Annotated in this window: 104 protein-coding genes, 2 tRNA genes, 3 rRNA genes, 1 other RNA gene, 3 pseudogenes and 1 other annotated feature (2 of these 114 cut by a window edge); of the genes and pseudogenes, 74 read left to right on the plus strand and 39 right to left on the minus strand. The window is 53.2% G+C overall.

The annotated features are described in order from the left end of the window. Nucleotides 1-326: the end of an L-aspartate oxidase gene (nadB, locus tag AB1748_RS15510; protein ID WP_367396349.1), read on the plus strand. It extends 1,294 nt beyond the left edge of the window; 326 of the gene's 1,620 nt are visible here — the last part of the coding sequence; its start codon lies off the left edge, out of view; it ends in the stop codon at nucleotides 324-326. On the opposite strand, the gene AB1748_RS15515 is transcribed toward nadB, so the two are convergent. Further along, nucleotides 311-1,060 carry a tRNA1(Val) (adenine(37)-N6)-methyltransferase gene (locus AB1748_RS15515; RefSeq protein ID WP_367395703.1) on the minus strand — a complete coding sequence of 250 codons (750 nt, stop codon included), beginning with the start codon at nucleotides 1,058-1,060 and terminating at the stop codon, nucleotides 311-313. The genes nadB and AB1748_RS15515 overlap by 16 nt on opposite strands. Before the next feature lie 164 nt (nucleotides 1,061-1,224). Here AB1748_RS15515 and srmB point away from each other — a divergent pair, with 164 nt between their 5' ends. Then, nucleotides 1,225-2,553: an ATP-dependent RNA helicase SrmB gene (gene srmB, locus AB1748_RS15520; protein WP_367395704.1), complete on the plus strand. Its 1,329-nt coding sequence runs from the start codon at nucleotides 1,225-1,227 to the stop codon at nucleotides 2,551-2,553. Between the two features lie 216 nt (nucleotides 2,554-2,769). Here srmB and grcA read toward each other — a convergent pair whose 3' ends face one another. Continuing rightward, a complete protein-coding gene (gene grcA, locus AB1748_RS15525; protein ID WP_367395705.1) occupies nucleotides 2,770-3,153 on the minus strand; it encodes an autonomous glycyl radical cofactor GrcA in 384 nt (127 codons plus the stop codon). Nucleotides 3,154-3,396: 243 nt separating this feature from the next. On the opposite strand from grcA, the gene ung reads away from it, so the two are divergent. Further along, entirely contained in the window at nucleotides 3,397-4,077 is a 681-nt protein-coding gene (gene ung, locus AB1748_RS15530; protein ID WP_111140609.1) for a uracil-DNA glycosylase, read from the plus strand. A gap of 57 nt (nucleotides 4,078-4,134) precedes the next feature. Here the strand turns inward: ung and grpE are convergent, their stop codons facing one another. Further along, nucleotides 4,135-4,716, minus strand: a complete 582-nt coding sequence (gene grpE / locus AB1748_RS15535) for a nucleotide exchange factor GrpE (RefSeq protein WP_288476905.1) — start codon at nucleotides 4,714-4,716, stop codon at nucleotides 4,135-4,137. 122 nt (nucleotides 4,717-4,838) lie between these two features. Between grpE and nadK the strand changes: the two genes are divergently transcribed. The 3 genes from nadK (at nucleotide 4,839) to bamE (ending at nucleotide 7,996) form a co-directional block, all read left to right on the plus strand. Next, complete coding sequence (nadK, locus tag AB1748_RS15540; protein WP_146240859.1) at nucleotides 4,839-5,717, plus strand: NAD(+) kinase; 879 nt, start codon at nucleotides 4,839-4,841, stop codon at nucleotides 5,715-5,717. Between the two features lie 84 nt (nucleotides 5,718-5,801). Further along, entirely contained in the window at nucleotides 5,802-7,463 is a 1,662-nt protein-coding gene (gene recN, locus AB1748_RS15545; RefSeq protein WP_293772992.1) for a DNA repair protein RecN, read from the plus strand. 185 nt (nucleotides 7,464-7,648) lie between these two features. Next, nucleotides 7,649-7,996: an outer membrane protein assembly factor BamE gene (gene bamE / locus AB1748_RS15550; protein ID WP_111140612.1), complete on the plus strand. Its 348-nt coding sequence runs from the start codon at nucleotides 7,649-7,651 to the stop codon at nucleotides 7,994-7,996. A gap of 118 nt (nucleotides 7,997-8,114) precedes the next feature. On the opposite strand, the gene AB1748_RS15555 is transcribed toward bamE, so the two are convergent. Both AB1748_RS15555 and AB1748_RS15560 read right to left on the minus strand, forming a co-directional pair. Then, nucleotides 8,115-8,408, minus strand: a complete 294-nt coding sequence (locus AB1748_RS15555; protein WP_128084390.1) for an RnfH family protein — start codon at nucleotides 8,406-8,408, stop codon at nucleotides 8,115-8,117. Then, the gene (locus tag AB1748_RS15560) at nucleotides 8,401-8,835 is read right to left on the minus strand and encodes a type II toxin-antitoxin system RatA family toxin (protein ID WP_111140614.1); all 435 of its coding nucleotides are present in this window, start codon (nucleotides 8,833-8,835) and stop codon (nucleotides 8,401-8,403) included. The genes AB1748_RS15555 and AB1748_RS15560 overlap by 8 nt, the downstream gene beginning before the upstream one ends. A gap of 158 nt (nucleotides 8,836-8,993) precedes the next feature. On the opposite strand from AB1748_RS15560, the gene smpB reads away from it, so the two are divergent. The 3 genes from smpB to AB1748_RS15575 all read left to right on the plus strand — a co-directional run bounded on the left by smpB (nucleotide 8,994) and on the right by AB1748_RS15575 (nucleotide 11,325). Continuing rightward, nucleotides 8,994-9,476 (plus strand): SsrA-binding protein SmpB, encoded by a 483-nt coding sequence (gene smpB, locus AB1748_RS15565; RefSeq protein ID WP_111140615.1) that lies wholly within the window; start codon nucleotides 8,994-8,996, stop codon nucleotides 9,474-9,476. 43 nt (nucleotides 9,477-9,519) lie between these two features. Beyond that, nucleotides 9,520-9,881: a transfer-messenger RNA gene (ssrA, locus tag AB1748_RS15570) on the plus strand. Between the two features lie 202 nt (nucleotides 9,882-10,083). After that, entirely contained in the window at nucleotides 10,084-11,325 is a 1,242-nt protein-coding gene (locus AB1748_RS15575) for an integrase (protein WP_367395706.1), read from the plus strand. Between the two features lie 301 nt (nucleotides 11,326-11,626). Here the strand turns inward: AB1748_RS15575 and AB1748_RS15580 are convergent, their stop codons facing one another. The 7 genes from AB1748_RS15580 to AB1748_RS15610 all read right to left on the minus strand — a co-directional run bounded on the left by AB1748_RS15580 (nucleotide 11,627) and on the right by AB1748_RS15610 (nucleotide 22,276). Next, nucleotides 11,627-12,559, minus strand: a complete 933-nt coding sequence (locus tag AB1748_RS15580) for a DUF4365 domain-containing protein (protein ID WP_367395707.1) — start codon at nucleotides 12,557-12,559, stop codon at nucleotides 11,627-11,629. 216 nt (nucleotides 12,560-12,775) lie between these two features. Further along, nucleotides 12,776-14,404 (minus strand): tetratricopeptide repeat protein, encoded by a 1,629-nt coding sequence (locus AB1748_RS15585; protein WP_367395708.1) that lies wholly within the window; start codon nucleotides 14,402-14,404, stop codon nucleotides 12,776-12,778. A 421-nt stretch (nucleotides 14,405-14,825) separates the two neighbouring features. Beyond that, nucleotides 14,826-15,635: a hypothetical protein gene (locus AB1748_RS15590; protein ID WP_367395709.1), complete on the minus strand. Its 810-nt coding sequence runs from the start codon at nucleotides 15,633-15,635 to the stop codon at nucleotides 14,826-14,828. Nucleotides 15,636-16,131: 496 nt separating this feature from the next. Next, nucleotides 16,132-18,291: a DEAD/DEAH box helicase gene (locus AB1748_RS15595; RefSeq protein WP_367395710.1), complete on the minus strand. Its 2,160-nt coding sequence runs from the start codon at nucleotides 18,289-18,291 to the stop codon at nucleotides 16,132-16,134. Further along, nucleotides 18,288-19,736: a Hachiman antiphage defense system protein HamA gene (locus AB1748_RS15600; protein WP_367395711.1), complete on the minus strand. Its 1,449-nt coding sequence runs from the start codon at nucleotides 19,734-19,736 to the stop codon at nucleotides 18,288-18,290. The genes AB1748_RS15595 and AB1748_RS15600 overlap by 4 nt, the downstream gene beginning before the upstream one ends. Next, the gene (locus AB1748_RS15605) at nucleotides 19,733-20,866 is read right to left on the minus strand and encodes a ComEC/Rec2 family competence protein (protein ID WP_367395712.1); all 1,134 of its coding nucleotides are present in this window, start codon (nucleotides 20,864-20,866) and stop codon (nucleotides 19,733-19,735) included. The genes AB1748_RS15600 and AB1748_RS15605 overlap by 4 nt, the downstream gene beginning before the upstream one ends. 540 nt (nucleotides 20,867-21,406) lie before the next feature. Further along, nucleotides 21,407-22,276 carry a hypothetical protein gene (locus tag AB1748_RS15610; protein WP_367395713.1) on the minus strand — a complete coding sequence of 290 codons (870 nt, stop codon included), beginning with the start codon at nucleotides 22,274-22,276 and terminating at the stop codon, nucleotides 21,407-21,409. A gap of 120 nt (nucleotides 22,277-22,396) precedes the next feature. On the opposite strand from AB1748_RS15610, the gene AB1748_RS15615 reads away from it, so the two are divergent. Further along, complete coding sequence (locus AB1748_RS15615) at nucleotides 22,397-22,636, plus strand: helix-turn-helix transcriptional regulator (RefSeq protein WP_367395714.1); 240 nt, start codon at nucleotides 22,397-22,399, stop codon at nucleotides 22,634-22,636. A 165-nt stretch (nucleotides 22,637-22,801) separates the two neighbouring features. Beyond that, nucleotides 22,802-23,533 carry a GTPase family protein gene (locus tag AB1748_RS15620; RefSeq protein WP_367395715.1) on the plus strand — a complete coding sequence of 244 codons (732 nt, stop codon included), beginning with the start codon at nucleotides 22,802-22,804 and terminating at the stop codon, nucleotides 23,531-23,533. 18 nt (nucleotides 23,534-23,551) lie between these two features. Here the strand turns inward: AB1748_RS15620 and AB1748_RS15625 are convergent, their stop codons facing one another. Continuing rightward, complete coding sequence (locus tag AB1748_RS15625; RefSeq protein WP_367395716.1) at nucleotides 23,552-23,824, minus strand: PepSY domain-containing protein; 273 nt, start codon at nucleotides 23,822-23,824, stop codon at nucleotides 23,552-23,554. Nucleotides 23,825-24,062: 238 nt separating this feature from the next. Beyond that, nucleotides 24,063-24,589: pseudogene (locus AB1748_RS15630) on the minus strand (transposase). A 146-nt stretch (nucleotides 24,590-24,735) separates the two neighbouring features. Here AB1748_RS15630 and AB1748_RS15635 point away from each other — a divergent pair. After that, nucleotides 24,736-25,032: a contact-dependent growth inhibition system immunity protein gene (locus tag AB1748_RS15635; RefSeq protein ID WP_367395717.1), complete on the plus strand. Its 297-nt coding sequence runs from the start codon at nucleotides 24,736-24,738 to the stop codon at nucleotides 25,030-25,032. A gap of 515 nt (nucleotides 25,033-25,547) precedes the next feature. Next, on the plus strand, nucleotides 25,548-26,810 hold the full coding sequence (gene oxlT, locus AB1748_RS15640; RefSeq protein ID WP_367395718.1) for an oxalate/formate MFS antiporter: 1,263 nt from the start codon (nucleotides 25,548-25,550) through the stop codon (nucleotides 26,808-26,810). A gap of 233 nt (nucleotides 26,811-27,043) precedes the next feature. On the opposite strand, the gene cirA is transcribed toward oxlT, so the two are convergent. Both cirA and AB1748_RS15650 read right to left on the minus strand, forming a co-directional pair. Continuing rightward, complete coding sequence (gene cirA, locus AB1748_RS15645; RefSeq protein ID WP_367396350.1) at nucleotides 27,044-29,002, minus strand: catecholate siderophore receptor CirA; 1,959 nt, start codon at nucleotides 29,000-29,002, stop codon at nucleotides 27,044-27,046. Nucleotides 29,003-29,068: 66 nt separating this feature from the next. After that, nucleotides 29,069-30,220, minus strand: a complete 1,152-nt coding sequence (locus tag AB1748_RS15650; RefSeq protein ID WP_111140628.1) for an ABC transporter substrate-binding protein — start codon at nucleotides 30,218-30,220, stop codon at nucleotides 29,069-29,071. Nucleotides 30,221-30,652: 432 nt separating this feature from the next. Here AB1748_RS15650 and AB1748_RS15655 point away from each other — a divergent pair, with 432 nt between their 5' ends. From AB1748_RS15655 to AB1748_RS15690, 8 genes are read left to right on the plus strand one after another with little or no spacing between them, the layout of a single operon-like run. Beyond that, nucleotides 30,653-31,483, plus strand: a complete 831-nt coding sequence (locus AB1748_RS15655) for a DeoR/GlpR family DNA-binding transcription regulator (protein WP_111140629.1) — start codon at nucleotides 30,653-30,655, stop codon at nucleotides 31,481-31,483. Between the two features lie 12 nt (nucleotides 31,484-31,495). Next, complete coding sequence (locus tag AB1748_RS15660) at nucleotides 31,496-32,479, plus strand: substrate-binding domain-containing protein (RefSeq protein ID WP_111140630.1); 984 nt, start codon at nucleotides 31,496-31,498, stop codon at nucleotides 32,477-32,479. 1 nt (nucleotide 32,480) lies between these two features. Then, complete coding sequence (locus tag AB1748_RS15665; protein ID WP_293773014.1) at nucleotides 32,481-33,986, plus strand: sugar ABC transporter ATP-binding protein; 1,506 nt, start codon at nucleotides 32,481-32,483, stop codon at nucleotides 33,984-33,986. Continuing rightward, nucleotides 33,979-34,968: an ABC transporter permease gene (locus tag AB1748_RS15670; protein ID WP_111139945.1), complete on the plus strand. Its 990-nt coding sequence runs from the start codon at nucleotides 33,979-33,981 to the stop codon at nucleotides 34,966-34,968. Before AB1748_RS15665 ends, AB1748_RS15670 begins: the two co-directional genes overlap by 8 nt. A 15-nt stretch (nucleotides 34,969-34,983) precedes the next feature. Further along, nucleotides 34,984-36,033 carry an ABC transporter permease gene (locus tag AB1748_RS15675; RefSeq protein WP_367396351.1) on the plus strand — a complete coding sequence of 350 codons (1,050 nt, stop codon included), beginning with the start codon at nucleotides 34,984-34,986 and terminating at the stop codon, nucleotides 36,031-36,033. Then, on the plus strand, nucleotides 36,033-36,725 hold the full coding sequence (gene alsE, locus AB1748_RS15680) for a D-allulose 6-phosphate 3-epimerase (RefSeq protein ID WP_111139944.1): 693 nt from the start codon (nucleotides 36,033-36,035) through the stop codon (nucleotides 36,723-36,725). The genes AB1748_RS15675 and alsE overlap by 1 nt, the downstream gene beginning before the upstream one ends. Beyond that, complete coding sequence (gene alsK / locus AB1748_RS15685; RefSeq protein ID WP_111139943.1) at nucleotides 36,722-37,618, plus strand: allose kinase; 897 nt, start codon at nucleotides 36,722-36,724, stop codon at nucleotides 37,616-37,618. The genes alsE and alsK overlap by 4 nt, the downstream gene beginning before the upstream one ends. Then, nucleotides 37,615-38,577 (plus strand): ribokinase, encoded by a 963-nt coding sequence (locus AB1748_RS15690; RefSeq protein ID WP_367395719.1) that lies wholly within the window; start codon nucleotides 37,615-37,617, stop codon nucleotides 38,575-38,577. The genes alsK and AB1748_RS15690 overlap by 4 nt, the downstream gene beginning before the upstream one ends. A 224-nt stretch (nucleotides 38,578-38,801) precedes the next feature. On the opposite strand, the gene AB1748_RS15695 is transcribed toward AB1748_RS15690, so the two are convergent. Further along, nucleotides 38,802-39,104, minus strand: a complete 303-nt coding sequence (locus tag AB1748_RS15695; RefSeq protein ID WP_111139941.1) for a hypothetical protein — start codon at nucleotides 39,102-39,104, stop codon at nucleotides 38,802-38,804. Between the two features lie 50 nt (nucleotides 39,105-39,154). Beyond that, nucleotides 39,155-39,469 (minus strand): LuxR C-terminal-related transcriptional regulator, encoded by a 315-nt coding sequence (locus AB1748_RS15700; protein ID WP_111139940.1) that lies wholly within the window; start codon nucleotides 39,467-39,469, stop codon nucleotides 39,155-39,157. A gap of 326 nt (nucleotides 39,470-39,795) precedes the next feature. On the opposite strand from AB1748_RS15700, the gene AB1748_RS15705 reads away from it, so the two are divergent. From AB1748_RS15705 to AB1748_RS15800, 20 genes and pseudogenes are all read left to right on the plus strand, one after another. Beyond that, a complete protein-coding gene (locus AB1748_RS15705; RefSeq protein ID WP_367395720.1) occupies nucleotides 39,796-40,833 on the plus strand; it encodes a transcriptional regulator in 1,038 nt (345 codons plus the stop codon). Beyond that, complete coding sequence (locus AB1748_RS15710) at nucleotides 40,826-41,296, plus strand: hypothetical protein (RefSeq protein ID WP_367395721.1); 471 nt, start codon at nucleotides 40,826-40,828, stop codon at nucleotides 41,294-41,296. Before AB1748_RS15705 ends, AB1748_RS15710 begins: the two co-directional genes overlap by 8 nt. Before the next feature lie 545 nt (nucleotides 41,297-41,841). Continuing rightward, a complete protein-coding gene (locus tag AB1748_RS15715; protein ID WP_367395722.1) occupies nucleotides 41,842-42,588 on the plus strand; it encodes a fimbrial protein in 747 nt (248 codons plus the stop codon). Between the two features lie 43 nt (nucleotides 42,589-42,631). Continuing rightward, nucleotides 42,632-43,138 (plus strand): CS1 type fimbrial major subunit, encoded by a 507-nt coding sequence (locus AB1748_RS15720; protein WP_367395723.1) that lies wholly within the window; start codon nucleotides 42,632-42,634, stop codon nucleotides 43,136-43,138. A gap of 187 nt (nucleotides 43,139-43,325) precedes the next feature. Further along, on the plus strand, nucleotides 43,326-45,920 hold the full coding sequence (locus tag AB1748_RS15725; protein WP_367395724.1) for a TcfC E-set like domain-containing protein: 2,595 nt from the start codon (nucleotides 43,326-43,328) through the stop codon (nucleotides 45,918-45,920). A 9-nt stretch (nucleotides 45,921-45,929) separates the two neighbouring features. Then, a complete protein-coding gene (locus AB1748_RS15730) occupies nucleotides 45,930-47,054 on the plus strand; it encodes a CfaE/CblD family pilus tip adhesin (RefSeq protein WP_367395725.1) in 1,125 nt (374 codons plus the stop codon). Nucleotides 47,055-47,663: 609 nt separating this feature from the next. Beyond that, entirely contained in the window at nucleotides 47,664-48,428 is a 765-nt protein-coding gene (locus AB1748_RS15735) for a transcriptional regulator (RefSeq protein WP_367395726.1), read from the plus strand. Between the two features lie 977 nt (nucleotides 48,429-49,405). Then, nucleotides 49,406-49,711: a DDE-type integrase/transposase/recombinase gene (locus AB1748_RS15740; RefSeq protein WP_367396352.1), complete on the plus strand. Its 306-nt coding sequence runs from the start codon at nucleotides 49,406-49,408 to the stop codon at nucleotides 49,709-49,711. Between the two features lie 598 nt (nucleotides 49,712-50,309). After that, nucleotides 50,310-50,682: pseudogene (locus AB1748_RS15745) on the plus strand (IS3 family transposase); the annotation flags it as partial. Between the two features lie 908 nt (nucleotides 50,683-51,590). Then, nucleotides 51,591-52,628 (plus strand): winged helix-turn-helix domain-containing protein, encoded by a 1,038-nt coding sequence (locus AB1748_RS15750; protein ID WP_111139939.1) that lies wholly within the window; start codon nucleotides 51,591-51,593, stop codon nucleotides 52,626-52,628. Next, entirely contained in the window at nucleotides 52,621-53,091 is a 471-nt protein-coding gene (locus AB1748_RS15755) for a hypothetical protein (RefSeq protein ID WP_367395727.1), read from the plus strand. The genes AB1748_RS15750 and AB1748_RS15755 overlap by 8 nt, the downstream gene beginning before the upstream one ends. A gap of 457 nt (nucleotides 53,092-53,548) precedes the next feature. Next, nucleotides 53,549-54,103, plus strand: a complete 555-nt coding sequence (locus AB1748_RS15760; RefSeq protein WP_128085608.1) for a fimbrial protein — start codon at nucleotides 53,549-53,551, stop codon at nucleotides 54,101-54,103. A gap of 41 nt (nucleotides 54,104-54,144) precedes the next feature. Further along, on the plus strand, nucleotides 54,145-54,825 hold the full coding sequence (locus tag AB1748_RS15765; protein ID WP_367395728.1) for a molecular chaperone: 681 nt from the start codon (nucleotides 54,145-54,147) through the stop codon (nucleotides 54,823-54,825). 13 nt (nucleotides 54,826-54,838) lie between these two features. Next, nucleotides 54,839-57,343 (plus strand): fimbria/pilus outer membrane usher protein, encoded by a 2,505-nt coding sequence (locus AB1748_RS15770; RefSeq protein WP_367395729.1) that lies wholly within the window; start codon nucleotides 54,839-54,841, stop codon nucleotides 57,341-57,343. Further along, the gene (locus AB1748_RS15775) at nucleotides 57,334-57,846 is read left to right on the plus strand and encodes a fimbrial protein (protein WP_367395730.1); all 513 of its coding nucleotides are present in this window, start codon (nucleotides 57,334-57,336) and stop codon (nucleotides 57,844-57,846) included. Before AB1748_RS15770 ends, AB1748_RS15775 begins: the two co-directional genes overlap by 10 nt. A gap of 16 nt (nucleotides 57,847-57,862) precedes the next feature. Further along, nucleotides 57,863-58,351, plus strand: a complete 489-nt coding sequence (locus AB1748_RS15780; RefSeq protein ID WP_367395731.1) for a fimbrial protein — start codon at nucleotides 57,863-57,865, stop codon at nucleotides 58,349-58,351. 57 nt (nucleotides 58,352-58,408) lie between these two features. Next, nucleotides 58,409-59,308, plus strand: coding sequence for a fimbrial protein (locus AB1748_RS15785; protein ID WP_293773039.1), 900 nt, complete (start codon nucleotides 58,409-58,411; stop codon nucleotides 59,306-59,308). 147 nt (nucleotides 59,309-59,455) lie between these two features. Next, the gene (locus AB1748_RS15790) at nucleotides 59,456-59,701 is read left to right on the plus strand and encodes a DUF2543 family protein (RefSeq protein ID WP_111139949.1); all 246 of its coding nucleotides are present in this window, start codon (nucleotides 59,456-59,458) and stop codon (nucleotides 59,699-59,701) included. 222 nt (nucleotides 59,702-59,923) lie between these two features. Beyond that, nucleotides 59,924-60,412, plus strand: coding sequence for a cold-shock protein (locus AB1748_RS15795; RefSeq protein WP_111139931.1), 489 nt, complete (start codon nucleotides 59,924-59,926; stop codon nucleotides 60,410-60,412). Nucleotides 60,413-60,712: 300 nt separating this feature from the next. Further along, nucleotides 60,713-61,567 carry a PA4780 family RIO1-like protein kinase gene (locus AB1748_RS15800; RefSeq protein WP_367395732.1) on the plus strand — a complete coding sequence of 285 codons (855 nt, stop codon included), beginning with the start codon at nucleotides 60,713-60,715 and terminating at the stop codon, nucleotides 61,565-61,567. 48 nt (nucleotides 61,568-61,615) lie between these two features. Here AB1748_RS15800 and mgtU read toward each other — a convergent pair whose 3' ends face one another. Together mgtU and mgtA are read right to left on the minus strand one after the other, a co-directional pair. Beyond that, the gene (gene mgtU / locus AB1748_RS15805) at nucleotides 61,616-61,702 is read right to left on the minus strand and encodes a magnesium transporter protection protein MgtU (RefSeq protein WP_353887348.1); all 87 of its coding nucleotides are present in this window, start codon (nucleotides 61,700-61,702) and stop codon (nucleotides 61,616-61,618) included. 18 nt (nucleotides 61,703-61,720) lie between these two features. Then, a complete protein-coding gene (gene mgtA, locus AB1748_RS15810) occupies nucleotides 61,721-64,423 on the minus strand; it encodes a magnesium-translocating P-type ATPase (protein WP_367395733.1) in 2,703 nt (900 codons plus the stop codon). A 648-nt stretch (nucleotides 64,424-65,071) separates the two neighbouring features. Here mgtA and AB1748_RS15815 point away from each other — a divergent pair. The 6 genes from AB1748_RS15815 to speG all read left to right on the plus strand — a co-directional run bounded on the left by AB1748_RS15815 (nucleotide 65,072) and on the right by speG (nucleotide 70,787). Next, a complete protein-coding gene (locus AB1748_RS15815; RefSeq protein WP_111139928.1) occupies nucleotides 65,072-66,640 on the plus strand; it encodes an ABC transporter substrate-binding protein in 1,569 nt (522 codons plus the stop codon). Beyond that, nucleotides 66,640-67,692 (plus strand): ABC transporter permease, encoded by a 1,053-nt coding sequence (locus tag AB1748_RS15820; RefSeq protein WP_111139927.1) that lies wholly within the window; start codon nucleotides 66,640-66,642, stop codon nucleotides 67,690-67,692. The genes AB1748_RS15815 and AB1748_RS15820 overlap by 1 nt, the downstream gene beginning before the upstream one ends. Beyond that, nucleotides 67,689-68,546, plus strand: coding sequence for an ABC transporter permease (locus AB1748_RS15825; RefSeq protein WP_111139926.1), 858 nt, complete (start codon nucleotides 67,689-67,691; stop codon nucleotides 68,544-68,546). The genes AB1748_RS15820 and AB1748_RS15825 overlap by 4 nt, the downstream gene beginning before the upstream one ends. Continuing rightward, on the plus strand, nucleotides 68,536-69,366 hold the full coding sequence (locus AB1748_RS15830; protein ID WP_111139925.1) for an ABC transporter ATP-binding protein: 831 nt from the start codon (nucleotides 68,536-68,538) through the stop codon (nucleotides 69,364-69,366). Before AB1748_RS15825 ends, AB1748_RS15830 begins: the two co-directional genes overlap by 11 nt. Further along, a complete protein-coding gene (locus AB1748_RS15835; protein WP_293773061.1) occupies nucleotides 69,359-70,036 on the plus strand; it encodes an ABC transporter ATP-binding protein in 678 nt (225 codons plus the stop codon). Before AB1748_RS15830 ends, AB1748_RS15835 begins: the two co-directional genes overlap by 8 nt. Nucleotides 70,037-70,241: 205 nt before the next feature. Continuing rightward, nucleotides 70,242-70,787 (plus strand): spermidine N1-acetyltransferase, encoded by a 546-nt coding sequence (speG, locus tag AB1748_RS15840; protein ID WP_111139923.1) that lies wholly within the window; start codon nucleotides 70,242-70,244, stop codon nucleotides 70,785-70,787. Here speG and AB1748_RS15845 read toward each other — a convergent pair whose 3' ends face one another. From AB1748_RS15845 to AB1748_RS15860, 4 genes are all read right to left on the minus strand, one after another. Continuing rightward, nucleotides 70,788-71,207 (minus strand): hypothetical protein, encoded by a 420-nt coding sequence (locus AB1748_RS15845; protein ID WP_128085597.1) that lies wholly within the window; start codon nucleotides 71,205-71,207, stop codon nucleotides 70,788-70,790. It lies immediately after the preceding gene. An 85-nt stretch (nucleotides 71,208-71,292) separates the two neighbouring features. Continuing rightward, nucleotides 71,293-72,228 carry a homocysteine S-methyltransferase gene (gene mmuM / locus AB1748_RS15850; RefSeq protein WP_367395734.1) on the minus strand — a complete coding sequence of 312 codons (936 nt, stop codon included), beginning with the start codon at nucleotides 72,226-72,228 and terminating at the stop codon, nucleotides 71,293-71,295. After that, on the minus strand, nucleotides 72,218-73,627 hold the full coding sequence (gene mmuP / locus AB1748_RS15855; protein ID WP_111139920.1) for an S-methylmethionine permease: 1,410 nt from the start codon (nucleotides 73,625-73,627) through the stop codon (nucleotides 72,218-72,220). The genes mmuM and mmuP overlap by 11 nt, the downstream gene beginning before the upstream one ends. A gap of 135 nt (nucleotides 73,628-73,762) precedes the next feature. Beyond that, complete coding sequence (locus tag AB1748_RS15860; protein ID WP_003850360.1) at nucleotides 73,763-74,098, minus strand: DUF2002 family protein; 336 nt, start codon at nucleotides 74,096-74,098, stop codon at nucleotides 73,763-73,765. Nucleotides 74,099-74,251: 153 nt separating this feature from the next. On the opposite strand from AB1748_RS15860, the gene AB1748_RS15865 reads away from it, so the two are divergent. From AB1748_RS15865 to emrB, 9 genes are all read left to right on the plus strand, one after another. Further along, nucleotides 74,252-74,569 carry a DUF883 family protein gene (locus AB1748_RS15865; RefSeq protein ID WP_111139919.1) on the plus strand — a complete coding sequence of 106 codons (318 nt, stop codon included), beginning with the start codon at nucleotides 74,252-74,254 and terminating at the stop codon, nucleotides 74,567-74,569. A gap of 297 nt (nucleotides 74,570-74,866) precedes the next feature. Next, on the plus strand, nucleotides 74,867-75,109 hold the full coding sequence (nrdH, locus tag AB1748_RS15870; protein WP_111139918.1) for a glutaredoxin-like protein NrdH: 243 nt from the start codon (nucleotides 74,867-74,869) through the stop codon (nucleotides 75,107-75,109). 4 nt (nucleotides 75,110-75,113) lie between these two features. Then, nucleotides 75,114-75,527: a class Ib ribonucleoside-diphosphate reductase assembly flavoprotein NrdI gene (gene nrdI, locus AB1748_RS15875; protein WP_111139917.1), complete on the plus strand. Its 414-nt coding sequence runs from the start codon at nucleotides 75,114-75,116 to the stop codon at nucleotides 75,525-75,527. After that, a complete protein-coding gene (nrdE, locus tag AB1748_RS15880) occupies nucleotides 75,497-77,635 on the plus strand; it encodes a class 1b ribonucleoside-diphosphate reductase subunit alpha (RefSeq protein ID WP_367395735.1) in 2,139 nt (712 codons plus the stop codon). Before nrdI ends, nrdE begins: the two co-directional genes overlap by 31 nt. Nucleotides 77,636-77,643: 8 nt before the next feature. Continuing rightward, on the plus strand, nucleotides 77,644-78,603 hold the full coding sequence (gene nrdF, locus AB1748_RS15885; RefSeq protein WP_111139948.1) for a class 1b ribonucleoside-diphosphate reductase subunit beta: 960 nt from the start codon (nucleotides 77,644-77,646) through the stop codon (nucleotides 78,601-78,603). Nucleotides 78,604-78,741: 138 nt separating this feature from the next. Then, entirely contained in the window at nucleotides 78,742-79,929 is a 1,188-nt protein-coding gene (locus tag AB1748_RS15890) for an MFS transporter (protein ID WP_111139915.1), read from the plus strand. Nucleotides 79,930-80,231: 302 nt separating this feature from the next. After that, a complete protein-coding gene (gene mprA, locus AB1748_RS15895) occupies nucleotides 80,232-80,762 on the plus strand; it encodes a transcriptional repressor MprA (protein ID WP_111139914.1) in 531 nt (176 codons plus the stop codon). 151 nt (nucleotides 80,763-80,913) lie between these two features. Then, nucleotides 80,914-82,086 (plus strand): multidrug efflux MFS transporter periplasmic adaptor subunit EmrA, encoded by a 1,173-nt coding sequence (gene emrA / locus AB1748_RS15900; RefSeq protein ID WP_367395736.1) that lies wholly within the window; start codon nucleotides 80,914-80,916, stop codon nucleotides 82,084-82,086. A 16-nt stretch (nucleotides 82,087-82,102) separates the two neighbouring features. Further along, nucleotides 82,103-83,638 (plus strand): multidrug efflux MFS transporter permease subunit EmrB, encoded by a 1,536-nt coding sequence (emrB, locus tag AB1748_RS15905; protein ID WP_111139913.1) that lies wholly within the window; start codon nucleotides 82,103-82,105, stop codon nucleotides 83,636-83,638. Between the two features lie 38 nt (nucleotides 83,639-83,676). On the opposite strand, the gene AB1748_RS15910 is transcribed toward emrB, so the two are convergent. Then, on the minus strand, nucleotides 83,677-84,843 hold the full coding sequence (locus AB1748_RS15910; protein WP_367395737.1) for a tRNA/rRNA methyltransferase: 1,167 nt from the start codon (nucleotides 84,841-84,843) through the stop codon (nucleotides 83,677-83,679). A 159-nt stretch (nucleotides 84,844-85,002) separates the two neighbouring features. Between AB1748_RS15910 and trxC the strand changes: the two genes are divergently transcribed. The 5 genes and pseudogenes from trxC to AB1748_RS15935 form a co-directional block, all read left to right on the plus strand. Next, nucleotides 85,003-85,422, plus strand: coding sequence for a thioredoxin TrxC (trxC, locus tag AB1748_RS15915; RefSeq protein WP_111139911.1), 420 nt, complete (start codon nucleotides 85,003-85,005; stop codon nucleotides 85,420-85,422). Between the two features lie 80 nt (nucleotides 85,423-85,502). Then, nucleotides 85,503-86,180 (plus strand): tRNA-uridine aminocarboxypropyltransferase, encoded by a 678-nt coding sequence (locus AB1748_RS15920; protein ID WP_293773088.1) that lies wholly within the window; start codon nucleotides 85,503-85,505, stop codon nucleotides 86,178-86,180. Between the two features lie 138 nt (nucleotides 86,181-86,318). After that, complete coding sequence (locus AB1748_RS15925) at nucleotides 86,319-88,976, plus strand: bifunctional acetate--CoA ligase family protein/GNAT family N-acetyltransferase (RefSeq protein ID WP_293773091.1); 2,658 nt, start codon at nucleotides 86,319-86,321, stop codon at nucleotides 88,974-88,976. Nucleotides 88,977-89,093: 117 nt separating this feature from the next. Then, the gene (gene pssA, locus AB1748_RS15930) at nucleotides 89,094-90,449 is read left to right on the plus strand and encodes a CDP-diacylglycerol--serine O-phosphatidyltransferase (protein ID WP_367395738.1); all 1,356 of its coding nucleotides are present in this window, start codon (nucleotides 89,094-89,096) and stop codon (nucleotides 90,447-90,449) included. Between the two features lie 25 nt (nucleotides 90,450-90,474). Then, a pseudogene (locus tag AB1748_RS15935) lies at nucleotides 90,475-90,659 on the plus strand (hypothetical protein); the annotation flags it as partial. An 8-nt stretch (nucleotides 90,660-90,667) separates the two neighbouring features. Here AB1748_RS15935 and AB1748_RS15940 read toward each other — a convergent pair. The 9 genes from AB1748_RS15940 to rluD form a co-directional block, all read right to left on the minus strand. Continuing rightward, nucleotides 90,668-91,957 carry an MFS family transporter gene (locus tag AB1748_RS15940; protein ID WP_111142178.1) on the minus strand — a complete coding sequence of 430 codons (1,290 nt, stop codon included), beginning with the start codon at nucleotides 91,955-91,957 and terminating at the stop codon, nucleotides 90,668-90,670. A 275-nt stretch (nucleotides 91,958-92,232) separates the two neighbouring features. After that, nucleotides 92,233-92,348 (minus strand): 5S ribosomal RNA (gene rrf, locus AB1748_RS15945). Nucleotides 92,349-92,437: 89 nt separating this feature from the next. Further along, a 23S ribosomal RNA gene (locus AB1748_RS15950) occupies nucleotides 92,438-95,343 on the minus strand. A 208-nt stretch (nucleotides 95,344-95,551) separates the two neighbouring features. Beyond that, nucleotides 95,552-95,627 (minus strand) — tRNA-Ala (locus tag AB1748_RS15955). A 138-nt stretch (nucleotides 95,628-95,765) separates the two neighbouring features. Further along, a tRNA-Ile gene (locus tag AB1748_RS15960) sits at nucleotides 95,766-95,842 on the minus strand. Between the two features lie 73 nt (nucleotides 95,843-95,915). Next, nucleotides 95,916-97,457, minus strand: a 16S ribosomal RNA gene (locus tag AB1748_RS15965). Together the 16S, 23S and 5S rRNA genes with 2 tRNA genes alongside form the textbook arrangement of a ribosomal RNA operon. Before the next feature lie 475 nt (nucleotides 97,458-97,932). After that, nucleotides 97,933-100,518: an ATP-dependent chaperone ClpB gene (gene clpB / locus AB1748_RS15970; RefSeq protein WP_367395739.1), complete on the minus strand. Its 2,586-nt coding sequence runs from the start codon at nucleotides 100,516-100,518 to the stop codon at nucleotides 97,933-97,935. A gap of 113 nt (nucleotides 100,519-100,631) precedes the next feature. Next, nucleotides 100,632-101,360, minus strand: a complete 729-nt coding sequence (yfiH, locus tag AB1748_RS15975) for a purine nucleoside phosphorylase YfiH (RefSeq protein WP_367395740.1) — start codon at nucleotides 101,358-101,360, stop codon at nucleotides 100,632-100,634. Next, nucleotides 101,360-102,337: a 23S rRNA pseudouridine(1911/1915/1917) synthase RluD gene (gene rluD / locus AB1748_RS15980; RefSeq protein WP_111141460.1), complete on the minus strand. Its 978-nt coding sequence runs from the start codon at nucleotides 102,335-102,337 to the stop codon at nucleotides 101,360-101,362. The genes yfiH and rluD overlap by 1 nt, the downstream gene beginning before the upstream one ends. A 129-nt stretch (nucleotides 102,338-102,466) precedes the next feature. Between rluD and bamD the strand changes: the two genes are divergently transcribed. The 4 genes from bamD (at nucleotide 102,467) to pheA (ending at nucleotide 105,214) form a co-directional block, all read left to right on the plus strand. Then, entirely contained in the window at nucleotides 102,467-103,198 is a 732-nt protein-coding gene (bamD, locus tag AB1748_RS15985) for an outer membrane protein assembly factor BamD (protein WP_111141459.1), read from the plus strand. A gap of 281 nt (nucleotides 103,199-103,479) precedes the next feature. Further along, complete coding sequence (gene raiA, locus AB1748_RS15990) at nucleotides 103,480-103,815, plus strand: ribosome-associated translation inhibitor RaiA (RefSeq protein ID WP_111141458.1); 336 nt, start codon at nucleotides 103,480-103,482, stop codon at nucleotides 103,813-103,815. A gap of 88 nt (nucleotides 103,816-103,903) precedes the next feature. Beyond that, nucleotides 103,904-104,028 (plus strand) — a sequence feature (Phe leader region). Further along, a complete protein-coding gene (gene pheL / locus AB1748_RS15995) occupies nucleotides 103,905-103,952 on the plus strand; it encodes a pheA operon leader peptide PheL (RefSeq protein WP_193555295.1) in 48 nt (15 codons plus the stop codon). (Overlaps the previous feature by 48 nt.) Nucleotides 104,029-104,050: 22 nt before the next feature. Then, entirely contained in the window at nucleotides 104,051-105,214 is a 1,164-nt protein-coding gene (gene pheA, locus AB1748_RS16000; RefSeq protein WP_367395741.1) for a bifunctional chorismate mutase/prephenate dehydratase, read from the plus strand. Between the two features lie 41 nt (nucleotides 105,215-105,255). Here pheA and tyrA read toward each other — a convergent pair whose 3' ends face one another. Both tyrA and AB1748_RS16010 read right to left on the minus strand, forming a co-directional pair. Continuing rightward, nucleotides 105,256-106,377 (minus strand): bifunctional chorismate mutase/prephenate dehydrogenase, encoded by a 1,122-nt coding sequence (tyrA, locus tag AB1748_RS16005; RefSeq protein ID WP_367395742.1) that lies wholly within the window; start codon nucleotides 106,375-106,377, stop codon nucleotides 105,256-105,258. Between the two features lie 5 nt (nucleotides 106,378-106,382). Further along, on the minus strand, nucleotides 106,383-107,462 hold the full coding sequence (locus AB1748_RS16010) for a 3-deoxy-7-phosphoheptulonate synthase (RefSeq protein ID WP_367395743.1): 1,080 nt from the start codon (nucleotides 107,460-107,462) through the stop codon (nucleotides 106,383-106,385). A 289-nt stretch (nucleotides 107,463-107,751) separates the two neighbouring features. Between AB1748_RS16010 and AB1748_RS16015 the strand changes: the two genes are divergently transcribed. Then, nucleotides 107,752-108,288, plus strand: coding sequence for a GNAT family N-acetyltransferase (locus tag AB1748_RS16015; protein WP_293770313.1), 537 nt, complete (start codon nucleotides 107,752-107,754; stop codon nucleotides 108,286-108,288). Between the two features lie 211 nt (nucleotides 108,289-108,499). On the opposite strand, the gene AB1748_RS16020 is transcribed toward AB1748_RS16015, so the two are convergent. From AB1748_RS16020 to AB1748_RS16030, 3 genes are all read right to left on the minus strand, one after another. Continuing rightward, nucleotides 108,500-109,081 carry a DUF2441 domain-containing protein gene (locus AB1748_RS16020; protein WP_367395744.1) on the minus strand — a complete coding sequence of 194 codons (582 nt, stop codon included), beginning with the start codon at nucleotides 109,079-109,081 and terminating at the stop codon, nucleotides 108,500-108,502. A gap of 8 nt (nucleotides 109,082-109,089) precedes the next feature. Beyond that, nucleotides 109,090-110,112: a tyrosine-type recombinase/integrase gene (locus tag AB1748_RS16025; RefSeq protein WP_367395745.1), complete on the minus strand. Its 1,023-nt coding sequence runs from the start codon at nucleotides 110,110-110,112 to the stop codon at nucleotides 109,090-109,092. A 257-nt stretch (nucleotides 110,113-110,369) separates the two neighbouring features. Continuing rightward, a complete protein-coding gene (locus tag AB1748_RS16030; RefSeq protein ID WP_367395746.1) occupies nucleotides 110,370-111,221 on the minus strand; it encodes a phage repressor protein CI in 852 nt (283 codons plus the stop codon). Nucleotides 111,222-111,343: 122 nt separating this feature from the next. Between AB1748_RS16030 and AB1748_RS16035 the strand changes: the two genes are divergently transcribed. The 8 genes from AB1748_RS16035 to AB1748_RS16070 form a co-directional block, all read left to right on the plus strand. After that, entirely contained in the window at nucleotides 111,344-111,568 is a 225-nt protein-coding gene (locus AB1748_RS16035; RefSeq protein ID WP_045139711.1) for a hypothetical protein, read from the plus strand. A gap of 35 nt (nucleotides 111,569-111,603) precedes the next feature. Continuing rightward, nucleotides 111,604-112,113, plus strand: a complete 510-nt coding sequence (locus AB1748_RS16040; RefSeq protein ID WP_367395747.1) for a phage regulatory CII family protein — start codon at nucleotides 111,604-111,606, stop codon at nucleotides 112,111-112,113. A gap of 3 nt (nucleotides 112,114-112,116) precedes the next feature. Further along, on the plus strand, nucleotides 112,117-112,305 hold the full coding sequence (locus AB1748_RS16045; RefSeq protein ID WP_367395748.1) for a phage filamentation protein Fil family protein: 189 nt from the start codon (nucleotides 112,117-112,119) through the stop codon (nucleotides 112,303-112,305). Continuing rightward, on the plus strand, nucleotides 112,269-112,607 hold the full coding sequence (locus tag AB1748_RS16050; RefSeq protein ID WP_367395749.1) for a DUF5347 family protein: 339 nt from the start codon (nucleotides 112,269-112,271) through the stop codon (nucleotides 112,605-112,607). Before AB1748_RS16045 ends, AB1748_RS16050 begins: the two co-directional genes overlap by 37 nt. Before the next feature lie 69 nt (nucleotides 112,608-112,676). Further along, nucleotides 112,677-112,904: a DUF2732 family protein gene (locus AB1748_RS16055; RefSeq protein ID WP_009086816.1), complete on the plus strand. Its 228-nt coding sequence runs from the start codon at nucleotides 112,677-112,679 to the stop codon at nucleotides 112,902-112,904. Then, the gene (locus tag AB1748_RS16060) at nucleotides 112,904-113,131 is read left to right on the plus strand and encodes a TraR/DksA family transcriptional regulator (protein ID WP_009086818.1); all 228 of its coding nucleotides are present in this window, start codon (nucleotides 112,904-112,906) and stop codon (nucleotides 113,129-113,131) included. The genes AB1748_RS16055 and AB1748_RS16060 overlap by 1 nt, the downstream gene beginning before the upstream one ends. Next, nucleotides 113,128-113,928, plus strand: a complete 801-nt coding sequence (locus AB1748_RS16065) for a DNA adenine methylase (RefSeq protein WP_367395750.1) — start codon at nucleotides 113,128-113,130, stop codon at nucleotides 113,926-113,928. Before AB1748_RS16060 ends, AB1748_RS16065 begins: the two co-directional genes overlap by 4 nt. After that, nucleotides 113,928-115,343, plus strand: partial view of a replication endonuclease gene (locus tag AB1748_RS16070; RefSeq protein WP_367395751.1) — the 5' portion only. The gene runs 954 nt beyond the window's last position; only the first 1,416 of its 2,370 coding nucleotides appear in the window; the start codon lies at nucleotides 113,928-113,930; its stop codon lies off the right edge, out of view. The genes AB1748_RS16065 and AB1748_RS16070 overlap by 1 nt, the downstream gene beginning before the upstream one ends.

A 115,343-nucleotide genomic window follows, 5' to 3' on the forward strand; every position in this document is an offset into this window, starting at 1 on the left:
AGCGCGTGGTGATCCAGCACAACTGGCACGAGCTGCGGCTGTTCATGTGGGATTACGTCGGCATTGTCCGCACGACCCGGCGGCTGGAGCGGGCATTACGCCGCATCACTCTGCTTCAGCAGGAGATAGATGAATATTATCGTCATTTCCGCCTCTCCAATAATCTGCTGGAGCTGCGGAACCTGGTGCAAGTGGCGGAACTGATGGTGCGCTGTGCGCTGGCGCGGAAAGAGAGTCGCGGCCTGCACTTTATCCGCGACTATCCGGCATTACTGCCGGAGGCGCTGCCGACCGTGCTGGCCCCTTCTGGCTACATAAAAAGGTAGAACGCCTGCGTCAGGCCGCACCACTCATCCGAATAGCGGGTGTCGGGCGCGCGGATAGCGAGGCGCTCCAGCAGCGTTTCTCCGGCCTGCGGCGAGAGCCCCAGCACGACGCGGTGTGGCGGACGATGAGCATACTCCGCCACGTCCAGCCGGAAGCGCAGATGCCAGCCATCGGCCTGCGCCAGCGTGATAAATGTCTGACCAATGTCCACGGGCAGCACCACGCAGAACATCCCCTCCTCTTCGATCAGTAACGCCGCACTGCGCAACAGCGTCTGATGGTCCAGCGAGGCCGTGGCGCGGGCGCTGTCGCGGGCCGCGCTGGCGCAGGCTACGCCCGGCGCAAAATAGGGCGGATTGCTGACAATCAGCGAATAGCGTTTATCGCACGCCTCCGCCCAGCTGGCGATATCCTGCTGATGAACTGCGATACGCGCCGGCCAGGGTGACTGCTGCACATTTTCCTGCGCCTGCTGCGCGGCGTCGGCATCCAGCTCCACCGCATCGATGGCAATATCTGACGGCGTACGCTGCGCCAGCATCAGCGCGATCAGTCCGCTGCCGCTGCCGATATCAAGAATGCGCCTGACCCCGGCAACCGGCGCCCAGGCCCCCAGCAGAATGGCATCGGTGCCCACCTTCATCGCACAGCGGTCGTGTGCGACAAAAAATTGTTTAAAGGTAAATCCGTTATTGTTTAACTGTGGCCGTTTACGCGGCTTATCCTGCATCATTCGTCACTACCATCGATTTTTCCTGCCGTCCGGCAGCGCATGAGTGTAACGTGACAACAGCGTGATTTCACGTAACAGACAACGCCGGACACAGCCGGAACGGATTAACAGATGAAGATTCACTCTGATCTGTCTATAATCAGCGCCCCAAACTGAGGTAGACCATGACAGTAACCACATTTTCCGAACTCGAACTTGACGAAAGCCTGCTACAAGCGTTGCAGGAAAAAGGCTTTACGCGCCCAACAGTGATCCAGGCTGCTGCAATTCCGCCCGCACTGGAGGGCCGCGACGTTCTGGGTTCGGCACCTACCGGGACCGGGAAAACGGCCGCGTATCTGTTACCGGCGTTGCAGCACCTGCTTGATTTTCCGCGCAAGAAATCCGGCCCGCCACGTATCCTGATCGTGACCCCGACCCGCGAACTGGCGATGCAGGTCGCCGACCATGCGCGTGAGCTGGCGAAACATACCCATCTGGATATCGCCACCATCACGGGCGGTGTGGCCTATATGAACCACGCCGAAGTGTTCAGCGAAAACCAGGACATCGTGGTCGCCACCACCGGCCGCCTGCTGCAGTACATCAAAGAAGAGAACTTCGACTGCCGCGCCGTCGAGACGCTGGTGCTGGATGAAGCGGACCGGATGCTTGATATGGGCTTTGCCCAGGATATCGAAACCATCGCGGCAGAAACCCGCTGGCGCAAACAGACGCTGCTCTTTTCCGCCACGCTGGAAGGCGACAACATCCGCGACTTCGCGGAGCGTCTGCTGAACGATCCGGTGGAGCTGGAGGCCGATCCGAGCCGCCGCGAGCGCAAAAAGATCCAGCAGTGGTACTACCGCGCGGACGATCTGGACCACAAGACCAAATTACTGATCCACCTGCTGCAGCAGGAGGACGTGACGCGCAGCATCGTCTTCGTGCGCAAGCGTGAACGTCTGCATGAGCTGGTGAGCTGGCTGCACGAAGCGGGGATTCGCACCAGCTATCTCGAAGGCGAAATGGTGCAGGCCAAGCGTAACGAAGCGATTAAACGCCTGAGCGAAGGCCGCGTAAACGTGCTGGTGGCGACCGACGTCGCCGCACGCGGTATCGACGTTGAGGAGGTCAGCCACGTCTTCAACTATGATATGCCACGCACCGCCGATACCTATCTGCACCGCATCGGCCGTACCGGTCGCGCGGGCCGTAAAGGCATCGCCATTTCGCTGGTTGAGGCGCATGACTTCGTTCTGCTGGGCAAAATCACCCGTTACGTGAACGAGCCGATCAAAGCGCGTGTGATTGATGAGCTGCGCCCGGTTACGCGCGCACCGAGTCCTAAAACCACCGGAAAACCGTCGAAAAAGGTGCTGGCGAAGCGTGCCGAGAAGAAAGCAAGCGAAACGGAAAAACCGCGCGTGAAGAAACGTCATCGCGACGCGAAAAATGTCGGCAAACGCCGCAAGGCAAGCGGCAGTGCACCAGCGAACGAGAATGCGGAATAAATCGTCGCCGCAATAAAAAAATCGCCTCGCAGGAGGCGATTTTTTTTATTTAACAGAGAGTAACAGCCCTTTCATCCCGCTTTTACGGTCAGCGTACGCGCTTTAAAAGAGTGCTGGCCGGGCATCCAGAGTCAGATGCCCTATCCCCTTAATTTGTCTGCTAATAGTTGCTGTGTGCGCTTTGCGCTCTTTTTCAGCACCCGTAAACTCAGGCGCTTAAAGGCTTTCAGTAAAAGTACGGGTAATGACATCGCGCTGCTGCTCTGGCGTCAGGGAGTTAAAACGCACCGCGTAGCCTGACACACGGATGGTCAGCTGCGGATAGTTTTCCGGATGCTTAATGGCATCTTCCAGCGTTTCGCGGCGCAGAACGTTGACATTCAGATGCTGTCCGCCTTCCACACGAACCTGAGGCTTGATTTCAACCGGCACTTCACGGTAAGTGAATTCGCCCAGTTCACGGATGGCGACGACCTGATCTTCTTCATAGCCCGCTTTGGCACAGAGGCAGCGTGCTTCGCCTTTCTCTTCGTCCAGCAGCCAGAATGAGTTCAGTAATTCTGCATTGCTGCATTGAGTGATCTGGATTCCAGTGATCATAATTGCGTCTCCCGGGTAATACGTGAATAAATCAATTTTGAGGCCCCGGTATACCACCCTAAATTTATGGCAGCTTTGACCTGTATCAATATTAATCAGCTATAAAATCGCCTTTCACGCTAACCCCTTGATCTCACAACGCCCTCGCTTTCAACTTAATTTGTATTTTTTCAAATTATTTTACCTTCTGCTCTGTGTCCGGAACCGCTAAGCTTACTGACATTAACGCGAAGGGAGTGAAATATGGCTGAGAAGCTGACCTGGCACGACGTGCTGGCCGAAGAGAAAGAGAAACCCTATTTTGTCGAGACGCTGAAGCAGGTCGCCGATCGACGTGCGGCGGGCGTGACCGTCTATCCGCCCCAGAAAGATGTGTTCAACGCCTTTCGCCTGACGGAACTGGGAGACGTTAACGTGGTGATCCTGGGTCAGGATCCGTATCACGGCCCCCATCAGGCGCACGGCCTGGCCTTCTCGGTGCTGCCTGGCGTTCAGGTGCCGCCCTCGCTGCAGAATATCTATAAAGAGCTGGTGCAGGATATTCCCGGCTTTGAGAAGCCTGACCACGGTTTTCTCGAAAGCTGGGCTAAACAGGGTGTGCTGCTGCTGAACACGGTGTTAACGGTTGAGGCGGGGAAAGCGCATTCTCATGCGAAATTCGGCTGGGAGACGTTTACGGACAACGTGATCGCGGCGATCAATCAGCACTGCGAAGGGGTGATTTTCCTGCTGTGGGGATCCCACGCGCAGAAGAAAGGCAGCATCATCGATCGCCAGCGCCATCATGTGTTGCAGGCGCCGCATCCGTCGCCGCTCTCCGCGCATCGCGGCTTTTTCGGCAGCAGACACTTTTCCACCACCAATGAACTGCTGACTGCGGCCGGTAAAAAGCCGGTGGACTGGACGCCGGTGTTACCGGCTTAACGCCAGAACGCACACGGCCGCGTCAGTGCGCGGCCGTGTCAGGGATTCCGGGATGAATCAGCCTTTGGCTTTGGCCACCGCCACCATCGCCGGACGCAGCAGGCGACCATTCAGCGTATAGCCACGCTGCATCACCAGCATGACATGGTTCGGCTCAAACTCTTCAGACTCCATCATCGACATCGCCTGATGCACTTCCGGGTTGAACGGCACGCCTGTCTCTCCGACCACTTCGACACCGAACTTACGCACGGCACCCAGCAGGCCTTTCAGGGTCAGTTCGATCCCTTCAATCATCGACGCCAGCTGTGGGTCTTCTTTGTTCGCGACTTCCAGCGCACGTTCCAGGCTGTCGATAACCGGCAGCAGTTCGTTGGCAAACTTTTCCAGCGCGAACTTGTGCGCCTTCTCAACGTCCATCTCAGTACGACGACGAATGTTCTCGATTTCAGCCTGCGCACGCAGCTGAGCATCGCGTACACCGGTCTGCGACTGCGCTAATTCAGCTTCGAGCTGAGCAATACGCTCATCACGCGGATCCACCTCTGTTGCTGTCTCCGCGTCCTGAGGTTGCTGCTGATCCTGCTGAATTTCGTCTGAGACTTGCTCGTTTGGGGTGTTCTGTTCTTTACTACTCATGAATTTCTCCGCGTTTTGCACATTCATTTCGCTGGTTGGCTTATTATGGGGATTGGTATGACGGATTCAAGGGAACCTATCACATTGCCTTGCCGTTTTGGCTTATAAGGAACACCGACCAGATGAACAAACACTTTAACTGCATTGGTATTGTGGGTCATCCGCGCCATCCCACCGCGTTAACCACGCATGAGATGCTCTGGCGCTGGCTGACGGCCAAAGGTTATCAAGTGATCGTTGAGAAGCAGATTGCGCAGGAGCTGTCGCTTCACGACGTAGAAACGGGCACGCTGGCGGAGATTGGTCAGCAGGCGGATTTAGCGGTCGTGGTCGGCGGTGACGGCAACATGCTGGGCGCGGCGCGCGTGCTGGCGCGTTATGACATCAAAGTGATCGGCATTAACCGCGGGAACCTGGGCTTTCTGACTGACCTGGACCCGGACAATGCGCAGCAGCAGCTGGATGAGGTGCTGCAGGGCAACTATTTCGTCGAGAGCCGCTTTCTGCTGGAGGCGCAGGTCTGCAAGTCGGACTGCTCGCCGCGCATCGGCTCCGCCATCAATGAGGTGGTGCTGCATCCCGGTAAAGTCGCGCACATGATCGAATTCGAAGTCTATATCGATGAAGTGTTCGCCTTCTCTCAGCGCTCCGACGGACTGATTATCTCCACGCCGACCGGCTCCACAGCCTACTCTCTCTCTGCGGGCGGGCCTATCCTGACACCTTCTCTGGAAGCTATCGTGCTGGTGCCGATGTTCCCGCATACGCTCTCGGCAAGACCGCTGGTGATCAACAGCAGCAGCACCATTCGCCTGCGCTTTTCTTCGCGCCGCAGCGACCTGGAAATCAGCTGCGACAGCCAGATCGCACTGCCGATCCAGGAAGGTGAGGATGTGCTTATCCGGCGCAGCGCCAATCATCTCAACCTGATACACCCGAAAAATTACAGTTATTTCAATACGCTGAGCTCTAAACTGGGCTGGTCAAAAAAATTGTTCTGAAATCCGGCCTCCCCTCTTTACTGGATAAAAAACCAGTTTATACTGTATGAAAAACCATATGTGTTTATTCGTACAGGTGAACCTATGCTGGCCCAACTGACCATCAGTAACTTTGCTATCGTTCGTGAGCTCGACATTGATTTCCAACGCGGTATGACAGCAATCACGGGTGAGACCGGTGCCGGTAAGTCCATTGCGATCGATGCGCTGGGGTTATGTCTGGGTGGTCGTGCCGATGCCGACATGGTGCGTCAGGGTGCCAGCCGGGCCGATCTCTGCGCCCGCTTTCAGCTTAAATCCTCCCCTTCTGCCCAGCGCTGGCTGACAGAAAACCATCTGGATGACGGCAACGAGTGTCTGCTGCGCCGCGTCATCAGTGCAGACGGTCGCTCCCGCGGCTTTATCAACGGCACGGCCGTGCCGCTTTCTCAGCTGCGCGATCTCGGCCAGTTACTGATTCAGATCCACGGTCAGCATGCCCATCAGCTTCTGCTTAAGCCCGATCACCAGAAACATCTGCTGGATGCCTATGCCGGTCACGACGATCTGCTGCAGCAGATGCGCGCCAGCTATCAGACCTGGCACCAGAGCTGTCGCACCCTGGCGCTGCATCAGCAGCAGGCGCAGGAGCGCGAAGCACGTCGCGAGCTGCTGCAGTATCAGCTGAAAGAGCTGAATGACTTTGCGCCGCAGCAGGGCGAATATGAGCAGATCGACGAAGAGTACAAGCGCCTGGCCAACAGCGGCCAGCTGCTCTCCACCAGTCAGCAGGCGCTGCAACTGTTAGCTGACAGCGATGACAACAACCTTCACAGTCTGCTCTACAGCGCGCGTGAGATGATCGCTGAACTCACCTCGCTGGATGAGAAGCTGAACGGCGTGCACAACCTGCTGGAAGAGGCGGCGATTCAGCTGAGCGAAGCCAGCGACGAGCTGCGCCACTACTGCGACAGCCTGGATCTGGATCCGAACCGCCTGTATGAACTGGAACAGCGTATTTCGCGTCAGATTGCTCTGGCGCGTAAGCATCACGTCACGCCGGAAGGGCTGCCTGAACTGCATCAGCAGCTGCTGGCAGAAGCCGAGCTGCTGTCACAGCATGAGAGCGACCAGGAGAGCCTGCAGTCACTGGTTGGTGAGCACTATCAGGCCGCGCTGAAAAGCGCGGAGCAGCTGCATCAGCAGCGCGGTCACTACGCCGATGAGCTGCAGCAACTGATTACCCAGAGTATGCACCTGCTCTCTATGCCGCATGGCCAGTTCCGCATCGCGCTGGCCTTTAATCCGGACCAGCTCACCGCAGACGGTGCCACCCGCGTCGATTTCCAGGTGACAACCAACCCGGGTCAGCCTCTGCAGCCGCTGGGCAAAGTCGCCTCCGGTGGTGAGCTGTCCCGTATCGCGCTGGCGATTCAGGTGATCACCGCGAAGAAAATGGAAACCCCGGCGATGATTTTCGATGAAGTCGATGTCGGGATCAGCGGCCCGACCGCTGCGGTGGTCGGTAAACTGCTGCGTCAGCTGGGCGAGTCCACGCAGGTCATGTGTGTGACGCACCTGCCGCAGGTCGCGGGTTGTGGTCATCAGCACTTCTACGTGAGTAAAGAGACCGATGGCGCGATGACCGAAACCCACATGCAGCCGCTGGACAAGCGGGCGCGTCTGCAGGAACTGGCGCGACTGCTGGGCGGCAGCGAGGTCACCCGCAATACCCTGGCGAACGCAAAAGAACTTTTAGCCGCATAGCAGCGCACTTTTTTAACCCACCGTGGTCATATGCTTGCTCTGTAGAGGTTTCCAACAGCGAAAAGGTTTATTATCATCGGCACTTATGTCGCCAGAGTAATAAAGCCTGCCGCAGGCAGAGTTCAGATTTTGATGGCAAGAAACCGCCTGTTAAAGGCGTTTGGCCCCGGAAAAGGAATGTTTAGATGCGCTGTAAAACGCTGACTGCCGCGGCAGTGGTAATGTTAATGATGACCGCCGGATGTTCCACCTTAGAGCGCGTGGTCTATCGTCCTGATATCAACCAGGGCAACTACCTGGTTGCCAACGATGTGGCCAAGATCCATAACGGTATGACACAGCAGCAGGTGGCCTATACGCTGGGCACACCGATGATGAAAGATCCGTTCGGCAGCAACGTCTGGTATTACATTTTCCGTCAGGAGCCGGGTCATGAAGATGTGAAACAGCAGACGCTGACGCTGACCTTCGATGGCAACGGTGTACTGACCAACATCGATAACAAGCAGAATCTCTCCCAGAGCGGCAACTGATCGAACAGCAGACCGTCTGCATCCCGGAGAGTCTGCAAGTCTGCAAGACAGACAGCAAAAAGGCGCACTGAGCGCCTTTTTTATGGCCGTTATCCGCCAGCACTGGCGCGACACGGCCCTACTTTTTGCTTTCCGCCGCGCGCTCTGCGCGCTGACGCCGCAGCTCTTTAGGATCGGCAATCAGCGGACGATAAATCTCGATACGATCGCCCTCATTAATCACGTCATCCAGCTTCACCGGCCGGCTGTAAACGCCCACTTTGTTGCTGCTGAGATCGATCTCCCGACGCAGCTCAAGTAATCCGGAGGCGTTGATGGCCTGTTCGACCGTGCTGCCCTGCTCCACCTTCACATAGAGTTGATACTGCTTATCGGGCAGCGCATAGACCACCTCGACGGTGATATCAGGCACGGTAGACCTCTTTGGCGCGCTGCGTGAACGCCTGCACCATGCTGTTGGCCAGCTCTTTGAAAATGCGTCCAAAGGCCATCTCAACCAGCATATTGGTGAATTCGAACTCCAGGCTGAGCTCAACCTTGCAGGCGTCATCGCCCAGCGAGACGAACTTCCAGCCGCCGGTCAGCTTGCGGAACGGCCCGTCAACCAGCTGCATGTGAATGCTCTGGTTGTCCGTCAGCGTGTTGCGGGTGGTAAAGGTTTTGCTGATGCCCGCTTTCGACACATCCACCGACGCGGTCATCTCATTTTCAGACGCATCCAGTACGCGACTACCGGTGCAGCCCGGCAGGAATTGCGGATAGGCATCCACATCATTTACAAGTTGGTACATCTGCCCGGCACTAAACGGGACCAGCGCCGAACGACTAATCTGAGCCATAATGGTTCCTGTTCATCACGAAACCGCTGAATAATAGCATTTTCAGCGATTAAACAAAAATGTCCCTGAGTAAGGGTGTGCTAGAATATCCCGTTTCCTGCCGCCCTGCTGGACTGGGGATGCGATAACCGACTAAGTGATGTAAAATACGCCGCACTATGACAAAGAAAAAAGCACACAAACCCGGTTCTGCCACTATTGCCATGAACAAACGCGCCCGTCACGAATACTTCATCGAAGAGGAGTATGAGGCGGGATTATCGTTACAAGGATGGGAAGTCAAATCGCTTCGTGCCGGTAAAGCCAACATCAGCGACAGCTACATTCTGCTGCGCGATGGGGAAGCCTTTCTGTTCGGTTCAACCTTTCAACCCTTAGCCGTTGCCTCCAGCCATGTGGTCTGTGACCCGACGCGCAGCCGTAAGCTGCTGCTGAAGCAACGTGAACTTGACTCCCTTTATGGCCGCGTCAATCGCGAAGGTTACACCATCGTGGCGCTGTCGCTGTACTGGAAGAACGCCTGGTGCAAACTGAAGATTGGTGTTGCACGCGGTAAGAAAGAGCACGACAAGCGTGACGATATCAAAGACCGCGAATGGAAGCTGGATAAAGCACGTATTATGAAGAATTCAGCGCGCTAACCACTGGATTTTAAGCTGTTTAGTTGCTAGTATTTGAAGTTCTGGGGCTGATTCTGGACTCGACGGGATTGTGAAGCCTTAGGAGCATGCCGAGGGGCGGTTTGCCTCGTAAAAAGCCGCAAAAAAATAGTCGCAAACGACGAAAACTACGCTTTAGCAGCTTAATAACCTGCTCTGAGCCCTCTCTCCCTAGCTTCCGCTCTTAAGACGGGGATCAAGAGAGGTCAAACCCAAAAGAGATCGCGTGGATGCCTTGCCTGGGGTTGAAGCGTTAAATCCAATCAGGATAGTCTGTTAGTGGCGTGTCTGTTCGCAGCTAACCGGCGAATGTAAAAACTGACTAAGCATGTAGTGCCGACGGTGTAGTAATTTCGGACGCGGGTTCAACTCCCGCCAGCTCCACCAAAATTCTTCAAAGATGGTTCCAGTGCCATCCGCAGAAGTCCTGAAAGCCCGCACGGCACAAGCCCTGCGGGCTTTTTTGTGCCCTCAATTTATCCCGCGAAGTCTGATGCCAACTAATTAAATCCGAACCTTTTAGGCCCATTGATAGGCCCAACGAAAAGCTCTGTTGTTTTCGTTGGGCCTAAACGCATGGAGACTCCCCATGGCAAGAAAAACCAAGCCGTTAACTGATACGGAAATCAAAGCCGCCAAACCTAAAGATGCCGATTACCAGCTGTATGATGGTGACGGGCTTACTCTGTTAATCAAGTCCAGTGGTAATAAGCTCTGGCAGTTCCGTTACTATCGACCTCTGACAAAGCAGCGAACCAAGCAGAGCTTCGTTGCCTACCCTGCCGTCTCACTTTCTGATGCGCGAAAACTTAGAGCCGAATCTCGAGTTTTATTGGCAAAAGATATCGATCCTCAGGATCATCAGAAAGAACAGGTGAGGAATTCTCAAGAGGCCAAAACCAATACCTTCTTGTTAGTTGCCGATCGTTGGTGGAATGTGAAGAAAGCCAGCGTAACAGAGGATTATGCCGACGATATCTGGCGCTCGCTTGAGAGAGATGTTTTCCCAGCAGTTGGTGATATCAGTGTCACTGAGATTAAGGCTCATACTCTGGTTAAAGCAGTGCTGCCAGTTCAGGCCAGAGGTGCATTAGAGACAGTCCGACGCCTTTGTCAGCGTATTAATGAAGTCATGATTTACGCGCAGAACACAGGCTTGATTGATGCAGTTCCTAGTGTCAATATCGGAAAAGCATTCGAGAAACCGCAAAAGAAAAATATGCCGAGCATCCGCCCGGATCAATTTCCACAGTTAATGCAAACAATGCGTAAGGCAAGTATCAGTGTGTCCACGCGGTGTCTGTTCATGTGGCAGCTTCTCACCATTACCCGCCCTGCCGAAGCTGCTGAGGCTCGATGGGATGAGATCGATTTCAATGCTAGCGAATGGAAAATTCCTGCAGCTCGAATGAAGATGAACAGGGACCATACGGTTCCACTATCCGATGAGGGTCTCTCTATTCTGGAAATGATGAAGTCACTCAGTGGTGGCCGAGAGTTTATCTTTCCCAGTCGTATCAAACCAACCCAGCCGATGAACAGCCAGACTGTGAATGCGGCACTCAAGCGCGCTGGTTTAGGAGGCGTACTCGTATCTCACGGTTTGCGTTCTATCGCCAGTACGGCACTCAATGAAGAAGGATTTCCTCCTGATGTTATTGAGGCAGCACTGGCTCATGTAGACAAAAATGAGGTACGTCGCGCTTATAACCGTAGTGATTATCTTGAGCAACGGCGACCGATGATGCAATGGTGGGCTGATTTGGTAAGCAAGGCCGACAGCGGAAGTAGTGTTGAAAACGGGAAGAGGGTGTTCAAACTCGTTGGCTAAGTTTCAAGTTGGCCTGGTTTGAATGACTAGTTTTCCTGTAAAAAATAGCATTAGCCCTGACCGATTTAGTAGGTAGATTACAATCGAATCAGGGTGGTCAGCTTTGACTCAAAAGGTCTCTTCGCTTTGCAAGTATAGCCAGAGCCTTCTCTTGACAAAATCGGTGTATCCTGTAATTTGAGCGCGCGCTCCCCGGCTCTCGCGCGCGATCATACCTACACGCGCTTCTCAGGTATGTGTTTGATCTCAAAGGCATTTATGTCTGCGAATAGGACAGGATTGTGAAGAGGGGGGACGCGCCCTAATTCTTCGTTGTTTTCCTATAAATGCTTTCCAGCCTAAGCTCTTGAAAGACTCTCTGCCTAATCAAAGCTCTTTCCTTCCAGTTGTCTTCATAGATGATTTGCTCATCTAGTCTTACATATACTACGCAGTTGCCTTTATCTGAGAAATGCACGTTTCTATACACCGCCAGCACTTTTCTGTTTACGATGATCTTGTTTCCATTCTGCACTGCTGTTCCAGGCAGAGTTTGGATCTGGTGCGGAGTTTTTCCGAGTATTTGTTTGGCAAATGGCAAGACTGTCAAGCTATCTCGAATATGCGATTGGGCTCGTGTTATTCTTGTTAGATGTCGCCATGCATAATTGCTGATGGATATCGTTCCAAGGCAGCTGGATACAATTCCTCGGATTTTAGAAAATCTAGGACGAGACCATTCTCGTACTTGAGCAGTAGTGGTGAATACTGGAACGGTAAACTTTCCCATTCCACGTATAGGTTCGCGCTGTTTATGTATAAGTCGCTCGATTTCAAATCTGGAGGCTGGTGTCAGAATGTGATTTTCAGAAACTGATAAGGTCTCAATTGGCGTTTTTTTGTCGATGAGCTTCCAGTAAATCTTTGTTTCTGGATCAAGGCGTACCCAAATTAAAATTACGGGTTGATTGGTAGCTTTCCACTTTCTCAAGTGATCTTTATCAATATTCTGTAAGCGCCATCGATTTTTTGTCGGCGTCCACCGCCCGAAGCTTGATCCGGTTTTAACTTGCACAGCTACTTGTGCGTGGGTTGGGCTGGGAAAATTGACTGGATACTTCAACTGAAGATCAAGGGCCCCTATTCCTTCTCCACGCATGGTCTCACGTAGAGCTTCTCCATTGAAAATTAGAGATAACACACTTGCAGCCAAATTCTCACCAGCATTGCCTTGGTCGAAATCAAAAATGTTCATCAAATTTCCGTGTAATTATCATGCTGAACTTATCAGCAATTTTGAATACAGCGACAGTAGAATCTAATCGACTGTCTAACACATATTAGGATCAACTTAGGGATGCTAGGGAGTGACTGCTGTGTGTTACGACAGCAAACACATGGCAGTTTTCTACTTGTCTTGACAGGCTGTAAACGACCAATTGCATCCGTTCAAGAATGGACCAGGAAAATCCTAAGCCTCCGGTAAATGGTTGCTTTCTCGCCGCTTCAGCTCTTCCAATCTCCCCACCAACGCATTTTTATACTTCCCTGCCTGGCACGCCTCCAGCGCTGCCTCCGTTTGCTCGATTGCTGCCTCTGTTGCACCCAATGCTTCATGGCATTTACTAAGCAACTCATGATAACTAGCGATGCGCTCAAGCCCTTTTTTATCGTCTTTGGCAAGCACAAGAGCACGTTCAGCGGTCTTCAATCCATCGCCAAGTTTGCCAACTCCTAATTCTGCCTCTGCCTTGCGATACAATAGCCAATGGTCCATGTTGAGGACTTCAGGCGGAATCTTCAAGATTGTATCCAACGCCTCATCCGACATTCCGGCTAAAAGGTACATTTTGGCGATTGCGCGTGCGTCATAACTCCTGAATCCAGGTTTACTCCCTAGTGCCGTGGCAAATACAACCCCGGCCGCCGTGATTCTATCGCGTAAATCAGTCTTTCCTGCTTCGCCTGCTGCTACTGCAGTATTACCAAGCGACTCGCACGCACTAATCCATTGGCTCTTATCAACCAATTCGGGTGGCATGGAGAGAATCTCTGGGAATCCCTCAGCCAGCGCCACGCAAATCTCCGGATGCTGATAGGCAAAAATGGAGGTGAAAGACAGGTAGGCCTCATAAAATTGGTCTAGTCCTTCTAAAGCCGACAGAGCAATCACATCTGCAAGAGACTGCACCTGCTCAGTATTGCTCACCGCCTCGTTGGCAACCTTCCTGTAGGAGCGAAGTCGCGCGACGGATGCTAATGAGACTCGTAATGGAACATCCCACGGAGCTGCGATAACTCGCTCGACGAGAGTTTGCATTGCATGCGCTCCCGCCATTTTAATTGATTCGTCGGCCTTGTTCTGTGTCCCCATATGCGCAATCTGTAGATAAGTTGCATGCCACTCGGGACGAATCTCTAGAAGCTTTTGAAAGCAGCTCAGAGCCTCTTCAAATCTACCGCAGCGGCGCAATGCCTTGCCCTGATGGTGCAAAAGCTCGAGATTCTCTTCAGATGCTGGATCTCCTTGCTGAGCCTTGCCATATTCTTCTGCACAAGCACCGAAGTACTGAAGTCGATCGTCATGATCCAGTGAATAGGCAAATGCCTCTTGCGCATCGATGACACAAAGCAGCTCTTGCAATGGCGCTCCGCAGTGAATACTTCGGCGATGAAGTTCCTGATCTTTTACAAGATTACGGCCACTATCCAGTTGCAACAAAGCGTAAGTCAGCCAATCTGGCTGCTGGGTCTGACGTCGCTTATAGCTTTCCGTAAGCTGAGATGTGCATAAGTGAATCTGTCGAATTACACTAGGGAGCATCTCCCCCGAGTGCTTTTCAACATACTGCGAAACGGCGGTGGCAATGAGTTCGACATCTGGTTTGTCACGAACGGCTTGGCAGATGAGGTCGTGCACAGACAGAAGCCCTGGCGCGACTGCAGGTTTTAGTATCGACAGACGCTGAAGGTGAAACTTTACGGCGTGCCCTAGGAAATGCCCGAGAAACTTGGCGTCATTCGAGAATGATCCAGAGTTTGCAATCTTTTGCAGACCAAGGAGATATCTTGAGTCCAATCTCTGCAAGATATTGCCCATAATTGCTGCGCCATTACTATCTGAAATGACCTGCGGTTCGGCGAGTATTTCTTCATAGACTTCTTCGCGCGGTACGTTTTCGGCTTCGACCAGCTTACGAACAGTTGCGAGAATAAGGGGGAGAATCTACAAGCCTCGATAAATTTTGCTGCTGTTGCACTTAGCCTATTACTGTCCTCGCCCAAAATGGCGGCAGCCACCTCCGCCGAGGCTGTAGGCATATGAAGCACTGATTTGCTCGCTGGATTGAGCTGTGAAGTTACTATTACATGACCGCCTCGCTCGAACCCCTTCGAGAGATCATCAAGTGAGTTCTCGACTAACTCACGCTCCAGGCTGTCGATAACAAGCAACGTCTTATAGTTATTGAAGATGCCCGCCACATTAACAGCGACGCCACCTCTAGCGCGTTGAACTGAACTTAGCGAGGAGTCCGGCTTCCAGTCCCCCCAGAGATCCATAAGTAGTTTTCGTAACGCGAACCTTCCTGATGCAGGTAGTCGATAGTCGCCTGCGTCTTACCAGAGCCGCTGATGCCGGTTAGTAGACAAACACGGTTTCCCTGAGCGAAGTGGTCGCGTATTGCAACCACCACAGCAGCATCGGAGACGTGATTTTCACATGATGCAGGAGCCTTGCCATAATAGGCATAGTTGTCGAGGTCTTGGGAAAAACCAGGGAAAAAACCGGTATAGAAAGCAGCAGCCGTGTGATTCTGCGTGGAGAATTCGAAGATTAGCCTTGCCAACTCGCGTGCATCAAGAATGTTAAGCCGCTCTCCATGTTCCTGAGCGATCGCCGTGCTATTGAATTTCGCGCGAAAAGATTCTGGCTCCTCTTGGCTGCATATCAGATAGATTTTTTGGGGCAACTTACCTGCTGAATGATCAAGGACATGCTTAATATCGTTCTCGATCTTAGCGTAAGTCGTAACGGGGGCTTCGGGGATAGCGCCCTCTGTATCTTGCCCGGCTGACGCTTTGCTAACCTTGCCATGAAAGTACTCTTTCTCTGCGCTGTATTCACCGGCGATCATGAAATCTTGCGAAAAGGTGTCGATAGTGTATCCAACAGGCCGATATTCTTTATTAATCCCGTGATGGATTAGGCGATTTTCCTCGAGCAATTCAATGAGACTATGTCCAACGATCTCGAGAGAAGAAGCATCTAGCTCGACGACTTCGCCGATTAGGTTACCAATGATTCTTTTTTTAATAAGGTCGGACTGCATATGCTCTCTCTCTCTCTCTCGCTCGCTCAAGTTAGGATCAGCCAACTAAACGCTGATAAGCTGGGTACGACGGGTGGAGGAGTGGCTTCACGATAATCACCACTCACCCGCATGGTAGCTATTGCTTGTAATTATTGGAAGTCCAGACTGTAAAGAATATCTGGCCGATACCCTCATGAGCGTCCGCTTTAGATTCGCCTAGTGTGAGAATGCATGCGCCGATTTATAATCTACGTTACTACGTAAAATGTTGACCTGTTCCTCGTTGATTAATACACCGCGATGTTGGTAATGTCTTCATACAGCTATGAATATTCACTTAATTAAAAAGTGCTTAACGAGGAACTACTAATTTTTTATCCATAACCTTTGTTTAAACATTGGCGGCAAAATGGTAAAGCAAAGATAATCTACTAACTTACATCTAAATAACTTGCTGCAAAGATAAAAACCAAAGCATGACAGCAATTACTGCCATGCTTATTTTACAAACAACCTACATGTAAGACAGAGCTTTTCTTATAAAACCAATCTCAAAATCAGTTAAGTATGTATAAGAGTTTTTATCTTTTAAAATCAGAGTATTAATAACTGAGTCGATATCATCGGCATTATCAAAGTGATTGTTGTTGAATATTTTTTTTGCGATTTGATTTGGCACACCGAACTCCTCAAGAGAGTTAACTGCTGCAGGGTAATAAAAATTTTCTAATGTAGATGCAAAAGGTTTGTAATCCCCATATGTATACCCAAACCTCTTGAATATTACCTCCTGAATATCACTAACAGCGTAAATTATTATAGGCAAATTATAATTAACAAGACTTTTCTTAAAATTGAATACAGATTGAACAGCATCATCTATGGTATAGGTTTTATCCCTTCCTCCCCAGAAATTAAAATCCTCGAGAATCAGTGTTTTATCGTCCACTTTATTTATAACATCACAAAGTTTTTTATGAAGCTGTGAAGCACTTCTAACTGTACCTCCTCCCATCGAAGACACATTAAAGTTATCAAATAATATGTTTGAGAGATGCAGCAATTCATTAGATGTAGGATAAATGCTATCCCAGCGCATCAATGGATTCCACGCATTACATTTTTCGATTAATTTTTCCGCAAAACTTATAAGTTTGTTTGGATCAATACCTTGGTGTTTAAGTAATATTTGCATAGGGAGCACATCTTGCTCATAAAACTTTCTCACTCTATTTTTATTCTCATCATTAACATCTTGACCTAAATGTAGTAGTAATGACTCTGACGCATTTTCACTCTGAGTTACAACAGGAATATCTATATATGGAAGTTCAATTTGTGGTTTTTCACCAAAAATAAAAACATTCCCAACATAATGCTCAAACATCCGTCCAGAACGACCAGATATGTTATTGAACGTAAACATATCCAACTTGGTTCTTCTGGTGATACAGTCATCGTAGATAATAATATTTTTGGCATTAGTGTTTACACCTTCTATTAAAGTCGATGTGCAAATTAGAATGTTTATTTTTGATTCATTAAACAAATCCACAATTAATGAACCTACTGCCCTTGGGAGCTGTGCATGATGGTAGGCAATCCCATGCCGTAAGCCGTCAATCAATGACCACTTATCATGGAAATTTACAGAAAGCCAACTAGCAAGATCATTATTTGCATTATCAGGAGAAAGTATATTAGCCGCAAGCAATCGGCACATTAGCGAACTAACTCTTTTGGGTGATTTACAATAAATGACTGTTTGTTCATTCCTACCGACATTTGATAAAATATCTTTTAGGATTTCATCTCTTTCAACATCAACCTTTGCATCAGCACCAGTGGTTTTTAACTTATGGTAAAACTCATTAGTTGCTACTGTGGTATACGAATCAAACCTTAGAAAAATACATCTTAATTCCTGCTCGATTCCTGAAAAAAGACCATTTATTCGTGGTCCTAGCATGTAAAATCTCTTACACTTTGAATATAGCTCCTTAAATGCAAGATTGAGTCGATCACAACGCTCGTCATTTTTACTTGATGGTGCAAGCTTGTAAAATTCGTCGATAATAAAGAAGTCGACTGAGCTTATGCTATATTCTAAAACTCTTTCTTGTGTAAGAATAAAAACATTTCGCTCACTCGGTTGTTGTGACACTTGAGTGATGATCTTGTAATTATCTTTATACTTATAGAGTTTTTTCTTTAACTCATCTATCAAAGCAATTGTTGGAACAACTATTACTACATTGTTAAATTCGTTGCTAGCAATCAAAGCTTCAATAATGAGGCTTTTACCAAAACTTGTTGGCGCACTCAATATTACATTTTCACCAGTCATAATTCTGTGAAAAACTTCAGCTTGGCGAATGTGGAAAACCTTTGTTTCATCCTGCGGAGTAGTGAAAATAGCCTTCCTAAATTCATCTTTCGATGTACTATTATTATCAATGTAAGGGAAAAGTCCTAATTCACCGAGGATATGGTCCAAAATGAAACCATTGGTCATTTCACTTTTACGTTCCATGGCCCTAATAACAATATCCTGAACTAATGACTCATTAACATGTCCGTTGAATTCGTTTACTAAAGATAATAAAAAATCATCCCATTGTGAAAACATTGGATTATTCAATTTAGTCTTAGCTTCTTGGTACCACTGGCTCATGAGTTTAGTTCCTTCTGCAAAGCACTATTAACTTCATTAATATCCGAAACTGGGAAATAAAAAACCCGAAGATCAATTAAGTTAATGATACTTCCCTCTGTATCTTTTTGTAATAGTTCTCTGCAACTAGCAACCTTTTCATTGAACAGGAGTAAGAAATCATCTTTGTTATAATTTTTAATTAACTCACTATCATGCATTATGAATACTGGAATTATTATTTTATCGAATCTTTCTTCTAATTCCAAATTAGAATCTGCTAGTCGTTTTAATTTTTCTCTATGAGGCCATGAATCATCTATTTCCGACGTGAGCATAATCAATCTGTTTTTTATCGACTTAACATCCAATATATATTTAATACTTTCAATTGCAGACAGAGTTGCTTCCTCAATACTTTGAGTAACCGCGGACGCGCCAATCCAAAGTTCAATCCCATCAAAATTAAGCACGGCATGAGTACATGAGAAAGTTTTATTGTTCACATCGAAGACTTTATTCATTATTGGGATTGTCGAGTAAGACTCTCGGATCGCTATATGTAAACAAAGGTCACCTAAAGCATTTAAATCATCAACAGGATAACGAGATCTAGCATATTTGAATAGACTCCTATCACTTCCATTAAAATTGGTTTTTTCTTTATGTGACAAAGAATAATCTATGATCCAATCATATACAGATTCAGTAAACTCGCTGATATTCCATTGTTTCATTGTAAAACCTATATCAATCCCTTTGATATTTGGATGATCCGCATTGCAATTGATACAATACTTAAATGGTGAGGAAGGGTAATCAGGTGATTTGTATTCAACTCCATCTTGCACTGTTATCTTTACATCGTATTTTTTCACTATATCTTGCATACCAGCATCAATAAGAAAATCTTTTACAGATAATGCATATAGTGTATTTCCCCCTTGTTGAACTAGCAAAATCCCTATGCAATATTGCTCATGCATTATCGGTGAACCGGACATACCACTGTATTTAGTAACTGTATTAGATTGGGAAACTTCAAAACTATATTCACGACTACTCATATGTGAAAATGTGTTTGTTACTTTAACCCTGATAGGTGCATGGTAATGCTCTTTCTCTACAGGATAGCCGCAAGATTTAACATCACTATCCAAATTAACAGCGGTTGAATAAAGCGGTATTGCGGTATTTATCGTCCCTTCAGGTACAGTTAATATAGCCATATCTAAACTTTCATTGCTATAAATGCATTCAGCATCAATCCCTTGTCCAAGAGAAAATAAATCACTTGAGAGAAATATTTTTATTGATGAAGCGCCATTTACAACATGATTCGCCGTTAACAACAGATCGTTTGCTATAGAAAAGCATGTCCCTCGCATTGTTGAATTATTGGGTAACAAGGCATTGAGTATATATATACATTCAAGATTAAACTCTTCTAATATTCTATTTGTCATAGTTCCACCTCACAAGAACTCATTAAAAGCTTTATCATTGGATAGTTTTTTGCAATGTCAGCGACGAACCAGTCTGGTATTACATCAAGAGCATAATTAAAATATATCTCGATTTCCTTATTACTATTAACAAAAGCAATTCTTGCTAAAGTTTCTAGGTCTGGGTGTCCATGCGAATTACCATTGGTGCTAATAAAGTATTTCGGACTATTTATTCGCCTTAGAAGCTCTAGACTCGTATTATTTTTGCTTCCATGGTGAGAGATCTTGACAATATCAACATTTAAAATCCTCTCACTTTGTAGCTCTAACCAATCAGTAACAACAGTCGCATTACAATCCCCTAAATAAAGAATTCTTTTTCCATCAAACTCAATTAAGAATGAAAAACTACTCCTATTCGTTGGTGAAGTATCATCCTCAAATTTCGTATTTGCTAGCGCTTCTATAGAGCATTGGTTGATAGAGGAAACTCTATGATTATCATTCAATTCCCCTCTTAATCCTCCGATGTATTTTTCGAAAGCATCATAATAATCTTTACTAATGACGCGAGGCTTTATCCTTCGCTCTGATAATTTGCATTGCCAAAACTGTTGAAGTTCGCAAAGAGAATCTTGGATTGGACTAATCAGAGTAAATTTAACAGAACCAATTTCGAAAAACTCGCATACACCCCGATAAACAGCACCACCAGAGACAACCGGATTACACTCGATGCCTTTACTGGATAACATATAAGAAAGTGATGATCCTTCAGAATATCCAATTAGCTCTTTATCTTCAATAGCAGAACACTCTTCAGAGAGAGCACGTAGTTTCATCTCAACATTACGCTCTGCTTGAGAAAACTCATTCAGTTTACCAAACAGCTGCTCTGCACCATTGAAATATACCTGGCCGATAGTTGGGCAATATGGATGGTCGAGCAATTTTATTATTCCATTGATATGATCATTATCAATATGTGTAACAATAATTGAATCAATTTTTGCTACATGTCCAATAATGCAGTCTTTCCAGTCATTGAAAGACTGCGCGGTTCCTCCATCGATCAAGATAAACTCACAATCTGTCTGTATAAAAATACAGTCCCCGTTGCCAGCTTTAAGCATTCTGATTTTGAGCATCGCCTACACTCTTCTTGAAGAAAAATCTACCATACACTACGGTTCTATAAATGTATGATACTTCATTAGCTTACTTCAATCTATGTAGCGATAGAGCATTGGTAGATGTTACGATACGCGGTTATTTCACGATGAATTCTGACGTAAAAACATCAGGACGAGTATCAATATCTGCAGCTCTGTGGCTACTTACCTGAGGTACACTCATACAGAAATTGTGCTGTTGCGAACCTGCACCAGGCGAGGAACAATGCCCAAGAAATGAATTTCAGATTAGAATCGTCGTCTGATACTATAAAGCGATCGAGATGGAAAAACATTAGTTCACTGAAACTACAAGACAACTATGTCTCATGTAGTATGAGACTTTGGTCAAAATGCTTTCCTTGAACAACATCACGTAAGCGAGGATTCCTGATAACTTGCGTATTATCTGAGGATGGGGTCTCTAAGGCAGCCTTGCCACAACCTGATTAACTCAATGAAATCCTGTGATACCTCACAGGAAGCTAAAACATCCAAACTTAATTAGTTTGAAACTCATTTTCTCTTGAACATAAATTCTTCAAGCATCTCTTTAAATTCACAACTAAACCATTTAACGAGCCTTCCGCGGATAGTCTCCTCTCTATTACCAGTATCATATTCCCATCTAGCTGGATTAACTTTTTTATCTTCTTCACAAAGGTAAGGTATTAGATTTTTGTAAACTTGACGTTTAGTTCTCCAGCCTTCGCGAGGGGTAATATCTCTAAGAATAGTAACAAGGAGCTCTTTCATATATTCCAGATCTGTCAGTTTATTTTTCCCACCAATGCTTGAATTGTTTTTTTTGCATGCTCGGTCAAAAGAGACCATAAGTCGATGATAATCTGATGATGCTCTATCCTCACTTCGTGTCATATAGTTATCAATATAATAAAAAGCATCGAGCAATAAACTGCAACTCCCTTTTTTATCACCTGATTCAAATTGGAATTGAGCACAGTAAAAATCATCATAAGCCATAGAGAGAGATAAATCTTCACAATTCTCAACATATAGACTCGCAAGCCCAGTCAATTTCCCACCAACTATCCTCTTACGATTTTCCGCCCGAACTTCCGCATAGGTTTTCTTATAAAGAAAAGGCCTCTCAACCATTATCCCACCAACATTTATAAATTCTTTGGAATAACGAATGCTATCACTATTGTCCATATCCAAAATCGGTTGCCCGTTTTTTTGTGCTATTTCAATAATCTTGAAGTCTTCAATTTTATCGCGAGCACTTTGCCTGTAAGTACGCAGAATGTTTTGGTTACTTTCTTTTTTATCTGATTCAAGTTTTCGTTCTAGCTCAGAAGATTTGTCCTCAATAGCAGCACAGACTTGTAGATAGAAATCATCAAAAAAAATCCACACCCACATCCCTCATGAAAAGTAAATCCCTAAAGTGATTTTATTTTAATGTTACTTCCAGTGTATGACAGCCCCAGCGTGGTTGGCAATATGGACCCACCCGAACAAACGTATATTAAGGAAGCCAAGATGTTACAAAACCACCTCTCCTCCCATACATCCAGTTACGCAAACGTTCCTGATTCACCGAGGATCTTGAGGCTAAAAGAAGTCATGAAAAAAATGGGAATTTCACGCTCAACCATATACGACTGGCTCAATCCAAAATCGCCACGCTACGATGAAACATTTCCAAAACAACGACAACTGGGAAGACAATCCGTTGGCTGGCTGGAGTCAGAACTGAACGAATGGGTAATGCGACGTTAGATATCATTTTACCGTATCAGTGAACCGGGGCAATTCCCCCGGTTTGCTCCACAAAATCACATTCCTCGCCCGTAATTCGAATGCAAAAAAAAACAGACCTGTACTACCGCAGTGAATACCTGACAGCGATGTTGCTGTATCGATTTTTTTCATTGCGGAGGCTACATGTCTGATTTCACAGAACAGGGCATTAATGTCCTGAAGCAACATTTATCCATTCTTCCCGGGCATATAACCAGTATGGTGCTGGAACATATACGCCAGAGCATTCATTACGAACCGGTGATTGGCATCATGGGGAAATCAGGGGTCGGAAAATCCTCGCTTTGCAATGCCCTTTTTGAACATCCTCTCAGCCCGGTCAGTCATGCGGAAGGCTGCACACGTAAACCTTTGCACTTTAACCTGAATGCAGGGGGACGCTGCCTGACGCTGGTCGATCTGCCGGGCGCAGGTGAATCGCTGAAGCATGATGAGATATATCGTCAGATGTATCAGGAACAGTTACCGAAGCTGGATCTCATCCTCTGGGTGATGAAAGCCGATGACCGGGCCTGTACCACAGACGAAGAGTTCCACCGTTTTCTACTGGATTGTGGCGTATCGACAGACAGCATTGTTTTCGTTATCAACCAGGCTGATAAAGCTGAGCCATCGCTGGAATGGGATCGTGAAAAAGGCTCTCCTTCTGCAGAGCAACTAATGACGCTCACAGCCAGAAGTGCTGCCGTTTCACGCCAGTTCTTTACCCCTTACCCGGTTAGTGGCATACAAGAAAACCTTGTATCTTACTCGATAACGTTGTTAGCAGGCTTCATGATTCCGTGTAACTTTAATTCTTTGAAACCTGCAGACAACGCATTTAAATTTTTAATAAAACACTTTCATTTTTTATAAATTCATTAATGGAAAATTTCATTTATTTAATCGAAGAATCGCACTACCTCTTCCCCCTATAGCAATACATTCGCCACTATAGACATCTATATAATATTTAATTGGATTAGGCATACTTTCCATCATCCATGGAAGATCCTCAGAGAATTTTAAATCTGAAGTTGAAATAACCCAAACAGACTTACCATCAAAAAAGGTTATCACAGCCTCATGAAAACGCTCATCCCAACCATGACCGGTTTCTCTCGCATATTCTTTGGCAATTTCAACAGCTTTACTTTCCGTTATCATTGCTGAACTCCATACCAAACATTATACATCAACCCTCCAACCATTACTGGCCCCAAAAGAATACCTGCGGTTTCATGCCGCAACAATGTATAGGTGATTTCATATGTATTTCCAAGAGGGAATTTAAAGCCTTCAATGATATATTCCCTACTCATCCCTCTGGCTCTTAACAAGCCGATAGTTTCAGCTAATGACTCTTCGAGGTATCGTGACCTGCCCCCAGTATTAGATACAACCATCAGTTAGTAATGTCGGTTTGTTTACCCTCACATTTTACATTCCGCCACCGTGCTGCAAACTCTGATGGCGTCTGATAATTGAGTGCTGAATGCGGACGACACTCGTTATAATCCTGCCGCCAGTCATTGAAGATTCTTCTGGCGTGAACGATGTCGCTAAACCCGTGCTCATTCAGGACAAACCTGTTAGCCTGCAGGCACGACGTTGCGACAGACCGGTCACATCACACATTAACACCACGGCTTCCCGCTTCTGGCCTGTCGTTAGTGCTTTCGCCCCGGAGCCACCTGAAGTGCCTCCTTATCCAGCATGGCTTCTGCAGGCAGTTTCCTGAGTCTGGCGTTCTCTTCCTGAGGCGACTTCAGGCGCTTAACCCCGGGCGCCTCCATGCCGCCATACTTCTTGCGCCAGGTGTAAAAGGGCGTTGGAAATAGCGTGCTTACGGCAGAGTTCATGGGCAGAAACCCCGGTTTCAGCCTCGCGGAGAATACTGATGATCTGTTCGTCTGAAAAACGCTTCTTCATGGGGGAGTCCTCATGTGACTTATGAAGACATGACTAACATCGCGGTGTGTTAATCAACGGGTAGCTGGTCATCATCATTGAGTTTCAACGTTATAACGATAAACCTTATTACATTCTCACCGCGTTCCCGGATTGATAGGTACAAAATGCAAAACTTCTATTTTCTTGATCAACTGGTTTTTGGTTACTTCAACCAGGACGCTGACATCATCAATGATGGTGAGGATACGATCGAGGGAATCATCCGGTTATACAAAAAATCTGCGCCAGACTGGATGCTTAACGATCTTATCGAAGAGGTGGACGAATTTATCGCTGCTTATGGCTCTGGTGTTGAAGAGGCGTTCAGGCAACGATACGAGTTTGACTTCTCGCCTGAACTCTGGGAAACCACTGCACGCGAATTTCTGATGACAGTGCGAAAGCTTTCGTCTGAGAAATAAACGTCTGGGAGGTGAGTTTGATGAGGAAAAATAAATGCCCGGTGAGGCGCAAAAAAAAGAATCGAATAACCCGAAAGAGGACAGATCGACCTATCTGTTTGCACTCCACCAGCCCTGACTAACAATCCCCCCCACCTCTCCCTAAAAAGCCTGCAACCCCGCAGGCTTTTTCGTCTCTTTAATTTCCCAAAAACCACTCTAACCTGCCCATCTTAAGCTCAGTTACCCTCGCTCCTCTTCCCACGCGCATCCCTTTTCACCGCACCAACCCAGCGCACTGATATTTTGCACTGCATCACACTTATCACTTCGATAATTCACTTACCCATTGATAATAAATGATTTTTACATTGGCACAGTTCCTGCAAACTTTTTAATTACGTAGCTCTGCAGGGCTGAGGATCTCAGACCTGCATCAGCCATTAACCGTCTGGATGCAGACGACATCAGCAAATTCTGCACAGAGCAGGCTGAATCTGGCTGCATAACAGAGCGTAATTCTGGGAGAGAGTGCAATGACCTCAATTAGCGAACCGGTGGTAATAGCGAAACACAGTAAATGGGTGCAGCTTCTGCTTGGCTTACTTTGCATGGCGGCGATTTCCAGCCCGCAGTATGTCTGGACGCTGCTGACTAAACCGATGATAGCTAAACTTGGCGTGGGGCTCGCGGAACTGCAGGTGACCTTCTCGCTGCTGATTATTCTGCAGACCTTTTTCTCACCCTTTCAGGGTCGGCTGGTCGAGCGTTTTGGCCCGCGACTGCTGATCTCTATCGGTACGCTGATGGCTGGCTTCAGCTGGGTGATCGCCGCCCGGGTCGACAGCCTGGCATCACTCTATCTGGTCTATGGCTGCCTGGGCGGGCTGGGTACGGGGATCGTTTATATTGGCGTGGTCGGTCTGGTGATGAAGTGGTTTCCACAGCAGCGCGGTTTTGCTGCTGGAACCGTGGCAGCGGGCTACGGCATGGGCGCGATTTTTACCACCTTCCCCATTTCCATCTCGCTTAACAGTTACGGCCTCGAACAGACCATGACGGTCTTTGGCCTGATCTTCGCCGCCGTAGGTCTTCTCGCCAGCCAGAACTTAAGGCTGCCTGAAACCAGCATGATGACACCGGTCAGCAGAAAATCCGCACCCGTAGTGGGCCAGCGCCAGTTTAAATCCGGGGAAATGCTGCGCCAGCCGCTGTTCTGGCTGATGTTCATGATGATGACGATGATGTCGACCTCGGGACTGATGGTGACGTCGCAGATGGCGATTTTTGCCGAAGACTTCGGCATCAGCAAGGCGGTGGTTTTCGGTATGGCCGCACTGCCCCTCGCGCTCACCATCGATCGTTTTACCAACGGCTTGACGCGACCGCTGTTTGGTTTTATCTCCGACCGTTATGGGCGCGAAAACACCATGTTTATTGCTTTCGCGCTGGAAGGCGTGGCGATGACGCTGTGGCTGGCATGCCGCGAAGACCCCTTGCTGTTCGTCCTGCTCTCAGGCGTCGTCTTCTTCGGCTGGGGTGAAATCTTCTCGCTGTTCCCCTCCACGCTCACCGACACTTTCGGCAGTGAAAATGCCTCAGCCAACTATGGCTGGCTCTACATCTCTCAGGGAATCGGCTCGATCTTCGGCGGCCCGCTGGCGGCGCTGATGTATCAGCACACCCATAACTGGCATTTAGTTTTTGGCTGCGCGATCACCTTCGACTTTATTACCGCCGGGCTGGCGTTATGGGTTCTTAAGCCGTGGCGGGCACGGTTTATGCGTGCGCAGCAGTAATTTTAAAAGCTGCGAACCCCGGTCGCCTGCCTGCTGTGGAATCTCAGATGGCGCTGTCAGCCCAGGCGACTGGTTCACCGGTTGCTAAGGATGTCAGATGATTGTCCGGCGAAGCGGATAGCATCAGCCGTATTCAGTGCTGCCCTGCCCCGCGAAGGCTGGCCGGAATGGACGCTGGCAACTCAAACATGATGGGCTTAGCCGGGACCCGAAGCCCCGGCCAGCACTTCCCCTTAAAAACTGTAATCCACCGCCGCAAAATATCTGCGGCCATCTTCGTTGTAGCTGTAGTCGTCGCGATTGAGATCTTTATCGGTCAGGTTCAGCACCCCGGCCCGGATCTTCACCGCTTTACTCACCTGATATGACCCGCCCGCATTCCAGATCGTGTAGCCGCCTGGCGTGGCGTTGCCGTTGGTGACGGTGCGGCTTTGACCTTTGTAGTTCGCGGAAAGGTAGAAGCTCCAGTCCACCAGCGGTGTCCAGTCGAGCGTGGCGTTGCTGGTGTGGAACGGCAGTTCAGACAGCGGTTTATTGCCGCCATTACTCAGGTCGCGGGCATCGTTGTAGGTGTAATTGAGCTTCAGGTTCAGTGTGTTGCTCAACGGCAGGCCGAGTTCGGTTTCCAGCCCGCGGATACGCGCTTTGTTTACGTTGTAATAACGGAAGATCGGATTGTCGCTGGCGTCGAAGCCGGCAAAGTTCTGGTAGGTCGGCGCCAGACCGCGGTTAGCGGTGCGGATCACCGTGATCATGTCGTCGATGTCGTTCTGGAACACCGTCGCGCTGGCGGTGACGCCCTCAAGCGGCCCTTTCTGACCGGTGTAATAGAGGCCGAACTCCAGACTTTCGCTGGTTTCCGCTTTCAGATCTTTACTGCCGACGACGTTACAGCTGCCGCGACAGGAGGTGCTCTGCCAGTCCGGGCTGAGCTGAAGCAGCGACGGCGCTTTAAATGCAGATGCCCAGCCCCCTTTCATCGTGATGCTCTCCGTCGCGTCATAGACCAGATAGGCACGCGGACTCCAGTTGACGCCATAGTTTTCGTGGTCATCCATACGCACGCCGCCGGTCAGCGCCAGATTTTCCAGGATGTGCCACTCATCTTCCAGGAACATCGCATACTGGTTCGCCTGGGTGCTGCCGCCATTTTTCATGTTTACGGCATCGTCCAGCTTATCGTTACGGTATTCACCGCCAAAGGTCAGGAACTGAGTATATTCGCCCAGCGGGATAACCACTTTGCCGTCGAGTGAGTTGTTTTTTGACGTGATGGTTTCCGCGTTTTTATTTTCGATGTTCTCACCGTAGAAACGCAGTTCGGTATTTGCCCCGCCCCAGCGGCCCGTATGGCCGAGCGAGTAGTTTTCGCGTTCGAGACGGTTTTTATCCAGGGTGTCGGAATCCCGATCCTGACGATCCTTTCCATAGCCGAACGTGATCTCCTGATCCTTGTCCGGTGTCAGTGAGAATTCGACGTTGGCGTTACGTGAGGTCGAGCCTTCGATGCGCGGCTGACCCGTGCTGCCGCTGGCGGAGCGGGCCTGATCTTTGTTGCGTTTACCCAGCGCGCCATAGACTTTCACGCCCAGTAGATCCTCCACCAGCGGCCCGCTGGTAAAGAAGCTTCCGTTGCCGCTGTCGCCGCGATCGCGGTGCGCCTGAACGGTGGTGTCGGCGCTCAGCGTGCCGTGCCATTCCGTGCCCACTTTACGGGTGATGATGTTGACCACACCGCCCAGCGCATCGGAACCATATAAGGAGGACATCGGCCCGCGCACCACTTCGATGCGTTCGATCGCGTCGGCCGGGATCCAGCTCAGATCAAAGTCGTTGTGGCGGAAGACGGCGTTGCGGGAGTTGACGCGTTTGCCATCGATCAGGATCAGCGTATAGCTGCTGCCCAGCCCGCGAAGGCTGACCCCCTGGCGGTTGTCACTTTCGTTGGTGATCTGCACGCCAGGCACATCCTTCAGCACCTCTTTAAGGTTCTGTACCGGTTTTTTCTGCAGATCGTCGCGGGTAATCACGCTGATACTGGCTGGCGCATCCTTCAGGTTCTGTTGGATCGCAGAGGCCGTCACCACCATCTGATCTTCACTGGCGTCAGCTTCGCGGACATCCTCCGCCATCACCGGCATCGCGGCGGCAATCAGTTGTGCGAGCAGCCCGGCTTTCACTGCCGGTGTCATTGAAATCTTCACGCTTTTTCTCTCCGTGAGGTAAAAAGCCCCGGCAGCCCGGAGCCGCGTCCCTTTTTACTCTGTCCAGTAAGTGCCGGTCGGTTCGACGGCGAGGAACTGTTTATAAAGTTGTTTTTGTGTCTGCTGCGGATCGAGATCGGCAAACTTCTGCGGATAAAACGCTTTGGCGAAAACCTGAACGGCCAGCACGTTATAGGGGGAGTTGTAGTAGTTATGCCAGATGCCGAAACTGCGGCCCGCTTCCACCGCCTTCAGCGTGCTGATGCCTTTGCGCGCCAGCAGTGGCTTCAGGCTGGCGCTTGCCTGCGCTGGCGTGGTCTGCGCACCCAGCACTAAACCGGCAGGCTGCGGATCGCCCGCTTTCGGCGGTCTGGCTCCGCCGCTGACCAGATAGACATCCGGCTGCGCGTCGATGACCTTTTCCAGGTTCACCTGACCAAGCGGGCCCGGCAGCAGCGGCCTGGCGATATTCACTCCGCCCGCCAGATCGATAAAATCGCCCATGTTGCCCTTGCCGGCCGAGCGGCAGCACTCATCCGCCGTGGAGGCGCGCAGCTCGATAAAGACGGTGGGTTTATCCTGTTGTGGGATGGTCTGCGTGACGTCAGTAACGCGCCTGATGTTCTCCTGATAGAAGCGGATATAGTCCTGCGCCTGCTTCTCGCGGTTCAGCACCTTGCCCAGCAGTGCCATACTCGGCAGCGTATTTTTCAGCGGCGAGGTGCGGAAGTCGACAAATACCACCGGCACGCCCGCCTTCTGCAGTTGCTTAACCAGCTCACTTTCGCGGCCCGGCCCGTGACCCGACAACCCGAAAATCGCCAGTTGCGGATTCAGCTTCAGCACATTTTCCGGGCTGATGCTGTCGGCGCTGGTGGTGCCGATCAGCGGGATGTTGTCGATCTGTGGGAACTTCGCCCGGTACGTGGCGTAGGTCTGCGGGTCCAGCTTGCGGAAATCGCCCTGCCAGCCGACGATGCGGTCAAAAGGTTTCTGCCCTTCCAGCAGCGAAAGCGCGAAGAAGAGCCGCCCTTCGCCGAGCACCACGCGCTGAACGTCATCCGGCACGGTGACGGTGCGCCCCGCCACATCGGTAACGGTAACCGCCTGAGCCGTGAAGCTGAGCAGGCCCAGCGTCAGTCCGGCTAATCCGGCAGCCAGCTGTCTGCCCAAAAACGCTCTGTCTGTTTTCTGATAAAGAGTCATCTTCTTCCGATTCCTTTACGTTTCCCTGAAGAGGTTCAAACAATAAAAGAAACGATAACTATTATCAATTCGATTTACATTTGAATCGCCACGCGATCTCCCCTGCCCGGCTTCCCTGTATCGTCGTCTGCTGACTGAAGACGTGAAAGCGTGAGCTAAAACGGTCAAACCCACACAAACGGTCATAAACAGTCATGCTGTCACCGCAATAGCGGTGTAGTCTGTCTGTCCGGTATTTTATTTTCACCGGCCCGCAGAGCGAAAATACGTGAGTCAAATCACCTTTACATGCAATTAATCGCATGGCTTTGCATGATTTATTTTGACTTCATCACTTAATACAGGGCGTCGCTATTTGCCCGCGTGGACTCCTGCCCAGTCCACATTTTCCCGTACTCGCTTCCAGTAATTTATCTCCATCGGAGGAAATGTATGTTGCCGATTGAAAGACAGCAGAGAATTATTAATGAGATTAATATTAATGGCCGGGTAATTGTCTCAGAACTGGTCACGCTGTGTCAGGTTTCACAGGAAACCATTCGCCGGGATTTAAGCCAGCTCGAAAAGCGCGGTTTATTACAGCGCAGCCACGGCGGTGCGGTATTGATAAAAAAACAGAGCACCGGCACGGCGGGAAATAACAGGATCGCTAAAGAGAATGAATTATCATTCCGTCAGCGCATTAATGAGCACGCTGATGAAAAAATGATCATCGCCAAGCGTGCGCTCGACTTTATCAGCCCCGGTGACTGTATCCTGCTGGACAGCAGTACCACCTGCTGGTATCTGGCGCGACAGCTGCCGGACATTGAGTTAACGGTATTAACCAATTCGCTGCGCATCGTGCAGACGCTGGCGGCGCGCGGCAGTATCCGTACCATCTGCCTGGGTGGGGAATATTCCGATCGCGATGAAGATTTTCACGGCGTGGTGGCCGAACAGCCGCTGCGCGAATTTCAGATTAATAAAATCTTTTTTTCCTGTAGCAGTCTGGGCAACGACGGATATTTACGCGAAGGCAATGAGAATAATGCGCACCTGAAACAACAGATGCTGCTGGCCGCAGAAAGAAAACATCTTTTAATGGATGGCAGTAAATTTCTGCGCCCCTCTTTTGCCCGTATCTGTCACTACCGCGATGTCGATTTTCTTATTACCGACCAATTAAAAGATAAAGAGCTTGAACAGGAACTGGCATGGAATGGTGTCAACGTCATTGTCTGTTCTCAGCGTTATCAATCCATGCAGCTAATTAAAAATTAACCAGGAGTCTGTATGAAAAAACATCTTATTGCCTGCTCTCTGCTTGCCCTGTTTGCCGCCACCGGTGCGCAGGCCGCTGATAAATTACGTATGGGGATCGTGGTCAAAATAGGCGGTATTCCCTGGTTTAATGCCATGGAAACGGGCATCAAAAGCGAAGCCGCCAAACGCGGTATTGATGCGTGGATGGTCGGGCCGACCGCCGCTGACCCGGCGCTTCAGGTGCGCGCCATTGAAGATCTGATCGCGCAGAAGGTCGATATCATCGGCGTCGTGCCCAACGATCCGAAAGTGCTGGAGCCGGTGCTGAAACGGGCGCGTGACGCCGGTATCGAAGTGATTACGCATGAGTCCCCCGGCCAGCAGGGCGCCAACTGGGACTTCGAACTGGTCGATGCGACCACCCACGGCATCAACCACATGAAAGCCCTGGCGAACTGCATGCACGACGAAGGCAAATATGCCATGTATGTCGGCAGCCTGACGGTGCCGCTGCATCAGCAGTGGACCGACGCCGCGCTCACTTATCAGAAAGCGCACTATCCCAAAATGCAGCTGGTCACCGACAAATTTGGCGTCGGCGAATCGCTGGATGACTCCATCCGTACCACCAATGAGCTGATGTCCAAATACCCGGATCTGAAAGGTATCCTGGCGTTTGGCTCACAGGGACCTATCGGCGCGGGTCGTGCGGTTATGAACCGGAAAAAAATCGACCAGGTCTGCGTCATTGGCTCCTTCAGTCCGGGCCAGGGTGCCTCGCTGGTGCAGCGTAACGCCATTAAGGGCGGCTACATCTGGAATCCGCAGACCGCTGGCGAAGTCTTTGTCCGCATCGCCGACATGATGCAGAAGAAAGAGCCAATCACCGACGGCATGACGATTGAGGGGCTGGGCAAAGTCAAAGTGGATGAAGCCACCCACACCATTCTGGGCAACAGCACCGAAAGTCTGGACAAAGACAACCTGCCAAAACTGGTCAAAATGGGGCTCTGATATGCAAGAGGTCATTCCACAGACGCTGATTGCGCTCGAGAATCTGTCGAAAACATTTGGTGGTAACCGCGCGCTGAGCGATATCTCCCTGACCCTGCTGGCAGGTGAAGTGCACTGTCTCGCTGGTACCAACGGCTGTGGCAAGAGCACTCTGATCAAAGTTATCTCCGGGGTACACGCCCCGGACAGCGGCAGCCGCATCACGCTGGGCGACGGCCCGACGCTGCCGCGCCTCACCACCCGGCAGGCGCGCGACTTCGGTATCCAGGTGATCTATCAGGATCTGTCGCTGTTCCCTAACCTCAGCGTGGCAGAGAACATCGCCTTTGAGCATAACCTCAACGGCCTGCTGCGCTGGCACCACCGCGCCCGTTTGCGGGAGAGCGCGCGCAATATCATTACCGAACTGAAGTTCGATCTCGATCTGGATGAAAAGGTCGCTGCGCTCTCTATCGCGCAGCGTCAGCAGGTGGCGATCTGCCGGGCGCTGGTCGCCGATGCGCGGCTGGTGATCATGGATGAGCCGACCGCCTCGCTGACCCGCACCGAGGTCAATCAGCTGCTGCGTACCGTGCGCTACCTGAAGGACAAAAATATCTGCGTGGTATTTGTCAGCCACCGGCTGGATGAGGTTCTGGAGATCTCCGACCGCGTCACGGTGATCCGCGACGGGCGCAAAATGGGCTGCTGGCCTGCGCGGGAGATGACGCCGCACCATCTGACGGAGCTGATGACCGGCCTGAAGCTCGACTACCAGCTCAAAGCCCCGACGCGCAACGGCGATCGCGCCATTCTGGAGATCGAGTCGTTAACCCGCGCCGGGCAGTATCACGACGTTAATTTTAAACTCTATGAAGGCGAAGTACTGGGGCTGTGCGGCCTGCTCGGCTCCGGTCGCACGGAGCTGGCGCTGTCGCTGTTCGGCATGACCCGTCCCGACAGCGGTAAGATCTGGCTCGACAGCAAGCCGGTGCGCTTTCGCGGCCATGAGGATGCGATCAAGGCGGGCATCGGCTACGTCTCCGAAGATCGGCTGACGCTGGGCCTGGTGCAGCAGCAGTCGGTGGCGGACAACATGGTGCTGCCGATCCTCGACAAGCTGCAGAACCGTTTTCACCTGATTGATGAGTATCGCAAAAACAAGCTGATCCTGCAGTGGATCCAGCAGCTTGGCGTGCGGGTCGCCGATCCCAATCTTGCCATCTCCACTCTCTCCGGCGGCAACCAGCAGAAAATTGTGCTGGCGAAATGGGTGCTGACCCAGCCGCGCATTCTGATCCTGGATTCCCCCACCGTCGGCGTCGACGTGGGTGCCAAGGCCAGCATCTACCAGCTGATCCACGAGCTGGCAAAAGAGGGGCTGTCGATCATCCTGATCTCCGATGAGGTGCCGGAGGTCTGGTACAACTGCGACCGGATCCTGCACTTCCGCGATGGCACGATCCATGCCGAATACCAACCCGATAGCGTCGAACAGCAGCAGCTGGCGGAGGTAATCAATGCCTGACTTTTCCCGTTTCCGTCCGCACTCCAGTCAGGGCTGGCTCGCCTGGGTGCTGCTGGCGTTCATTCTGTTTTTCTCGATCGCCAGCGATCAGTTTCTCACCATGCAGAATCTGCTGGATCTGGCGGAGAGCTACGCCGTCACCGGCATCTTCGCGCTGGGCCTGTTTGTGGTGCTGGTCACCGGCGGGATCGATATCTCGTTTGCGGCCGTCGCCTCGGTGGTGCAGTACCTGCTGGCGTCGCTGTTTGTGCAGTTCCAGTTCGACAGTGCGCTGCTCAGCATTCTGCTGGCCGTGATGTGCGGCACGCTGTTCGGCGTGATCAACGCGCTGCTGATCACCACGCTGCGGGTGGTCTCGATCATCATCACCATCAGCATGCAGTCGCTGCTGTTCGGGCTGCTGATGTGGGTCACCGGCGGCCGCAGCCTCTACTCGCTGCCGGAGTGGTGGATCACGCTGCGCAACGTGCTGCCGTTCAGCTGGCAGGGTGAGAGCTTCCAGGTCGGACTGCCGCTGGTCACCATGCTGCTGATCGCCGCGATCACCGCCCTGCTGCTGAACAAAACCAATCTCGGACGCCAGCTCTACGCCGTCGGAGGCGATGCGGAGTCGGCCCGTCGTATCGGTATCCGCGTCGGTCTGATTCATGTGTTCGCCTACGGCTGGCTGGGCGCGATGGCGGCCATCGGCGGGCTGGTGCAGGTTTATCGCATGGGCGAGGTGGTGCCCAATGCGCTGGTTGGCGGCGAACTGGACGTGCTGGCCGCCACGGTGCTGGGCGGTGCCAGCCTGATGGGTGGCAAAGGCACGGTAAGCGGCACGCTGATGGGGGTCTTCCTGATCGCCATCCTGAAGAACGGCCTCAACCTGGTCGGCGTCTCGAACTACTTCATGAACATTGTGGTCGGCGGCGTCATCATGATTGCGATCGCCGTGACCCACTACAAAAAACGCAAAGAAACTGATGTCAGTTTCGTGTGACCGAGGGCACTGATGATGAAATCACTGACTGCACTGCGACCCGACGGAACCAACATCGGCCTGATGCTGCTGATCGCGCTGGCACTGGCCACCTTCACGGTGATGCTGCCGGGTCGCTTCCTGACCGACTCCACCTTTATGAGTATGGCGTTTCAGCTGCCGGAACTCGGTTTACTGACGCTGGCGATGTTTATCGCCATCCTCAGCGGCGGCCTGAACCTCGCGATTATCGCGACCGCGAACCTCACGGCGCTGTTTATCGCCTGGACGCTGATGAGCGCCCTGCCCACCGGTGCCGGAATGGCGCTGCAGCTGCTGTGGCTGTTTATCGCTATCGTGGGGGCCATGCTGATCGCAGCCGCCATCGGCGTGGTAACGGGGCTGATGGTGACGCGGATCGGCGCACACCCGATTCTGGTGACGCTGGCGACGATGATGACGCTGAACGGCATCGGGATCTGGCTGACCCACGGCGCGGCCGTCAGCGGTATGCCGCCGGTGGTGCAGGCACTGGGCGCCGACACGCTGCTGGGTATGCCGCTGCCGCTCTGGGTGTTCCTGGTCGCCGCCGCGCTGCTGGCGCTGTTCCTGGGTAAAACCCGCGCCGGTAAATGTATCTATATGGGCGGCAGCAACATCAACGCCACCTGGTTCAGCGGGATCAATACCCATCGCATGGTGATGCTGGTCTATGTGATCTCCAGCCTGCTCTGCGTACTGGCCGGGCTGATCATGATGGCGCGCTTCAACTCCGCCCGCATGGGCTACGGCGACGCCTATCTGCTGCTGACGGTGCTGGCGATTATTCTCGGCGGCACCGACCCCAATGGCGGTTTCGGCCGTGTGACCGGCGTGGTGCTGGCGCTGATCGCGCTGCAGGTGCTCTCCACCGGTTTCAATCTGATGAACATCAGCCAGCACGTCAGCCTGGCCATGTGGGGCGCGGTGCTGATTGTGGTTCTCGCCTTTAAACAATTCAAAACCCGATTCAACGAACACCGTGCCGTAAAGCTCAGCAGGCTGGCCGCGGTGCTTAATCCTCTGACTGAAAAGAAGGAAGTATGATGCGTACTCAAATCTCCCCGTCACTGATGTGTATGAACCTGATGGAGATCAAGCACCAGCTGCAGGTTCTCGACTCGCGCGCTGACTTTCTTCATGTGGATATCATGGATGGTCACTACGTTAAGAACATTACGCTCTCCCCCTTCTTTATTGAGCAGATCCGTCCCTTTACCCGCGTGGCGATCGACGTGCATCTGATGGTGGAAGAGCCCACCGATTTTATTGAGGCGGTTGCCAGGGCGGGCGCGGACTATATCTGTCCACACGCGGAGACCATCAACCGCGATGCGTTCCGCGTCATCAACCTGATCCGCAGCTTCGGTAAAAAGGTGGGCGTGGTGCTGAATCCGGCGACGCCGGTGTCCTACATCCAGCACTATATCCATCTGCTGGATAAGATCACCGTGATGACGGTCGATCCCGGCTATGCCGGCCAGCCCTTTATCCCGGAGATGGTGGAGAAGGTGCGGGAGCTGAAAGCCCTGAAAGAGCAGCACGGCTATCACTATCTGATCGAGATCGACGGTTCCTGCAATACCCGCACCTATCACCAGCTGCTCGGCGCGGGCGCGGAAGTGCTGATTGTCGGCACCTCCGGCCTGTTCAATATTCATGAGGATTTGGCCACCGCGTGGGAGATGATGCGCGACAGCATTGATGAGGCCCAGGGGCTGACGAAGGTGTCCGCATGAGATCACGCTGGCTCGGTATCGATATCGGCGGCACCGGTACCCGGCTGCAGCTGATGGAAGAGGGAGGCGTCTGGAGCAGCTTTCGCAAGGTGGCTACCGCCAGCTGGGCGCAGCAGCCCGACGCGCTGCAGGCGCTGGCACAGCTGATTGACGAAACCCTGGAGCAGCAGCCGGTCAGCGGCATCATGCTGGGGCTGCCCGGCATCCTCAGCCGCGACAGAAAACAGGTGATCTCCCTGCCCTTTATTCAGGCACTGGATCATCAGCCGGTGGCGGCGCGTCTGGCGGCGCAGCTCGGCGTGCCGGTCGCGATGGACAAGGATGTGAACCATCTGATGCTGTGGGACCTGCTGCAGCTGGAGCAGTTGCCGGATAACGCCGTGGGTCTCTACCCCGGCACCGGGATGGGCAACAGCCTGTGGCTGAACGGTCACTTTTATCACGGCGAGCATGGCGGCGCAGGCGAACTGGGCCATGTGCCGGTCGCGGGGAACGATCTCCCCTGCCCGTGCGGCAATCGCGGCTGCGCGGAGACCCTGACCTCAGGCCACTGGCTGAGTCACTGGGCCGCGCAGAACGCCGCCGACACCCCGATCGCCGCGCTGTTTACCCGCCACGGGGAACAGCCGGAGCTTCAGGCGTTTGTGCGACGGCTGGCGCAGCTGATCGCCACCGAGATGAATATACTCGACCCGGAATATCTGATCCTTGGCGGCGGCGTGCTGGCGATGGCAGATTTTCCGCTGGCCCTGCTGCGCAGCCAGATCCAGCAGCATCTGCGGCCACCGGTCACACGCGAAAACCTGAAGATTATTTTCAGCCACTCAACCGACTACACGGGCTGTCGCGGTGCCTGTCTCGCCGCCGAACGCCTGTTCAGGAGCGCAGGATGAAAGGAAAAGTGTGTGTTTTCGGCTCTTTTAACCTCGACGTCGTGGCCGTGATGCGTCGCTTTCCGCTACCGGGTGAGTCGCTGACGGCGCACCACAGCATGATGGGCGCAGGCGGTAAAGGCGCGAATCAGGCCACGGCGGCGCTGCGCGCGGGCGCGCGGGTGCACTACATCGGCAAAGTGGGTAATGACGATTTCGGCCTCTTTGCGCGTCGTCATCTGGAAAAAACCGGCTTTGACGCCATTACGCTGTTTACCTGCAAGGAGAAGCCCACCGGTAACGCGCTAATCTATGTCGCAGGCGATGATGCGGAAAATATGATTTCGGTCTATCCGGGAGCCAATACCACCGTGACTGCCGCAGAGGTGACGCGCTGCCAGCCAACGGTAGCCGCCGCAGATATCCTGCTGGTGCAGCTGGAGAATAACCTCAGCGCCATTCAGCGCATGATCGATAATGCCCGTGCCAGCGGCACCTTCGTGATCCTCAATCCGGCACCGTGGCAGAAAGTCAGCGATGCGCTGCTGGCAAAGGTCGATCTGCTGACGCCTAACAGCACCGAAGCGAGCCAGCTCACCGGCATAACCGTCACCGATTTCGACAGTGCCCGCCGTGCCGCGGCGGTGCTGCATCGGAAAGGGGCACGTCAGGTGATCATCACGCTGGGCATTGCGGGCGCCCTGCTCTCAACGCCCGACGAGCAGCAGCGCATTCCGCTCTTTCCGGCGCAGCCGCGCGATACCACCGGCGCGGGTGATGCCTTCAACGGCGCGCTTGCCGCCCGGCTCGCGTCCGGCGACGATCTGCCGCAGGCGGCGCGCTTTGCTGCGGCCTTTGCCTCACTCTGTGTCGAGCGTGCTGGCGCGGCCGACTCCATGCCCTCCTATGCCGAGGCGCTGGCACGCCTGCATGCGCACCCGGAGTGCATTGTCGAACCGATTGAGAGTCTTACCGCCTGAGCAGAGAGGCCGCATCTGCGGCGATGTCATCTGAACACAGGCGGCTTTGAGGTCACGCTCAGCAGGGCCGCCTGCTGAGCGCGTTTGCCGTCAGCACGTCAACGAGTGCAGGGCATCAGGGCGGCCGCGCGATGCTGTGTCTCCGCGCGGCGCATCACACCTGGAGTGCGTGAGTGAACGCGCCGTGGCACAGAATGTCCCACGTCTTTCTCCTCTCAGGGATGTCACGCCTCATCATCTTTATAGACGCCCACCCGCTTACCGTTCATGGTCAGAATGAGCCTGGCTGTTTCAGGGTCACCTTTGTGCAGACGGTCAAACAGATTCTCGTGCAGTACTGCGGTAAGGTAATCGCGGTTTGCCGGCGAATAGAGGTCGAACTGAATGCCGGCTTCACTGAGTCGCTTATCCGCCTCACGCTCGGTCTGATGAATAAGCTCAACAGTGTCGTTGATCAGTTTCTCAACATAGAACGTGATTGTCTCACTGATAATTTTTTTCTCTGCATCACTAAAAGATTCACTCATCTTACGCCCCTTCGAAGCCAGTTAATTTATAACGGTAATTATCAATACTGTCAGAATTCACTGCGCTTTAATATATAAGACTCAGCCTTCTCGCTGTTAAACACACTTCTGTTACACCGGAACCATGAAAAAAGTTCAAAGTTGTTTTTCACCTGCAACTTTTTCATGGTTTTTCTTTTGTAATAACTCACATTCTGCTCGGTTATCTGCAGGAACAGCGAGATATCCCTGGGTTTCATGCCGGTCATAAGAAACCAGATGATACAAACCTCCTGACTCTTCAGGCGAATTTCGGTTCCGGCGGTGTTAATAACGCGCATTGTATTCTGCTCTGCTCTTTCAGGTAAAAACCTTTTGTGTTGCATGGGTTTTAGTCATTCTTATAAAAAAGTAAACCCATCTTAAGAAAATCTGACTGCAGAGCATCTTAAATTTTATTTACTTTAATAACCCATGAAAATCCCTTTGCATTCAGTAATTTAAATTTTTAGTTTAAAAGCGATCGCCTGGTATCCTCAGGAAAACCAACGGATAAAGGCGGGTACATTACTCAAAATATTTACTTTTTTCCGCCGGATGGATTATAAATAATGATTAGGAATTTTCTTAGACGCACAGTAACAGCGATAAAAATAATTAAAACGCCTTTCACAGAGCGTTGTTTCAATCACCTGCCAGGGCTTTAATAAAAATGAAACGCATTTACATTATTGGCGATAACGTCAAATTTATCCTTTCTGAAAAATGTCTGGTCAGGCTGGACAATGATACTAAAGTCAAATTAAGGGCATCAGCGGCCTTTTGCCTGCTATTATTGCTTGAAAATCATGGCAAACTGGTCACCCACAATGACCTGTATAAATTCGGCTGGGAACGCTTTGGCATGACAGCTTCGCTGAATGTGCTGCATAACACCATTTTCTATTTACGAAAAATGCTGAATCAGGCGGGGGATTTCGATAATGGGATTATCGAAACCATTCACCGGCGGGGCTTTATCTTCAATCTGCAGGTTTCTGTTGCGCTAACCTATATCAATATGGACACGCCTGAAGAAGAAGAAACGATGCAGGCGGAGGAGCAGGATCAGGACAGCGATGACGCAGAGGGCTTTCTCTTCCCGGCAGAGAGTGAAAGGGCTGAGGAGCAAAACAGCGACGCGCCACGCGCAATGGCCGGACAGGCGAACCCGCCGGAAACCCGCCCTGCTCCGCGGCAGGCCGGTGAGACAGAATCAGTTAAGGCTAAGCCAGAGATGAAAAGCAGCAGTGAGACATTCAGCAGTCCGGGCCTGATTCAGCCCGAGGGGGTTGCGATTAATTATTCGGCCTCTCTCAGGATTTCAGATACTTTGTCCGGGCCAGCGATAAAAAAGCGTGCTGTCACCATTGCGTGGCCGCGCTATGTTTTGCTGCTCAGCATCCTGCTGATCGTCGCCTGCTCACTCATCCTCTACCCTGCGGTTTCGCCCGGAAATTATGTTAATACGGGAAAACTGGGGGCATGTGAGGTTTATCAGAATAACCGTGCTTACGATTTCAAGAACCTCAAAATGGTGGATTACCTCAGTCGTTTCTGTAAAGAGCCCAGGGTGCTTTACCTGACCAATTATCCCTACAGCAATAAGGTCTCCGCGATAAACTGCCGCAAAAAGATCGCCCTGTTCTCGGACGACATCTGCTATTCAAACTATTTTATTTACAAAGACACGGGTTATTATCATGATTAAAAGGATTTTTTTTCTCTCAACCGTGGGGCTGGCTGTCGCACTGACGGCTTTTACGATCTGGTATAGATATGGCATTACATCCGGCTTCTCCTGCTCCGGCAACATTAATTTTCACAGAGAGTCGGGTATTCTGCGTCTTTCAACGAAACTGAATATTGATGAAAATAGCGGAACACTCTCAATGAACGGATTTGTAACTCGCGAAGATGGCACCCGTGAGAATGTAAACCGGACGATAGTCTTTACCAGTCATCATGTCGGCTCGCGGTATACCTGGGTCTCGGGTCAAATCCTCGCCTCTATTGACGATAAACTCTCACCTGAAATGGCCAGCGTGTGGTTCCCGGAATTTTATCGTCAGCCAAAAAGTAAGGTTGAACTGTTCATTTCCCGGCTGAATATTAATTCAGTGATGCTCTCCGGTGAGTTCGTTCCATATTATGTCTGTACTCAGCGGCACTGACACTGCCGCCATGAATCCACCGTAAGTGGGATGAAATGCGCCGTTCATTCATCTCACTGCGCGACAAGATGATTTATCGATACACCTTTTAAATTTTCTTTATTTTTTATAAATTCAAAAAAATCAATTACTTGAGAACATGAGCACCTCCATCCTCCCTGTAATTTTCAAGTGCAAACACTCCGATTAATAAAAAATAAGGCAAATAAATTTTAATTAAAGCGCCATCTAACTAATACTTTGTTTAAATTCAGTCACACATTAGCTGGCTGAATTTTATCTTGTATAATAATTAACATTTCAGTTTCATTCTGACGGCATCAATTATTTTGGCAATCGTGCATATGACATATCCTGATGGTAACGCTATCTTCCTGAAAAGAAGATCCGTTGTATAAAACAAAGAAAATTCAATTGAAATGGGATTCTAAAGGTTGATTTTTTAACTTTCAAGACATCTTCAGGATAATATCCTGCGTGCCTTTAAGGCAATAGTAAGGAGATGACAATCGCTCACACTCAGACAAATAATTAAGGACATATAGATGAAAATCTGGCCTTTTACCAGCACCACTCAATTTTTAACGGCAATCTGCGCTTCGTTTTTCTTCCAAACCACATATGCAGCTATGTATGTGTACCCGATGGAGACCACGGTTGGAGAAAACGGTACATCTCAGATAAGAGTAATATCCCAGAATGATGAAGTTGAGTTCGTTAAAATAAAGTTAAAAAAAATAATAAACCCCGGAACCAAAAATGAACATGAGGCAGATGCCGATATGACTGACGCCAGCCAGATTATTGTCACACCACAGAAAATAGCACTAGCGGCTGGCGGAGAGAGAGTAGTGAGGATTGTTTCAATGACTCCCCCTGAAAAAGAAACTACCTGGAGGATTTATTTCGAAGGTGTTAGCGAGACCGCTTTCAATAATAAATCAGATGATAAAAAAAATGCTGAAAAAGCGGCACAGGTTGGTGTTAACATTATATGGGGAGCCCTAATTCACGTAAAGCCGCGTAGAACTGAGGTTAGCCTGAAATATATTCCTTCAACAGGAAGTTTGTTTAACGACGGCACCATCCGCATCCCGGTAACTGACATAGGTTTATGCAACCCAAGCGGGAAATGCAGTTGGAAAAAAAAGACTCTGACCGTTTATCCAGAAAGCATCATCCCAGCTCCGGGAATACGTTTCTCAGCTGGCAGCACTTACAAAATAAAATATTTCAACTGGACTAATAACAGGACGGAAGAAATTGAACTACCTGCATCGCAGGTACATTGATCCCTTTTGGTAAAAGGGTATACAAACCTAAAAGGAAACCTTAATGAAAAGTAATTTTAAGTTTAACCTTGCTGCATTCGCGCTGGTCACCGCCTTTAGCGCCGGTGCCGCCCAGCGTGACATCACCGTTACTGCCAGCATCGATCCAACAGTCGACGTGACGAAAGCCGATGGCTCTGCACTGCCCGCTGCTGTGGAGATGCAGTATCTTCCGGGAAAAGGTCTTCAGGCTCATCAGGAACAGATTAAGTTCTGGTCTAACACTGAGGACCGGGCGCTGAACGTGAGCCTGGTTGCAGAACCTTCACTGACTGATACTCAGGGAGCAAACGCTATTCCACTGAGCGTATCCATTAATGGTCAGACGCTGTCCACCGCTGCTACTTCCTTCGCTTATGCGACTACGTTTCCCGGTGGTGTTACTAATGGTTCATCTGCAATGCCTCTGGTTATTTCTCAGAAAACGCCAGGTGTTGTCACAGCAGCAGGTACCTACAGCGGTGTTGTAAGCCTGGTGGTGACTCAGGCAGCTGCTCCTTCAAATAATTAAATTGCCATACTAACGGGGCTCTGCGCCCCGTTTACATCATGGATATTATTAAGACGGGAAGAGTGGGATGTGTAGCAGCCTGAAATTTATAGCCGCAGTAATCGCGGCTGCACTGCCCTCGTTCGAAGGAGTTCAGGCCGCGATTAATGTACCCGTGGGTTTTGAAGAGCTCGCACGTGGTCAGAATATGATGCTGGACGTATCACTCTACGGTGAAACTCTCGGCGTCTTTCAGGCCCGGGTCGACCTTGAACACGTACAGTTTCTACAGCCTGAAGCACTTATCGCCGCCGTGCTGAAGAAATATGCGGCCGCTTCAGGGCTCGGCCCCCTGCTGAATAGCTCAATGAACTCTCCCCTCAGGCGTAACGGTAATCTTGCCTGCGGCACCAACGGCAGGGCCCCCGGTTGCGACTATATTGAAACTGATAGCGTGGCCATTATTTACGATGAAAATAATGCCCGGGTCGGTTTATTTCTTGGACCGCAGTTTCGCCCTAAAAATGACGCGCAGAACGTCTATTATGAGGCCAGTGCGGATAGCAGTAATGCGCTGGTTCATCAGCAAAACGTCAACTTTGTTGCTGACAGAAACTATCAGTCCGCCTCCGTCCAGGGCAACGGTTCGCTGGGCGTGACACAGAATGGCTATCTGAATATTGACTGGAACTGGCAGGGCCAGCACGCGCGTTCATCCAGCGTGCAGGAGGCGGAGGTCAGCAATGCCTATTTCCGACAGGACCTCTGGAAGCGCGTCTATGTTCAGGGCGGGCTGATGGATGCACGCGACATTTTCAGCAACGCCGGCGGCAATATCAACCTCAGTCAGCTGCCACTGGGTAAAATTCGTGGTGCGCGCCTGGGGTCCACCCTGTCATGGATCAACATGGATAAGGTATCCCGGGGCACGCCCGTTAACGTTTTCCTCTCCCAGGACTCACGGGTGGATGCTTACCGCGATGACCAACTGCTCTCCTCTTTCTACCTTAAGGCTGGTGCGCAGGAACTTGACACACGAACCTTCCCGGCGGGCAGCTATGTCGTCTCTTTGCGCATCTATGAAAACAGCCAGCTGGTCAGAACCGAAACCGTGCCCTATACCGGTACCGGCGGCGCGCCGCTCAGCTCCTTTCAGTGGTTTATTCAGGGCGGGAACATCAGCGACGACGGCGGCGTCAGGCCGCGCTCTGATGATGACAGCAGGCGCGTTGTGCAGGGCGGATTGCGCCTGCCCGTGACCGCAAACGCATCACTGACCGCAGGCGCTGCCCTCCTCCGCGATGCACGCTACTGGGAAGGTGCCGCAGACTGGGCGCACGGATTCAGTTCAGGCCCTCTTGATGGCATGCTGACAACGCGCGCCAGCTATCTGTATGGCAGCGACGGCTCTCGGGGGAATATTCAGCAGCTTAACTACAACGACGGCTTTTCTCTCAGCTTCTACCGTTCGTCAATGACCGCACCTGACTGTGACAATCAGGCAGAACACCGCTATAGCTACAGCGGCTGTTATAAAAGTACTAACGTCATGCTGTCCGTCCCCTTTTCTCAGTGGTACGGCACGCTGGGCTACGCGCTCAACAGTAACGAAGGCCGTTACGTATATCGTCGTGACCTGCCCGATGATGATAAAAACGTGCAGGCCGGCGTGCCCTGGGAGCAGGTATACCAGACGCGCTCGCGCAGCCGGACCTGGCAGACCGGCTTGACGCGACAGTTCAGATGGAACAGCGTCAACGTCAGCTCAAGCGTTAATGCGTTTATGCGTAAAGACAGCGGCTATGACGGCACGGACAAAGGTGCCTTCCTCACCTTCAGCCTGTCGCGCGCCTCAGGCGGCACCGCACGGTCAAGAAGCACGGCGTCTGCGGGCGCCAGCTGGCAGACCAGCCAGCGCGGCGGCGACCGGCTGGGCTACAACGCGGCCTACAGCCATTACGCAGATGACACAGGTGAAAACGAGCTCGGTGCCTCGCTGTACGGCGTCAATTCGGATACCGTGACCGCTTCGGCTTACGGCCGGGCCGGCGGGCAGCACGGCAGCGGTGCGCTTACGGTCAGTGACGACTGGCAGAAAACGGCTAATGCCCACACGCTGAGCAGCAGCGGAAATTACAGCTCCTCTCTCGTTATCGACCGGAAGGGCCTCTTCTGGGGGCGGTGGGGAGACGGCACCCCGTCCTCGGCCGTGACGGTGGGGGTAGAGCAGGACGATGAACAAAAGGACTCAAGAGTCAGCGTATCGCTGGACAGCGGGGGGCGGAGTGATATAAGCGGCAACAGTCGCGCCCTGTTTACCGTGCCCGGCTACCGGGAGACGACGTTCACCATTGCGGAATCCGCGTCCTCACCGGCGGGTACCAGCAGTGAAATCAGCAAGGGAGCCGGCTCGCGTACGTTATTCATGACCCCGGGCAGGGTGTTTAACCGGGAGATTGCGGTCAGTACCCGCTACACGTGGCTGGGGCACATGACCGACACGCAGCACCGGCCGCTCGAGGGCGGAATTCCACTTAACGTCATGTCCTGGACGCCACTGGGAGGGGGCGGATTCACGCTGGAAACAAACAGGCAGCTGAAAATGCTGTACGTGATGAAGGACCAGGCCTTCTGGCAGTGCAGCATGAAGGTGAGGGCGGTTCGTGACGTGGTGCGCTACGTAGGGACAACGACATGCGAAAGCACGGACATGGCTAACCTGCCGGGAGCAGAGCAGAAGCAGGTTGAGCTGATGACTGCGGGCAACGTTCGTGATGCCCGCCCAACGGCAATGAACGAGTAAGGAAAGAATGTGAAATTATTCTGTTATCTGGGGCTGATTCTGGCCGCACTTGGCACCGGCGTTACGCCCTGCTATGCCGTTTTCGAGGCTTCCATGGCCAGGAACACCATGCTGACGGTGAAATATGACCGTATGTCAGTCCCCTCATCTCTCACAATATGGGATCATCTCTCGGGCGGGAGTGACGGGAGTACTAACAACTCTGATATATGGGCGCGAAATACTCTTGTATGCAAAAGTACATCAGACCCCATTTATGGTGCCTGTGCCCGTACCAGCCCAGTGTGGATTGGCTCTGACAGTGATTCCAATATAGTACTGAAGTTTACGCGAGATGGTACATCGACTTCGGTAAACCTGACTGTTGTTGGAGTTCGCAAAGCTTCTCCTGTATGTTTTGATAGGCCACCATCTTCTGCCATTATATGTTCGGATTTACCTGGTCCTGCATCATTTACTTATAGTATCGCCCAGAGTGAGCTTGCAAAACTCACCACACCCGGGGTATGGCGGGCTACGCTAAAGCAGGACCTGTATCAGTGGACTTCAACTTACCTGTATACATGGACGGCCAATGTTGTTCTGACGGTGACGGACCTTAACAACCAGCAGATTTATTTTCCGGCCTTCCCCTACAGCGCGCCAAGGGTCGACCTTAACCTTAATAACCGGCCAGGAACCAGTAAAAATGCCACTGCCAGCGGCAGCGCGTCCCTGGATATGTGCCTATACGACGGTAGCAACTCCTCAAGCAACCGCGTGAATATGATTTTCAGCGATGAGGGAGCGAGCGCGACGGGCAGGGCTGCCGGACTTTTCTCCGTCTATCGCACCGGCGCAGACAAAACGCAGGCTGCCAATCGCATTGACTACCAGGTCAGCGTCATTAACCCGACGACGGGAGTGGCTCAGGAGGTAAAAAACGCTACCGAAATCAGCTGGAGCAATACTAACCAGCGTAATATCCAGCGTCAGGTCGTATTGCCGGGCGTGCCGGGCGTGTCACTTTGCATCCCTGCCCCTATACAGCTCATCACGCCAGCCTTTAATCTGGCTGATAAGGCTGCGGGCCGCTACACCGGTAAACTAACCATTATTTATACACCATCGACCCAGAGCAACGTCTCCAATTAGCTGAAGCGATTTGCATACGAACTGGCTCACTGGCTCACTAGCTTTGCAGCGGTCAGTGCATCTCAGGCAGTAAAAAGGGTGGAAAATGCCGCTACGTGCCTCAGTCACAGCGTGCAGTCCGGCGAGTGAGGAGCACTGACGTCATAAAAAAACAGCCTCTTGCTAAGGTGAGCCTGCAGTGCTGTCGCCTGTGCTGCGGCGGCAAGAGGTTCAGATTTACCATTTAAGACCCAGCATCTGATGTGCAGCGGTAACATCCGGCAAAGCGTAGATACCACGTCTCCCGCATTCATGGAGATTACTTACAAGATGTTAATGATATGTCTTTAATCAGAACGCCATAAGGGTGAGACGTCATCATAATGAATGTCAACTTGTCAGACATGGATTGGCAGTAGTGCTTTTTTTATTGAAACCCATAAGATATGAAACGAGTATTAAGAATAATGTTTTATTCAATAACACAACCTCTTTTTAATTACGGCACAGGGTTTATTTGTCCGCCTCAGGAGTAGTCGGACTGGGAATCTGCATCTCTAAATGATAGTTTTAATACGTAATAAATTCAGGGGGCACTAACAGACTGGTTTCTTGCCAGGTGATTTTCGCATGGGAAAATGTTACATAATTGAAAGGCGCGTGCGTTTTATTCTTTCTGAAATGTCACTGCAGCGAATTTCAGATGGAACCAGAGTCAGGTTACGCACTCCTGCCGCAATTTGCCTGAAACTTCTTCTTGAAAAGAAAGGGGATATTGTAACACACAACGATTTGTATCACTCGTGCTGGGAAGATTTTGGCATGCCGGCTTCCCAGAATGTTCTGCACAATACTATCTACTCCTTAAGGAAAGCGCTAAGTGAGACAGGTTACTTTGAATCAAAAATAATTCAGTCAATAAACAGAAGGGGGTTTATATTTAATCGAGACTTTAAAGTTGAAGTGGTGGATTTAATAAATGAAAGTGATGGAGCGGGAAACAAAAAACATAATAGTGACACTTCAACTTTTGACAACCTCCATCCAAAAAAAGAAATATCAGCAAAAGAAAGTTCAAAAACGTTACCAGCATGCAGGACTAACTTAATCAATAATGATTATACTGATAAAATGGCAGTCTCTCACCGTCATTCCTATTGTCAATATGAAGAATACTGGCAAAACACTCTTTATAGCTCTACAAATGCAAAGGTTAAGGACGTTTCAGTGCTAACCTGTAAAGAAGGTGCTGTGGCTGAACTGGTTAAATCCAGAGTAGTTAGCATAGGTAACAAACTGAAAAAAAATGGCACCGTTAAATTTATAGCCATTCTGATTACAGGCATGATTTTAATCAGCCTGTTCATTACGATCACTAAAGAAGTCCTACCGTAATCATACTCAATAATGGGAAACCTAGAGCAGCGTGGGGTTTACCATAACAGTGCGGAATATAACTATAAAAACATCAAAAACAGTTGGAAATCTGAAAAACCAATTGCAAGGAAAGAGGATTTTTGCATATTAAACTTTGGTGACACATAAACAAAGCACTTGCATTGAACCTCAGAAAAAAGTCTTTTTCAGGGGGGGTCTGTTACTCGCACTATTTAAGTACAATAACAGTGAGATAAATGATATTTGTAAATTAAAATTATTTATTTCACCTTTTATTTTTATAGTAATTGCAGGTATTTGCATCTGGCTTTGTTGCGGTACACAAGCCCCCCACATACGGATAATTATACCTTCTATAAAAAGGATTGTATTTTAAAAGTCTATGCAGGCTTCTGCTTTTACAGGGGCTGAGCGTTGTCTTTAAGTGGCAATTTTAGTAGTCCAGTAAGAGAGAAGGAAAGACTGAACAGGTCGGTTTACTTTAAATATATCAGTCATGGTATGCCTTAGACGTGGACCTCAATCGTCATATCGCCATCAGGTGACAAAGACATCCCGACAAGAAAACTCTGTAAGTTTTTCACCAGCGTTTTATCTTATAAAGGAAAAATTATTTTTTATATCTGAAAAGAAATTCATTAAGCGGTGGTTATAACGATTATGTTACATTAAAAAACCTGTCAGATAACATACTGTTTTTCAAGCCGCAACCTAAGGATGCAGCGGATCAGAAGAGACTTCAAACGTCTGTACTATCGTGTTTATGTTATTAGTCAGCGTGCTCACTGGGATCTGACTTATTCACTTAGCCTGCTAAATCTGGGGGAGTAACGGCAGAGCATGGGATTATCGTTGATCATTCTACACATCAACGTCAGGTCATGCACAGGGTACTGCTTCTGGATGAGACCTTTCATCGACATAAGCTTACAGCAGAACGTCGATAGCGAATGAACGAAACCTGAATTAAAATCATAGGCCACAGAAAATGTTTTTACCGCGCAGTCGATACAGCAGGCCATAATAGTGACTTTCTGCTGACGGTTAATCGGGATACCTCAATAGCCATCTATTTCTTTCGCAAGGCCATCCGACACTACAATGAGCCTGAAGTAGTAAACATTGATAAAAGCGGAGCCAACACGGCGGCGCTGGTCACATTTAATGCCGTTAAACCTGATGAAAAAACCATTACTGCCACGTCAATAAAACATCGAAACAACCTGATTACTCAGCACTACCGGAGTATCATAAACCTGATAAATCCGATACGGAATTAAACTTACCTCATGGACCATAGACTATACCAACAGGCACTGACTTAATCCACGCAAACATGCAAAAGAATAGATTGCCGCTGGCAGAATAATCATATTAGCTGGCAGCCTGAAAAATCATCCACTTCAATTTATATTACCTGCTTGCCATTGTTTACCAACCATCAATAGCACCTGACGAGCCAGGACTTTATGATAATCGCACTTAATTTTGCTAATGTGACGTCGATAACCAACGGCGTCTTTTATTAGAAAATGAATCTTGACTCATACCCATCAAATCTTATCAGACGTGAGTTGTGCATTAAACTTATTCTAAAAAAACCGCTACTGAAGCAGGACTTTTACCTTACCCGAACATTTAAATGAACATAAAAAAAACACATTCACACATGAGAAAGATGCTGGGCAGTCGCCCTTACTTAAAATCACGTTAAGCTGACGCTATTTTTTTGCTGCTTGCCAAATTGTGGATAGCAATCTTTTCATCCAGACAATTGCATCTCATGATAAATAATGCAACATGACTGGGAGAGTAATCGCCATGTTCATATTTAAAAAATTATTGTTTCCACCAGCAGCAGCGATTTTCGGTTCAGGATTGCGTCGGGATGGCGTTAACATGAATCACAAGCGGGTATACTGCCTCTGTCATCTCAATGGCCTGAGTGTAAAACACAGGCGACGCTGCAAGGGACTGGTGACTTAGCGGCTTCCGCTTCTTTGCCCGGATGCGCTGAACTTGGAGTGTCTATTAATCCCCCACAGCATTTGAGATTACAGGCGCTCAGGTGACATATATTCTGGAAAGCATTACGCTGTTTCGTGGCTATCATGCAACGATAAGAACCGATCAGAGTCCGGAATTCGCCTGCTGCCTACTCTATCAATAGGCCTTTGAACACGGTGTTGAGTTGCGCTTAATCCAGCAGGGTAGGCCAGCGCAAAATGGATTGATTAAGAATTTTGACAGATAGTTTCGCCATGAATGTCAGAATGAGCCCGGCATCTTCAGATGCGTCTTTGTGAATACGGTCAAACAGGTTTCGTGCAGCATTACGGTGCGTTAATCGCCGTTAGTTGCGGAGTAAAGGGCAAACTGAATGCCGGCTTAACTGAACCGCTCATCAGCCTCGCACTCTGTCTGATGATTAAGTTCAACGGTGTCATTGGTTATTTTATAAACATAGAACACTGTCATCTCATCAACAATTTTTTCTTCTGCCCCACTAAAAGATTCACTTATCTTACGCCCCTCGAAGTCATTTAATTTAGAACCGTAATTATCAATGCTGTCAGAATTCACAGCGAGTTAATTTATAAGAATCGATTTTTTTACTGTTAAACATATGTCTGTTATACCAAAACCATGAATAAATAAAAGTTGTTTTTCATCTGCAACATTTTCATGGTTTTCTTTTTTGATAACTGACATTCTGCTCGCTTATCTGCATGAAAAGTGAGGTATCTCTGGGCTTCCTGCATGTCATGAACAACCTGATGATACAGACCTAATGACCCCTTAGCCAAATTTCGGTTGCGGCGGTATTAATAATCTGCATTGAAATCTGGTCTTACCTCTTAGATAAAAACCTTTTTATTTACATGGAATTTGGCCACTTGGTTAAAAACCAAATCCATATTAAGAAAACCTGACAGCAGAGCATCTAAACTTTTATTTAGCGAAGCTTAAAACACCATTAACTTCATAAGGTTAAATGATTAGCAACGATAAAAATATTTTAAGATATTTACTTTTTGTTATTGGATAGATTATAAATAATTATTAAGAATTTTCTTAGGCATGAAGTTTTGTTAATACAATAAATAAAACGCCTTTCACAGAGCATTGTTTCAATCACCTGCCAGGGCTTTAATAAAAATGAAACGCATTTACATTATTGGCGATAACGTCAAATTTATCCTTTCTGAAAAATGTCTGGTCAGGCTGGATAATGATACTAAAGTCAAATTAAGGGCATCAGCGGCCTTTTGCCTGCTATTATTGCTTGAAAATCATGGCAAACTGGTCACCCACGATGACCTGTATAAATTCGGCTGGGAACGCTTTGGCATGACAGCTTCGCTGAATGTGCTGCATAACACCATTTTCTATTTACGAAAAATGCTGAATCAGGCGGGGGATTTCGATAATGGGATTATCGAAACCATTCACCGGCGGGGCTTTATCTTCAATCTGCAGGTTTCTGTTGCGCTAACCTATATCAATATGGACACGCCTGAAGAAGAAGAAACGATGCAGGCGGAGGAGCAGGATCAGGACAGCGATGACGCGGAGGGCTTTCTCTTCCCGGCAGAGAGTGAAAGGGCTGAGGAGCAAAACAGCGACGCGCCACGCGCAATGGCCGGACAGGCGAATCCGCCGGAAACCCGCCCTGCTCCGCGGCAGGCCGGTGAGACAGAATCAGTAAAGGCTAAGTCAGAGATGAAAAGCAGCAGTGAGACATTCAGCAGTCCGGGCCTGATTCAGCCCGAGGGGGTAACGATTAATTATTCGGCCTCTGTCAGAACATCAGACACTTCGTGCGGGCCAGCGGTAAAAAAGCGTGCTGTCACCATTGCGTGGCCGCGTTATATTTTGCTGTTCAGCATCCTGCTGATTATCGCCTGCTCACTCATCCTCTACCCTGCGGTTTCCCCCGGGAATTATGTTAATACGGGAAAACTGGGGGCCTGTGAGGTTTATCAGAATAACCGTGCTTACGATTTCAAAAATCTTAAAATGGTGGATTACCTCAGTCGTTTCTGTAAAGAGCCCAGGGTGCTTTATCTGACCAATTATCCCTACAGCAATAAGGTCTCCGCGATAAACTGCCGCGAAAAGATCGCCCTGTTCTCGGACGACATCTGCTATTCAAACTATTTTATTTACAAAGACACGGGTTATTATCATGATTAAAAGGATTTTTTTTCTCTCAACCGTGGGGCTGGCTGTCGCACTGACGGCTTTTACGATCTGGTATAGATATGGCATTACGTCCGGCTTCTCCTGCTCCGGCAACGTAAACTTTCACAGAGAGTCGGGTATTCTGCGTCTTTCGACGAAACTGAATATTGATGAAAATAGCGGAACACTCTCAATGAACGGGTTTGTAACTCGCGAAGATGGCACCCGGGAAAATGTAAACCGGACGGTGGTCTTTACCAGTCATCATGTTGGCTCGCGGTATACCTGGGTCTCGGATGAGATCCTCGCTTCGATTGACGATAAACTCACACCCGAAATGGCCAGCGCGTGGTTTCCGGCATTTTATCGTGAGCCAAAAAGTAAGGTCGAACTGTTCATTTCCCGGTTGAATATTAATTCAGTAATGCTCTCCGGTGAGTTCGTTCCCTATTATGTCTGTACTCAGCGGCACTGACGCTGCCGCCATTAATCCAGCGTAAGTGGGATGAAATGCGTCGTTCATTCATCCCACTGCGCGATAAGATGTCATCCCGATGCACTTTTTACTTCTCTTAACCAAACCATAATCGCTTACAAAGCAGGCACTTAGTCCAATTAAGAATTTTCCTGCTCGCCTGGCGGTTTAAAAGAAACGCTGCATTTAATTAAAATTAAAAACAACTAAATTTTAATTAATATGACACCCATCCGCTTTTTGTTTAAATTTCATCGCAACTTAGCAGCCTGAACCCGCCCCTGGCGATTCTTATTATGCTGGCTGCTGAGTCTGCATGAACATCCCTGAACCGCATCACTAATCTGCCTGACAGATACAGGCCGGTAATCGATGCGCTGTCACGCTATGGCATGCAAATCAACCTGCTCACACGCCAGTTCACAGGCGTAATTAATAAAATTGAAAGGAATAAAAAATGAATAAAAAGTTCAGCATGAGTCTGTCAGCATTACTTCTTTCAACGGTCGTCCATACCGCCTGTGCCGACGATAATACTATCGTTTTTAAAGGCAAGGTTAATGATGCCGCCTGTCTGGTAAATGTCGGTACCAATGGCCGCCTTGAAGTGGATATGCCGGAAGTGCGTTCAGCGGATTTCGGCGCAAATGTCGGCGACGTTAACGCTAAAAGCTGGAAACCCTTTACCATTTCACTTACGGACTGTCGTAAAACGACTAAAAACAACGTTAAAATTTCTTTCCAGGCTGCTCAGCCAGATGGAAATTATATTGGTTTAACGGGTGCCTCACGCGCGAGAGGCGTTGCTGTCGTGCTTGCTGATTCAAATAAAGTCCAGCTTACCAGTAATGCATTTACGGATACGCTCCGTAATGGTGAAAACTCCTTTAATTTCCAGGCGGGACTGGTCAGAACTATTGCCGACACCGCTGTTGATGACGGTGACGCTATTCCAGGCATCGTGCCGGGCGATGTCTATGCCGAAGCGGCTGTTAACGTCGAATATAACTAAACCCACAGGGGCTGCCCAGCCCCTGGATTCGGAGATGTGTAATGCGTTTTTTAATTGGCTTATTTTTTGCCACCCTCACCTGGGGCTGTCAGGCCAGCATCAGCCTGGGCGTGACGCGCGTCATTTTTAATGAAGGCAGTAAAGATGTGACCCTGTTCGTCCGCAACAGCGCCAGCGAAACACCGTTTCTGGTGCAGTCCTGGATAAGCGACCCGGCGAAAAGTGATAAAACGACCGACCAGTTTTTATTAACGCCACCGCTATTTAAGATGGGGCCGGGCGAAGAGAATCTGCTGCGGGTTGTGGACACCTCTTCTGCGTTACCGAATGACAGAGAGAGCCTGTTTAAAATTAACGTCAAAGCGATTCCGCCAGCCCCCGATAAAGATAAATCCGCGAACACGCTGCAGATTGCGATTAAAACCAGCATCAAACTGTTTTACCGCCCGGCATTCATGAAAAATATGAAGCTGGAAGATGAGGCGGGAAAAGTCACATGGCGGCAGTCGGCTGACAACCTCACCCTGATTAACCCTACGCCGTTCAATATCGCGATAACGAAAGTGGACGTTAATGGTGTTCAGACTGCGGTGTCACAGAGCAGTTTACCGGCAAAAGGCAAGATGACCCTGAACATTCAGAAGAAAAACATCAGCGACATCGGGATTGAATATATCAATGACTACGGTGGTGTCGTTAAGACAAAAATAAAGAAAGAATAGAAATATTACCGCCATGAATAAAATCTCCTGTCTGGCCTTTTTATTGCTGTTTAATACAACACTCTCGTTTGCTGACGTCAGTTTCAACACCTCATTCCTGGAGCTGAACGGCAGCCCGGCGGATATGGATGCCCTTAAAAAGCAGGTTGACAATATCTCCCGCACGCAGCCTGCCGGTGAATACTGGGTTGAGATCTATATCAACGAGAGTCTGTATGCGAAGCAGTCGGTTAATTTCAGCTACGATAAAAAGCGCGATAAAATTACGCCCTGCCTTGACAGTGATTTTTTTAAAAATGCCGGACTGAAAGAGGATGCGTGGTCTCGCCTGCAGCATTCGGGGAACTGTGTCGCCTTCACAGAGGCGTTAGAGGGGGCTGACTTCGTCTATGACTTCGCCCGGCAGAAACTCCTGATCACTCTTCCGCAGGCGTTTCTGGACGATGCAGACAGAACGCGGATCAAGGCGGGCTGGGATAATGGCGAAACCGTTCTTTTTTCAGGCTACAGCCTCAGTCATTCCCAAATCTGGTCGGCAGACAGCGCCGTTAAGAGTAAGAAGACATCTTTTACCTCACTCAATAATGGCTTTAACTATGGTGCCTGGCGATTCAGGAACGTCACCTATATTCAGGATGATGGCGAGAACAGACGAGAAATCACCTCGCCGCAGAATTATGTGCAGCGTCCGCTGCCGCAGCTTGATGCCAACCTGAGTCTGGGAGATGTCTACTCAAATGGGGAGATCCTGGAGGGCATTAACTATCGCGGCGTGCAGCTGGCGTCTGATATCAGCATGCTGCCCGTCGAATCGCAGGGATTCGCGCCCACCCTGCGCGGAACGGCGAATGGCCGCTCGAAAGTGTCGGTTTCGCAGAACGGATTTAAGATCTTCGAGCGCTGGGTGCCATCCGGCCCGTTTAATATCGGCAATATCCCCTCGGTCAGCGGCGGGGATGACCTGCTGGTCACGATTGAAAATGAAGCCGGAGAGAAGCAGTTTTACCGCCAGTCCGCGTCCGCTCTGCCGGTGATGGTGCGCGGCGGCCAGTTCTTTTATGAAGTTAACGCTGGTGAATATCGCACGCTCTATCCGGGGAATCACACGCCCGAACCTTACTTTGTGGCGGGCACGGCGCGCTACGGCTTAAACGGCAGCACAACCCTGTTTGGCGGCACCTTACTGAACAGCAACTATCAGGCCTATAACCTGGGCTTTTCACGCAATCTTGCGGGATATGGTGCACTGTCCGCAGACTCGACGCTGTCGGTGTTTAAGCCTGCAGGCGCAGCGGATGCGCCGCAGCGCGGCAATGCGCTTCGCCTGCGCTATGCAAAAGATTTCAGCGGCACCGGTACTAACCTGACGCTGGCGGGCTATCGGTATAACACCCGCGGGTTCAGACGATTCAGTGAAGCCTTTGACGATTCTCGCGCCGTTTCGCAAAGCAGTGACGCCATCCTGTCGACATCCGGCCTGAAAAACAGCGTCTCTGCCACGGTTTCACAGCGGTTAACCGACAACAGCAGCGTCTATCTGAACTACAACAAAGATGATTTCTGGCAGTCACAGCCGGCACGCCAGACGCTACAGACCGGGTACAGTTTTAATGTCGGTCGGGCAAGCATTACGCTTTCCGGGACATTCAGTCATCTGCAGGAGAAGCAGACCTCGGCGTTTGCCCTCTCCTTCAGCATGCCCTTGAGTGCAACCAGCCACTCTCCGCGTCTCTTCACCACGTCAGGTTACAGCGCGAATAACCTGAACAATAGCGTGACGATATCGGATACCTCGGACAGCCTGCCGGGTTTAAGTTACAGCGCTAACGCATCCTCAATGCGCGGTGACGTGGGAAAGACCCAGGCTTATGGCGTTTCCGCGCAGTACAGCGGTGCGAAAGGCAATCTGCGAACCAACCTGTCACACAGCGATCTGCGCAATCAGCTGGATATCGGCGGCGAAGGCGGGTTAACGCTGTATAAGGGTTCGCTGATCGCATCACCTCCGCTGGGCGATACGAACATTATTGCCCGGACAAATAACATCGAAAATGTCGGTTTTGATTTTCAGTCAAAAAGCCGGACCAATAAAAGTGGCTATGCGATGTTAACCAATGCGTCGCCCTATACCCGGAACCGGGTGTCGGTCAGGACCAATACGCTGGATGACAATGTTGAAATTGAGAAACTTGTCGGCGAAGTGACGCCAACACGCGGGGCATTCAGCGTCATTGATTTCTCCGGCAGGAAAGGCAACAAAATTATATTACACGCCGTAAATGGCCAGGGGGAGACGGCACCTTTCGCTGCAGAAGTATTTATCGACGCCGAAAAAGCGCAGATAACGCCAGACGCGCTGGTGTCCGATAATGGCAGCGCCTATTTAACCGGCGTGCCGGACAACGCGCGCTTTGAAATTAAAGTTAACAGTGAGCGTTGGTGCGCCGGAGAAATCGCCACCCGCAATAATCAATCCGCTAAATCAGGCGTTATAAAGGTGAATACCGTATGTCATTAATTCTGTCCCGGATAGTCGTTATTTATGTTCTCACCGCTTTTCATGCGCTTTATGCCAAAGACACGGTGAATATCAGCGTGACCGGCTCGCTGAAAAAACCACCCTGTACTTACACTGCCAGTAAATCAATCAATGTCAATATGGGAGAGGTCACTTATGACAAATATGACACCGTCTCAGGAAATATTCCGCTGATATTACAATGCCCGCCGGGTTCAGCCGTCACGGTAACAGTCCGGCCAGGCAGCGGAACCTCACTGGCCAGTGGTTCAACGACAACGGCGGTCACCAGCTACAGGAACCTGGGTATAGAGCTCTGGTGGAGCGGGACTCAGGTGCTGACCGGTGGACAACAACAACGGGTCAGCCTGACCGGCAACAGAATACTCAGCGGGCTCTCTGGTCAGGCCGATCTCTCAATGACGGCCAGGCTGGTTAAACTGGCCGATCTGGGCGTCAGTAGTTTCAGCGCCAGTTTCACCGTTGAACTTGATTACGACTGACGGGCTGGCGGTATTGATGAAACGATGGATGAAGGCGGGAGTGATGTATATTGCGCTCTGTCGCGGCGCCCTGGGGCTGGATGTGAATGTCAGCGGGAATCTGCTGGCTCCGGCCTGTACGGCCGAACTCCCCGCGGACAGCCTCGTTACGCTTCCCGAGGTGAGCCTTGCTCAGCTCTACAAAGGGGAGAGTAAACCCACCTCTGCAACGATAAAAATACGCTGCTACAAGCTGACTGCGGTCAGTTTTACGTTGCGAACCGATCAGACGGATCCGACAGGCGTGGTGAAAACGGATCTGAGTGGCATCGGCCTGGAGATGGGCTACGGCCTGAGTCAGGCAGGCGTACTGACCGGACTCGTTAAACCTGGCGAGACAATTAATCACGCACTGCTGAATGAGGCGCTGTTCATCATAAAGGCCAGGCCGGTCATTATCGATGAGAGCCGCGCAGCCGCCGGGAGTTATTCTGCATCAGCCCTGCTGAGCATTGAGTACCGCTGATATTTGCTGTGTAAGATCAGCAATTTTATATTTTTACTATTTTTCCAGGAGAGCGTTATGTCCATTATTTTAAAGACAGGGTTTATCTTGATTCTCCTGATTTCTGCCTTTACCTGTAAAGCCGCAGATATGGTATGTACACCGTCTCTTATGATGGTGGATTTAGGGGTTGTTCAGCAAGGGGTCACCACTGATTATAATGCTTATATCGATGGACCTCTTAATCAATTTACCTGCAATGTAAACAGGAGTTTTTTATATGGCGCCTCACTTTCATATAAAAGCGAACCCGTCAATGGTTTGAAAGCTGGCTTCCTGATCCCTATGGTTTATAATAACACCCAGGTTCCGACCTACCAGATTAATAAACCGACAAATATATGTATCGGGCCTACTAATTTCGCCTGCAACTTTCCTCTGGGCGCTAATTCAAGGCTCTCTTTTTCCATGCGATACCGTATATTAATCAATCTTGCTGGAATCGGAACTTTTGTAGGAAAAATAGATTTATATCAAACTCCCAGAGTTCTGGTCGGATATTCAGAACAGATCACCAGTTTTTATTACACCTATACCGTTGCAGCCAGGCCCTGTACCGTCGCCGATACAAATTTCGCGGTTAACTTTGGCGATCTGGATAACCGTCTGTCTGACAATCCCTACCGCGAGCTGGCGATCGCGGTAAACTGTCCGGCACGGACCAATGTCGATGTGCAGCTGAACGCCGGTAAGCCAATTGTGAACGCGACACAGGGCCTGTCAAAAACGTCACTCGCCGGTCTGAACATGCAGGTGTCCCGGAATGGTTCTCCGGTCGTTTTAAATCAGACCAGCACGCAGGTTTTTCAACAGGGGATTAACACTTACCAGCTGAAATTCTCTCCGCAGCTGGCATCCTCTCCGGCACCGACAGGCAGTTTCAGCGCCGATTATACGCTGACCTTTGACTATAAATAGGGCAGCATGCGCGTTTTACCTGACGTATTCAGGAAGGCCGCCGCTTCCCCTTTACAGCCCCGGTCTAAACACGAAATAATCCCCCGGTAAGCCGGGCCACAGATGCTGGCGCGGCCTGAACCTAACCTCAACGCTGCGGACCCCATTATGAATAACGAAATTTCTCTCAAATACTACGATGTTGCAGATGAGTATGCGACGGAGTCCGCTAAGCCGGTGAGCGAAGCCGAGCGCACGCCGCTGGCTTACTACTTTCAGCTGCTGATCACCCGTTTAATGAACAACGAAGAGATTAGCGAAGAATCGCAGCAGGAGATGGCGCGTGAAGCCGGCATCGACGAGGAGCGTATCGATGATATCGCTGAGTTCCTGAACCGCTGGGGCAATGAGTAACGCAGAAGCGGCCTGGTGCAGCTGAAGCGGCGCATCCGGTCAGCCTGAGGCGTGCATCTGAGCCTGCGCCTCCTCCTTCTCCGGGTCGGGCAGCCACGCCTTCCACGCGGCACCTGCCCTCTGGCACCGCCCTGAATTATCATCCAGACTGATATAGTCTGCGCAGGCATTGTGCTTTACACTGCGCGCTGTAAAAAACTGAGTAGATTAAGCAGGCAAAAAATGGCGATGAACGGAACAATCACAACCTGGTTTAAAGATAAAGGATTCGGCTTTATCAAAGATGAAAACGGCGACAACCGCTATTTTCATGTGATCAAGGTCGCCAATCCTGATCTGATTAAGAAAGATGCGGCGGTGACGTTTGAGCCGACCACCAACAATAAAGGCCTGTCGGCCTATGCGGTGAAGGTGGCCCCGGAAAGTAAATATATCTTTATCGCCGGTGAACGTATCAAGATCACTTCGATTAAATCTTACCTGGTCTACAGCGAAGAGGTCCCGGCAGATACCGGTATTGATAAAGAGAATGCGGTGCTGTCAGTGGGTCTGCTGCTGAATAATATCCGGCCAAAATCTGACATCAGAGCGGGTGAGATGCGCTCCCTGAAGAAACTGGCGGTCACCACTTTCCAGGGCACGACCCTGATCTTCTCTGAAGATGAGATCGACGTTGAGAGCACCGTTAAGCTGCTCAAAAGCCTGAAGTAATCTTCAGGCTGGCCGGGGGCCTGCCCGCCCATGCCCGGCCAGCCTGCCTGACAGTCAGCCGACGCCTTTTTAAAACCCACACGCCGATTACGCTGGCGCAATCCGCTGGCTGAGCGTCGTCCGCTTTGCCGCTCCGCCTGGCGGGTCAGGCGAAAAGCGCGCTCAGAAGCGTATCTCATCAAGGATCATCCCCATTAAGCCATTTTCCAGGGTAGAATCAGAGACTTCTTTCCGTGATTATCACGGCTTCCATCATCGCAGATTGATACGAAAAGCGGGTGAAATAAGGGTTAACGCTGCATGAAGATCCCAAACAGAATCCAGCCTCTGGTCGATGACGGCCTGATTGACGATGTGCTGCAGCGGCTCAAAAGCGGCAAGGAAGCAGACGTTTACACCGTGCTATGCGGCGACAAGGTGCAGTGCGCCAAAGTCTATAAAGAAGCGTCTCAGCGTAGCTTCAAACAGGCCGTCCAGTATCAGGAAGGCCGCAAAACCCGCAACAGCCGCAATGCCCGCGCGATGCAGAAAGGCTCGAAGTTTGGTCGTAAGCAGCAGGAAGAGTCCTGGCAGACTGCCGAAGTCGATGCGCTGTTCCGCCTGGCAAACGCGGGGGTTCGCGTGCCTCAGCCCTACCTCTGCATTGACGGCGTGCTGCTGATGGAGCTGGTCACCGACGACAATGGCGCGGTCGCGCCGCGCCTCAGCGATGTCACCCTCTCCGAAGCGCAGGCGATTACCGACTTCAACACCATGATCCGTAATATCGTCCGCATGCTCTGTGCGGGCATCGTGCACGGTGACCTTTCTGAATTCAACGTTCTGCTGGATGATCAGGGCCCGGTGATTATCGATCTGCCGCAGGCGGTCGATGCGGCGGCCAACAACCATGCCGGGTCGATGTTCAGACGTGACGTGAATAACATTACCGCGTACTACGGCCAGTTCGCCCCGCAGCTGCTGAAGACGCGCTACGCCAGAGAGATCTGGCAGCTCTATGAAGATGGCAAACTGACGCCTGAGACGCCGCTGACCGGACAGTTTGTGGAAGTGGAGCGCGCGGTCGATATGGATTCGCTGCTGGATGAGATCATTACCGCAGAGGATGACCATTACGAGCGCCAGCGCGCCAGGCGCGAGCGCGACAGCGATTAAACAGAAAAGGCAGCGAATCACTTCGCTGCCTGTTAGTTTAAGCGGGGATTAGCGTACCACTACCGTCAGCGCGATCAGGGTTAAGCCGATGACCATCACGCCGACAAAAACGCTGTCGAGCCGGTTTCTTTTCATCTTTGCCTCCCTGTGATCCTAGAACCACTGACCAAAGCGACGGATATAGAACCGTTTCATGCCCTGCGCCACCAGGCAGTAGCTGAACAGCGTCAGCACCAGCCAGGGGAAATATTGCCATGGCAGCGGCACCAGTCCGACCATCGTGCCCAGCGGTGAGAACGGGATCAGGATGCCCAGCGCCATCACCGCCAGCGTGGTCAGCATGACCGGTAAGGTGGCGCGGCTCTGAATAAACGGAATCTTCCGGGTGCGCAGCATGTGCACCACCAGCGTCTGCGACAGCAGCCCCTCAATAAACCAGCCGGACTGAAACAGCGACTGCACGCCCGCATGGTTCGCGCCGAAGATGAACCACATCAGCGCAAAGGTGGTGACGTCAAAGATTGACGATGTCGGGCCCATCCACAGCATAAAGCGTTTGATGTTACCGGCATCCCATTTGCGCGGCTTGTTCAGGAACTCCCGATCCACCTTGTCCCACGGCAGCGCCAGCTGGGAGACGTCATACATCAGGTTCTGAATCAGCAGATGAATCGACAGCATCGGCAGAAACGGAATAAAGGCGCTGGCCACCAGCAGCGAGAAGACGTTGCCGAAGTTTGAGCTGGCGGTCATGTTGAGATACTTGATGATGTTGCCAAAGGTCTCGCGTCCTTTGAGTACCCCCTCATTCAGCACCTGTAAATCCTTCTCCAGCAGGATGATATCTGAAGAGGCTTTCGCCACATCCGCCGCGCTGTCTACGGAAATGCCGGTGTCGGCGGCCCGCAGCGCAGGCGCGTCGTTGATGCCATCGCCCAGGAAACCCACGGTGTGACCGTTCTGCTGCAGCAGGCGCACCAGCCGGGATTTCTGCTGCGGCGTCAGTTTTGCAAACAGCGTGCAGCGTTCGGCCTCCTGCGCCAGCTCCTCATCGTTCATCGCCTCGATCTGATCGCCGGTCAGCATCGCCGGATCGGTCAGCCCCACATCGGCACAGACCCGCTGAGTGACCAGCGGATTGTCACCGGTCAGCACCTTCACCGCCACGCCGCTGTCGCGCAGCGCTGTGATCGCCCTGCCTGCGCTGGCTTTGGGCGGATCGCGGAAGGTCAGCATCCCCTGGATAACCAGGTCGCGCTCATCACTGTCGCTGAGCGGCGTATGCAGCGCCCCCTCCCGGGTAGCGACCAGCAGTACACGATAGCCCTGCTGATGATAGCGTTCGGTCTGCGCCATCAGCGCGGCACGCTGGTCCGCATCCAGTGCCACCACCGCATCGCCCTGCCGCACGGCGACGCTGACCGCCAGCATCTCTTCCACGGCCCCTTTGCAGATCAGCTGCGAACGGTGCTGCGTCAGATCCTCCACCAGCACCGATACCCGGCGGCGGGTAAAATCGAACGGCAGCTCATCGACCAGCTGGAACTGGCTGCGCTGAGCCGGTGAAATCACGCTGTCACCCGCGCAGAGCACCGCGCGGTCCATGAGATTTTTTACGCCGCTCTGACTGCCGCTGTTGAGCCAGGCCAGCAGCAGCACCTGCTGATCTTCCCGGCCGTGCACATCCAGATGATGCGCCAGCAGGATGGTGTCCTGGGTCAGCGTGCCGGTTTTATCGGTGCAGAGGACATCCATCGCGCCCAGGTTCTGGATGGCGTTGAGCTTTTTCACGATCACTTTGCGGCGCGACATCGCAATCGCCCCTTTGGCGAGGTTGGCGCTGACGATCATCGGCAGCATCTCCGGCGTCAGGCCGACCGCGACGGCCAGCGCAAACAGCGTGGCATCCATCCAGTCACCTTTGGTGAAGCCGTTGATCAGCAGCACCACCGGAACCATGACCAGCATAAAGCGGATCAGCAGCTTGCTGACGCTGTTGACCCCGCGATCGAAGGCGGTCTGCGGACGGCTTCCCACCAGCGATGAGGCGAGCGAGCCAAACCAGGTGTCGCCGCCGGTGGCGACCACGACTGCGCTGGCGGTGCCGCTGGCAACGCTGGTGCCCATCAGGCCGATATTGGCTGATGAGAGCCGCTCCTGAACGGTCTGTCCTTCCTCTTTGATGCCTGCTTCACTGCTCTGCTTTTCCACCGGCAGTGACTCACCGGTCAGCACGGCTTCACTGATAAACAGATTGCGTGCACTCAGCAGGCGGACATCGGCAGGCACCTGATCGCCGGTGCTCAGCAGAATCACATCGCCCGGCACCAGCTCACTCATATCCACATCCTGCCGCCGGGCAGTTTCGCTGCCCGGTTCACGCCGCAGCACAGTCACCTGGCTGCGAACCAGTGACTGCAGAGCCTGCGCCGCCCGGTTGGTGCGGAACTCCTGCCAGAAGCGCAGCAGCCCGCTCAGGATCACCATCGTGCAGATGATGATCACCCCGGAGAGATCCGTCTCCTCGCCTGCGCGCAGCGGCAGGATATAGTCGGTAAACAGACTCACCAGCGCCAGGACCAGTAAGACATAGATGAAGGGGTTGTTAAACGCCATCAGCAGCTGAACCAGCGCGGGGGGCGCTTTCTCATGTGCCACTTCATTACGGCCATAGATGGCCAGGCGCTTCGCGGCCTCGTCCCCGGTCAGTCCCTGGCGATGGCTGCGGAGATCGGCCAGTGTCATCTCAACGTGCTGACCGGCATGCTGTGCCACAGCGTACATTTTTTTACTTTTTTTATCGTTACGGTTGCCGGATGAACGCATCGCAACCTGCTCCAGTTTCATGTCGCTCATTTCGACATCTCCCTGATTTAAAGCATGTGTTGTCCTGCACGAAAATAATGTGCATGGCAGGAACCTGGCAGAGCCGGGTTATTTACTCTGACGACCTTTGAAAATATTTCGCCCACGCCAGAAATAGTGACGCGCGCAGGTGAACATGACGCTGGTTTTACTCAGCGTAATAAAGGTCTGATATCGGCGTTCGGGCGCAGCCAGGGCTACGCCGATCGAGGCGGAGGAAAAAGTGCAAGAATAAACAGCAGCATAACGCGCACTCCTGTAAATGACAGGATTAAAAATAAGGAGCGCGATCGTGAATTAAAGCGGGGATCGCTGCTCGCCGGGTGGCAAGCAGCAGAGAAGAATCAGCTTGCCAGAATAATGATTAAACCAGGGTGACTGTCCAACTGAATTCTCCTGAAATGATTTGCCGCTATTATAAAGAGAGGAAAGTCCGGGTAAAGCTGTTCAGGCACAAATAAACGCCCTGTTGAGGATTTGTTTCTGCTCCGCCTGCCGCTTCGCTAACAAAATGGCGATTTTCTTATAACAACAACCTCACTCTTATAACTTTTAGTCATATGATTAGCCCATATTCGACTATTCTTCATATCTCCCCTTTCGTAAACTCGCGTAACTTTTTAGAGGCAAGGAAATTTCATGAAAACTATAATTCCATCCCTGCTGGCGCTGACGCTGGCTGCCGCTTTCACAGCCCAGGCCGCAACACCCAAAGATACGCTGGTCATTGCCCAGTCAACGGACGATGCCGACAGCTTTGACCCGGCCAAAGGGTTTGAACTCACCAGCGTACAGGCTTTCACGAACATCTATCAGCGTCTGGTTCAGTCCGACCCGCAGAATCCGGTGGATCTGAAGCCGACGCTGGCCACCTCCTGGCAGCCAGGCAGCGACAACCGCAGCCTGACGTTTGAACTGCGTAAAGATGCAAAATTCTCCACCGGCAATCCGCTGCGCCCGGAAGATGTGATCTTCTCGCTGGGCCGCGTGGTGAAGCTGAACCTCGACCCCTCTTTCATCCTGACGCAGCTCGGCTGGACCAAAGATAACGTCGATGGCTTCCTGAAGAAGGTTGACGACAATCATGTGCAGATCAGCTGGACTGCCGACGTCAGCCCGACCTATGTGCTGAGCCTGCTCTCCGCCCCGGTCTCCTCGATCGTCGATGAAAAAACCGTTATGGCCAACCAGAAGAGCGGTGACCTGGGTAACGCCTGGCTGGCCACGCACTCTGCGGGCAGCGGCCCGTATCAGATCCGCAAGGTCGTCCTGCATCAGGCCGTGCTGCTCAGCGCCAACCCCTCTTCACCGGCGGGCGCACCAAAGATGAAGAACATCCTGATCAAGAACGTCCCGGAGCCTGCGGCGCGTCGTCTGCTGCTGGAGCAGGGTGATGCCGATATCGCCCGTAACCTGGGTGCCGATCAGATCGCGGCGCTGAACGGCAAACCGGGCGTGAAGACCGAAGCCATTCCGATGGCGTCGCTCTACTACATCCAGTTCAACATCGGCGGCAACGATACGCTGAAGAACCCGGCCTTCTGGGAAGCGGCGCGCTACCTGTGGGATTACAAGGGCATCGCTAACGAGCTGCTGAAAGGCCAGTTCGACGTGCATCAGAGCTTTTTGCCTAAAGGTTTCCTGGGCGCAATCAACGACACGCCTTACAGCTACGACCCGGAGAAAGCCAAAGCGATCCTGAAGAAAGCGGGCCTGAACAACGTCAGCTTTAAACTCTCTACCAGCAACCAGCCGCCTTATCTGGATATCGCGCAGGCGCTGCAGGGCAGCTTTGCTAAAGGCGGCGTGAAGGTGGAAGTGGTGCCGGGCCTGAGTTCTGAAGTCTCGACCAACGTGAAAGCGCATAAATATGAAGCGACGCTGAACGCCTGGGGCTCCGACTACTTCGATCCGAATACCAACGCTGCCTCCTTTGCTTACAACCCGGAAGATGGCAGTAAAACCATCGCTTACCGTTCAGACTGGCATATCCCGGAACTGAACAAGCAGGTTATTGCCGCCACGGCCGAAAGCGATCCGAAGAAGCGTATCGCCCTGTATGAAGCGATGCAGCGTGAGGTGATGAAGAACTCCCCGTATGTGATTGGGATGCAGGCGAAGAACCTGATCGCGCTGCGCGACAACCTGAAAGGCTATGTTCAGGGCATCAACCCGGACATGGTGTATTACTCGCAGGTCACTAAGTAATGGCACAGTCTGTTCCTTCAGCCGGGTTCGCCCGGCTTTTTTGGCAGCGTGGCGGGCGTCTGATCGGTAGCGTGCTGTCGCTGCTGGTCACGCTGCTCGGCCTGCTCGCCTTTACCTTTATGCTGTCGCATCTCTCGCCAATCGATCCGGTGCAGCAGATTGCCGGCGATCACGCCAGTGAAGCGACCTATGCCCAGGTGCGTCACGACCTCGGTCTCGATCAGCCGGTGCTGATGCAGTTCTGGCGCTACATCGAACATTTAGCCCACGGCGATCTGGGCGTCTCCCGCCTCACCAACCAGTCGGTGAGCGGCGATCTGATGACCACCTTCCCCGCCACCATCGAGCTGGCGACCTGCGCGATGATCTTCGCCGTAGTCTTTGGCGTCACGCTGGCGCTGCTGGCCGCCTGGAAACCGGGCAGCTGGATCGATAACCTCGCCCGCTTTATCTCGCTGCTGGGCTACTCGGTGCCGGTGTTCTGGCTCGGTCTGCTGGGCCTGCTGCTCTTTTATGCCGTGCTGCACTGGTCCGCCGGGCCGGGACGGCTGGATGATATCTGGGTCTACACCCTGGAGCCGAAGACCGGCTTTGTGCTGATCGACAGCTGGCTGTCGGGCGAACCGGAGATGTTCCGCAATGCGATAGCCCATCTCTGGCTGCCGGTGGTGATCCTGGGCCTGCTGGCGATGGCGGGCATTACCCGTCTGCTGCGTGCGGCGCTGCTGGAAGAGAGCAGCAAAGAGTATGTGGTGCTGGCGCGTGCCAAAGGCGCGGGTCGGGTGCGCATCCTGCTGCGCCATATCTTCCCCAACGTACTGGGTACGCTGGTGACGGTGATCGCCCTCTCCTACGCCACCCTGCTGGAAGGCTCCGTGCTGACCGAAACCGTCTTCGCCTGGCCGGGTGTCGGCCGCTACATGACCAACGCGCTGTTCTCCGGCGATGTGCCGGCGATTCTGGGCTCAACCCTGTTAATCGGCACCTGCTTTATCCTGATTAACACCCTGGCGGATGTCTTAACCTGGTTAACCGATCCGAGAACCCGATGACGCAACAACTCTCTGAACTCGAAACGGTGCGACCACGTCGCCGCCGTCAACGCGTGACCTCGTTAACCGTAGGGCTGACGCTGGTCGCAATTCTTATCCTGATGGCGCTGCTGGCCCCGCTGATTGCGCCCTTCGATCCGAATGTGCAGACCATGTCGAGCCGCCTGCTGGCGCCCTCGGCGCAGCACTGGTTTGGCACCGACGGCTTTGGCCGCGATCTGCTGTCGCGCGTAATTTATGGCACGCGGCCGACGCTGCTGCTGGTGTCGCTGATTCTGCTGCTGACCATTCCGGCTGGCCTGCTGATCGGCATCACCGCCGGTTACGTCGGCGGCTGGACCGAACGCCTGCTGATGCGCATCACGGATATCTTCCTGTCGCTGCCGAACCTGGTGATCGCGCTGGCGCTGGTGGCGATCCTTGGCCCCGGCCTGATGAACGGCGCACTGGCGCTGGCGCTGACCAGCTGGCCACCCTTTGCCCGCCAGGCGCGCGCTGAAACTCTGGCGCTGCGCCGCAGCGATTATCTGGCTGCCGCCCGGATGCAGGGCATCACCGGCTTCCGCCTGATGTTCGGTCATATTCTGCCGCTCTGCCTGCCGACGGCCGTGGTGCGGGCGGCGCTCAGCCTGGGCGGGATTATCCTGGCCGCGGCCGGGCTCGGTTTCCTGGGGATGGGCGTTCAGCCGCCCACCGCCGAATGGGGCTCGATGGTGGCCGAAGGCAGTAAAGTGATCTTCGACCAATGGTGGGTGGCCGCCGCTCCGGGCGCGGCAATCCTGTTTGCCAGCCTGGCCTTTAACCTGACAGGCGACGGCCTGCGCGACCGACTGGATACCCGTCATGCAAAATAATCTTCTCTATGCTGAGGGGCTGACCATCCGCAGTGATGATGCGCTGCTGGTCGATCACATCAGTTTTTCCGTGGGTCGCGAGCGCGTCGCGCTGGTCGGCGAGTCCGGTTCCGGCAAGTCACTCACCGCCCGCAGCCTGATGGGGCTGCTGTCGCCCGCGCTGCATCTGCAGGCCAGCCAGCTTCAGGTCGCCGGTGAGAATGCGCTGACGCTGAGCGAGCGCCGCTGGAGCCAGCTGCGCGGTAATCGCGTGGCGATGGTGATGCAGGACCCGAAGTATGCGCTTAACCCGACGCGCACCATTGGCTGGCAGGTGGAAGAGCCGCTGATCCTGCATCGCCGTCTGAGCCGCGCCGAACGCAGAGAGAAAGTGTGCGACATGCTGGATGCGGTCGGCCTGCCCGATCCGCGTCGCCTGATGCAGCAGTATCCTCATCAGCTCTCAGGCGGAATGGGCCAGCGCGTCATGCTGGCGATCGCCCTGATCACCGATCCGGACTTTCTGATCGCCGATGAACCCACCTCCGCGCTGGATCATGCGATGCGCGACCAGGTACTGGCGCTGATCCGCGGTCTGGTGGAAGCGCGCAACATGGGACTGCTGCTGATCAGCCACGACCTGCAGCAGGTTTCGGAACATTGTGAACGCGTGATAGTGATGTACAAGGGGCGTCTGCTGGATACGCTGCCGGCCGCCGATCTGCCGCGTGCCACCCATCCCTACACCCGCACACTCTGGGCCTGCCGGCCGGGCAAAGCGACCCACGGTCAGCCACTGCCGGTGCTGGATCGCGCGGCGCTGGAGGCAAAATATGATTAAGCTGACCGATCTCAGCGTTGCCCATAAGCAGGGCTACGATCTGCGCACCGTGGTGCATGAGGTTAACCTGGAGGTTAACGCGGGCGAGTGTTTCGGCCTGGTCGGGCCGTCGGGCTGCGGCAAGTCTTCGCTGCTCTGGGTGCTGGCGGGCCTCAATCCGCACTGGCAGGGCCAGATGCAGCTGGCCGGTCATCCGGTTACGCCAGGCAAAGCCTTCACCGGTGCGCTGCGGCAGGAAGTACAGATGGTGTTTCAGGACCCCTATGCCTCGCTGCATCCGCGTCACCGGCTGCGCCGCACCCTGGCAGAGCCGCTGAAGCTGCTGAAACGCGACAACATCAATGACCGGATCGACCAGGGCTTCCGCCACGTCGGCCTCGATCCCGCGCTGGCCGACCGCTATCCGCATCAGCTCTCCGGCGGTCAGCGTCAGCGTGTCGCCATCGTGCGCGCGCTGCTGCTGCAGCCGAAGATCCTGCTGCTCGATGAGCCGACGTCGGCGCTGGATATGTCAGTGCAGGCGGAGATCTTAAACCTGCTCAACGATCTGAAACAGCAGGATGGCCTGACGATGGTGCTGGTCAGCCACGATCCCGATGTGATCGACCACATGTGCGATCGCGCCGTGCGGATGGCGCAGGGCCGCATCATCGAGCAGATCTCAGCCTGACGCCAGGCCGGACGGCCCGCCGTGGCTGTCCGGTCTGTCTCGCCCTGCTCCGCCTTCCCCCCTGCCTGCACCTGCCTCTCGCTGTTTTTCACGCTGCCCTTTCCGATCTGATGCCGGAATGGCACCGCCTGCGCGCGTCGATCAAAACGCAGCGGCGGGCTGATGGGATATAATCGCGGCAATTTTTTCAGAAGAGGAAAAGGTCATGACGGTAAAACTGCGTCCGCTGGAGCGGGAAGATCTGCACTTTGTCCACCAGCTCGATAACAACGCCAGCGTGATGCGTTACTGGTTTGAGGAGCCCTATGAGGCCTTTGTGGAGCTGTCCGACCTCTACAACAAGCATATTCACGATCAGACCGAACGGCGCTTTGTGGTGGAGCACAGCGGGCAGAAGGCGGGATTAGTGGAGCTGGTCGAGATTAACCATGTGCATCGTCGCGCCGAGTTTCAGATCATTATCGACCCGGCGCATCAGGGCAAAGGGCTGGCCACGCAGGCAGCGAAGCTGGCGATGGATTACGGCTTCTCGGTGCTTAATCTCTATAAGCTCTACCTGATTGTCGATCAGGAGAACGAGAAAGCGATCCACATCTACACCAAGCTCGGCTTCGGGATTGAAGGCGTGCTGAAGCATGAGTTCTTTATTAACGGGGAGTATCGCAACACCATACGCATGTGCATTTTCCAGCATCAGTATCTGGAGCACCACAAAACGCCAGGCGGAATGGTGAAGCCTACCGCACAGTAATCAGCCGCGCGCGCCAACCGGGTTCATATAGGGACGCGGGTGGTCCGGCTTAAGGTCATACATGCCGCCGTAGAAGGGGTCGACCAGCAGCCAGCCGGGGAAACCGCCCAGCGGAATATTGCCCAGCAGATACCAGAGGTTGGCGCGTGCTTCGATCGGCACCGTCACCGGCACATAGCCCGGACTTTCCAGCATCAGCAGGTAATGTTTTTTACCGAAGTAGCGGCCGGTTGATTTCGCCAGCTCTACGGTCTGCGGCGTGAAACCCTGCGCGACCGCATAGCCGCGCTCATCCTGCACCGTAAAGCGCGCGCCCTGCGGCAGAGAGTCGATGCGCACCAGCTGGGTTTCATTGCCGACGATGGTGGCACAGCCGCTGAGCAGCAGCGCGGCGGCCAGAGCCAGAATTCGCTGTTTCATGAAGGGGTCCACAGAGTGATCAATGATCAGAGTGTAGACCGCCCTTTTCAACTCAATCGGGCTATCATCGCCCGATTCAGCCAGCTTATTGCGGTTGACAAGCGCGGGCGATAGAGGCGATGTCGTTGGGTGAGGTGCGGCAGCAGCCGCCGATCAGCCTGGCGCCCGCCTGTTGCCACTCACCCAGCTTGTCATGCAGCGTGCAGCCCGACGGCGCGGAGTGCCAGGTTTTGCTGCCCGCATCATACTGTTCGCCGGAGTTAGGATAGACCACCAGCGGCTTGTCGGTGAGTTTCTGCAGCTGCTGCAGCGCGGGCGTGACGCTCTCCAGCGCCACGCAGTTGATGCCCAGCGCCACAACCTGCGGCTGCTGATTCAGCCAGCTCACCACCTCGGTCAGTGGCGTGCCGTCGCTGATGTGTCCGGCATCGCGCAGCGTGAACGAGAACCAGGCCCGGCCCTCAGGAAACTCCGCCAGCAGCTTCACCAGCGCCTGCGCTTCGGCAAAGGAGGGCAGGGTTTCGCAAGCCAGCAGATCGGCACCGGCTGCCAGCAGCGCCTGCACGCGCGGACGGTGGAACGCGATCATCTCCGCTTCCGGCAGCGTATAGTCGCCGCGATATTCCGAACCATCCGCCAGGAATGCGCCATAGGGGCCGACCGAGCCCGCCACCAGCAGCGTTTTCGCGTCGGGCCGCACCGCCAGATAGTCCTGACGGGCGCGACGGGCCAGCTCCACGCTCTGCGCAATCAGCGCCAGCGACTGCGCCTCATCCAGACCGCGCGCGGCAAACCCCTGCGGGGTCGCCTGATAGCTGGCGGTGATGGCGCAGCGTGCACCGGCAACAAAATAGTCGTAGTGAACCTGATAGATCAGTTCAGGATTTTCCATCAGCACTTTGGCTGACCAGAGCGCATCGGCCAGATGACAGCCGCGGGCTTCCAGTTCGGTGGCCAGGGCGCCATCAAGAATCAGCAGCGGTGACTCCGTTAAAGCCTGTGCGACAGGGTTATGCGACATCGTTAGCCTCCTCAGGCCGGGTGGATGCTTTGTGGGTCAGATGGTAAGCGGCGTAGCAGAACAGGACAAACGGGATGCCGCACCACAGCGCAATGCGCTGGGTGGGATCGAACGCCAGTCCCACACAGGCCAGCAGGCAGAGCAGAAAGCCCAGCACCGGCACCAGCGGATAGAACGGCGCACGATAGGTCAGCTCGGCCAGCGATTTGCCCTGCTGAAGATGACGGCGACGGAACATAAAATGGGAGGCGCAGATGCTGAGCCAGACCGCCACCACCGCAAAGCCAGAGATGGCTGACAGCGCGACAAACACGGTATCCGGTGCCACCACGCTGGAGATCAGCGCCAGTAAGCCGCCCGCCATGCTGACGGTGATCGCCAGCAGCGGCACGCCGCGTCTGTTTACCCGGGCGAAGGCGCGCGGCAGCGTATTTTCATTGGCCAGCGACCAGAGCATCCGCCCGGAGGCGTAGAGGCCGGAGTTGGCCGCCGAGAGGATAGCGGTCAGGATCACAAAGTTAATGATATCGGCCGCATAGGGGATGCCGATCTTTTCAAACACCAGCACAAACGGGCTTTTGACGATGCCGGCCTGGTCCATCGGGATTAGCGCCGCCAGCACGAACACGGTGCCGATGAAAAAGATAATCAGCCGGACGACAGTGGTGCGGATCGCCAGCGGCAGCACTTTCTCCGGCTGCTGCGTTTCTCCAGCCGCAATGCCGATCAGTTCGGTGCCGGAGAAGGCGAAGTTCACGGCCACCATCGTCATCAGAATCGGCAGGACGCCGTGGGGCAGCCAGCCGTGCGCGGTAAGATTGCTCAGGCCCGGTGCGGGGGTGCCATCTTTCATCGGGATAAAGCCGAACATCGCCGCGCCGCCAAGCAGGATAAACGCGACAATCGTCACCACTTTAATCAGCGAGAACCAGAACTCCCCTTCCGCAAAGAAGCGGGTTGAGATGACGTTCAGCAGATAGATGGCGCAGCAGAAGACCAGGCACCAGGCCCAGACCGGGATCTGCGGGAACCAGTACTGCATACAGAAACCGGCCGCCGTCAGGCTGGAGCCGAGCGCCACGGTCCACGTCAGCCAGTAGAGCCAGGCTACGGTGTAGCCGGTGGCCGGGCTGAGATAGCGTGCGGCGTAGACGTGGAAAGCGCCGGTTTCCGGCATCGCCACCGAGAGCTCACCCAGACAGACCATCACCAGCCAGACCACCAGCGCGCCGATCAGATAGGCGAGCAGCGTGCCCGCTGCGCCGGTGGTGGAGATAATATAGCCGGTGTTAAAAAACAGGCCGGTGCCGATGACACCACCCAGCGATAACATCACCAGATGGCGCACTTTCATGGTGCGTTTAAATTTTTCCTGCGAGGAAGTTGGCTGTTCGCTCATCACTTTTATCCGTATGGACGTCTAAACATCTATAGTGGACAATTTTATACGCGTCACAGCCGGGAATTGCAACGGCAGGGAAACAGGGAGGCAATACAGAAGGTTCAGTGCCCCGTCGCGGCGGGGCCTGATGCATTAACCGAAAACGCTCTGAATGTAGCGTTCCAGCGCCATGCGGGAACTGAATCCGTGCGGGATGCCATAGTGTTCCTGTGAATCACCCGCCAGGTAGAGAGGGAATTGGGTGTAGTGATCGCAGGTCTTCATTTCTGAAGCAGGTTCAGCAAATGGCTGGCTCTTCTCTTTCAGCGTCGGGTGGATCACTAAGGCCATGCGCCCCATGCGCGCCTCGCGATTCACATAAACGTAGTTCTCTCCACGGCGATAGCCATAGGCCCGTGGGGTAATCTCATCGACTTCGAAACCCGCTTTTTCCAGTACGCGCGCTACCTCATCTGGTCGTAAATACATGCTCGATCCTCTCCTCTTTCAAAAGCTTCGCAACCTTACAACAGCATGACAGAGTGGGCATTCGGATTTTTCCCTAAAGAACCCCCCCGCGTCTCGTTTATCTCAGGGTCGTCTACACTAGTATTACGTTTTTAATTCAAAGGGAGCTAAAAAATGTTTAATCGCACTGTAAAAAACGATGACATTGATATCAATCAGGACGTTAACGAGCTGGCTGATTCACTGGAAGCCCTGCTGAAATCCTACGGCAGTGACGCAAAAGATGAAGTGGACTCCGCGCGCAGTCAGGCAGAGGCGCTGCTGAAGCAGACCCGCGCTAAACTCAACGGCGGCAGCAACCGCGTATCACAGGCCGCGCGTGACGCTGGTGCGCAGGTTGACACCTACGTGCATGACAAGCCATGGCACGGTGTGGGTATCGGCGCGACCGTCGGTATCGTCATTGGTATCCTGCTGGCTTCACGCCGCTAAGCACTCACTAAATCCCCCGAGCCCTGCCCCGTGCGGGGCTTTTTTTTGCTTTTTTTCAGCGACTGCGCGGCAGAAAAAAATTTTGCGGGCCATAAAGCGCATGCCTGCTGGCTTTGCGTCGCCTGCGGAAAGAAAAACCGAGAAACCCCATATATGGTAGGCTTGACCGCCATAACCGCTACATCTAGTATTTATCTCATCACTACACGCTCTGGTTCCTGCCGGAATAAAGCTCGCGATTTGTACCTGAGCTTTCTGACCCGACAGTGAATCCGCCCATAGAGGTAAATACGAATCATGCGCATTATTATTTACACCAAAGATCACTGTGTCCAGTGTACGGCAACGAAAAATGCTCTGGATCGTCAGGGCCTGACCTATCAGCTCGTTAACCTCGACAGCCAGCCGGAGGCGGCCGACAGCCTGAAAGCCCTGGGTTACCGTCAGGTGCCGGTGGTGATGGCCGGCAGCGACCACTGGAGCGGCTTCCGCCCGGACAAAATCGCGACCCTGCGTTCACTTTGTGCTGTCGGGGAATAAGCAGATGTTCCCGCTGGTCTATTTTTCCAGCCAGTCGGAAAACACCCACCGGTTTATTACACGCCTGGGCCTGCCCGCCCGCCGCATCCCGATCGATGCCGGGCAACAGCTGCATATCGACCAGCCCTATATCCTGGTGGTGCCCAGCTATGGCGGTGGCACCCGGCGCGGTGCGGTGCCCGGTCAGGTGATTCAGTTTCTGAATGATGAAGCAAACCGCCGCGGTATCCGTGGCGTCATCGCGGCGGGCAACCGGAACTTCGGAGCCGGTTACGGCCTGGCCGGCAGCATCATTGCAACCAAATGTCAGGTGCCCTGCCTCTATCGCTTTGAGCTGATGGGCACCCCGGACGACATTGCGAAAGTAAAAGCGGGAGTAACCCAATTTTGGCAACAACAGAGATTTTCAACGCCGTGACGCCCGACTATCACGCCCTTAATGCCATGCTCAATCTCTACGACGCGGAGGGTCGCATCCAGTTCGACAGGGATCGCGACGCGGTGCGTCAGTTTTATCTGCAGCATGTGCAGCCCAATACCGTGCCGTTCGCCAGCTGCGCCGAACGGTTACGCTATCTGGTGCAGGAGAACTACTACGAGGCGGCGGTGCTTAATCAGTACGATCCTGACTTCCTGATCGATCTGCATACGTTCGCGGAGAACTGGAAATTCGAATTTAAAACGTTTCTCGGGGCCTGGAAGTTTTACACCAGCTACACCCTGAAAACCTTTGACGGCAAACGCTATCTGGAAACCTTTGAGCAGCGCGCCTGCATGGTGGCGCTGACGCTGGCCCGGGGCGATGCCGCGCTGGCCCGTGCCATCCTGATCGAGATCCTCAGCGGCCGTTTCCAGCCGGCCACACCGACCTTCCTCAACTGCGGCAAACAGCAGCGCGGTGAGCTGGTCTCCTGCTTCCTGCTGCGCATCGAAGATAACATGGAGTCGATTGGCCGCGCCGTGAACTCGGCACTCCAGCTCTCAAAACGGGGCGGCGGCGTCGCCTTTTTGCTGTCGAATCTGCGCGAGTCCGGTGCGCCGATCAAGCGTATCGAAAATCAGTCGTCGGGGGTGATTCCGGTGATGAAAATGCTGGAGGATGCGTTCTCCTATGCCAATCAGCTGGGCGCCCGTCAGGGGGCCGGGGCGGTCTGGCTCAACGCGCATCATCCCGATATCCTCCGCTTCCTGGACACCAAACGCGAAAACGCTGACGAGAAGATCCGCATCAAGACGCTGTCGCTGGGCGTGGTGATCCCCGACATCACCTTCCGGCTGGCGAAAGCGAACAAACCGATGGCGCTCTTCTCGCCCTATGATGTGGAGCGGGTCACCGGCAGGGCCTTTGGCGATATCAGCATCAGCGAAAAGTATGATGAGATGCTAGCCGACGACCGCATCCGCAAAACGTGGATTCAGCCACGCGACCTTTTCCAGACGCTGGCCGAGATTCAGTTCGAGTCGGGCTATCCCTATATCATGTTTGAGGACAGCGTAAACCGCAGTAACCCGATTGCCGGTCGTATCAATATGAGTAACCTCTGCTCCGAGATCCTGCAGGTAAACAGCGCCAGCGAGTACCACGAGGATCTCAGCTATCGCCGGGTCGGCAAAGATATCTCCTGCAATCTCGGCTCTCTGAATATCGCGCACGCAATGGATTCCGGCGATCTGGCCCGCACCGTGGATGTGGCGGTGCGGGCGCTGACGGCGGTGTCGATGATGAGCGAGATCGGCTCAGTGCCCTCGGTTGCCGAGGGCAATCGCCGGTCGCACGCCATCGGCCTGGGGCAGATGAACCTGCATGGCTATCTGGCGCGTGAAGGGATCGCCTACGGTTCACCGGAAGCGCTGGATTTCACCAATCTCTACTTCTGCTGCATCACCTACTATGCGCTCTCGACGTCGAATCAGCTGGCGCAGGAGCATCAGCAGACCTTCGACGGCTTTGCGGCGTCGGACTACGCCAGCGGCGTCTACTTCGATAAATATCTGCAGCGCGAATGGCTGCCACGCACCCCACGCATAGCAAAGCTGTTTGCCGACGCAGGCATAACGCTGCCCACTCAGGCGGACTGGCAGAGGCTGCGCGAGGCGGTGATGCAGCACGGGCTGTTTAATCAGAACCTGCAGGCGATCCCGCCCACCGGATCGATCTCCTACATCAACCATGCCACCTCCAGCATCCATCCGATTGTCTCCCCGATCGAGATCCGTAAAGAGGGCAGGACCGGCCGCGTCTACTATCCCGCGCCCTTTATGACCAACGAGAATCGCCATCTCTATCAGGATGCCTACCAGATTGGGCCGGAAGCGATTATTGATACCTACGCGGAAGCCACGCAGCACGTCGATCAGGGATTATCGCTGACCCTGTTTTTCCGCGATGACGTCACGACCCGTGACATCAACAAAGCGCAGATCTACGCGTGGAAAAAAGGGATCAAAACGCTCTATTACATTCGCCTGCGTCAGATGGCGCTTCAGGGTACGGAGGTTCAGGGCTGCGTCTCCTGCTCCCTGTGATAAATATGATGAAACGTAAACAGATTCAGGCCATTAACTGGAACCGCCTGCAGGATGAGAAAGATCTTGAGGTGTGGAACCGTCTGACCAGCAACTTCTGGCTGCCGGAGAAAGTGCCGCTCTCCGGCGATCTGCCCGGCTGGCAGGCGCTGGATAAACAGCAGCAGCAGCTGACCATCCGGGTGTTTACCGGGCTGACGCTGCTCGACACTATCCAGAACGTGGTCGGCGCGCCGGGGCTGATAGACGATGCGATCACCCCGCATGAGGAGGCCGTGCTCTCTAACATCAGCTTCATGGAAGCCGTGCACGCCCGCTCCTACAGTTCGATCTTCTCCACCCTGTGTAACACTCAGCAGGTGGATGCCGCCTACCAGTGGAGCGAAGAGAATGCGCCGCTGCAGAATAAGGCGCGCATCATTCTGCAGCATTACCGGGCCGACGATCCGCTGAAGAAGAAGATCGCCAGCGTCTTCCTGGAGTCTTTCCTGTTCTATTCCGGCTTCTGGCTGCCGATGTACTGGTCAAGCCGGGGCAGACTGACCAACACCGCAGATTTGATTCGCCTGATCATCCGCGACGAGGCGGTACACGGCTATTACATCGGCTACAAATATCAGCGGGCGCTGGCCGACACCGACGATCGCCGTCGCGAGGAATTACAGCAGTTTGCTTATGATCTGCTGCTGGCGCTCTATGAGAATGAGGTGGCCTACACCGAGGCGCTCTATGGGGAAGTTGGCTGGGCAGAGGAGGTGAAAACCTTCCTGCACTACAACGCCAACAAGGCGCTGATGAATCTGGGCTATGAGGCGCTGTTCCCGGCGGCGCTGACGGCGGTCAATCCGGCGATTCTGTCGGCGCTGTCGCCCAACGCTGATGAGAATCACGACTTCTTCTCCGGTTCAGGCTCCTCCTATGTGATGGGCAAAGCCGTTGAAACGGAAGATGAGGACTGGAACTTCTGATGGCAGGCAGGAGACGCCGCCGCTGCCCCTGTTTAAACCTCTTGTCATGACTGGTATGGCCTGTTAATAAACATACGTCTGAAATAGTTTTTTAGGTTATTATTAACCTCAAATGATTATTAGCGACCGATGCGGTTTATGAATATGACGCGCCAGGGGCTGACGCCTGCCCTGGTGATGCTGATGTCGGTAGCCACCGGCCTCTGCGTCGCCAGTAACTACTATGTTCAGCCACTGCTGAATACGATTGCCCGACAGTTCGACCTCTCGGTAAGCCTCGCCGGTTTTATCGTCACCACGGCGCAGCTCGGATACGCCTGCGGCCTGCTGCTGCTGGTGCCGCTGGGCGATCGGTTTGAACGCCGCAGTCTGATTGTGACGATGATCCTGCTGGCCGCGGCCGGAATGGTGATCATCGCCCTTTCGCACACCTTTGCGTTACTGCTGCTGGGCACGGTGATGACTGGTCTGTTTTCGGTCGCCGCCCAGATCCTGGTGCCGCTGGCCGCGACGCTGGCTGAGCCGGAACGGCGCGGTAAGATCGTCGGAACGGTCATGAGCGGTCTGCTGCTCGGGATCCTGCTGGCGCGTACGGTCGCAGGGGGCCTGGCCCAGCTCGGTGGCTGGCGGACCGTCTACTGGACCGCCAGCCTGCTGATGACCGTGATGGCCCTGGCGCTGTGGCGGTCGCTGCCGCGCGTTAAACAGTCCGTTCCCTTGCGCTACCCGCAGCTGCTGGCCTCTATCTTTCGTCTTTATGCCGGTAACCGGGTAATCCGCACCCGCGCCTGGACGGGCTGTCTCTCCTTTGCCAACTTCAGCCTGCTGTGGACCTCGATGGCATTCCTGCTCTCCGGCGCGCCCTACCACTTCTCCGAAGGTGAGATTGGTTTACTGGGGCTGGTCGGGGCGGCGGGTGCGCTGGCTGCCCGTCAGGCCGGTTCGCTGGCCGACAAAGGCAAAGCGAAGCTGACGACCCGGCTGGGCCTGCTGATTATGCTCGTCTCCTGGGCCGCGATTGCGTGGGGAGCAGAGCAGCTTGTGCCGCTGATCCTGGGCATCCTGCTGCTGGATCTGGCGGTACAGGCCGTGCACATCACCAATCAGAGCGTGATCTATGCGCAGATGCCGGACGCGCGCAACCGTCTGAATGCGGGATACATGACCAGTTATTTTATCGGCGGGGCCGCCGGTTCACTGCTTTCCGCCACTGCCTACCACCTGGCGGGCTGGTATGGCGTCTGTGGCGCGGGCGTGCTGCTGACGCTGATGAATCTGCTGATCTGGGCAGGTGGATCGCGTTTTGAGCCGGAAAAAATCAACTGAACGCTGCCCGGAGCGCGTATTGCATCTGGTCACAAATGGTTAGGTTTGTTATGGTTAGTAGCAAACCTATTCACTTCAGTTATTTTTCCTCGCGATATTATTAAATTTGCCCCCTTTTTGATAACGTCCCGGCACCGTCATTGTCGCCGGGCGGACGGGTTTTTGACCCAGGGCCAGGGAATGGCCTGGAATGCCTTTGATGGTGCAGCGAGAATCTGACAGCGATCACCTGACAAAAAGTGACTACGCTTAGCCTGTCACCATAGTTATTATACAAGTTGCAATTAGTGAGGTTTTTTTTAATGGAAAGTTCGTTTACTCCCATTGAGCAGATGCTAAACATCCGTGCCAATCGCCATAAGGATTTTCCGTTGCAGGAAATTATCCTGACGCGTCTCTGTATGCATATGCAGGGTAAACTGCTGGACAACCGTAACAAGATGCTGAAAGCACAGGGCATCAATGAGACTCTGTTCATGGCGTTGATTACGCTGGATGCGCAGGAAAATCACAGCATTCAGCCGTCTGAACTCAGCTCTGCGCTGGGCTCTTCACGCACCAATGCAACGCGCATTGCTGATGAACTGGAGAAACGCGGCTGGATCGAACGTCGTGAAAGCGATCACGACCGTCGCTGCCTGCACCTGCATCTGACCGATAAAGGCATGGAGTTCCTGCGGCAGCTGCTGCCACCTCAGCATCAGAGCCTGCAATACCTCTGGTCTTCGCTGTCCGGTGATGAGAAGTCTCAGCTGGAAGGGATCACCCGTAAGCTGCTTAACCGTCTCGATAAAATGGATGAAGATCAACTGATCGCCTCGCTGTCCCGCTAATAGCAATAAGTGCGACACAATCACCTGTCGGAATCGTTATTTTAATTTCCTTTTTTATCTGGCCAGCGCTCAGGCGCTGGCTTTTTTCGACCCGGGCGCTGGCGGACAGGGATCGCTGCCCCCCGACTAAATGGAAAATGTGGAGAAAGTCATGAGTGCAACGGCAGAAGCACAACGCCCGCAATCGTCAGCTAACAAAAAGAAGAAGCGCAAAAATGTGCTGATTGTGCTGGCGCTGATCATTGTACTGGCGGGTATTGCCTGGGGCGTTTACTGGTTCCTGGTCCTGCGTCATTTCCAGGAAACCGATGACGCCTACGTTGCAGGTAATCAGGTGCAGGTGATGGCACAGGTCTCCGGCAGCGTAAATAAAGTCTGGTTTGAAGACACCGACTTCGTCAGAAAAGGTGATGTGCTGGTCTCCCTGGATAAGATCGATGCGGAGCAGGCGTTTGAAAAAGCGCAGACGGCCCTCGCCTCCAGCGTTCGTCAGACGCATCAGCTGATGATTAACGGCAAACAGTATCAGGCCAGCATTACGCTGCGGCAGACCGCGCTGGATCAGGCTCAGGCCGATCTGAAACGCCGTGAACCGCTGGGTGCCGCTAACCTGATTGGTCGCGAAGAGTTGCAGCACGCCCGCGATGCCGTCGCGACCGCCAAAGCGCAGCTCGACGTGGCGATTCAGCAATATAATGCGAACCAGGCGATGATCCTCAATACCTCGCTGGAAAATCAGCCTGCCGTGCAGCAGAGTGCCGCGGAGTTGCGTGACGCCTGGCTGGCGCTGCAGCGTACCGAGATTCGCAGCCCGATGGATGGCTTTGTCTCCCGTCGCAGCGTGCAGGTCGGTTCGCAGATTACCACCAACACCCCGCTGCTGGCCGTCGTACCGGCCACCAACCTGTGGGTCGATGCCAACTTCAAAGAGACCCAGCTGGCGGGCGTGCGCATCGGTCAGCCTGCCACCGTGGTTGCCGATATCTACGGCGACGATGTGGTCTATCACGGCAAAGTCGTGGGTCTGGATATGGGCACCGGCAGCGCCTTTTCTCTGCTGCCCGCACAGAATGCCACCGGTAACTGGATCAAAGTGGTTCAGCGTCTGCCGGTACGTATCGAACTGAATCAGGAAGATATCGCCAGACATCCCCTGCGTATCGGTCTCTCCACGCTGGTTAAAATCGACACCGCTAACCAGGAGGGCAGTACACTGGCCACCAGCGTCCGTCAGCAGGCCGCTTACAGCAGCAACGCCCTGGCGATTGACCTTGCACCGGTCAATCAGCTGATCACCGATATCGTCCGTGCCAACGCCGGATGATGACGCGGAGGCTGTAATGGCAAAAAAACCGCTTGAAGGGATGCCGCTGGTCCTGATGACCATTGCGCTGTCGCTGGCGACGTTCATGCAGGTTCTGGACTCGACCATCGCCAACGTGGCCATTCCGACCATCGCCGGTAATCTGGGTGCCTCTAACTCACAGGGCACCTGGGTGATCACCTCGTTTGGTGTCGCTAACGCGATCTCCATCCCGATCACCGGCTGGCTGGCAAAGCGCGTGGGCGAAGTGAAGCTGTTCACCTGGGCCACCATTCTGTTTGCTGTCGCCTCCTGGGCGTGCGGCATGTCAGAGAGCCTGGAGATGCTGATCTTCTTTCGCGTGCTGCAGGGGATCGTGGCAGGCCCGCTGATTCCACTGTCGCAGAGCCTGCTGCTCAGCAACTACCCGCCCGCGAAGCGCAGCATCGCGCTGTCGCTCTGGGCAATGACGGTGATCGTCGCGCCAATCTGCGGCCCGATTCTGGGCGGCTGGATCAGCGATAACTATCACTGGGGCTGGATCTTCTTTATCAACGTGCCGATTGGTGCGGTTGTCGTGTTGCTGACGCTGCAGACCCTGCGCGGTCGCGAAACCAAAACCGAGATCCGCCCGATTGATATGGTCGGCCTGGTGCTGCTGGTGGTGGGAATCGGCTGTCTGCAGGTGATGCTGGATCGCGGTAAAGAGCTCGACTGGTTCAGCTCAACGGAGATCATCGTGCTGGCGGTAATAGCTGTCATTGCGCTGGCGGTGCTGCTGGTCTGGGAGCTGACGGATGATAATCCGATCGTCGACCTCTCTCTGTTTAAATCGCGCAACTTCACCATCGGCTGCCTGTCGATTAGCCTGGCCTACATGCTCTACTTCGGCTCGATCGTTCTGCTGCCGCAGCTGCTTCAGGAGGTCTATGGCTATACAGCCACCTGGGCCGGGCTGGCCTCAGCGCCGGTGGGGATTATCCCGGTGATCCTGTCGCCGATTATTGGTCGTTTCGCCCATAAACTCGACATGCGCCGGCTGGTGACCTTCAGCTTCATTATGTATGCCGTCTGCTTCTACTGGCGCGCCTATACCTTTGAACCGGGCATGGATTTTGGTGCCTCGGCGTGGCCACAGTTTATCCAGGGCTTTGCCGTGGCCTGCTTCTTTATGCCGCTGACCACCATTACGCTGTCGGGACTGCCGCCGGAGCGACTGGCCGCCGCCTCCAGTCTGTCAAACTTTGTGCGAACGCTGGCCGGTTCGATAGGCACCTCGATCACTACCACCATGTGGACGAATCGCGAGTCGATGCATCACAGCTATCTGGCGGAGTCGATAACCCCCTACAACGTCAATTCGCAGCAGATGTACAGCCAGCTGGAGAGCATGGGGATGACGCAGCAGCAGGCGTCCGCCTGGATCGCACAGCAGATTACCAATCAGGGACTGATTATTTCAGCGAATGAAATCTTCTGGGCGTCGGCAGGCGTCTTCCTGATCCTGCTGGTGCTGATCTGGTTTGCCCGCCCGCCATTTGGTGCAGGCGGTGGCGGCGGTGGTGCACACTGACGCTGACATAAAAAAACGGGCCTTTCGGCCCGTTTTTTTTATGCGTTCTGACGCCACCATTCGGCGAGCAGAACACCGGTTGCCACCGAGACGTTGAGGCTTTCCACGTTGCCGGTTCCGCCAATCGACAGGCTCATGTCACCCTGCTGGAAAGCGGTATCGGAGAGGCCTTCGCGCTCCTGCCCTAACACCAGCACCATTTTCTCCGGCAGCGTTGCCTGCGCCAGCGGTGTTCCCTGATGGCTGGAGGTGGTCACGATGGTATAGCCCGCTTTACGGAACGCTTCCAGACCTTCGCTGAAGGTGGCGCCACTGATGGCCTGCACATGCTCAGCACCGCCTTCTGCGGTACGCACGGCCGCACCGGACTCCAGCAGTGAGGCGTCGTTTACCAGCAGACCTTTTACGCCGAAGTGCGCGCAGCTGCGCATAATCGCGCCGAGGTTATGCGGGTTGCTGACATCTTCCAGCGCCAGCACGCAATCTTTGGTATTCGCCTGGCTCAGCCATTCCGCCACGGCCATCCCCATGCGCTTTTTGATCAGGAAGCAGACGCCACCGTGATGCTCAGTGCCTGAGGCTTTGGTGATCTCGGCATCTTCCACCACATGATAGGCTTTGCGGTTGGCCGCCAGCCAGCGCAGGGTTTCGCGGAAACGGGGGGTCACTTCCTGCACGAACCAGGCGCGAACGATCGCTTCCGGGCGGCTCTGGAACAGCGCATGACAGGCATTCTCACCGTAGACGCGGGTCTCTTCGTTACGCTGACGACGGATCTGCTCCGGATCGACAAAGCTTTTGCCGCTGATGCCGCCGTGATCCGGCTTATCATTATCAGCCGCCGCTGACCGATCCGCGGAAGGCGCGCGGGAGACGGTGCGCCACGGTGAATCGCTGTTGCCATAGCCGCCACGGCGCTCATCGCCCCGATCGTTGCGGCGCGGTGCACCACGTCCATCGTCAGCACGGCGTGGTGAGCTGCTGCGACCGGCGTCGTCGCTGCGACGACCCGCGGAAGCTGAGCGGCCCCCTTCCTGGCTGCGTTCAGTACGGGAGCCAGATGAACGACGGTTATCATCCGGGCGGGCAGCAGAGTGACCACCTTTGCCTGTACGAGGATTCGGCGCACGCGCGCTTTTATCGTCCTCGCCACGCACGTACATCACCTTAACTTTACCGCTTTTACCTTTAAATTCGTCGTTCATATCTTCCTCCTGCATTGAGAGCGCGCAGATTACCTGATGTGCTGGCGCTTAGCTATCAACTATTGAACCTATAGAGCAATACAGATTGAGCAAAAATCCGCCCCCTTTCATAATGACCGACTATTGCCAGACTGACACTTTTCAACATCAGAGGTTCCTATGAATACGGTATGCGCTTCCTGTCAGGCAACCAATCGCGTTCCTGACGATCGCCTTGCCGACGTGGCGAAATGTGGTCGCTGTGGAAATGCGCTGTTCGATGGCGAAGTGGTCAATGCCACCAGCGCCAACTTTGACAAATATCTGCAGGACGATCTGCCCGTAGTGATCGATTTCTGGGCCCCGTGGTGCGGGCCGTGCGTTAACTTTGCGCCAGTGTTTAAAGATGTCGCCAGTGAGCGCAGCGGCAAAGTCCGCTTTATTAAAGTGAACACCGAGGCAGAACCGGCCCTGAGTGCCCGTTTTAACATCCGCAGCATTCCGACCATCATGCTGTTTAAAAATGGCCAGCGGGTCGACATGCTGAACGGAGCGATGCCCAAAGCGCCGTTCAACGAATGGCTGGATGAATCGCTCTGACCATTAAGGCCAGCCTGTCTGGCCTTTTCCTTTTCCTCTGCGCTTCGATTACACTGACGTTTTTCCTGCCCTGAATGCCCATGTCTGATAATGCTGTTCTGCGCCTGCGCACCCAACGTCTGGCCCGTGCCACCCGCCCATTCCTCGCGCGTGGAAACCGGGTAGTTCGCTGCCAGGGCTGTCTGCTGCCTGAAGCCCACTGCCTCTGCAGCCAGATCGTCCCGCACTCCGCCCGAAGCCGTTTCTGCCTGGTGATGTTCGATACCGAGCCGATGAAACCAAGCAATACCGGCCGTCTGATTGCCGATATTCTGCCGGACACCCAGGCGTTTGGCTGGTCACGCACCGAGCCGGACCCGCTGCTGCTGGCGGCCGTCCGCAATCCCGACTATCAGCCGGTGGTGGTCTTTCCGGCCGCCTATGCCGATCCGGGCCGCGAAGTGCTGACAGCGCCCCCGGCTGAGGGCAAGCCGCCCCTGTTTATTATGCTCGACGGCACATGGACCGAAGCGCGCAAAATGTTTCGCAAAAGCCCGTGGCTGGACGCCTTTCCGGTGATGTCACTGGCGGTCAGCGCACCTTCACGCTACACGCTGCGTGAAGCGCACGGTGAAGGCCAGCACTGTACCGCAGAGGTGGCCGCGGCGCTGCTGGCGCAGGTGGGTGACGCGCAGGCGGCAGAGGCGCTCTCACACCATTTCGATCGGTTCCGCACGGCCTACCTGGCGGGTAAACCGCATCACGCCGGTCAGGCTTAACCCCCTCGTTCTCTTCTGGCGGGCGGATGCCTGCCTGTAGCGATAACGGGATTGCGATGCACAGCCTGCGATCTGCCCGGAAGCAGCGCCCGCAAAAAGCGTTTACAATCACGCAAATCCCGATCTCTGGAGGGCGAGATGAGCCAACGCGGACTGGAAGCACTGTTACGACCTAAATCAATTGCGGTAATTGGTGCCTCGGTGACGCCCGGGCGTGCAGGCTACTTCATGATGCGCAACCTGCTGGCGGGCGGATTCAGTGGCCCGGTCCTGCCTGTCACGCCAAAATATAAGGCGGTCAGCGGCGTATTGGCCTGGCCCACGATCGACAGCCTGCCTTTTGCGCCCGACCTGGCGGTGATCTGCACCCATTCAAAGCGTAATCTCACCCTGCTGCAGCAGCTCGGCGAGAAAGGCTGCAAAGCCTGCATTATCCTCTCTGCGCCCGCCAGCCAGCTGGCCGAACTCAAAGCCTGCGCCAGCCAGTGGCAGATACGGCTGCTGGGGCCAAACAGTCTGGGGCTGCTGGCACCCTGGCAGGGGTTAAATGCCAGCTTCTCGCCGGTGCCGATCGCTAAAGGGCGTATCGCGTTTATCTCTCAGTCGGCCGCCGTCTCCAATACCATCCTCGACTGGGCTCAGCAGCGTAACCTCGGCTTTTCCTGGTTTATCGCGCTGGGCGACAGTCTGGATACCGATGTCGATGACCTGCTCGACTTCCTGGCCCGCGACGGTAAGACCAGCGCCATCCTGCTCTATCTGGAGCACCTCAGCGATGCGCGACGCTTTGTCTCCGCCTCCCGCAGCGCATCGCGCAATAAACCGATCCTGGTGATCAAGAGTGGGCGCAGCCGCGAAGCACAGGCGCTGTTGGGCACGCACAGCGGACTGGACGCCGCCTGGGATGCCGCCATTCAGCGCGCGGGGCTGCTGCGGGTGCAGGACACCCATGAGCTGTTCTCCGCCGTGGAGTCGCTGAGTCATATGCGGCCGCTGCGTGGCGACCGTCTGATGATCGTCAGTAATGGCGCCGCGCCCGCCGCGCTGGCGCTGGATGAACTCTATGCGCGCAACGGCAAGCTGGCGCAGCCCGGCGAGCAGACCCTTCAGCGACTTGAGGCGCTGCTGCCCGCCGGTGTGGGTCGCGGCAATCCGCTGGACTTAAAAGATGACGCTACGGCAGAGCGTTATGCGGCCTGTATTGAGGTCCTGCTCGACAGCCATGAGCTGGATGCGCTGATGATTATTCATGCGCCCAGCGCGGTCGCGCCCGCCACTGAAACGGCCACGCATCTGATCGAGACCCTCGCCCGTCATCCGCGCGGTAAGCTGGTAACGCTGCTGACCAACTGGTGTGGTGAGTTCTCCTCCCAGGCCGCGCGCCGGGCGTTTACCCAGGCAGGCATTCCGACCTGGCGTACGCCGGAAGGTACGGTGACCGCCTTTATGCATCAGGTTGAATACCGCCGCAATCAGAAGCAGCTGCGCGAAACCCCCGCCCTGCCCGCAACGCTGAACCAGGACAGCGCCCATGCTCACCGGCTGCTGTCGCAGGCGCTGGCGCGCGGCGTGACTGCGCTGGATACCCACGAGGTGCAGCCGGTGTTGCAGGCGTACGGTCTGGCTACGCTGCCGACCTGGATCGCCAGCGACAGCGCGGCCGCCGTGGCAATCGCCGACCAGATTGGCTATCCGGTGGCGCTGAAACTGCGCTCGCCGGATATCGCGCACAAGTCAGAGGTTCAGGGCGTGATGCTCTATCTGCGCAACGCCAGCGAAGTGGAGCATGCCGCGGAGGCCATTTTTGACCGGGTTCGCGAGACGCTGCCGCAGGCACGTATTGAGGGCTTACTGGTGCAGAGCATGGCCAGCCGCGCGGGCGCACAGGAGCTGCGGGTAGTGGTGGAGCAGGATGCGCTGTTTGGCCCCATTATTATGCTGGGCGAAGGTGGCGTGGAGTGGCAGGCCGACAAACAGGCGGCCGTCGCCCTGCCTCCGCTGAATATGACGCTGGCACGCTATCTGGTCATTCAGGCGATCAAGAGCGGCAAAATCCGCAGCCGCGGCGGGCTGAATCCGCTGGATATCCCTGGTCTGAGTCAGCTGCTGGTTCAGGTCTCGGATCTGGTGGTGGACTGCCCGGAGATCCAGCGGCTCGATATCCATCCGCTGCTGGCGGCGGGCAATGATTTTACCCTGCTGGATGTCACCCTGACGCTGGCACCGTTCAGTGGCGACAACGAAGCGCGTCTGGCCATCCGCCCTTATCCTCAGCATCTGGAAGAGCAGGTGGAGTTAAAGGATGGGCAATTCTGCCTGTTTCGGCCCATCCTGCCTGAAGATGAACCGCTGCTGCGCGATTTCATCAGTCAGGTCACCAAAGAGGATCTCTACTATCGCTACTTCAGCGAAATCAATGAGTTTACGCATGATGACCTCGCCAACATGACTCAGATTGATTATGACCGCGAGATGGCGATTGTGGCGGTGCGTCCGCATCAGGGCGGTCAGGAGATCATCGGCGTGACCCGCGCCATCTCGGATGCCGATAACATTGATGCGGAGTTTTCGGTGCTGGTCCGCTCTGATCTGAAAGGATTAGGCATGGGGCGTCGTCTGCTGGAAAAAATGATCCGTTACACCCGGCATCACGGCTTGCAACAATTGAACGGTATCACTATGCCCCATAATCGCGGCATGATTACGCTGGCACGAAAACTTAACTTTCATGTTGATATTCAACTGGATGAGGGTATTGTCAGCCTTAAACTGCCTTTACAGAATGAGATCAACTAACCTTGTAGAGAAAGGTAAAAAACGTTCGAATCGACGGAGTTGATGTTATTATTTATGGTTATAACCCTGATTTGATGGCAAAAGGCCATGCAATGAACAGAGAAGAAGTGCACTGCGATGTTGTCTAAATTCAAACGTAACAAACATCAACAACACCTCGCACAGTTGCCGAAACTGTCACAATCCGTTGCGGATGTGTCGACACTTTATTCGCCTGCCGAATTTCGCACCACGCTGCTGGAAAAGATTGCGGCCGCACAAATACGCATCTGCATCGTTGCGCTCTATCTGGAAAACGATGATGCCGGACGTGCGGTCATGGATGCTCTTTACCAGGCTAAGCAGGCGCGACCGGAACTGGATATTTCGATTCTGGTGGACTGGCATCGCGCGCAGCGTGGCCGGATTGGTGCCGCGCGGGGCGTGACCAACGCCGACTGGTACTGCGAAATGGCGACCCGCTATCCCGATATCGCCATCCCGGTTTATGGCATTCCGGTGAATACCCGTGAGGCGCTCGGCGTACTCCATCTTAAAGGCTTTATCATCGACGATACGCTGCTCTACAGCGGTGCCAGCATCAACGATGTCTATCTGCATCAGCACGATAAGTATCGTTACGACCGCTACCAGCTTATCCGCAATGCCCGGCTGACTGATACCATGTATGAGTGGATCACCCTCAATCTTAAGCCGGCCGAAGCGGTGAACCGTCTGGACTTCGCGGAGCGTCCCTCCAGCCCTGAAATCAAAAATGAAACGCGGCAGTTCCGTCAGGATCTGCGCGGCTTTAACTATCAGTTTGAAGGGGATGCCGGTAACGAAGAGCTGGCCGTCACGCCGCTGGTCGGCCTGGGCAAGCATAGCCTGCTTAATAAAACCATCTTCCATCTGATGCCCTGTGCGGAAGAGAAGCTGGTCATCTGTACCCCCTACTTCAACCTGCCTGCCCTGCTGGTGCGGAACATCATTCATCTGCTGCGACAGGGAAAACAGGTCGAAATCATCGTCGGTGATAAAACCGCCAATGATTTTTATATTGCGCCCGATCAGCCGTTTAAAATCATCGGCGCCCTGCCCTATCTCTATGAAATCAACCTGCGCCGCTTCCTGAGCCGTCTGCAATATTACGTCACCACCAATCAGTTGGTGGTGAGGCTCTGGAAGGATGGCGAGAACAGCTATCACCTTAAAGGGATGTGGGTGGATGACGAATGGCAGCTGATCACCGGTAATAACCTCAATCCGCGCGCGTGGCGACTCGATCTGGAAAATGCGGTACTGATCCACGATCCTCATCAGCAGTTAGCGGCTCAGCGTGAAAAAGAGCTGACGCTGATCCGGCAGCATACCCAGGTCGTCACTCACTTCCGCGAACTGGAGAGCATTGCCGATTACCCGGCTAAGGTGCGGAAACTGATCCGTCGTCTGCGTCGGATCCGAATCGATCGCCTGATCAGCCGTATTCTCTAATGTGCGCCGCCTGCGGGGCATCTTTATGCGAACTGTACTGCCTGCTGTGCTGGTGTGTAGTGGATGTGCCCATATGGCACAGGATGCCTGAACCGGACGGGATAAAGCGGAACACTTTTTTGCCGCCGCTGCGCTGGCTGGCGCTGGAAAGATTTCGCCTGGGATGCCGCCGGTGCAGCCAGCGGCATCGCCCTGTGGAATCTCAGCCAGCAGGCGTATCAGAGTTTAATGCCCTTGCCGCGCCTGTGCAGCAACAGCGACACCAGGAACGCGACCGCGCCCATCGCGGAAACATACCAGAAGAAGGTCGTCTCAATCCCCTGCTGCTTCATTAGCAGTGCCACATACTCCGCCGATCCTCCGAAAATCGCATTCGCTACCGCATAAGAGAGTCCCACGCCCAACGCGCGCACCTGGGGCGGAAACATTTCGGCTTTCAGAATGCCGCTGATGGCGGTGTAGAAGCTGGTGATCAGCAGGGCCAGCATGATCAGCAGAAACGCGACGCCGGGACTCTGCACGCTTTGCAGCAGGGTCAGAATCGGCACCGTACAGATGGCCGCGCCCGCACCAAAAATCATCATTGAGGTGCGACGACCGATTTTATCTGACAGCGCACCGATAAGCGGCTGAATCAGCATAAAGACCAGCAGCGCACCGGTCATCAGGCCGCTGGCCGTTTTGGGATCCATACCCGAGGTGTTCACCAGATACTTCTGCATATAAGTGGTAAAGGTATAGAAGCTCAGAGAGCCGCCCGCGGTGAAACCCAGCACCATCAGGAAAGGTCGGGTATGGTTGCGCAGTAAGCCGATGACGCTGCCGGCATCGCGATGCTCGCGGCTGCTCTTGTCTGATGTCTCCTCCAGTGAGCGGCGTAACCAGAGTGCGACAACGGCGAGCAGCGCGCCAAGGAAGAACGGAATACGCCAGCCCCAGCTTCGCAGCTCAGCATCCGTAAGCAGGAACTGCAGCACCACGACCGTCAGGACCGCCGCCAGCTGCCCGCCAATCAGCGTGACATACTGAAAGGAGGCGTAAAACCCTTTGCGACCTTCGAGTGCCACTTCGCTCATGTAGGTTGCGCTGGTGCCATATTCCCCACCGACTGACAAGCCCTGAAACATGCGTGCCAGCAGCAGAATGACGGGAGCCGCGACTCCGATGGTGGCATAACCGGGTAAGCAGGCGATCACCAGTGAACCAAAACACATCATACAGACCGAAACCAGCATCGAATTTTTCCGGCCATGCTTATCGCCGATATAGCCGAACAGCCAGCCACCAATCGGACGCATTAAAAACCCGGCAGCAAATACACCGGCCGTCTGTAGCAGCTGCGTTGTCGTGTCGCCCTGGGGAAAGAAGATGTGCGCGAAATAGAGTGAGAAGAATGAGTAGACGTAGAAGTCAAACCACTCGACCAGGTTGCCTGATGAGGCACCGACGATCGCCCAGATCCGTTTCTTTGCATCATCCGGCTGAATATTATTGTTTGTGGGTGTCATGCTTTACCTCTGCTCCTTGCTGATCAACAGCGTATAAAGGGTGAGTAAAGCATTTAAGTCTACTGAAGGTAAAGGCGACCTATTCTGAGATTGTTATTGTGAGCTGCATCGCTAATTATCGGGAAATCAGCGGGTTGCTGCGGTTTTTTGCAGATGTCCGGCGGGATGCAGTGAGCAGATAGCAGGCTTATTGATGAGAATTTCAGCACAAAGTAGCAGATTAAGGACGTAAAAAAGCCCCGCACTCGCGTGCGGGGCTTCTTCACTTGTACAATGCCTGGCAGTTCCCTACTCTCGCATGGGGAGGCCCCACACTACCATCGGCGCTACGGCGTTTCACTTCTGAGTTCGGCATGGGGTCAGGTGGGACCACCGCGCTAAAGCCGCCAGGCAGATTCTGTCTTCCGCGCCGCCACAGGGCCGCGCAGATTATCCGGTTCAGGCTGAAAATCGTCTCTCAAAAAACGCCTCTGGCGTTGTAAGGTTAAGCCTCACGGGTCATTAGTACCGGTTAGCTCAACGCATCGCTGCGCTTACACACCCGGCCTATCAACGTCGTCGTCTTCAACGTCCCTTCAGGACCCTCAAGGGGTCAGGGAGAACTCATCTCGGGGCAAGTTTCGTGCTTAGATGCTTTCAGCACTTATCTTTTCCGCACTTAGCTACCGGGCAGTGCCATTGGCATGACAACCCGAACACCAGTGGTGCGTTCACTCCGGTCCTCTCGTACTAGGAGCAACCCCCCTCAATTCTCCAGCGCCCACGGCAGATAGGGACCGAACTGTCTCACGACGTTCTAAACCCAGCTCGCGTACCACTTTAAACGGCGAACAGCCGTACCCTTGGGACCTACTTCAGCCCCAGGATGTGATGAGCCGACATCGAGGTGCCAAACACCGCCGTCGATATGAACTCTTGGGCGGTATCAGCCTGTTATCCCCGGAGTACCTTTTATCCGTTGAGCGATGGCCCTTCCATTCAGAACCACCGGATCACTATGACCTGCTTTCGCACCTGCTCGAGCCGTCACTCTCGCAGTCAAGCCAGCTTATGCCATTGCACTAACCTCACGATGTCCGACCGTGATTAGCTGACCTTCGTGCTCCTCCGTTACTCTTTAGGAGGAGACCGCCCCAGTCAAACTACCCACCAGACACTGTCCGCACCCCGGATCACGGGGCCACGTTAGAACATCAAACATTAAAGGGTGGTATTTCAAGGATGGCTCCACGCAGACTGGCGTCCGCGCTTCAAAGCCTCCCACCTATCCTACACATCAAGGCTCAATGTTCAGTGTCAAGCTGTAGTAAAGGTTCACGGGGTCTTTCCGTCTTGCCGCGGGTACACTGCATCTTCACAGCGAGTTCAATTTCACTGAGTCTCGGGTGGAGACAGCCTGGCCATCATTACGCCATTCGTGCAGGTCGGAACTTACCCGACAAGGAATTTCGCTACCTTAGGACCGTTATAGTTACGGCCGCCGTTTACCGGGGCTTCGATCAAGAGCTTCTCCTTACGGATAACCCCATCAATTAACCTTCCGGCACCGGGCAGGCGTCACACCGTATACGTCCACTTTCGTGTTTGCACAGTGCTGTGTTTTTAATAAACAGTTGCAGCCAGCTGGTATCTTCGACTGGCTTCAGCTCCGGGAGCAAGTCCCTTCACCTACGCGCCAGCGTGCCTTCTCCCGAAGTTACGGCACCATTTTGCCTAGTTCCTTCACCCGAGTTCTCTCAAGCGCCTTGGTATTCTCTACCTGACCACCTGTGTCGGTTTGGGGTACGATTCTGTGTTACCTGATGCTTAGAGGCTTTTCCTGGAAGCAGGGCATTTATCACTTCAGCACCGTAGTGCCTCGTCGTCACGCCTCAGTGTAAAGTGAACCGGATTTGCCTGGAACACACACCTACACGCTTAAACCGGGACAACCGTCGCCCGGCTGATATAGCCTTCTCCGTCCCCCCTTCGCAGTAACACCGAGTACAGGAATATTAACCTGTTTCCCATCGACTACGCCTTTCGGCCTCGCCTTAGGGGTCGACTCACCCTGCTCCGATTAACGTTGAACAGGAACCCTTGGTCTTCCGGCGAGCGGGCTTTTCACCCGCTTTATCGTTACTTATGTCAGCATTCGCACTTCTGATACCTCCAGCATGCCTCACAGCACACCTTCGACGGCTTACAGAACGCTCCCCTACCCAACAGCGCATACGCGCCGCTGCCGCAGCTTCGGTGCATGGTTTAGCCCCGTTACATCTTCCGCGCAGGCCGACTCGACCAGTGAGCTATTACGCTTTCTTTAAATGATGGCTGCTTCTAAGCCAACATCCTGGCTGTCTGTGCCTTCCCACATCGTTTCCCACTTAACCATGACTTTGGGACCTTAGCTGGCGGTCTGGGTTGTTTCCCTCTTCACGACGGACGTTAGCACCCGCCGTGTGTCTCCCGTGATAACATTCTCCGGTATTCGCAGTTTGCATCGGGTTGGTAAGCCGGGATGGCCCCCTAGCCGAAACAGTGCTCTACCCCCGGAGATGAGTTCACGAGGCGCTACCTAAATAGCTTTCGGGGAGAACCAGCTATCTCCCGGTTTGATTGGCCTTTCACCCCCAGCCACAGGTCATCCGCTAATTTTTCAACATTAGTCGGTTCGGTCCTCCAGTTAGTGTTACCCAACCTTCAACCTGCCCATGGCTAGATCACCGGGTTTCGGGTCTATACCCTGCAACTTAACGCCCAGTTAAGACTCGGTTTCCCTGCGGCTCCCCTATACGGTTAACCTTGCTACAGAATATAAGTCGCTGACCCATTATACAAAAGGTACGCAGTCACCCCATTAAAGAGGCTCCCACTGCTTGTACGTACACGGTTTCAGGTTCTGTTTCACTCCCCTCGCCGGGGTTCTTTTCGCCTTTCCCTCACGGTACTGGTTCACTATCGGTCAGTCAGGAGTATTTAGCCTTGGAGGATGGTCCCCCCATATTCAGACAGGATACCACGTGTCCCGCCTTACTCATCGAGCTCACAGTCTGTGTGTTTTTGTGTACGGGAGTATCACCCTGTACCCTGCGACTTTCCAGACGCTTCCACTAACACACAAACTGATTCAGGCTCTGGGCTGCTCCCCGTTCGCTCGCCGCTACTGGGGGAATCTCGGTTGATTTCTTTTCCTCGGGGTACTTAGATGTTTCAGTTCCCCCGGTTCGCCTTGCAGCACTATGTATTCATGCTGCAATGATGCACTGAGTGCACCGGGTTTCCCCATTCGGACATCGACGGCTGTAGCGGTTCATATCACCTTACCGTCGCTTTACGCAGATTAGCACGTCCTTCATCGCCTCTGACTGCCTGGGCATCCACCGTGTACGCTTGGTCGCTTAACCTCACAACCCACAGGCGTTTTTCAACGCTGCAGACTGCAAGCATTTGAGAGACCCGACCGTATCGCTTTGCCATCCCTTATTACGGAGGGATGACGCGCTACGTCGTTTCAATTTTCAGCTTGTTCCGGATTGTTAAAGAGCATAATACTTCACAGCACACCGTCGCCGGTACGCTCTGAGGTATTCAGAAAAAACAGTTAAAACGGTATGGTGGAGCTAAGCGGGATCGAACCGCTGACCTCCTGCGTGCAAGGCAGGCGCTCTCCCAGCTGAGCTATAGCCCCATACAGTTACTGCAGAGACCACTACGTCCAACCGAGTACACTTCGTGAGAAATGCAATTCGTGCTCAGGCAAGGCATGTCTTCGCGAAGCATAGTGAACTATGCGAGCCGGAGACATAACGCAGCGTGAGTGCGAATTTGGTAGGCCTGAGTGGACTTGAACCACCGACCTCACCCTTATCAGGGGTGCGCTCTAACCACCTGAGCTACAAGCCTGTAGAGGTTTTTTCTGCTCGTTACTTTTTATCAGACAATCTGTGTGAGCACTGCGCGGAGAGGTATCTTAAGGTAAGGAGGTGATCCAACCGCAGGTTCCCCTACGGTTACCTTGTTACGACTTCACCCCAGTCATGAATCACAAAGTGGTAAGCGCCCTCCCGAAGGTTAAGCTACCTACTTCTTTTGCAACCCACTCCCATGGTGTGACGGGCGGTGTGTACAAGGCCCGGGAACGTATTCACCGTGGCATTCTGATCCACGATTACTAGCGATTCCGACTTCACGGAGTCGAGTTGCAGACTCCGATCCGGACTACGACGCACTTTGTGAGGTCCGCTTGCTCTCGCGAGGTCGCTTCTCTTTGTATGCGCCATTGTAGCACGTGTGTAGCCCTACTCGTAAGGGCCATGATGACTTGACGTCATCCCCACCTTCCTCCGGTTTATCACCGGCAGTCTCCTTTGAGTTCCCGACCGAATCGCTGGCAACAAAGGATAAGGGTTGCGCTCGTTGCGGGACTTAACCCAACATTTCACAACACGAGCTGACGACAGCCATGCAGCACCTGTCTCAGCGTTCCCGAAGGCACCAATCCATCTCTGGAAAGTTCGCTGGATGTCAAGAGTAGGTAAGGTTCTTCGCGTTGCATCGAATTAAACCACATGCTCCACCGCTTGTGCGGGCCCCCGTCAATTCATTTGAGTTTTAACCTTGCGGCCGTACTCCCCAGGCGGTCGACTTAACGCGTTAGCTCCGGAAGCCACTCCTCAAGGGAACAACCTCCAAGTCGACATCGTTTACGGCGTGGACTACCAGGGTATCTAATCCTGTTTGCTCCCCACGCTTTCGCACCTGAGCGTCAGTCTTCGTCCAGGGGGCCGCCTTCGCCACCGGTATTCCTCCAGATCTCTACGCATTTCACCGCTACACCTGGAATTCTACCCCCCTCTACGAGACTCAAGCCTGCCAGTTTCAAATGCAGTTCCCAGGTTAAGCCCGGGGATTTCACATCTGACTTAACAGACCGCCTGCGTGCGCTTTACGCCCAGTAATTCCGATTAACGCTTGCACCCTCCGTATTACCGCGGCTGCTGGCACGGAGTTAGCCGGTGCTTCTTCTGCGGGTAACGTCAATCGGCGCGGTTATTAACCGCACCGCCTTCCTCCCCGCTGAAAGTACTTTACAACCCGAAGGCCTTCTTCATACACGCGGCATGGCTGCATCAGGCTTGCGCCCATTGTGCAATATTCCCCACTGCTGCCTCCCGTAGGAGTCTGGACCGTGTCTCAGTTCCAGTGTGGCTGGTCATCCTCTCAGACCAGCTAGGGATCGTCGCCTAGGTGGGCCATTACCCCGCCTACTAGCTAATCCCATCTGGGTTCATCCGATAGTGAGAGGCCCGAAGGTCCCCCTCTTTGGTCTTGCGACGTTATGCGGTATTAGCCACCGTTTCCAGTGGTTATCCCCCTCTATCGGGCAGATCCCCAGACATTACTCACCCGTCCGCCACTCGTCACCCGAGGAGCAAGCTCCTCTGTGCTACCGTCCGACTTGCATGTGTTAGGCCTGCCGCCAGCGTTCAATCTGAGCCATGATCAAACTCTTCAATTTAAAGTTTGATTTGCTGAAACCAGTTCAGCGATGCTCATCTGTAAAACGTCATAATGAATTTCATTATGTGTTCACTCGTGAGGCTTTGATATTTTTTTGCGTCTAAAGACGCTGATATCAATCCTGCGAGTGCCCACACAGATTGTCTGATAAATTGTTAAAGAGCAGTGCGAACAGTGCGTTAGCGTCCTGTCGCGAGGTGGCGTATATTACGCTTTCCTCCTTCAGAGTCAACCTCTTTTTTTCAGAAGCTTTCTCCGGCGGCGCAGTCTCCTGTGCCTTTCAATCCGTTTCCCGTTGCCGGTGTGCCGTGTTGATGGAGGCGCATTATAGGGAACGGTTCAGATAGCGCAAGCGTAAACTACAACTTTTTTACCAACCGTTCACTTTGCACCCAATAAGCGGCAAAAGTAAGCAAAAAGCCCACAAAACGCCAAAAAAAACGGGCCAGCGGCCCGTTTTTTGACGCACCCACTTACTGGTGGGCAGTGATCGTGTTGTTTTCCACATCCATTTCGATGGTTTTGCCGGGAACCAGCGTGCCAGCCAGAATCTGCTGCGCCAGCGGGTTCTCGATCTGCTGCTGTATCGCCCGTTTCAGCGGACGCGCACCATACACCGGATCATAACCGTTTTCGGCCAGCAGTCGCAGCGCCTCATCCGAGATATGCAGCTGATAGCCCCGCTCTTCCAGACGCTTGTACAGCCGCTGCAGCTGGATCTGCGCGATAGACGCAATATGTTTCTCAGCCAGCGGATGGAACACCACCACTTCATCAATACGGTTAATGAACTCAGGACGGAAATGCTGTCCGACCACGCCCATGACGATCTCTTTCATTTCCGGGTAACCGAGGTCGCCAAACCGCTCCTGGATCAGATCTGACCCCAGGTTAGAAGTCATGATCACCACGCTGTTGCGGAAATCGACCGTCCGTCCCTGCCCATCGGTCAGACGTCCGTCATCCAGCACCTGCAGCAGAATGTTAAAGACATCCGGATGCGCCTTCTCGACCTCATCCAGCAGGATCACGGAATAGGGCCGGCGACGCACCGCTTCCGTCAGATAGCCACCCTCTTCATAGCCCACATATCCCGGAGGGGCACCCACCAGCCGTGACACCGAGTGTTTTTCCATAAACTCGGACATGTCGATACGTACCATCGCATCGTCACTGTCGAACAGGAAGTTCGCCAGCGATTTGCACAGCTCGGTTTTACCGACCCCGGTCGGACCCAGGAACAGGAATGAACCGATGGGCCGGTTAGGATCGGACAGACCGGCGCGACTGCGGCGGATGGCATTCGAAACCGCTTCCACCGCCTCATCCTGTCCGATGACCCGGCCATGCAGATCCTGCTCCATGCGCAGCAGCTTATCGCGCTCCCCTTCCATCATTCGTGCCACAGGAATACCGGTCCAGCGCGCCAGCACATCGGCGATTTCCACATCCGTTACGCGGTTGCGCAGTAACTTCATGGTTTTGCCTTCCGCCTGGGTCGCGGCTGCTAACTGTTTTTCCAGTTCCGGGATCCTGCCGTACTGCAGCTCCGACATCTGAGCGAGATCGCCCTGACGACGGGCCTGCTCTAAATTCAGACGCGCCTGCTCCAGTTCAGCCTTGATGTTCTGGGTACCGGAGAGTGAAGCTTTCTCTGTCTTCCACTCATCTTCCAGCTCGGCATATTCACGCTCTTTCTGGCTGAGCTCCGTCTCCAGCATTTCAAGACGTTTAATGCTGGCATCGTCCGCCTCTTTCTTCAGCGCCTGCTGCTCCAGCTTCAGCTGAATGATGCGACGCTCCAGTCGATCCAGAGATTCGGGCTTCGAGTCCATCTGCATACGAATGCTGGAGGCAGCCTCATCGATCAGGTCAATCGCTTTATCGGGCAACTGACGATCGGCGATGTAACGATGAGAAAGCGTGGCCGCCGCGACAATCGCCGGGTCGGTGATCTGCACATGATGATGCAGTTCGTAACGCTCTTTCAGGCCGCGCAAAATGGCGATGGTATCTTCCACGCTCGGCTCGGCCACAAAGACCTTCTGGAAACGGCGCTCCAGCGCGGCATCTTTTTCGATGTACTGGCGGTATTCATCGAGTGTGGTCGCACCGACACAGTGGAGTTCACCCCGGGCCAGCGCAGGCTTAAGCATGTTGCCCGCGTCCATTGCGCCGTCGGCTTTACCGGCACCCACCATAGTATGCAGTTCGTCGATAAACAGAATGACGTTGCCTTCCTGTTTTGACAGGTCGCTCAGCACGCCTTTCAGACGCTCTTCGAATTCGCCGCGATATTTCGCCCCGGCCACCAGCGCCCCCATATCCAGCGCCAGTACCCGACGGCCCTTCAGCCCTTCAGGCACTTCGCCGTTAATGATGCGCTGCGCCAGTCCTTCAACAATCGCGGTTTTACCTACACCCGGTTCACCAATCAGCACCGGGTTATTTTTTGTCCGGCGCTGCAGCACCTGGATGGTGCGGCGAATCTCTTCGTCACGGCCTATCACCGGATCGAGTTTGCCTTTCTCTGCCCGCTCGGTGAGATCGATAGTGTATTTCTTCAAAGCCTGGCGCTGATCTTCAGCCCCCTGATCGTTCACGTTGTCCCCTCCCCGCATCTGCTCAATCGCACTGGTGATTTTTTCGCGCGTGGCACCCGCTGCTTTGAGCAGGTCGGCCAGTGAGCCGCGTGATTCCAGGGCAGCCAGAACAAATAATTCGGATGAAATAAAGTTATCGTTGCGCTTCTGCGCCAGTTTGTCGCACAGGTTCAGTACCCGCACGAGGTCAGATGAGGGCTGCACATCCGCTTCGCTGCCTTCTACCTGTGGCAGACGATCGATAGCCTGCTCGACCTGAGCGCCAAATGGCGCGACGTTAATACCCGCCGAGATCAGTAAAGGTGAAACGGATCCGCCCTCCTGTCTGAGCAGTGCGCTCATCAGGTGCAGAGGTTCAATGAATTGATTATCGTGTCCCAGAGCCAGGGACTGCGCGTCGGCGAGGGCCAGCTGAAATTTGTTGGTAAGACGATCCAGACGCATAATTCCTCCCATTACAGGTCAAAATGCTACTGGAGATTAGATGAGGTCATCCCTCAAATTTTCAAGGTTAATGACCTGAGATTTGAGTAAAAAATGCGCTAACTGGACCGTCTTATGGCGTAAGGTTATAACAGCCAGATCAAAGTTGCCATACGTCCGGTTATCCCATCGCGACGGAAGGAGAAGAAATCGTCACGCTGCGTATAGGTACAACGGGGGTCGGCACTGATGGAGTGTACACCCGCAGCCTGTAACCGCATCCGGGCCAGCATCCAGATATCGGCATAAAAGCGATCGCCCGCCGGACGAAAAGCCGCGCCGGCGTGTGCGTCCTGCGCAACAAACGCCTGCCGCACCTCGGCACCGACCTCAAACGCATCGGGCCCGATGGCCGGTCCAAGCCAGGCATGAATCTGCCCGGGCGGTGAACGAAACTGTGCCAGTGTATTTTCCAGCACGCCCGCGCAGAGTCCGCGCCAGCCTGCATGTGCCGCCGCCACTTCGTGCCCGTCCTGCGAGCAGAACAGCACCGGCAGGCAGTCAGCGGTCATGATGGCACAGACAGTGCCGGGCTGGTCGGTGATACAGGCATCCGCACGCAGTGGCGCACTTCCCCCTGCCGTCAACCGCACAACATCGGTGCCGTGAACCTGATCCAGCCACTGCGGCATGGCGGGCAACCCCGCGTCTGTCACCAGACGCTGTCGGTTCTGCGCCACCGCCTCGGGATTATCTCCAACGTGCCCGCCGAGATTCAGTGCGTGCCAGGGCGGGACGCTCGCCCCTCCCTGGCGCTGTGTTGAGCAGGCCCGGACACGGCGTGGCGCGGGCCATTGCGGCGTGATCAGCTCCATCACCAGTCCATCTGGTCCTTAAACTCTTCGGTATCCGCTTTCAGGGCCGCAATGAGATCGACCATATCCTGCGGAAGCGCGGCGTGAAACTCCATTTCGATCCCGCTGATAGGATGATAGAGACGCAGCATGGTGGCATGCAGCGCCTGGCGATCGAATCCACGCAGCGCGCTGATAAAAGCTTCTGACGCGCCTTTTGGCGGACGCGGACGGCCACCGTACAGCGGATCGCCCACCAGCGGATGGCTGATGTGCGACATGTGCACGCGGATCTGGTGCGTACGGCCGGTCTCCAGACGCAGACGCAGACGGGTATGTGCGCGGAAGTGCTCCATAATGCGGTAGTGCGTCACCGCCGGTTTGCCCATCGGATGGACCGCCATATGGGTGCGTTTGGTGGAGTGACGGCTAATCGGCTGCTCTACCGTACCGCCTGCGGTCATCGTGCCAATCGCGACCGCCTCATATTCACGGGTGATTTCGCGGCGCTGCAGTGAGTCCACCAGATGGGTCTGAGCGGGAACGGTTTTCGCCACCACCATCAGCCCGGTAGTATCTTTATCCAGACGGTGTACGATGCCCGCGCGCGGCACATCCCTGATCGCAGGATAGTGATGCAGTAAGGCGTTCAACACCGTGCCATCCGGATTACCGGCGCCAGGGTGCACCACGAAGTCACGCGGTTTGTTGATGACGATGATATCTTCATCTTCGTAAACGATGTCGAGTGGCAGGTTCTGCGGTTCCCAGCGCTGTTCCTCCTCGATCTCAGCGTCAATCGCGACCAGCTCGCCGCCCAACACTTTTTCTTTCGGTGTCTCTACCATCACACCGTTTACCGTCACGCGACGATCGAGGATCCACTCTTTTATGCGAGAACGTGAATAATCAGGGAACAATTCCGCCAAAGTCTGATCTAAGCGTTGTCCGAGTTGTGATTCGGATACCGTTGCGGTGAGTTGAACTTGTTGTGCCATATACAGCTTCTTCGTTAACGTTGGGTTTTCACGGCGATGCCGTTTAATATAATGTGCTATCGTACCTGGTCATTACCGGGAGCTATACGGACAGCTTCCGCCATAACATTTGAGGATAATCACTTCGTCATGACGCGTATGAAACATCTGGTGGCTGCTGCCACACTGAGCCTGGCACTTGTTGGTTGTTCCGGCTCAAATGACGCGGTACCGGACAGCCCGCCTTCTGAAATCTATGCCACAGCGCAGCAAAAGCTGCAGGACGGTAACTTTAAAGCTGCGATTAAGCAACTGGAAGCGCTGGATAATCGTTATCCGTTCGGTCCTTATGCGCAGCAGGTTCAGCTGGATTTAATCTACGCGTACTATAAAAATGCCGATCTGCCCCTGGCGCAGGCTGCCATTGCCCGCTTTATGCGTCTGAATCCAACGCATCCGAACATTGACTATGTCATCTATATGAAAGGTCTGACGGATATGGCGCTGGATGACTCCGCGCTGCAGGGCTTCTTTGGTATTGACCGTTCTGACCGGGATCCGACGCACGCCCGTGACGCTTTCCGCGACTTCGCCCAGCTGCTGCGGAATTACCCGAACAGCCAGTATGCGGCCGATGCGCAAAAACGTCTGGTCTACCTGAAAGATCGCCTGGCCAAATATGAGCTCTCAGTGGCGCAATTCTATACTAAGCGTGAGGCCTATGTCGCGGTTGTTAACCGTGTTGAAGGGATGATGCGCGATTATCCGGATACGCAGGCCACTCATGACGCCCTGCCGCTGATGGAAAATGCCTACCGCAATCTGCAGCTGAACGCTGAAGCCGACAAAGTGGCGAAAATCATCGCCGCGAATAACAGCTGATAGCCCGACCGGGTTTCAGACACAAAAAAAAGCAGCCTGCGATGGCTGCTTTTTTTGCTCACAGAACAGTCAGATTTGGATCTAATCGCTGCGTGTCAACTCATCAAGCATGCCCTGTTAATCGCTTCGCTTCAAGCCATTTCAGCCCGTTTCTCTGCCTTTCTCGCAGAATGATTCTGTTGACAAAAAGTGACATTTTTACGTGACCGGAATCTCACATTTACCGTTTTTTCGCGCTATGCTGAAAGGACCAAGACGGAAATGACAGAGAGGTAAGCATAATGATTCTGAACATTACCAGTAAACAAATGGAGATCACCCCGGCAATCCGAAGCCATGTTGAAGACCGTCTCGCCAAGCTGGAAAAATGGCAAACCGACCTGATTAATCCGCATATCGTCCTGTCCAAAGAGCCCAAAGAATTCGTGGCCGACGCCACTATAAACACACCAAACGGGACCCTTGTCGCCAGTGCCAAGCACGATGATATGTATACCGCCATCAACGATTTGATCGCGAAGCTCGAACGTCAGCTGAATAAGGTTCAGCACAAGTCTGAAGCGCGCCGTGCCAGTGCCAGCGTAAAAGACATCATACCCGCTGGCGAAGAGTCCTGATTTTGCTAACGCGCCTCCGGGCGCGTTTTTTATTGACAGCTTTTGAGCAGTACGGTTACTCTCAGTCCACTCTCTCTTCGGACGTTATAATGAAACCTGACCTGTTTTTCTTCGCTTTCTTTTTTACCTTCCCCTGAACGGGAGGCCATTCGTCGTGTGAGAATGAAAGCGAAGACGAACAACGAAGCCTCCCAACCGGGAGGCTTTTTTATTGGATAGCATACAGGTGAGCCCTATGAATCCCGACAATCCATTGCTGGCGCTACGCGATAAAATCAGCGCAGTGGATAAAAAACTTCTGACGCTGCTGGCCGAGCGTCGTCTGCTGGCCGTGGAAGTGGCACAAGCGAAGCTGGCGACGCATCGCCCGATTCGGGATGTGGAGCGTGAACGCGCGCTGCTGGAAAATCTGATCGTGCTGGGAAAAGCACACAAGCTGGATGCCCACTATATTACCCGCCTCTTTCAGCTGGTGATTGAAGATTCCGTCCTGACTCAGCAGGCGCTGCTGCAAAAAAACCTCAACCATCCGCATGCGCATGCCGCCCGTATCGCCTTCCTGGGCCCGAAAGGGTCCTATTCCCATCTTGCCGCCCGTAACTACGCCTCGCGCCATTTTGACAGCATGGTGGAGTCGGGCTGCCTGAAGTTTCATGACATCATCAAACAGGTCGAAAACGGCATCGCTGACTACGCGGTGATGCCGATTGAGAACACCAGCTCCGGTTCGATCAACGACGTGTATGATTTGCTGCAACAGACCAGTCTCTCTATCGTGGGCGAGCTGACCCTCCCTATCGATCACTGCGTGCTGGTAAACGGCCCGACCGACTTACAGCAGATCGAGACCGTCTACAGCCACCCTCAGCCTTTCCAGCAGTGCAGCCAGTTTATTAACCGCTTCCCGCACTGGAAAATCGAATACACCGAGAGCACGGCGGCTGCGATGGAGAAGGTGGCGGCGCTTAACTCCCCCACCGTCGCGGCGCTGGGCAGTGAAGCCGGAGGCGAGCTGTATCAGCTGCAGGTGCTGGAGCGCAATCTGGCTAATCAGCAGCAGAACCATACCCGCTTTATCGTGCTGGCGCGTAAAGCGATCGAGGTCTCCGATCAGGTTCCGGCCAAAACCACCCTGATTATGGCAACCGGTCAGCAGGCGGGTGCGCTGGTTGATGCGCTGATGGTGCTGCGCCAGCACAACCTGATTATGAGCAAACTTGAGTCCCGCCCGATCAATGGCAATCCGTGGGAAGAGATGTTTTACATTGATGTGCAGGGTAATCTGCAATCGGAACGGATGCAGCAGGCGCTTCAGGAACTGAAAACCATGACCCGCTCACTGAAGGTGCTGGGCTGCTATCCCAGCGAGAATGTGGTGCCGGTGGAACCGGGCGAATAAAAAAAGAAAAGGCATCCGCAGGGATGCCTTTTTCAGTTCAGTCAGGGACGGCTGTCATTCGCCGAGCGTAGCAGGCTCCGGCTTTCCACCAGGAAGCGTTTTGCGTGATCGCCAAACCACTCTTCTACCCGGTTAAAGCTGGCAATAAAGGCCTGCTTGTCGCCCTGCTCCAGTAAGGCAATCGCTTCACCAAACCGCTGATAGTAACGTTTTATCAGCGCCAGGTTACTCTCTGATGACATGATGATGTCCGCATAGAGCTGCGGGTCCTGAGCGAACAGCCGCCCGACCATCGCCAGCTCCAGCCGGTAGATTGGCGAGGAGAGCGCCAGCAGCTGATCCAGGTTGACGTTCTCTTCCGCCAGATGCAGACCATAAGCGAAAGTAGCAAAGTGACGCAGCGCCTGAATAAACGCCATGTTCTGGTCATGCTCTACCGCGCTGATGCGATGCAGACGTGCGCCCCAGACCTGAATCTGCTCCAGGAACCACTGATACGCTTCCGGCTGGCGGCCATCACACCAGACCACCACCTGTTTAGCCAGGCTGCCGCTGTCCGGACCAAACATCGGATGCAGACCCAGTACCGGGCCGCTATGCGCCGCCAGCATCGCCTGCAGAGGCCGGTTCTTAACCGACGCCAGATCGACCAGAATACAGTCTTCAGGCAGAGGCGGCAGCTGAGCGATAACCTGCTCAGTCAGATGGATCGGTACGCTGATAATCACCATGCCGGCATCACTGAGCAGCGCATCGGCCTGCGCCCAGTCCTCTTTATCCAGCGTTTTGACCCTGTAGCCTGAGAGTCCGAGCATTTTTTCAAACAGTCTGCCCATCTGACCCTTGCCGCCGACGATCACCACCGGACGCAGTTCAGGACACAGGGTTTTGAAGCCTTTGTCATTCTCGCTGGTATAGGATTCGCGCATCACGCGGCGCAGCACATCCTCGATCAGATCCGGTGGCACACCCAGTGCTTCCGCCTCTTTCCGGCGGGAAGCCAGCATGGAGGCTTCGCGCTCCGGCACGTAGATGGGCAGACCGTAGCGGCTTTTGACCTCGCCGACTTCGGCCACCAGCTCCAGTCGTTTTGCCAGCAGTTCCAGCAGCGCTTTATCCACACTGTCAATTTGATCGCGTAACGCGGTCAGTTCAGCCACCATTACTCTTACACCTCTTGTGACAGACGCGCCGACAGCACTCCCTGCAGATCCTGATGCATTCCACGCAGCAGCGTTTCAGTCACTTCCCAGTTGATGCAGGCATCGGTGACGGAAACGCCATATTTCATTTCGCTGCGTGGCTGCTCAGAAGACTGGTTACCTTCATTGATGTGGCTTTCCAGCATCAGACCAATGATTGACCGGTTCCCATCTTTAATCTGCGCAATAGCGGATTCCGCTACGCCAGGCTGACGGCTGTAGTCTTTATTCGAATTACCGTGGCTGCAATCTATCATTAAGGCCGGACGCAGTCCCGCCCTGAGCATCTCTTTTTCACACTGTGCGACATCTTCCGGACCGTAGTTGGGCGCTTTACCACCGCGCAGGATGACGTGACCATCCGGATTGCCCTGGGTCTGCAACAGACAGACCTGACCGGCCTGATTGATGCCGACAAAGCGGTGCGGCATTGCGGCGGCACGCATCGCGTTAATCGCGGTGCCCAGACTGCCATCGGTACCATTCTTAAAGCCTACCGGCATCGACAGGCCCGACGCCATCTCACGGTGTGTCTGTGATTCTGTAGTACGGGCGCCAATCGCAGACCAGCTGAACAGATCACCCAGATATTGCGGGCTGTTGGGATCCAGCGCTTCGGTCGCCAGCGGCAGGCCCATTTCCACCAGGTTGACCAGCAGCTGGCGCGCAATGTGCAGACCCGCTTCCATATCGAACGAGTTATCCATGTAAGGATCGTTGATCAGTCCTTTCCAGCCGACGGTGGTGCGCGGTTTTTCGAAGTAGACGCGCATCACGATATAGAGCTGATCTTTGAGCTGTACGGAGAGACTCTGCAGACGACGCGCATAATCCAGTGCCACTTCCGTGTCGTGAATGGAGCAGGGTCCGCATACCACCAGCAGACGCGGATCACGCCCGGCGATGATGTCAGAGATTGTCTGGCGCGAAGCCGCAATCTGATCCTGCTGTTCAGCGGTCAGTGGAAATTTCGCTTTCAGCTCTTCAGGCGTGATTAAGACCTGTTCACCGGCGATATGCACATTGTTCAGCGCGTCTTTTTGCATGATGGCGATCCTTTGGCTCGTATTGGCAGTCGTGGACTCCTCGTTGAGGAATGCAGACACTGTATCACATTAGATACAGCGCGCAAGATAAGGTGTACATATTTATTACCATTGCTATGCTCAAGCCTGATTAAATATTAATTAATCATTATTAAACATGTAATTATATAAAAATTCATTTACTCCTCTGCCAGCAATGTAGTAAACATAAGTTTACACAGCAAGCCATTGGTGTTTCTGTTGGTTGCAGGCAGAATAAAGATATTCATTCCTGAACCGGGTCAATGACATGCTCCCTTCCCCGCTGGATCCTCATCTGCGTCCGTTCCTGTTAGAAGATGTTCCCGCCTTTACGACTGCGGTTAACGCCTCACTCGACAGCCTGATCCCCTGGATGGCCTGGGCGCATCATGACTATCAGCCTCATGAGGCGGAAAGCTGGATACGCTTTACCCACTGGCAACGCCTGCGGGAAGAAGCGGAAGAGTTTGCGATTGTCGACCAGCATGACCAGCTGCTGGGCGGCGCGGGGATACGCTTTGCCCGTCACCCGGGCGACACCAGCGCCATCGGCTACTGGGTGCGCAGTGACGCCCAGCGTCAGGGGATCGCCAGCCGCGCAGTCGCCACATTGCTGCCGCTGGGTTTTTCACGTCCGGAAACGCGGGTGATCGAGATTCTGGCGGCAGAGGAGAATCTGGCCAGCCGGGGTGTGGCGGAGAAGTGTGGAGGCCAGTTTATTGGCTGTCGCTATGGTCTGATCGTGTTAAAAGATGGGCCGGTGAATACCGCGATTTATCATTTTCAGCGTCCGGAGGCCGGATAGCTGCTGCCATCTGGCTGACACCTGCACATAAAAAAGGGGCTGGCATCACGCCAACCCCTTGTTTGCTATTAACTTTTAGATGTCGCGTTAGCGATACCTTAGTTAAGACGCTTTTTCACGACACCATTGATACATATGCATTTTATATATAAAACAGTTAGTTAGTTCTATATCTGGTGCAACCAAATGCGAGCACGTTCATGCTGGGTAGTCAATTTGTGGACACGATCTTTATGACTTTTGCTCTCCCTTGAATCAAAACTTCTCCTCTTCCTTCAGCGGTCCCAGACCAATAGACTTTTGCCAGTTCTTCTAATTTTTCATCATTCTCATGGAACCCATCAAAGAATAGCGGACCGTCATTGGTTTTAAACACCGTAGCATCAGAAAATGGCTCAATTATTAGCAGAGAATAAGCTTTTTTTGATTCGTTTACCCAATTAATCCAAGTTGAGGGCGGAATGCTCATATCAAAGGCGTATGTGCATGTGCTGCGAGAGGGTAAGCTTTCAAAATGTTCTGCACGAATTCGCTCAAAAACTAATTCTCTGTGAAGCTCTTTAGACATTTTCCTCAATTGTCCTATAGCTATACTTCTTTGTCTGTCATTAAACGATGGATTCATCAGAACAGAATGTAGAGGTATATTATTTGTACCACTTAAAATATACGCACAAAGATCGATCATGTTTTTGTAATAATTGTTATATCCAGACAAATCAATTATATCGCCAACTTTCCATTCAGCGTTTTTTCCATTATGGACATTCAGGTGATAATAGCAATTACTCATAATTTGCCTTAAGGAAGTTTACTGAGAGGGTTCAAATTTACAGCTTCTTCTAAATGCTCAGGGGCAAAGTGAGCATACTTCATGGTTTCACGGATGTTAGCGTGACCGAGTATTCTTTGCAGCACCAGAATATTGCCACCATTCATCATGAAATGGCTAGCAAAAGTGTGTCGAAGAACATGGGTTTTCTGGCCTTCTATAAGCTGAATCGTGGTGTTGGCCAGCATTTTTTTGAAGTCCTGATAGCATGGTTTGAACATCCTACCCTGCCGTTCCTTCAGTTCATCATACAGCCACTGCGGGATCGGCACAGTTCGGTTTTTCCCACCTTTTGTTTTAAAAAATGACAGCTTGTTAGGTGACAGCTGTGAACGGGTCAGTGTTTCCGCTTCGGTCCAACGCGCACCTGTAGCCAGGCAAACTTTGCATATCATCTTTAAATCTGGCTTTCCGTAAAGCTCGCACCCATCCAAAAGCTCGGTGATCTGCTTTAAGGTAAGCCAGGACATTTCCTTTTCGTCTTCCCGGAATGTCCGAACGCCTTCAAGTGGGTTAGGTAAAGACCATTCCCCTAGTCTCTTAAGCTCATTGAAAACAGCGGCGAGATAGTTTTGCTCTCTGTTAACCGTTATGGGTTTTACTTTCCATTTAGAAGGGTCGTCGTGATAGCCGTTGGAAATCTCGCCCTTAAGACGGCGATCACGATAATGCGCCCAATCTTTTGCCGTCAGCTGAGAAGCTATCGGGTCCCCTAACCCGGCACACACTATATCTAGTTTTGCCTTTCGAGATTTAACGGCCTTAAGTGATTGCCCGTGCAAAGAGTCCCAGAGTTTAATTAATTCGCTTAGCTTCCTACGATCTTCCTTTTCCTTTATCCACGGTTTATTTTCAGCCTCAGCGCGTGTGAAATCTTCAAAAGCTACCGCTTCCCCTTTTGTTGTAAAGCTTTTCCTGATGCGTCTACTGCCACGTCCATCTAAATAAAAATCAGCAAGCCATTCGCCAGATGAAAGTTTTTTAATGGACATTTTATCTAACCAGTGTTTTTTTGTATTCAGAAATATTATTGATTAGGATGATAACGCACATAGCCGCTAATAAATATGAAACCCAAGTTAGCGTAAAAAAACTGAAAAGCATAATTGTGCCTAAAGCAGCACCACCAAGGCATAGACTTATGAAAGCCTTGGAACCTACGATGCTTTTGGTTTTGCAATTGTAGTGAGCTGAACCAATGCCGCTCACTATCGCTATTATTAATAAAATAAATTCAGCCATAGTTTACCTATAAACATTTAGATATAGTCAGCATGACAAACCCTATAGGGGTTACATCAGTATCTAAGCATTCAAATGAAGATGTATTATTGGTAACTTTAATTCTATTACCCGGAAGGCGCGACACGGTATAAATATCTTTATAGCCATCTATATCTAATAACCAATCACCATTTCCAATAGTTTGAGCGCCCCCCTCAACAATCCAAGAAATCGAGCCGCGTTGGATAAATATAGGGTTAGTTAAGTCAAGGCCAAACAGAGAAATATTGAAACTCACATCAGGCTGATTCTCTAATGTGCCTCCGGAGAGTTTTCGCGCGGGTATGGATGGTATCAGCTGATCCGCTAAATCTCTATTAGGTAGTACCTCATCCTCATGGCCAGTAGCTAACCAAGAAAGAGAAACCCCCGTATCAAGTGCGCATGTAATGACAACATCACCTGGAAAATAATCTCTGCGAACCCATGCGCTCATCGTCGCTGAAGGAATATCAAGCAAGTCACCAAGCTGCTTCTGCATAGTAAAGCCATATGCGTGCATTATGCGATCCAACACTGCCCGCCCGCCATTAGCCAGCATAGTGTCGTGAAGTTTCTTCCCTTTAAGAGAGAGATGCTTCACTCCATCTGAACTTACATTTGCAAGTTCACCATTAACCAGCCATCTAAGGCTTACTCCCGTATCCAATGCGCATTGAACGATGTAATCGCCGGGTAAACTCTGGCGAGCTACCCAATTTTGGATAGTAGGTAACGGAATTTTCAAAAGTTCTGCTAGCTCTGGGCGTGAGCTAACCCCATAAGATTTAAGGATTCTCTCCAGTATGGCCTTAACATCGCTGTTGTAATCGGTCATATACCCTTCAAATAATCCAATATGATCTGTTTACACGAATCCATTTGGAATATATCATCCACTTCGTTAGTGAAAATGCACGCCAATGCACCGTAAATACTGCCAACTGGAGATAATCCCCGATGACCAATCAAATTACAATACCTAGCGGCCCCGATCTGATGACTTATGAACAGTTCGCACAGGCTTATGGTTACAGCCTTCGCACTGTGAAGCAGATGGTTGAAGACGGTGATCTGCTTGTTATGCCACGTAAAAAAATTGGCGGTGCTGCACGCATCAACATGGTTGCCTTCCGCGCGCGTTTGCTCGCTCAAGGTGTCAACTGCCGCTACGTCGCTGCGTAACAACTTAATTATTTAAGTTGAGCAAAGGAATGACCATGTTTGATTTCAAGACTTCCACCCATAACCACTACGAAGACGCCTGCCGCAAGTTTGCGCTGTCTCACAACATGCGGGAGCTGGCCCAGCAAGCAGGCATGAAAGTGCAGACGCTTCGCAACAAGCTGAATCCTGATCAGGTGCATCAGTTGACCGTTCCAGAAGTGCTGCTGCTTACTGATCTGACTGAGGACGCGACTCTGATGGATGGGATGCTGGCTCAGTTGCACTGCCTGCCATGTGTTCCTGTCAATGAACATGCCGCTGAAAAATTTCCGGCTTACGTGCTCAATGCCTCCGCTCAGGTGGGAACGCTTGCTGCCAGTGCTGCTAATCACGCCAGCATTACCACCTCATGCCGTCGCGGGATCGTTGAAGCAGCTAATACCGGCATTCGCTGCATGATGCTGGCGGCTCTCACCGTCCAGACTCGCGTTCAATCAAACCCTGCGCTGTCAGGTACTGCCGATGTGTTAAGCGGTATCGGTGCATCAATCGGGATGGTATGAGACATGGCATTTTCAGTGGCCCCGCTTCTGAAGCGGCAAAGCCCGTCCCACGCATACGGCCACGGCTGGATTGCGGCAGATAAGGGCAGGCGCTGGCACCCGGCAATTTCACAGGCCAAACTGCTGGCAGGATTAACCGGTAAGAGGAAAGAATCATGGCTTACAAGGCTGAAAGTATCACTGTTCAGATGAACGCGGGGCAGCGTACCAGTGCGCTTAATCACATCTCTGCGCTTCGCACCATGATGCACGGCGATTGCAGCAATGAACTGAAACGCTTTATCGCAGACATGCGTGATAAGCGCGATCACCAGGCAGAACGTAATAGCCGCGCACTGAGCGCGATTTTTTTCCTGGCAAATATCAGCAAAGAACGTCACGGCGTTGATTTTAGTGAACTGACGAGTGACGAAAAAACGGCGCTGATTTGCGCAATGAATCACTTAAAAGCAGTCGTGAGTTTATTTCCAAAGAATCTGACGTTACCTAATTAATTAACCCAAAGAAATTAAATGGCGTAAACCCGCCGGGCATTCTTTTGCCCGAATTCAGGAGAAAGAGAAATGCGAAATATCCAGACCCGTAGTTTTAAAGCTGACGACGACGCGCTTAATGCCCTGCTGAGCAAGGCCAAATCTGAGCAGCGTAGTGATGATGCCATGTCAGTTTCTATCCGCCTGGCCGCGCTGGCGATTCATGCCCGCAAAGAGGAAATGTCTGCGGCGGAAATCATTGAGCTTCTGGACAAAGAAGCAGATCGCTTTGAGAACCAGGCGCAGGAGATGCACTGATGGCTGATTCAATGGACCTGGTACAGCAGCGCGTGCAGGAAGAGCTGGCGCGCAATCTGGCAAACGCGACTCACCGCCCCGCAGGGGCGAGTGAGTTTTTTTGCCTTTCATGTGGTGAAGAGATCCCGGAGCAGCGCCGCCGCGCACTGCCGGGCGTTTCCCTCTGCGTGACCTGTAAACAAATCAGTGAGCTGAAAAGCGCGCATTACAAAGGTGCAGCGTTATGAAAACCATTCTGAAATGGGTTGGCAGCAAGTCCGGCCTGATGCCTGAACTGATTAAGCACCTGCCCGCCGGTGATCGTCTGGTTGAGCCGTTTGCCGGTTCCTGTGCGGTCATGATGAATACGGATTACCCAGCTTATCTGGTGGCCGACGTGAATCCCGATCTGATTAACCTCTATCGCCAGGTTAAAGAACATACGCGCCCGTTTATTGTCGTGGCCTTATCACTCTTTAATCAGAACAAAACGGAAGAGAGTTATTATCAGGTCCGCAAAGATTTTAACTTTAACGCGGCACTGCCATTGCTGGAACGTGCTGCGCAATTCCTCTACCTGAACCGCCACGGCTACCGTGGCCTTTGCCGCTATAACAAGAAAGGCGAATTTAATAATCCTTTCGGCCATTACAAGCAGCCCTATTTCCCGCTGGCCGAAATAGAAGCGTTTGCCCTGAAGGCGCAGCGCGCGACGTTTAAATGCCTGGGCTACAGCGAAACCCTGAACATGGTCCGCGCCGGTGATGTCGTGTACTGCGATCCGCCTTATCACGGTACATTCACCGCTTATCACACTGAAGGATTCAGCGACGACGACCAGCACTCGCTGGCCTGCATTCTGCTGGGTATCTCTGAGCGTAACCCGGTCATCGTTTCAAACAGCGACACCCTGTTTACCCGCAGTATCTTCCGTGAATTTGACCTGACAAAAGTCACTGCTGCCCGCTCTATTGGCGTGGACGCCGGTGAAGGTAAGAGCGCGCCAGAAATCATCGCGGCGCGTCACATGAGTCTGGCGGTGTAATGGCTCAGGTATTCGCATACCCGTGGAATGCCCCAAAAAAGGCAATAAATCCACAGCTGGACCCGGCGGAAGTTGCGCCGGTGTCTGCGCTTTCAAACCTGATCGCTCTCTATGCTGCTGACAACGAGCAGGAGCAGCTGCGCCGTGATGCATTGAGCGATCAGGTTTGGGACCGCTACTTTTTCAACGAATCCCGCGACCCTGTTCAGCGCGAAATTGTGCAGGACAGAATCATCAGCCGGGCAAAGATGGCCCGCGAACAGCAGCAGTTCAATCCTGATCTGGTCATCGTGGCAGATGTCAGCGCCCAGCCTTCACACATCAGCAAGCCTCTCCTGGACCGCATAAAGTTTTTCCACAATCTCGGCAGGCCGCAGGCGTATTCCCGTTACCTGCGCGAAACTATCCGTCCCTGCCTTGAGAGGCTGGCGCGCGTGCGTGAAAGCCAGATATCAACCTCATTCCGGTATATGGCCGGTCATGACGGGCTGGACGGCCTGCTGGCGTTGCCTGAGATGAACCAGAATCAGGTCAAGCGTTTATCAACGCTGGTAGCAGCACACATGAGCATGTGTCTTGATAAAGCCAGCGGCCACCTGTTCGTCAGTGACGACGTGACGCCGGAGCAGGTTCGCCAGGCATGGGAAGCTGTTGCAGCGGAAGCGATGCGCCTGGACGTTATCCCCCCGGCCTTTGAGCAGCTGCGCCGCAAAAAGCGCCGCCGCAAGCCAGTGCCCTATGATCTGATCCCGCCATCGCTGGCCCGTATGCTCTGCGCGGACTGGTGGTATCGCAAGTTATGGCAGCTGCGTTGTGAATGGCGTGAAGAGCAGCTGCGTGCTGTCTGCCTGGTCAACAAAAAAGCGTCCCCCTACGTCAGCTATGAGGCAGTGATCCATAAGCGCGAGCAGCGCCGGAAGTCTCTGGAGTTCTTCCGCTCACATGAGCTGATCAGCGACGAAGGCGATACGCTGGATATGGAAGACGTGGTGAATGCCAGCAACAGCAATCCGGCTCACCGCCGTAATGAAATGATGGCCTGCGTTAAGGGGCTGGAGCTTATCGCAGAGATGCGCGGCGACTGCGCCATGTTTTACACCATCACCTGCCCGTCGCGTTTCCACGCCACCCTGAACAATGGCAGACCGAATCCTAAGTGGACCACGGCCACGGTTCGCCAGAGCAGTGATTATCTGGTTGATACGTTTGCCACCTTCCGCAAGGCCATGCACAAAGCCGGTATGCGCTGGTATGGCGTGCGGGTTGCTGAGCCGCATCATGATGGAACCGTACACTGGCACCTGCTGTGCTTCATGCGCAAAAAAGAGCGCCGTTCAGTCACCGCGCTGCTGCGGAAATTCGCCATTCGTGAAGACCGCGAAGAGCTTGGCAGCAATACCGGGGCGCGCTTTAAG

It is taken from the genome of Pantoea sp. Ep11b (assembly GCF_040783975.1).
Taxonomy (GTDB): Bacteria; Pseudomonadota; Gammaproteobacteria; order Enterobacterales; family Enterobacteriaceae; genus Pantoea.

Coding starts and splice junctions, on each gene's coding strand:
- AB1748_RS15515 (WP_367395703.1), bottom strand. CDS start 1,060: ATGATGCAGGATAAGCCGCGTAAACGGCCACAGTTAAACAATAACGGA.
- srmB (WP_367395704.1), top strand. CDS start 1,225: ATGACAGTAACCACATTTTCCGAACTCGAACTTGACGAAAGCCTGCTA.
- grcA (WP_367395705.1), bottom strand. CDS start 3,153: ATGATCACTGGAATCCAGATCACTCAATGCAGCAATGCAGAATTACTG.
- ung (WP_111140609.1), top strand. CDS start 3,397: ATGGCTGAGAAGCTGACCTGGCACGACGTGCTGGCCGAAGAGAAAGAG.
- grpE (WP_288476905.1), bottom strand. CDS start 4,716: ATGAGTAGTAAAGAACAGAACACCCCAAACGAGCAAGTCTCAGACGAA.
- nadK (WP_146240859.1), top strand. CDS start 4,839: ATGAACAAACACTTTAACTGCATTGGTATTGTGGGTCATCCGCGCCAT.
- recN (WP_293772992.1), top strand. CDS start 5,802: ATGCTGGCCCAACTGACCATCAGTAACTTTGCTATCGTTCGTGAGCTC.
- bamE (WP_111140612.1), top strand. CDS start 7,649: ATGCGCTGTAAAACGCTGACTGCCGCGGCAGTGGTAATGTTAATGATG.
- AB1748_RS15560 (WP_111140614.1), bottom strand. CDS start 8,835: ATGGCTCAGATTAGTCGTTCGGCGCTGGTCCCGTTTAGTGCCGGGCAG.
- smpB (WP_111140615.1), top strand. CDS start 8,994: ATGACAAAGAAAAAAGCACACAAACCCGGTTCTGCCACTATTGCCATG.
- AB1748_RS15575 (WP_367395706.1), top strand. CDS start 10,084: ATGGCAAGAAAAACCAAGCCGTTAACTGATACGGAAATCAAAGCCGCC.
- AB1748_RS15580 (WP_367395707.1), bottom strand. CDS start 12,559: ATGAACATTTTTGATTTCGACCAAGGCAATGCTGGTGAGAATTTGGCT.
- AB1748_RS15585 (WP_367395708.1), bottom strand. CDS start 14,404: ATGGGCAATATCTTGCAGAGATTGGACTCAAGATATCTCCTTGGTCTG.
- AB1748_RS15590 (WP_367395709.1), bottom strand. CDS start 15,635: ATGCAGTCCGACCTTATTAAAAAAAGAATCATTGGTAACCTAATCGGC.
- AB1748_RS15595 (WP_367395710.1), bottom strand. CDS start 18,291: ATGAGCCAGTGGTACCAAGAAGCTAAGACTAAATTGAATAATCCAATG.
- AB1748_RS15600 (WP_367395711.1), bottom strand. CDS start 19,736: ATGACAAATAGAATATTAGAAGAGTTTAATCTTGAATGTATATATATA.
- AB1748_RS15605 (WP_367395712.1), bottom strand. CDS start 20,866: ATGCTCAAAATCAGAATGCTTAAAGCTGGCAACGGGGACTGTATTTTT.
- AB1748_RS15610 (WP_367395713.1), bottom strand. CDS start 22,276: ATGTGGGTGTGGATTTTTTTTGATGATTTCTATCTACAAGTCTGTGCT.
- AB1748_RS15615 (WP_367395714.1), top strand. CDS start 22,397: ATGTTACAAAACCACCTCTCCTCCCATACATCCAGTTACGCAAACGTT.
- AB1748_RS15620 (WP_367395715.1), top strand. CDS start 22,802: ATGTCTGATTTCACAGAACAGGGCATTAATGTCCTGAAGCAACATTTA.
- AB1748_RS15625 (WP_367395716.1), bottom strand. CDS start 23,824: ATGATAACGGAAAGTAAAGCTGTTGAAATTGCCAAAGAATATGCGAGA.
- AB1748_RS15635 (WP_367395717.1), top strand. CDS start 24,736: ATGCAAAACTTCTATTTTCTTGATCAACTGGTTTTTGGTTACTTCAAC.
- oxlT (WP_367395718.1), top strand. CDS start 25,548: ATGACCTCAATTAGCGAACCGGTGGTAATAGCGAAACACAGTAAATGG.
- cirA (WP_367396350.1), bottom strand. CDS start 29,002: ATGACACCGGCAGTGAAAGCCGGGCTGCTCGCACAACTGATTGCCGCC.
- AB1748_RS15650 (WP_111140628.1), bottom strand. CDS start 30,220: ATGACTCTTTATCAGAAAACAGACAGAGCGTTTTTGGGCAGACAGCTG.
- AB1748_RS15655 (WP_111140629.1), top strand. CDS start 30,653: ATGTTGCCGATTGAAAGACAGCAGAGAATTATTAATGAGATTAATATT.
- AB1748_RS15660 (WP_111140630.1), top strand. CDS start 31,496: ATGAAAAAACATCTTATTGCCTGCTCTCTGCTTGCCCTGTTTGCCGCC.
- AB1748_RS15665 (WP_293773014.1), top strand. CDS start 32,481: ATGCAAGAGGTCATTCCACAGACGCTGATTGCGCTCGAGAATCTGTCG.
- AB1748_RS15670 (WP_111139945.1), top strand. CDS start 33,979: ATGCCTGACTTTTCCCGTTTCCGTCCGCACTCCAGTCAGGGCTGGCTC.
- AB1748_RS15675 (WP_367396351.1), top strand. CDS start 34,984: ATGAAATCACTGACTGCACTGCGACCCGACGGAACCAACATCGGCCTG.
- alsE (WP_111139944.1), top strand. CDS start 36,033: ATGCGTACTCAAATCTCCCCGTCACTGATGTGTATGAACCTGATGGAG.
- alsK (WP_111139943.1), top strand. CDS start 36,722: ATGAGATCACGCTGGCTCGGTATCGATATCGGCGGCACCGGTACCCGG.
- AB1748_RS15690 (WP_367395719.1), top strand. CDS start 37,615: ATGAAAGGAAAAGTGTGTGTTTTCGGCTCTTTTAACCTCGACGTCGTG.
- AB1748_RS15695 (WP_111139941.1), bottom strand. CDS start 39,104: ATGAGTGAATCTTTTAGTGATGCAGAGAAAAAAATTATCAGTGAGACA.
- AB1748_RS15700 (WP_111139940.1), bottom strand. CDS start 39,469: ATGCAACACAAAAGGTTTTTACCTGAAAGAGCAGAGCAGAATACAATG.
- AB1748_RS15705 (WP_367395720.1), top strand. CDS start 39,796: ATGAAACGCATTTACATTATTGGCGATAACGTCAAATTTATCCTTTCT.
- AB1748_RS15710 (WP_367395721.1), top strand. CDS start 40,826: ATGATTAAAAGGATTTTTTTTCTCTCAACCGTGGGGCTGGCTGTCGCA.
- AB1748_RS15715 (WP_367395722.1), top strand. CDS start 41,842: ATGAAAATCTGGCCTTTTACCAGCACCACTCAATTTTTAACGGCAATC.
- AB1748_RS15720 (WP_367395723.1), top strand. CDS start 42,632: ATGAAAAGTAATTTTAAGTTTAACCTTGCTGCATTCGCGCTGGTCACC.
- AB1748_RS15725 (WP_367395724.1), top strand. CDS start 43,326: ATGATGCTGGACGTATCACTCTACGGTGAAACTCTCGGCGTCTTTCAG.
- AB1748_RS15735 (WP_367395726.1), top strand. CDS start 47,664: ATGGGAAAATGTTACATAATTGAAAGGCGCGTGCGTTTTATTCTTTCT.
- AB1748_RS15750 (WP_111139939.1), top strand. CDS start 51,591: ATGAAACGCATTTACATTATTGGCGATAACGTCAAATTTATCCTTTCT.
- AB1748_RS15755 (WP_367395727.1), top strand. CDS start 52,621: ATGATTAAAAGGATTTTTTTTCTCTCAACCGTGGGGCTGGCTGTCGCA.
- AB1748_RS15760 (WP_128085608.1), top strand. CDS start 53,549: ATGAATAAAAAGTTCAGCATGAGTCTGTCAGCATTACTTCTTTCAACG.
- AB1748_RS15765 (WP_367395728.1), top strand. CDS start 54,145: ATGCGTTTTTTAATTGGCTTATTTTTTGCCACCCTCACCTGGGGCTGT.
- AB1748_RS15770 (WP_367395729.1), top strand. CDS start 54,839: ATGAATAAAATCTCCTGTCTGGCCTTTTTATTGCTGTTTAATACAACA.
- AB1748_RS15775 (WP_367395730.1), top strand. CDS start 57,334: ATGTCATTAATTCTGTCCCGGATAGTCGTTATTTATGTTCTCACCGCT.
- AB1748_RS15780 (WP_367395731.1), top strand. CDS start 57,863: ATGAAACGATGGATGAAGGCGGGAGTGATGTATATTGCGCTCTGTCGC.
- AB1748_RS15785 (WP_293773039.1), top strand. CDS start 58,409: ATGTCCATTATTTTAAAGACAGGGTTTATCTTGATTCTCCTGATTTCT.
- AB1748_RS15790 (WP_111139949.1), top strand. CDS start 59,456: ATGAATAACGAAATTTCTCTCAAATACTACGATGTTGCAGATGAGTAT.
- AB1748_RS15795 (WP_111139931.1), top strand. CDS start 59,924: ATGGCGATGAACGGAACAATCACAACCTGGTTTAAAGATAAAGGATTC.
- AB1748_RS15800 (WP_367395732.1), top strand. CDS start 60,713: ATGAAGATCCCAAACAGAATCCAGCCTCTGGTCGATGACGGCCTGATT.
- mgtU (WP_353887348.1), bottom strand. CDS start 61,702: ATGAAAAGAAACCGGCTCGACAGCGTTTTTGTCGGCGTGATGGTCATC.
- mgtA (WP_367395733.1), bottom strand. CDS start 64,423: ATGAGCGACATGAAACTGGAGCAGGTTGCGATGCGTTCATCCGGCAAC.
- AB1748_RS15815 (WP_111139928.1), top strand. CDS start 65,072: ATGAAAACTATAATTCCATCCCTGCTGGCGCTGACGCTGGCTGCCGCT.
- AB1748_RS15820 (WP_111139927.1), top strand. CDS start 66,640: ATGGCACAGTCTGTTCCTTCAGCCGGGTTCGCCCGGCTTTTTTGGCAG.
- AB1748_RS15825 (WP_111139926.1), top strand. CDS start 67,689: ATGACGCAACAACTCTCTGAACTCGAAACGGTGCGACCACGTCGCCGC.
- AB1748_RS15830 (WP_111139925.1), top strand. CDS start 68,536: ATGCAAAATAATCTTCTCTATGCTGAGGGGCTGACCATCCGCAGTGAT.
- AB1748_RS15835 (WP_293773061.1), top strand. CDS start 69,359: ATGATTAAGCTGACCGATCTCAGCGTTGCCCATAAGCAGGGCTACGAT.
- speG (WP_111139923.1), top strand. CDS start 70,242: ATGACGGTAAAACTGCGTCCGCTGGAGCGGGAAGATCTGCACTTTGTC.
- AB1748_RS15845 (WP_128085597.1), bottom strand. CDS start 71,207: ATGAAACAGCGAATTCTGGCTCTGGCCGCCGCGCTGCTGCTCAGCGGC.
- mmuM (WP_367395734.1), bottom strand. CDS start 72,228: ATGTCGCATAACCCTGTCGCACAGGCTTTAACGGAGTCACCGCTGCTG.
- mmuP (WP_111139920.1), bottom strand. CDS start 73,627: ATGAGCGAACAGCCAACTTCCTCGCAGGAAAAATTTAAACGCACCATG.
- AB1748_RS15860 (WP_003850360.1), bottom strand. CDS start 74,098: ATGTATTTACGACCAGATGAGGTAGCGCGCGTACTGGAAAAAGCGGGT.
- AB1748_RS15865 (WP_111139919.1), top strand. CDS start 74,252: ATGTTTAATCGCACTGTAAAAAACGATGACATTGATATCAATCAGGAC.
- nrdH (WP_111139918.1), top strand. CDS start 74,867: ATGCGCATTATTATTTACACCAAAGATCACTGTGTCCAGTGTACGGCA.
- nrdI (WP_111139917.1), top strand. CDS start 75,114: ATGTTCCCGCTGGTCTATTTTTCCAGCCAGTCGGAAAACACCCACCGG.
- nrdF (WP_111139948.1), top strand. CDS start 77,644: ATGAAACGTAAACAGATTCAGGCCATTAACTGGAACCGCCTGCAGGAT.
- AB1748_RS15890 (WP_111139915.1), top strand. CDS start 78,742: ATGAATATGACGCGCCAGGGGCTGACGCCTGCCCTGGTGATGCTGATG.
- mprA (WP_111139914.1), top strand. CDS start 80,232: ATGGAAAGTTCGTTTACTCCCATTGAGCAGATGCTAAACATCCGTGCC.
- emrA (WP_367395736.1), top strand. CDS start 80,914: ATGAGTGCAACGGCAGAAGCACAACGCCCGCAATCGTCAGCTAACAAA.
- emrB (WP_111139913.1), top strand. CDS start 82,103: ATGGCAAAAAAACCGCTTGAAGGGATGCCGCTGGTCCTGATGACCATT.
- AB1748_RS15910 (WP_367395737.1), bottom strand. CDS start 84,843: ATGAACGACGAATTTAAAGGTAAAAGCGGTAAAGTTAAGGTGATGTAC.
- trxC (WP_111139911.1), top strand. CDS start 85,003: ATGAATACGGTATGCGCTTCCTGTCAGGCAACCAATCGCGTTCCTGAC.
- AB1748_RS15920 (WP_293773088.1), top strand. CDS start 85,503: ATGTCTGATAATGCTGTTCTGCGCCTGCGCACCCAACGTCTGGCCCGT.
- AB1748_RS15925 (WP_293773091.1), top strand. CDS start 86,319: ATGAGCCAACGCGGACTGGAAGCACTGTTACGACCTAAATCAATTGCG.
- pssA (WP_367395738.1), top strand. CDS start 89,094: ATGTTGTCTAAATTCAAACGTAACAAACATCAACAACACCTCGCACAG.
- AB1748_RS15940 (WP_111142178.1), bottom strand. CDS start 91,957: ATGACACCCACAAACAATAATATTCAGCCGGATGATGCAAAGAAACGG.
- clpB (WP_367395739.1), bottom strand. CDS start 100,518: ATGGGAGGAATTATGCGTCTGGATCGTCTTACCAACAAATTTCAGCTG.
- yfiH (WP_367395740.1), bottom strand. CDS start 101,360: ATGGAGCTGATCACGCCGCAATGGCCCGCGCCACGCCGTGTCCGGGCC.
- rluD (WP_111141460.1), bottom strand. CDS start 102,337: ATGGCACAACAAGTTCAACTCACCGCAACGGTATCCGAATCACAACTC.
- bamD (WP_111141459.1), top strand. CDS start 102,467: ATGACGCGTATGAAACATCTGGTGGCTGCTGCCACACTGAGCCTGGCA.
- raiA (WP_111141458.1), top strand. CDS start 103,480: ATGATTCTGAACATTACCAGTAAACAAATGGAGATCACCCCGGCAATC.
- pheA (WP_367395741.1), top strand. CDS start 104,051: ATGAATCCCGACAATCCATTGCTGGCGCTACGCGATAAAATCAGCGCA.
- tyrA (WP_367395742.1), bottom strand. CDS start 106,377: ATGGTGGCTGAACTGACCGCGTTACGCGATCAAATTGACAGTGTGGAT.
- AB1748_RS16010 (WP_367395743.1), bottom strand. CDS start 107,462: ATGCAAAAAGACGCGCTGAACAATGTGCATATCGCCGGTGAACAGGTC.
- AB1748_RS16015 (WP_293770313.1), top strand. CDS start 107,752: ATGCTCCCTTCCCCGCTGGATCCTCATCTGCGTCCGTTCCTGTTAGAA.
- AB1748_RS16020 (WP_367395744.1), bottom strand. CDS start 109,081: ATGAGTAATTGCTATTATCACCTGAATGTCCATAATGGAAAAAACGCT.
- AB1748_RS16025 (WP_367395745.1), bottom strand. CDS start 110,112: ATGTCCATTAAAAAACTTTCATCTGGCGAATGGCTTGCTGATTTTTAT.
- AB1748_RS16030 (WP_367395746.1), bottom strand. CDS start 111,221: ATGACCGATTACAACAGCGATGTTAAGGCCATACTGGAGAGAATCCTT.
- AB1748_RS16035 (WP_045139711.1), top strand. CDS start 111,344: ATGACCAATCAAATTACAATACCTAGCGGCCCCGATCTGATGACTTAT.
- AB1748_RS16040 (WP_367395747.1), top strand. CDS start 111,604: ATGTTTGATTTCAAGACTTCCACCCATAACCACTACGAAGACGCCTGC.
- AB1748_RS16045 (WP_367395748.1), top strand. CDS start 112,117: ATGGCATTTTCAGTGGCCCCGCTTCTGAAGCGGCAAAGCCCGTCCCAC.
- AB1748_RS16050 (WP_367395749.1), top strand. CDS start 112,269: ATGGCTTACAAGGCTGAAAGTATCACTGTTCAGATGAACGCGGGGCAG.
- AB1748_RS16055 (WP_009086816.1), top strand. CDS start 112,677: ATGCGAAATATCCAGACCCGTAGTTTTAAAGCTGACGACGACGCGCTT.
- AB1748_RS16060 (WP_009086818.1), top strand. CDS start 112,904: ATGGCTGATTCAATGGACCTGGTACAGCAGCGCGTGCAGGAAGAGCTG.
- AB1748_RS16065 (WP_367395750.1), top strand. CDS start 113,128: ATGAAAACCATTCTGAAATGGGTTGGCAGCAAGTCCGGCCTGATGCCT.